Source organism: Sphingomonas sp. 35-24ZXX (genome assembly GCF_000786215.1).
Lineage (GTDB): Bacteria > Pseudomonadota > Alphaproteobacteria > Sphingomonadales > Sphingomonadaceae > Blastomonas.
This window is the reverse complement of the sequence record NZ_JROG01000004.1, coordinates 287,829-400,238: the sequence shown is the minus strand read 5'-3', so window position 1 is coordinate 400,238 and position 112,410 is coordinate 287,829. Positions and strand designations below refer to the sequence as shown.

At 65.0% G+C, this 112,410-nt stretch carries 105 protein-coding genes (2 of these 105 running past the window's edge); 61 read left to right on the top strand and 44 right to left on the bottom strand.

Going from position 1 to position 112,410, the window contains the following annotated elements; translation table 11 throughout:
- The 3 genes from LI72_RS10045 to LI72_RS10035 all read right to left on the bottom strand — a co-directional run.
- Nucleotides 1-148: the 5' portion of an MFS transporter gene (locus LI72_RS10045; RefSeq protein WP_033925738.1), read on the bottom strand. Its footprint begins 1,115 nt before the window's first position; 148 of the gene's 1,263 nt are visible here — the first part of the coding sequence; its start codon is at nt 146-148; the stop codon falls past the left edge of the window.
- A gap of 171 nt (nt 149-319) precedes the next feature.
- Nucleotides 320-1,021: a response regulator transcription factor CtrA gene (gene ctrA / locus LI72_RS10040; RefSeq protein ID WP_017672249.1), complete on the bottom strand. Its 702-nt coding sequence runs from the start codon at nt 1,019-1,021 to the stop codon at nt 320-322.
- Nucleotides 1,022-1,294: 273 nt separating this feature from the next.
- The gene (locus tag LI72_RS10035; RefSeq protein WP_033925737.1) at nt 1,295-2,191 is read right to left on the bottom strand and encodes a LysR family transcriptional regulator; all 897 of its coding nucleotides are present in this window, start codon (nt 2,189-2,191) and stop codon (nt 1,295-1,297) included.
- A 113-nt stretch (nt 2,192-2,304) separates the two neighbouring features.
- Between LI72_RS10035 and LI72_RS10030 the strand changes: the two genes are divergently transcribed.
- The 4 genes from LI72_RS10030 (at nt 2,305) to LI72_RS10015 (ending at nt 5,910) form a co-directional block, all read left to right on the top strand.
- Nucleotides 2,305-3,012 (top strand): pirin family protein, encoded by a 708-nt coding sequence (locus LI72_RS10030; RefSeq protein ID WP_033925736.1) that lies wholly within the window; start codon nt 2,305-2,307, stop codon nt 3,010-3,012.
- Nucleotides 3,013-3,089: 77 nt separating this feature from the next.
- Nucleotides 3,090-3,689, top strand: coding sequence for an NAD(P)H:quinone oxidoreductase (gene wrbA, locus LI72_RS10025; RefSeq protein WP_033925735.1), 600 nt, complete (start codon nt 3,090-3,092; stop codon nt 3,687-3,689).
- Between the two features lie 141 nt (nt 3,690-3,830).
- Nucleotides 3,831-5,312, top strand: coding sequence for a hypothetical protein (locus tag LI72_RS10020; RefSeq protein ID WP_156139572.1), 1,482 nt, complete (start codon nt 3,831-3,833; stop codon nt 5,310-5,312).
- Nucleotides 5,313-5,343: 31 nt separating this feature from the next.
- Entirely contained in the window at nt 5,344-5,910 is a 567-nt protein-coding gene (locus tag LI72_RS10015) for a DsrE family protein (protein ID WP_033925733.1), read from the top strand.
- 108 nt (nt 5,911-6,018) lie between these two features.
- Here LI72_RS10015 and rpoC read toward each other — a convergent pair whose 3' ends face one another.
- Both rpoC and rpoB read right to left on the bottom strand, forming a co-directional pair.
- Nucleotides 6,019-10,230 (bottom strand): DNA-directed RNA polymerase subunit beta', encoded by a 4,212-nt coding sequence (rpoC, locus tag LI72_RS10010; protein ID WP_033925732.1) that lies wholly within the window; start codon nt 10,228-10,230, stop codon nt 6,019-6,021.
- A gap of 116 nt (nt 10,231-10,346) precedes the next feature.
- Nucleotides 10,347-14,525, bottom strand: a complete 4,179-nt coding sequence (rpoB, locus tag LI72_RS10005) for a DNA-directed RNA polymerase subunit beta (RefSeq protein ID WP_033925731.1) — start codon at nt 14,523-14,525, stop codon at nt 10,347-10,349.
- A 297-nt stretch (nt 14,526-14,822) separates the two neighbouring features.
- Here rpoB and LI72_RS10000 point away from each other — a divergent pair, with 297 nt between their 5' ends.
- The gene (locus LI72_RS10000) at nt 14,823-15,470 is read left to right on the top strand and encodes a YoaK family protein (RefSeq protein WP_033925730.1); all 648 of its coding nucleotides are present in this window, start codon (nt 14,823-14,825) and stop codon (nt 15,468-15,470) included.
- Between the two features lie 200 nt (nt 15,471-15,670).
- Entirely contained in the window at nt 15,671-16,708 is a 1,038-nt protein-coding gene (locus tag LI72_RS09995) for a hypothetical protein (protein ID WP_033925729.1), read from the top strand.
- A 75-nt stretch (nt 16,709-16,783) separates the two neighbouring features.
- Here LI72_RS09995 and LI72_RS09990 read toward each other — a convergent pair whose 3' ends face one another.
- Nucleotides 16,784-17,899 (bottom strand): NADH:flavin oxidoreductase/NADH oxidase, encoded by a 1,116-nt coding sequence (locus LI72_RS09990; RefSeq protein WP_033925728.1) that lies wholly within the window; start codon nt 17,897-17,899, stop codon nt 16,784-16,786.
- Between the two features lie 80 nt (nt 17,900-17,979).
- Here LI72_RS09990 and LI72_RS09985 point away from each other — a divergent pair, with 80 nt between their 5' ends.
- Both LI72_RS09985 and LI72_RS20720 read left to right on the top strand, forming a co-directional pair.
- Nucleotides 17,980-18,282 (top strand): ArsR/SmtB family transcription factor, encoded by a 303-nt coding sequence (locus LI72_RS09985; RefSeq protein WP_017672237.1) that lies wholly within the window; start codon nt 17,980-17,982, stop codon nt 18,280-18,282.
- Nucleotides 18,283-18,426: 144 nt separating this feature from the next.
- Nucleotides 18,427-18,876 (top strand): DUF4304 domain-containing protein, encoded by a 450-nt coding sequence (locus LI72_RS20720; RefSeq protein WP_081984828.1) that lies wholly within the window; start codon nt 18,427-18,429, stop codon nt 18,874-18,876.
- A gap of 735 nt (nt 18,877-19,611) precedes the next feature.
- On the opposite strand, the gene ubiB is transcribed toward LI72_RS20720, so the two are convergent.
- Nucleotides 19,612-21,174, bottom strand: coding sequence for a 2-polyprenylphenol 6-hydroxylase (ubiB, locus tag LI72_RS09980; protein ID WP_033925727.1), 1,563 nt, complete (start codon nt 21,172-21,174; stop codon nt 19,612-19,614).
- A 31-nt stretch (nt 21,175-21,205) separates the two neighbouring features.
- Nucleotides 21,206-21,937, bottom strand: coding sequence for a class I SAM-dependent methyltransferase (locus LI72_RS09975; protein ID WP_033925726.1), 732 nt, complete (start codon nt 21,935-21,937; stop codon nt 21,206-21,208).
- A gap of 58 nt (nt 21,938-21,995) precedes the next feature.
- On the opposite strand from LI72_RS09975, the gene mutM reads away from it, so the two are divergent.
- From mutM to LI72_RS09950, 5 genes are all read left to right on the top strand, one after another.
- Complete coding sequence (gene mutM, locus LI72_RS09970; RefSeq protein ID WP_033925725.1) at nt 21,996-22,820, top strand: bifunctional DNA-formamidopyrimidine glycosylase/DNA-(apurinic or apyrimidinic site) lyase; 825 nt, start codon at nt 21,996-21,998, stop codon at nt 22,818-22,820.
- A 165-nt stretch (nt 22,821-22,985) separates the two neighbouring features.
- Entirely contained in the window at nt 22,986-23,249 is a 264-nt protein-coding gene (gene rpsT / locus LI72_RS09965) for a 30S ribosomal protein S20 (RefSeq protein WP_033925724.1), read from the top strand.
- Between the two features lie 850 nt (nt 23,250-24,099).
- The gene (dnaA, locus tag LI72_RS09960; RefSeq protein WP_033925723.1) at nt 24,100-25,488 is read left to right on the top strand and encodes a chromosomal replication initiator protein DnaA; all 1,389 of its coding nucleotides are present in this window, start codon (nt 24,100-24,102) and stop codon (nt 25,486-25,488) included.
- A gap of 27 nt (nt 25,489-25,515) precedes the next feature.
- Nucleotides 25,516-26,286 (top strand): HesA/MoeB/ThiF family protein, encoded by a 771-nt coding sequence (locus LI72_RS09955; protein ID WP_033925722.1) that lies wholly within the window; start codon nt 25,516-25,518, stop codon nt 26,284-26,286.
- Between the two features lie 25 nt (nt 26,287-26,311).
- Entirely contained in the window at nt 26,312-26,719 is a 408-nt protein-coding gene (locus LI72_RS09950) for an MAPEG family protein (protein WP_081984826.1), read from the top strand.
- 205 nt (nt 26,720-26,924) lie between these two features.
- Here the strand turns inward: LI72_RS09950 and LI72_RS09945 are convergent, their stop codons facing one another.
- Nucleotides 26,925-27,626: an NAD-dependent deacylase gene (locus LI72_RS09945; RefSeq protein ID WP_033925720.1), complete on the bottom strand. Its 702-nt coding sequence runs from the start codon at nt 27,624-27,626 to the stop codon at nt 26,925-26,927.
- Nucleotides 27,627-27,680: 54 nt separating this feature from the next.
- Between LI72_RS09945 and dapB the strand changes: the two genes are divergently transcribed.
- The 4 genes from dapB (at nt 27,681) to nth (ending at nt 31,138) form a co-directional block, all read left to right on the top strand.
- Complete coding sequence (gene dapB / locus LI72_RS09940; protein WP_033925719.1) at nt 27,681-28,412, top strand: 4-hydroxy-tetrahydrodipicolinate reductase; 732 nt, start codon at nt 27,681-27,683, stop codon at nt 28,410-28,412.
- A gap of 85 nt (nt 28,413-28,497) precedes the next feature.
- Nucleotides 28,498-29,694, top strand: coding sequence for a M48 family metallopeptidase (locus LI72_RS09935; RefSeq protein ID WP_052129708.1), 1,197 nt, complete (start codon nt 28,498-28,500; stop codon nt 29,692-29,694).
- Nucleotides 29,694-30,398, top strand: a complete 705-nt coding sequence (locus LI72_RS09930; protein ID WP_033926262.1) for an aspartate/glutamate racemase family protein — start codon at nt 29,694-29,696, stop codon at nt 30,396-30,398. The genes LI72_RS09935 and LI72_RS09930 overlap by 1 nt, the downstream gene beginning before the upstream one ends.
- Complete coding sequence (gene nth / locus LI72_RS09925) at nt 30,395-31,138, top strand: endonuclease III (RefSeq protein WP_033925718.1); 744 nt, start codon at nt 30,395-30,397, stop codon at nt 31,136-31,138. Before LI72_RS09930 ends, nth begins: the two co-directional genes overlap by 4 nt.
- A gap of 40 nt (nt 31,139-31,178) precedes the next feature.
- On the opposite strand, the gene LI72_RS09920 is transcribed toward nth, so the two are convergent.
- On the bottom strand, nt 31,179-31,613 hold the full coding sequence (locus LI72_RS09920; RefSeq protein ID WP_156139570.1) for a hypothetical protein: 435 nt from the start codon (nt 31,611-31,613) through the stop codon (nt 31,179-31,181).
- Between the two features lie 182 nt (nt 31,614-31,795).
- Here LI72_RS09920 and LI72_RS09915 point away from each other — a divergent pair, with 182 nt between their 5' ends.
- From LI72_RS09915 to LI72_RS09900, 5 genes are all read left to right on the top strand, one after another.
- Nucleotides 31,796-32,407 carry a hypothetical protein gene (locus tag LI72_RS09915; RefSeq protein ID WP_033925716.1) on the top strand — a complete coding sequence of 204 codons (612 nt, stop codon included), beginning with the start codon at nt 31,796-31,798 and terminating at the stop codon, nt 32,405-32,407.
- An 82-nt stretch (nt 32,408-32,489) separates the two neighbouring features.
- On the top strand, nt 32,490-32,618 hold the full coding sequence (locus LI72_RS20630) for a hypothetical protein (RefSeq protein WP_017672221.1): 129 nt from the start codon (nt 32,490-32,492) through the stop codon (nt 32,616-32,618).
- Between the two features lie 10 nt (nt 32,619-32,628).
- Entirely contained in the window at nt 32,629-32,940 is a 312-nt protein-coding gene (locus LI72_RS09910) for a zinc ribbon domain-containing protein YjdM (protein ID WP_033925715.1), read from the top strand.
- 10 nt (nt 32,941-32,950) lie between these two features.
- Nucleotides 32,951-33,364, top strand: a complete 414-nt coding sequence (locus tag LI72_RS09905) for a DoxX family protein (protein ID WP_156139569.1) — start codon at nt 32,951-32,953, stop codon at nt 33,362-33,364.
- Between the two features lie 127 nt (nt 33,365-33,491).
- Nucleotides 33,492-34,115 (top strand): lysophospholipid acyltransferase family protein, encoded by a 624-nt coding sequence (locus tag LI72_RS09900; RefSeq protein ID WP_033925714.1) that lies wholly within the window; start codon nt 33,492-33,494, stop codon nt 34,113-34,115.
- A 4-nt stretch (nt 34,116-34,119) separates the two neighbouring features.
- Here LI72_RS09900 and nadA read toward each other — a convergent pair whose 3' ends face one another.
- From nadA to LI72_RS09860, 8 genes are all read right to left on the bottom strand, one after another.
- Complete coding sequence (gene nadA / locus LI72_RS09895) at nt 34,120-35,127, bottom strand: quinolinate synthase NadA (RefSeq protein ID WP_033925713.1); 1,008 nt, start codon at nt 35,125-35,127, stop codon at nt 34,120-34,122.
- On the bottom strand, nt 35,124-35,717 hold the full coding sequence (locus LI72_RS09890; protein WP_033925712.1) for a DUF4230 domain-containing protein: 594 nt from the start codon (nt 35,715-35,717) through the stop codon (nt 35,124-35,126). Before LI72_RS09890 ends, nadA begins: the two co-directional genes overlap by 4 nt.
- 19 nt (nt 35,718-35,736) lie before the next feature.
- Complete coding sequence (locus LI72_RS09885; RefSeq protein ID WP_033925711.1) at nt 35,737-36,612, bottom strand: MBL fold metallo-hydrolase; 876 nt, start codon at nt 36,610-36,612, stop codon at nt 35,737-35,739.
- 72 nt (nt 36,613-36,684) lie between these two features.
- A complete protein-coding gene (locus LI72_RS19055) occupies nt 36,685-38,595 on the bottom strand; it encodes a M56 family metallopeptidase (protein WP_052129707.1) in 1,911 nt (636 codons plus the stop codon).
- Nucleotides 38,592-38,963 (bottom strand): BlaI/MecI/CopY family transcriptional regulator, encoded by a 372-nt coding sequence (locus tag LI72_RS09875; protein ID WP_033925710.1) that lies wholly within the window; start codon nt 38,961-38,963, stop codon nt 38,592-38,594. The genes LI72_RS19055 and LI72_RS09875 overlap by 4 nt, the downstream gene beginning before the upstream one ends.
- A 94-nt stretch (nt 38,964-39,057) precedes the next feature.
- The gene (locus tag LI72_RS09870; protein WP_033925709.1) at nt 39,058-40,266 is read right to left on the bottom strand and encodes a trans-sulfuration enzyme family protein; all 1,209 of its coding nucleotides are present in this window, start codon (nt 40,264-40,266) and stop codon (nt 39,058-39,060) included.
- An 82-nt stretch (nt 40,267-40,348) separates the two neighbouring features.
- Nucleotides 40,349-40,879 carry a hypothetical protein gene (locus tag LI72_RS09865; protein WP_033925708.1) on the bottom strand — a complete coding sequence of 177 codons (531 nt, stop codon included), beginning with the start codon at nt 40,877-40,879 and terminating at the stop codon, nt 40,349-40,351.
- A gap of 44 nt (nt 40,880-40,923) precedes the next feature.
- Nucleotides 40,924-45,861 (bottom strand): beta strand repeat-containing protein, encoded by a 4,938-nt coding sequence (locus LI72_RS09860; RefSeq protein ID WP_033925707.1) that lies wholly within the window; start codon nt 45,859-45,861, stop codon nt 40,924-40,926.
- Nucleotides 45,862-46,128: 267 nt separating this feature from the next.
- On the opposite strand from LI72_RS09860, the gene astD reads away from it, so the two are divergent.
- The 9 genes from astD to LI72_RS09815 all read left to right on the top strand — a co-directional run bounded on the left by astD (nt 46,129) and on the right by LI72_RS09815 (nt 55,007).
- Nucleotides 46,129-47,538: a succinylglutamate-semialdehyde dehydrogenase gene (gene astD / locus LI72_RS09855; RefSeq protein WP_033925706.1), complete on the top strand. Its 1,410-nt coding sequence runs from the start codon at nt 46,129-46,131 to the stop codon at nt 47,536-47,538.
- Between the two features lie 112 nt (nt 47,539-47,650).
- Complete coding sequence (gene cobA, locus LI72_RS09850) at nt 47,651-48,466, top strand: uroporphyrinogen-III C-methyltransferase (RefSeq protein WP_033926259.1); 816 nt, start codon at nt 47,651-47,653, stop codon at nt 48,464-48,466.
- Nucleotides 48,463-48,753 carry a DUF2849 domain-containing protein gene (locus LI72_RS09845; RefSeq protein WP_033925705.1) on the top strand — a complete coding sequence of 97 codons (291 nt, stop codon included), beginning with the start codon at nt 48,463-48,465 and terminating at the stop codon, nt 48,751-48,753. Before cobA ends, LI72_RS09845 begins: the two co-directional genes overlap by 4 nt.
- A gap of 4 nt (nt 48,754-48,757) precedes the next feature.
- Nucleotides 48,758-50,392, top strand: a complete 1,635-nt coding sequence (locus LI72_RS09840; protein ID WP_033925704.1) for a nitrite/sulfite reductase — start codon at nt 48,758-48,760, stop codon at nt 50,390-50,392.
- Nucleotides 50,385-50,822 carry a DUF934 domain-containing protein gene (locus LI72_RS09835; RefSeq protein ID WP_033925703.1) on the top strand — a complete coding sequence of 146 codons (438 nt, stop codon included), beginning with the start codon at nt 50,385-50,387 and terminating at the stop codon, nt 50,820-50,822. The genes LI72_RS09840 and LI72_RS09835 overlap by 8 nt, the downstream gene beginning before the upstream one ends.
- Entirely contained in the window at nt 50,819-51,637 is an 819-nt protein-coding gene (locus LI72_RS09830; RefSeq protein WP_052129706.1) for a phosphoadenylyl-sulfate reductase, read from the top strand. The genes LI72_RS09835 and LI72_RS09830 overlap by 4 nt, the downstream gene beginning before the upstream one ends.
- 81 nt (nt 51,638-51,718) lie before the next feature.
- A complete protein-coding gene (locus tag LI72_RS09825) occupies nt 51,719-52,126 on the top strand; it encodes a BLUF domain-containing protein (protein ID WP_052129705.1) in 408 nt (135 codons plus the stop codon).
- A gap of 240 nt (nt 52,127-52,366) precedes the next feature.
- Complete coding sequence (locus LI72_RS09820; protein WP_052129704.1) at nt 52,367-52,837, top strand: hypothetical protein; 471 nt, start codon at nt 52,367-52,369, stop codon at nt 52,835-52,837.
- Nucleotides 52,838-52,961: 124 nt separating this feature from the next.
- The gene (locus tag LI72_RS09815; RefSeq protein ID WP_033925702.1) at nt 52,962-55,007 is read left to right on the top strand and encodes an amidohydrolase family protein; all 2,046 of its coding nucleotides are present in this window, start codon (nt 52,962-52,964) and stop codon (nt 55,005-55,007) included.
- 114 nt (nt 55,008-55,121) lie between these two features.
- Here the strand turns inward: LI72_RS09815 and LI72_RS09810 are convergent, their stop codons facing one another.
- Nucleotides 55,122-55,709 carry a GNAT family N-acetyltransferase gene (locus LI72_RS09810; RefSeq protein WP_052129703.1) on the bottom strand — a complete coding sequence of 196 codons (588 nt, stop codon included), beginning with the start codon at nt 55,707-55,709 and terminating at the stop codon, nt 55,122-55,124.
- Nucleotides 55,710-55,713: 4 nt separating this feature from the next.
- The gene (locus tag LI72_RS09805; RefSeq protein WP_033925701.1) at nt 55,714-56,853 is read right to left on the bottom strand and encodes a beta-ketoacyl-ACP synthase III; all 1,140 of its coding nucleotides are present in this window, start codon (nt 56,851-56,853) and stop codon (nt 55,714-55,716) included.
- 156 nt (nt 56,854-57,009) lie between these two features.
- On the opposite strand from LI72_RS09805, the gene LI72_RS09800 reads away from it, so the two are divergent.
- Both LI72_RS09800 and LI72_RS09795 read left to right on the top strand, forming a co-directional pair.
- A complete protein-coding gene (locus LI72_RS09800) occupies nt 57,010-57,834 on the top strand; it encodes an SDR family NAD(P)-dependent oxidoreductase (RefSeq protein WP_033925700.1) in 825 nt (274 codons plus the stop codon).
- A complete protein-coding gene (locus tag LI72_RS09795; protein ID WP_033925699.1) occupies nt 57,831-58,259 on the top strand; it encodes a cupin domain-containing protein in 429 nt (142 codons plus the stop codon). The genes LI72_RS09800 and LI72_RS09795 overlap by 4 nt, the downstream gene beginning before the upstream one ends.
- Nucleotides 58,260-58,319: 60 nt before the next feature.
- Here LI72_RS09795 and LI72_RS20300 read toward each other — a convergent pair whose 3' ends face one another.
- Genes LI72_RS20300 through LI72_RS09785 form a run of 3 tightly spaced genes read right to left on the bottom strand, consistent with a single transcriptional unit; the run spans nt 58,320 to nt 59,434 of the window.
- The gene (locus tag LI72_RS20300) at nt 58,320-58,487 is read right to left on the bottom strand and encodes a hypothetical protein (protein WP_197051867.1); all 168 of its coding nucleotides are present in this window, start codon (nt 58,485-58,487) and stop codon (nt 58,320-58,322) included.
- A gap of 20 nt (nt 58,488-58,507) precedes the next feature.
- A complete protein-coding gene (locus LI72_RS09790) occupies nt 58,508-58,912 on the bottom strand; it encodes a GFA family protein (RefSeq protein WP_033925698.1) in 405 nt (134 codons plus the stop codon).
- A 27-nt stretch (nt 58,913-58,939) separates the two neighbouring features.
- Nucleotides 58,940-59,434: a DUF2505 domain-containing protein gene (locus LI72_RS09785; RefSeq protein WP_033925697.1), complete on the bottom strand. Its 495-nt coding sequence runs from the start codon at nt 59,432-59,434 to the stop codon at nt 58,940-58,942.
- Between the two features lie 63 nt (nt 59,435-59,497).
- Between LI72_RS09785 and LI72_RS09780 the strand changes: the two genes are divergently transcribed.
- Both LI72_RS09780 and LI72_RS09775 read left to right on the top strand, forming a co-directional pair.
- A complete protein-coding gene (locus LI72_RS09780) occupies nt 59,498-60,118 on the top strand; it encodes a LysE family translocator (protein WP_033925696.1) in 621 nt (206 codons plus the stop codon).
- A gap of 60 nt (nt 60,119-60,178) precedes the next feature.
- Nucleotides 60,179-60,424, top strand: coding sequence for a hypothetical protein (locus tag LI72_RS09775; RefSeq protein WP_052129702.1), 246 nt, complete (start codon nt 60,179-60,181; stop codon nt 60,422-60,424).
- A 16-nt stretch (nt 60,425-60,440) separates the two neighbouring features.
- Here LI72_RS09775 and LI72_RS09770 read toward each other — a convergent pair whose 3' ends face one another.
- Together LI72_RS09770 and LI72_RS09765 are read right to left on the bottom strand one after the other, a co-directional pair.
- Nucleotides 60,441-61,445, bottom strand: a complete 1,005-nt coding sequence (locus LI72_RS09770; protein ID WP_033925695.1) for an NAD(P)H-dependent flavin oxidoreductase — start codon at nt 61,443-61,445, stop codon at nt 60,441-60,443.
- Nucleotides 61,446-61,447: 2 nt separating this feature from the next.
- Complete coding sequence (locus tag LI72_RS09765) at nt 61,448-62,710, bottom strand: aspartate kinase (protein WP_033925694.1); 1,263 nt, start codon at nt 62,708-62,710, stop codon at nt 61,448-61,450.
- Nucleotides 62,711-62,780: 70 nt separating this feature from the next.
- On the opposite strand from LI72_RS09765, the gene ubiG reads away from it, so the two are divergent.
- Nucleotides 62,781-63,530 carry a bifunctional 2-polyprenyl-6-hydroxyphenol methylase/3-demethylubiquinol 3-O-methyltransferase UbiG gene (gene ubiG, locus LI72_RS09760; RefSeq protein WP_033926253.1) on the top strand — a complete coding sequence of 250 codons (750 nt, stop codon included), beginning with the start codon at nt 62,781-62,783 and terminating at the stop codon, nt 63,528-63,530.
- Nucleotide 63,531: 1 nt separating this feature from the next.
- Here ubiG and LI72_RS09755 read toward each other — a convergent pair whose 3' ends face one another.
- Genes LI72_RS09755 through LI72_RS09745 form a run of 3 tightly spaced genes read right to left on the bottom strand, consistent with a single transcriptional unit; the run spans nt 63,532 to nt 65,680 of the window.
- A complete protein-coding gene (locus tag LI72_RS09755) occupies nt 63,532-63,822 on the bottom strand; it encodes a type II toxin-antitoxin system RelE/ParE family toxin (RefSeq protein ID WP_033925693.1) in 291 nt (96 codons plus the stop codon).
- Complete coding sequence (locus LI72_RS09750) at nt 63,815-64,060, bottom strand: type II toxin-antitoxin system ParD family antitoxin (RefSeq protein ID WP_033925692.1); 246 nt, start codon at nt 64,058-64,060, stop codon at nt 63,815-63,817. Before LI72_RS09750 ends, LI72_RS09755 begins: the two co-directional genes overlap by 8 nt.
- Before the next feature lie 57 nt (nt 64,061-64,117).
- The gene (locus tag LI72_RS09745) at nt 64,118-65,680 is read right to left on the bottom strand and encodes a replicative DNA helicase (RefSeq protein WP_231562421.1); all 1,563 of its coding nucleotides are present in this window, start codon (nt 65,678-65,680) and stop codon (nt 64,118-64,120) included.
- 136 nt (nt 65,681-65,816) lie between these two features.
- Here LI72_RS09745 and LI72_RS09740 point away from each other — a divergent pair, with 136 nt between their 5' ends.
- The 8 genes from LI72_RS09740 to LI72_RS09705 all read left to right on the top strand — a co-directional run bounded on the left by LI72_RS09740 (nt 65,817) and on the right by LI72_RS09705 (nt 72,344).
- Nucleotides 65,817-66,299, top strand: a complete 483-nt coding sequence (locus LI72_RS09740) for a UPF0262 family protein (protein WP_033925691.1) — start codon at nt 65,817-65,819, stop codon at nt 66,297-66,299.
- 11 nt (nt 66,300-66,310) lie between these two features.
- Nucleotides 66,311-67,003: a glycoside hydrolase family 25 protein gene (locus tag LI72_RS09735; protein ID WP_052129701.1), complete on the top strand. Its 693-nt coding sequence runs from the start codon at nt 66,311-66,313 to the stop codon at nt 67,001-67,003.
- Nucleotides 66,982-67,446 carry a cytidine deaminase gene (locus LI72_RS09730; RefSeq protein ID WP_443018120.1) on the top strand — a complete coding sequence of 155 codons (465 nt, stop codon included), beginning with the start codon at nt 66,982-66,984 and terminating at the stop codon, nt 67,444-67,446. The genes LI72_RS09735 and LI72_RS09730 overlap by 22 nt, the downstream gene beginning before the upstream one ends.
- Nucleotides 67,447-67,479: 33 nt before the next feature.
- Nucleotides 67,480-68,034, top strand: a complete 555-nt coding sequence (gene dcd / locus LI72_RS09725) for a dCTP deaminase (protein ID WP_033925689.1) — start codon at nt 67,480-67,482, stop codon at nt 68,032-68,034.
- Nucleotides 68,035-68,103: 69 nt separating this feature from the next.
- The gene (locus LI72_RS09720; protein ID WP_033925688.1) at nt 68,104-69,288 is read left to right on the top strand and encodes a saccharopine dehydrogenase family protein; all 1,185 of its coding nucleotides are present in this window, start codon (nt 68,104-68,106) and stop codon (nt 69,286-69,288) included.
- Between the two features lie 180 nt (nt 69,289-69,468).
- Entirely contained in the window at nt 69,469-70,242 is a 774-nt protein-coding gene (locus tag LI72_RS09715) for a metallophosphoesterase family protein (protein ID WP_033925687.1), read from the top strand.
- 51 nt (nt 70,243-70,293) lie between these two features.
- Nucleotides 70,294-71,595 (top strand): M28 family peptidase, encoded by a 1,302-nt coding sequence (locus LI72_RS09710; protein ID WP_033925686.1) that lies wholly within the window; start codon nt 70,294-70,296, stop codon nt 71,593-71,595.
- Nucleotides 71,596-71,651: 56 nt separating this feature from the next.
- Nucleotides 71,652-72,344, top strand: coding sequence for a Crp/Fnr family transcriptional regulator (locus LI72_RS09705; protein WP_033925685.1), 693 nt, complete (start codon nt 71,652-71,654; stop codon nt 72,342-72,344).
- 15 nt (nt 72,345-72,359) lie between these two features.
- Here LI72_RS09705 and LI72_RS09700 read toward each other — a convergent pair whose 3' ends face one another.
- Nucleotides 72,360-73,031 (bottom strand): OmpW/AlkL family protein, encoded by a 672-nt coding sequence (locus LI72_RS09700; RefSeq protein WP_033925684.1) that lies wholly within the window; start codon nt 73,029-73,031, stop codon nt 72,360-72,362.
- A 174-nt stretch (nt 73,032-73,205) separates the two neighbouring features.
- Between LI72_RS09700 and ccoN the strand changes: the two genes are divergently transcribed.
- Genes ccoN through LI72_RS09655 form a run of 9 tightly spaced genes read left to right on the top strand, consistent with a single transcriptional unit; the run spans nt 73,206 to nt 81,214 of the window.
- Nucleotides 73,206-74,876 (top strand): cytochrome-c oxidase, cbb3-type subunit I, encoded by a 1,671-nt coding sequence (ccoN, locus tag LI72_RS09695; protein ID WP_033926250.1) that lies wholly within the window; start codon nt 73,206-73,208, stop codon nt 74,874-74,876.
- Between the two features lie 11 nt (nt 74,877-74,887).
- Complete coding sequence (ccoO, locus tag LI72_RS09690) at nt 74,888-75,688, top strand: cytochrome-c oxidase, cbb3-type subunit II (RefSeq protein WP_033925683.1); 801 nt, start codon at nt 74,888-74,890, stop codon at nt 75,686-75,688.
- Nucleotides 75,685-75,843 (top strand): cbb3-type cytochrome c oxidase subunit 3, encoded by a 159-nt coding sequence (locus LI72_RS09685; protein WP_033925682.1) that lies wholly within the window; start codon nt 75,685-75,687, stop codon nt 75,841-75,843. The genes ccoO and LI72_RS09685 overlap by 4 nt, the downstream gene beginning before the upstream one ends.
- Nucleotides 75,836-76,765 (top strand): cytochrome-c oxidase, cbb3-type subunit III, encoded by a 930-nt coding sequence (ccoP, locus tag LI72_RS09680; protein WP_033925681.1) that lies wholly within the window; start codon nt 75,836-75,838, stop codon nt 76,763-76,765. Before LI72_RS09685 ends, ccoP begins: the two co-directional genes overlap by 8 nt.
- Complete coding sequence (gene ccoG, locus LI72_RS09675; protein ID WP_033925680.1) at nt 76,758-78,212, top strand: cytochrome c oxidase accessory protein CcoG; 1,455 nt, start codon at nt 76,758-76,760, stop codon at nt 78,210-78,212. Before ccoP ends, ccoG begins: the two co-directional genes overlap by 8 nt.
- A complete protein-coding gene (locus tag LI72_RS09670) occupies nt 78,212-78,685 on the top strand; it encodes a FixH family protein (RefSeq protein ID WP_033925679.1) in 474 nt (157 codons plus the stop codon). The genes ccoG and LI72_RS09670 overlap by 1 nt, the downstream gene beginning before the upstream one ends.
- Before the next feature lie 5 nt (nt 78,686-78,690).
- On the top strand, nt 78,691-80,817 hold the full coding sequence (locus LI72_RS09665) for a heavy metal translocating P-type ATPase (protein WP_081984934.1): 2,127 nt from the start codon (nt 78,691-78,693) through the stop codon (nt 80,815-80,817).
- Nucleotides 80,814-80,978: a cbb3-type cytochrome oxidase assembly protein CcoS gene (gene ccoS, locus LI72_RS09660; RefSeq protein WP_033925678.1), complete on the top strand. Its 165-nt coding sequence runs from the start codon at nt 80,814-80,816 to the stop codon at nt 80,976-80,978. The genes LI72_RS09665 and ccoS overlap by 4 nt, the downstream gene beginning before the upstream one ends.
- Nucleotides 80,975-81,214, top strand: coding sequence for a hypothetical protein (locus tag LI72_RS09655; RefSeq protein ID WP_033925677.1), 240 nt, complete (start codon nt 80,975-80,977; stop codon nt 81,212-81,214). The genes ccoS and LI72_RS09655 overlap by 4 nt, the downstream gene beginning before the upstream one ends.
- Nucleotides 81,215-81,281: 67 nt before the next feature.
- Here the strand turns inward: LI72_RS09655 and LI72_RS09650 are convergent, their stop codons facing one another.
- A complete protein-coding gene (locus tag LI72_RS09650) occupies nt 81,282-81,812 on the bottom strand; it encodes a hypothetical protein (protein WP_052129700.1) in 531 nt (176 codons plus the stop codon).
- Between the two features lie 631 nt (nt 81,813-82,443).
- Between LI72_RS09650 and LI72_RS09645 the strand changes: the two genes are divergently transcribed.
- The 4 genes from LI72_RS09645 (at nt 82,444) to LI72_RS09630 (ending at nt 88,572) form a co-directional block, all read left to right on the top strand.
- Nucleotides 82,444-84,273: a methyl-accepting chemotaxis protein gene (locus tag LI72_RS09645; RefSeq protein WP_052129699.1), complete on the top strand. Its 1,830-nt coding sequence runs from the start codon at nt 82,444-82,446 to the stop codon at nt 84,271-84,273.
- A 311-nt stretch (nt 84,274-84,584) separates the two neighbouring features.
- Complete coding sequence (locus LI72_RS09640; protein WP_052129698.1) at nt 84,585-86,408, top strand: methyl-accepting chemotaxis protein; 1,824 nt, start codon at nt 84,585-84,587, stop codon at nt 86,406-86,408.
- A gap of 117 nt (nt 86,409-86,525) precedes the next feature.
- Nucleotides 86,526-87,869 carry an oxygen-independent coproporphyrinogen III oxidase gene (gene hemN / locus LI72_RS09635; RefSeq protein ID WP_033925676.1) on the top strand — a complete coding sequence of 448 codons (1,344 nt, stop codon included), beginning with the start codon at nt 86,526-86,528 and terminating at the stop codon, nt 87,867-87,869.
- A 70-nt stretch (nt 87,870-87,939) separates the two neighbouring features.
- Complete coding sequence (locus tag LI72_RS09630) at nt 87,940-88,572, top strand: isochorismatase family protein (RefSeq protein ID WP_033925675.1); 633 nt, start codon at nt 87,940-87,942, stop codon at nt 88,570-88,572.
- A 122-nt stretch (nt 88,573-88,694) separates the two neighbouring features.
- Here LI72_RS09630 and LI72_RS09625 read toward each other — a convergent pair whose 3' ends face one another.
- Genes LI72_RS09625 through LI72_RS09605 form a run of 5 tightly spaced genes read right to left on the bottom strand, consistent with a single transcriptional unit; the run spans nt 88,695 to nt 95,560 of the window.
- Nucleotides 88,695-89,906, bottom strand: a complete 1,212-nt coding sequence (locus LI72_RS09625) for a CaiB/BaiF CoA transferase family protein (protein ID WP_033925674.1) — start codon at nt 89,904-89,906, stop codon at nt 88,695-88,697.
- Nucleotides 89,907-89,918: 12 nt separating this feature from the next.
- Nucleotides 89,919-91,796 carry a hydantoinase B/oxoprolinase family protein gene (locus LI72_RS09620; protein WP_033925673.1) on the bottom strand — a complete coding sequence of 626 codons (1,878 nt, stop codon included), beginning with the start codon at nt 91,794-91,796 and terminating at the stop codon, nt 89,919-89,921.
- 4 nt (nt 91,797-91,800) lie between these two features.
- Nucleotides 91,801-93,858 (bottom strand): hydantoinase/oxoprolinase family protein, encoded by a 2,058-nt coding sequence (locus LI72_RS09615; RefSeq protein ID WP_033925672.1) that lies wholly within the window; start codon nt 93,856-93,858, stop codon nt 91,801-91,803.
- 58 nt (nt 93,859-93,916) lie between these two features.
- A complete protein-coding gene (locus LI72_RS09610) occupies nt 93,917-94,822 on the bottom strand; it encodes a hydroxymethylglutaryl-CoA lyase (RefSeq protein WP_081984931.1) in 906 nt (301 codons plus the stop codon).
- 54 nt (nt 94,823-94,876) lie between these two features.
- Nucleotides 94,877-95,560 (bottom strand): GntR family transcriptional regulator, encoded by a 684-nt coding sequence (locus tag LI72_RS09605; protein WP_033925670.1) that lies wholly within the window; start codon nt 95,558-95,560, stop codon nt 94,877-94,879.
- A gap of 212 nt (nt 95,561-95,772) precedes the next feature.
- Between LI72_RS09605 and LI72_RS09600 the strand changes: the two genes are divergently transcribed.
- The 4 genes from LI72_RS09600 to LI72_RS09585 all read left to right on the top strand — a co-directional run bounded on the left by LI72_RS09600 (nt 95,773) and on the right by LI72_RS09585 (nt 99,906).
- Nucleotides 95,773-96,483, top strand: a complete 711-nt coding sequence (locus tag LI72_RS09600) for an aspartate/glutamate racemase family protein (protein WP_231562420.1) — start codon at nt 95,773-95,775, stop codon at nt 96,481-96,483.
- Nucleotides 96,483-96,914: a nuclear transport factor 2 family protein gene (locus LI72_RS09595; RefSeq protein WP_033925668.1), complete on the top strand. Its 432-nt coding sequence runs from the start codon at nt 96,483-96,485 to the stop codon at nt 96,912-96,914. Before LI72_RS09600 ends, LI72_RS09595 begins: the two co-directional genes overlap by 1 nt.
- Nucleotides 96,914-97,312: a nuclear transport factor 2 family protein gene (locus LI72_RS09590; protein ID WP_033925667.1), complete on the top strand. Its 399-nt coding sequence runs from the start codon at nt 96,914-96,916 to the stop codon at nt 97,310-97,312. The genes LI72_RS09595 and LI72_RS09590 overlap by 1 nt, the downstream gene beginning before the upstream one ends.
- A gap of 80 nt (nt 97,313-97,392) precedes the next feature.
- Nucleotides 97,393-99,906: a TonB-dependent receptor gene (locus tag LI72_RS09585; RefSeq protein WP_033925666.1), complete on the top strand. Its 2,514-nt coding sequence runs from the start codon at nt 97,393-97,395 to the stop codon at nt 99,904-99,906.
- A 59-nt stretch (nt 99,907-99,965) separates the two neighbouring features.
- Here the strand turns inward: LI72_RS09585 and LI72_RS09580 are convergent, their stop codons facing one another.
- The 9 genes from LI72_RS09580 to LI72_RS09540 form a co-directional block, all read right to left on the bottom strand.
- Nucleotides 99,966-100,292 (bottom strand): DUF423 domain-containing protein, encoded by a 327-nt coding sequence (locus LI72_RS09580; protein WP_033926245.1) that lies wholly within the window; start codon nt 100,290-100,292, stop codon nt 99,966-99,968.
- Between the two features lie 29 nt (nt 100,293-100,321).
- Nucleotides 100,322-101,389, bottom strand: a complete 1,068-nt coding sequence (locus LI72_RS09575) for a PLP-dependent cysteine synthase family protein (RefSeq protein ID WP_033925665.1) — start codon at nt 101,387-101,389, stop codon at nt 100,322-100,324.
- On the bottom strand, nt 101,386-103,431 hold the full coding sequence (locus LI72_RS09570; protein WP_033925664.1) for a M3 family metallopeptidase: 2,046 nt from the start codon (nt 103,429-103,431) through the stop codon (nt 101,386-101,388). The genes LI72_RS09575 and LI72_RS09570 overlap by 4 nt, the downstream gene beginning before the upstream one ends.
- Before the next feature lie 53 nt (nt 103,432-103,484).
- Complete coding sequence (locus LI72_RS20025) at nt 103,485-105,563, bottom strand: tetratricopeptide repeat protein (protein ID WP_197051866.1); 2,079 nt, start codon at nt 105,561-105,563, stop codon at nt 103,485-103,487.
- Complete coding sequence (gene prsR, locus LI72_RS09560; RefSeq protein ID WP_052129697.1) at nt 105,547-106,956, bottom strand: PEP-CTERM-box response regulator transcription factor; 1,410 nt, start codon at nt 106,954-106,956, stop codon at nt 105,547-105,549. The genes LI72_RS20025 and prsR overlap by 17 nt, the downstream gene beginning before the upstream one ends.
- Nucleotides 106,957-106,959: 3 nt before the next feature.
- Nucleotides 106,960-109,080 (bottom strand): XrtA/PEP-CTERM system histidine kinase PrsK, encoded by a 2,121-nt coding sequence (gene prsK / locus LI72_RS09555; RefSeq protein WP_081984927.1) that lies wholly within the window; start codon nt 109,078-109,080, stop codon nt 106,960-106,962.
- Between the two features lie 4 nt (nt 109,081-109,084).
- A complete protein-coding gene (locus LI72_RS09550) occupies nt 109,085-110,470 on the bottom strand; it encodes a TIGR03013 family XrtA/PEP-CTERM system glycosyltransferase (protein ID WP_033925662.1) in 1,386 nt (461 codons plus the stop codon).
- A gap of 124 nt (nt 110,471-110,594) precedes the next feature.
- The gene (locus tag LI72_RS09545; RefSeq protein ID WP_033925661.1) at nt 110,595-111,992 is read right to left on the bottom strand and encodes a helix-turn-helix domain-containing protein; all 1,398 of its coding nucleotides are present in this window, start codon (nt 111,990-111,992) and stop codon (nt 110,595-110,597) included.
- A 356-nt stretch (nt 111,993-112,348) separates the two neighbouring features.
- A protein-coding gene (locus LI72_RS09540) for a hypothetical protein (protein ID WP_033925660.1) crosses the window boundary here: on the bottom strand, nt 112,349-112,410 show its final stretch. The gene runs 268 nt beyond the window's last position; the window shows 62 of its 330 coding nt (coding positions 269-330); the start codon falls outside the window, past its right edge; it ends in the stop codon at nt 112,349-112,351.

Here is a 112,410-nt window from a genome sequence, read left to right as displayed (position 1 = left end):
ACTGCGCCGACGCGCTTTCGGACGGGAAGAACAGCGGCCCGAACACCAGGGCTGCGGCCGTCGCGTAGATATAGAAATCGTAGAACTCCACCGCCGTGCCGACCAGCGAGGCGGTGAGCACGCGCGCATGGGTGCGATATGGATGCATAGTCTCTCCCCGGGACCGCCAGAGGGTTAGCGTGCGTGCCCCCTTTGGCAAGCGAAAGCCGCGCCTGCTGCGACGGACAGACCGCATGGCAAAAGGGGCCGCGGTTGCCCGCAGCCCCTTTTGCGTATTCGGGGAAGAAGAAGAAGAAGAGGAAGGAAGGTCAGGAAGAAATCAGGCGGCGATGACCTCGCCATCGGCTTCCGGATCCCGCAGCACATAGCCGCGGCCCCAGACGGTCTCGATATAGTTCTCGCCCCCGCAGGCCAGCGCCAGTTTCTTGCGCAGCTTGCAGATGAAGACGTCGATGATCTTGAGTTCGGGCTCGTCCATGCCGCCATAAAGGTGGTTCAGGAACATTTCCTTGGTCAGCGTGGTGCCCTTGCGGAGCGAGAGCAGCTCCAGCATCGCATATTCCTTGCCGGTCAGGTGAACGCGGGCGCTGTCGACTTCAACGGTCTTGGCATCGAGGTTCACCGCCAGCTTGCCGGTGCGGATCACGCTTTGCGAATGGCCCTTCGAGCGGCGGACCACGGCGTGGATGCGCGCCACCAGTTCCTCGCGGTGGAACGGCTTGGTGACATAGTCATCGGCACCGAAGCCGAACGAGCGCACCTTGCTGTCCATTTCGGAAATGCCCGAGAGGATCAGCACCGGCGTCTGCACCTTGGCAACCCGCAGCTTCTTCAGCACGTCATAGCCGTGCATGTCCGGCAGATTCAGGTCGAGCAGGATGATGTCGTAATCATACAGCTTGCCCAGATCCAGGCCCTCTTCGCCGAGGTCCGTGGTATAGACATTGAAACCTTCGGTGGTGAGCATAAGCTCAATCGCCTTGGCCGTGGTCGGTTCATCTTCGATCAAAAGCACCCGCATGTGCAGCCCCTTTTTGCCCGTGCCATCGGCACCGTTCAGTCATCTGGACCCAAGAACGGATCGACGAGGAAAACATTAACCATAAAAGTTTTGGGGGCAAAAGGTTAATTTTGGGTAAACCGGCCTGACTCCACGAGTCGCGCGGGCACGCGCAGCGGCCGGAGGACGGAAAAGACTCCGTTTTCCGTCGCTTGCAGGCGACATATCGGTTCGTCGCTTTTGTCCATCTATCGGCAATTGGTTTCCAATTTCGTAACGCCGCACCAACAAATGTTACTCTGCGTGCAATCCCTTGCGCAGCCAGGCAATCAGCGCCTCTACCCGCGCAGGGCGATGCGGCGAGGGCGGCGTGACGATGCTGAGCGTGGAAGGCTCGAACCGCCAATCCGGCAGCAACCGCACCAATCTGCCGGTCATCAGGCCATCTTCGCAAAAGAAATCGGGCAATGCGGCAATGCACTGGCCATCGAACACGGCCGGCAGCGCGGCATCGGCATTGTTGACGATCAGTGCCGGGGCGGGCCGCGCGAGCACGCGGGTGCCATCGGGCCCGATCAGCGGCCACACCCCGGGCTGCGATGAATTGGCGTAATGCACTGCCTTGTGCGCGTCGAGATCGGCAGGATGCTGCGGCGTGCCGTGCCGCGCGCAATATTCGGGCGAGGCGATGATGTACATGCGCACCGGGCGCAGCCGGATCGCCCGCAGGCTGCTGTCGGGCAGCACGGCGATCCGCAGCGCGAGGTCGAAGCCCTCCTCCACCAGATCGACCCGCGCATCGGACAGGTGCATGTCGATGAGGATGCCCGGATGCAGCGCCATGAACTGCGCCACCAGCGGCGCGACCGCGCGCAGGCCGAAGCTCATCGGCACCGCGATGCGGACCGTGCCGGACAGCAGCACCGCCTCGTCGCGCGCGGCTTCGACCGCCGCCTCGCCGTCCATCCGGATGCGCCGGGCATGATCGACCAGCGATCGTCCCGCGGCCGACAGCGACAGCCGCCGCGAGGTGCGGTGGAACAGCACGGTGCCAAGCTCCGCCTCCAGCCGCGATACCGCCTTCGACACCTTGGCCTTCGACAGGCTGAGCGCCTCGGCAGCCGCCGTGAAGCTGCCGGTATCGGCCACGGCGGCGAAAACCGCCCAGGCCTCGAAATCGGGTAAACGCATTTCCTGAAACAATCCTTTTCCAAACTGGCTATTTTGGAAACGATACACCAGGGCTAACTGTTGCTCAAGCCAAGGCACCCGGCATCGCCGGACGCCAGCAAGGAGCAAGTGACATGATCGAGAAGCGCGATTTTTCCACCCTGGGCCATGCCAATCACGGTTGGCTCAATGCCCGCCACCATTTTTCCTTCGGTGGCTATCATGATCCCGCCCGCATGGGCTGGGGCGCCCTGCGCGTCTGGAATGACGACGAGATCGCTCCGAAGAGCGGGTTCCCTACCCATCCGCACCGCGACATGGAAATCATCACCTATGTCCGCACCGGGGCGATCACCCATCGTGACAGCCTGGGCAACGAAGGCCGCACCGAAGCGGGCGACGTTCAGGTGATGAGCGCGGGAACCGGTGTGGCGCACAGCGAGTTCAACCTGGAGAGCGAGGAAACCCGGCTGTTCCAGATCTGGATCATCCCCGATGCTCCGGGCGGTGCACCGCGCTGGGACGCCAAGCAGTTCCCCAAGGGAGAGCGCAGCGGCAAGCTGGAGGTTCTGGCCAGCGGACGCGACGAGGATATCATGGCGGGTGCCCTGATGATCCGCGCCGATGCCCGCCTGTCCGGCGCGACGCTCGCCGCTGGTGACAGCATCACCCACCGCATCACCGATGGCATGTCGGCCTATCTGGTGGTGTCGGCGGGCAGTGTGACGGTGAACGGGGTCGAGATCGGCCCGCGCGATGCCGCCGCGATCACCCGCGAGACCGAGATCACCATCTCGGCCAACGAAGACTCCGAGTTCCTGATCGCGGAAACCCGGACCTGACAATCCCCCGCCCCGCCGCTTTCCCCCTTCCGGCGGCGGGGCACCCCCTTTGACCCGAACCGACAAGGAGACCCACCATGACCAAAGTTCTCGTGCTCTATTATTCGACCTATGGCCATATCGAAGCGATGGCCGACGCTGTGGCCGAAGGCGCGCGCCAGGAAGGCGCCGAGGTGACGATCAAGCGCGTCCCCGAAACCGTGCCCGACGACATCGCCCGCGCGAACCACTTCAAGCTCGACCAGGCTGCCGACATCGCCACGCCCGAAGAGCTTGCCGACTATGACGCGATCGTCGTCGGCACCGGCACCCGCTTTGGCCGCATGTCGAGCCAGATGGCGGCCTTCTGGGATCGCACCGGCGGCCTGTGGGCCAAGGGCGCGCTGGTCGGCAAGGTCGGCGCATCGTTCACCGCGACCGCCAGTCAGCACGGGGGCCAGGAGACGACGCATTTCTCGATCCTGACCAACCTGCTGCATCATGGCCTGACCATCGTCGGCCTCGACTATGGCTTCGGCGCACAGACCAGCAATGACGAGGTCATCGGCGGATCGCCTTATGGCGCCAGCACGATTGCCGGTGGCGACGGATCGCGCCAGCCGCATGCCATCGATCTGGACGGCGCGCGCTATCTGGGTGCCAAGGTTGCCCGCACCGCCGCCAAACTGACCGCCTGACCCCCTCCCCGCCCGCTCGGGAGCCACCGCCCGCACCCCCGACTTTGGGGGATTGCGGGCGGTTCGGTATCGACCTAGCGTCGAGCCATCGGGAGGGGAGCATCGATGGTCGCGCGTTTCGCAAGCCGCATAGGCTTGATCTTGGCTGTTTTTCTGGCCTGTTCCACCACCGCCAAGGCCGCCTGGCTTGAGGCATCCAGCCCCAATTTCGTGGTCTATGCCGAGCAGAGCGAAAAGCAGGTGCGCGCCTTCAGCGACATGCTGGAACGCTATCGCTCGGCCATGCGCGCGGTCTACAAGCTGCCCGATGAGCCGACATCCCCTTCCAACCGGCTGACCGTGTTCGTGGTGCGGGATGCCAATCAGGTGCGCAAGCTGCTGGGCGAAGGCAGCCGCTTCACCCAGGGCTTCTATCAGTCGCGCGCCGGCGGATCGGTGGCGTTCATTCCCCGCGTGGATGGCAGCAACCAGAGCGAGCGCGTCACCGAAGGCGAGCTCGTGCTGCTGCACGAATACGCACACCACTTCATGTACTCGCTCTTTTCCGGCTCGCCGCCCTTGTGGTTTTCGGAAGGCTTTGCCGAGTTCTACGCGACCGCCAAGTTCGAGAGTGACGGCGGGGTCGGCCTGGGCCTGCCTGCCAACCACCGCGCGGCCGAACTGGTCTATGCCAAGGACGTGCCGCTCGCGATGCTGCTGAACACACGCAAGTACCGTGAGAACGCGTCCCGCCGCTATGACGCCTTCTATGGCCGCAGCTGGCTGCTGTTCCATTACATGATGCTGTCGGGAAAGCGCCCCGGGCAGTTGAACGATTACATGACCCGGCTGAGCCAGGGCGAAGGCGAAGATGCCGCCGCAACCGGGGCCTTTGGTGACCTGGCGGCGCTGGACAAGGAGCTTGAGCGCTACATGATGTCGCGCAAGATGAGCTACATGAACCTGGGCGCGAACCGGATCACCGCCGCCGAGGTCCGCATCCGGCCCTTGCGCAAGGGCGAAGCTGCCATCCTGCCGATCATGATGCGCTCGAAGCGCGGCGTGAACGAGGAACAGGCGGCGCTGGTGGTCGAGGAAGCCCGCACGATCGCGGCTGCCTATCCCGACGATCCGTTCGTCATGGCGGCGCTGGCCGAAGCGGAATATGATGCGGGCCAGGATGATGCCGCGCTGGCTGCAGCGGACAAGGCAATCGCCGCCGACCCCCAGGCGATCAACGCCTATATCCAGAAAATCTATGCGATGTTCCGCAAGGCCGGGGACGACGAGGCGCTGTGGCCCAAGGTCCGCGCCGCGATTGCGGCGGCCAACCGGGTCGAGAACGACAATCCCATTCCCTTGAGCTATTTCTACCGCAGCTATGCCGCCGAGGGTAAAGCCCCGCCGCCGATCGCAGTCCAGGGGTTGCAAAAGGCGCTGATGCTGGCCCCCTATGACACCGGGCTGCGGCTGACGCTGGGTCAGCACCAGATCCGGACCGGCAGCCTGGAGCAGGCCCGCAAGACGCTGTCACCGCTGATCAATCATCCGCACGACACGGGTCTGGCCGAATTTGCCCGCAAGCTGATCGATGCCGAGCCTGCGCGATCCGCCAAGGATGATGCATCGAACGACGATACGTGACACAGTCCGCCTCCCGTTCAAGGAGGTTGCGATGCGATATACCCGTTCCCGGTTCCTGGCCCTGCTCGTGGCAGGCGCACTGGCCCCCGGCATGCCTGCGCTCGCGCAGGACGCCCTGCGCCCGGGCTTTCATGCCGGCACCGTCATCCCCGCTTTCGGGCCGGTCGCGACCGTCGAGGGTCACAGCCCGATCCCGGCGGCAGCGACCTTCAGCATCGCCTACGACGTCAGCGAACCGGGCAAGCCCGGCAGCATCAACCGCTCGATCGAAACGGCCGCGCGTTTCATCAACATGCATGTCGAGGCCGGCGTGCCGCGGGACGCGATCAGGCTGGCGGTGGTGGTCCATGGCCAGGCCGCGTTCGACCTCACCGATGCTGCAGCCTATGCCGCCAAGCATGACGGTGCGGCCAATGCCAATCTTGCGGCGATTGCCACGCTGCTGCAGCACGATGTCCAGTTCATCCTCTGCGGCCAGAGCGCAGCCGCGCTGGGCATCCAGCGCGAAAGCCTGGCTCCGGGGGTGCAGATGGCGCTGTCGGCGATGACCGCGCATGCCCTGCTCCAGCAACAGGGCTACACCCTCAACCCCTTCTGATCCGCCGCGACACGAGCGGATACAAAAACCCCGCCGGAATCGCTTCCGGCGGGGTTTTGCGTTTGTCGCGATGAGCGCCCCCCGGAACAGGTCCGGGGATGCCCAGGCTTATTCCGCGTCGGTATCGACGACTTCGGGCTCGGCGGCCACAGGAGCCGGGGCGGGAGCCGCCGCGACTTCGTTGGCCGCTGCCATCGCCTTCTGCAGCGCGCGCTGCTGCGCACGCAGCGCAGCATCGCGGCTGTTCGCGGCGATCCGGATGCGGCTCATGCCGGCACCGGTACCCGCCGGGATCAGACGTCCGACGATCACGTTTTCCTTCAGGCCGATCAGCGAGTCACGCTTGCCTTCGACCGCCGCCTGAGTGAGCACCCGGGTGGTTTCCTGGAACGACGCAGCCGAGATGAACGAACGGGTCTGCAGCGATGCCTTGGTGATGCCCAGCAGCACCGGCTTGCCTTCCGCCGGCTTCTTGCCCGGCGCAAGACGCGCGTTGTACTCGTTCATTTCCTCGCCATCGAGCTGTTCACCCGGCAGCAGCGTGGTATCGCCGCCATCGGTGATCTCGACCTTCTGCAGCATCTGGCGAACGATCACCTCGATGTGCTTGTCGTTGATCTTCACGCCCTGCAGACGATAGACCTCCTGGATTTCGCTGACCAGATATTCGGCCAGCGCTTCCACGCCAAGCACTTCCAGGATGTCATGCGGGTCGGGCGAACCTGAGATCAGGTTGTCGCCCTTCTTCACATAGTCGCCTTCCTGGACGTCGATGACCTTCGACTTGGGCACCAGATACTCGACCGGTTCACCCTCTTCCGGGTGGATCGCGATCTTGCGCTTGGCCTTGTAGTCACGGACGAACTCGATGCGGCCCGAGACCTTGGCGATGATCGCGTTGTCCTTGGGCTTGCGCGCCTCGAACAGCTCGGCCACGCGCGGCAGACCGCCGGTGATGTCGCGGGTCTTGGCGGCTTCGCGGCTGACGCGGGCAAGAACATCGCCGGCTTCGACCTTCTGGCCATCCTCGACCGAGAGCATCGCACCCACTGCCAGCATATAGCGCGCAGCTTCGCCCGAATCCTCGTCCAGCAGGGTGAGGCGGGGACGCAGATCTTCCTTGGACTTCGCCTTGAGCGAACCACGGAATTCCACGACCACGCGCTGTGCGATACCGGTGGCATCATCGGTCTGCTCGATCAGCGTCTTGCCGTCGATCAGGTCCTGATACTTCACGATACCACCCTTTTCGGTGATCACCGGCATGGTGAACGGATCCCATTCGGCAATCCGGTCGCCCAGGCTGACAGGTCCATTGTCGTCGACCAGCAGCACGGTGCCGTACGGGATGCGATGGACCGCACGTTCGCGGCCTTCCTTGTCGACAATCGCGATTTCGCCGTTGCGGGCGAGCGACAGGCGCTGTCCGCGCTTGTTCACGATGGTCGGGATATCCCGGTACTGCAGCGTGCCATCGGCCACCGCTTCGAGGTTCGACTGCTCGTTGAGCTGCGCCGCGCCGCCGATGTGGAAGGTCCGCATCGTCAGCTGGGTGCCCGGCTCACCGATCGACTGTGCAGCGATCACGCCGACAGCTTCACCGATGTTCACCGGCGTACCGCGAGCAAGGTCACGGCCGTAGCACTTGCCGCACACGCCCATGGTCGCTTCGCAGATCAGCGGCGAGCGGATGCGTGCCGCCTGGATGCCCAGAGCTTCGATCGCGGCCACGGCGGCTTCGTCGAGCAGGGTATCCTTGGGAACGACGATCTCGCCGGTCTTCACGTCGGAGATATCCTCGGCCAGGGTACGGCCCAGGATACGCTCTGCCAGCGAAGCGATGACGCTGCCGCCCTGCACGATCGCGCGCATTTCCAGCGCCCGCTCGGTACCGCAATCTTCCTGCACGATGACGCAATCCTGGCTGACATCGACCAGACGGCGGGTCAGGTAACCCGAGTTTGCCGTCTTGAGCGCGGTGTCGGCCAGACCCTTGCGGGCGCCGTGGGTCGAGTTGAAGTATTCAAGAACGGTCAGACCTTCCTTGAAGTTCGAGATGATCGGCGTTTCGATGATCTCGCCCGACGGCTTGGCCATCAGACCACGCATACCGGCAAGCTGCTTCATCTGCGCTGGCGAACCACGCGCGCCCGAGTGGCTCATCATGTAGATCGAGTTGACCGGAGCTTCGCGGCCATGCTCGTCCTTCGGCGTCGCCTTGATCTCTTCCATCATGGCGTTGGCCACCTGGTCGCCGCAACGGCTCCAGGCGTCGATCACCTTGTTGTACTTTTCCTGCTGGGTGATCAGACCATCCTGATACTGCTGCTCATAGTCGGCGACCAAAGCGCGGGTCTCGTCGACCAGACGCTCCTTGCTGTCCGGAATGATCATGTCGTCCTTGCCGAACGAGATGCCGGCACGGCAGGCATGACGGAAGCCCAGACCCATGATCGCATCGGCAAACAGGACGGTGTCCTTCTGGCCGGTGTGACGATAGACCTGATCGATCACGTCACCGATTTCCTTCTTGGTGAGAAGGCGGTTGACGACATCGAAGGGCACCTTGTGGCTCTTGGGCAGGCACTCGCCGATCAGCATGCGGCCCGGCGTGGTGTTGTACCGCTTCAGATACTGGTTGCCCTGTTCGTCGGTCTGCGGAACGCGGGCGACGATCTTGGTGTGGAGCGTCACCGCGCCCACCTCGAGCGCCTGATGCACTTCGGCGATGTCGGCCATCAGCATGCCTTCGCCCGGCTCGCCTTCGCGATCCATCGAAAGGTAATACAGACCCAGGACCATGTCCTGCGAAGGAACGATGATCGGCTTGCCGTTGGCGGGCGAGAGGATGTTGTTGGTCGACATCATCAGCACGCGCGCTTCCAGCTGCGCTTCGAGCGACAGCGGAACGTGGACGGCCATCTGGTCACCGTCGAAGTCGGCGTTGAAGGCCGAGCAGACCAGCGGGTGCAGCTGGATCGCCTTGCCTTCGATCAGCACGGGTTCGAACGCCTGGATGCCCAGACGGTGAAGCGTCGGCGCACGGTTGAGCATCACGGGGTGCTCGCGGATCACCTCGTCGAGGATGTCCCAGACTTCCTTGCGCTCCTTCTCGACCCACTTCTTCGCCTGCTTCAGGGTCATCGACAGACCCTTGGCATCGAGACGCGCGTAGATGAACGGCTTGAACAGCTCGAGCGCCATCTTCTTGGGCAGGCCGCACTGGTGCAGCTTGAGTTCGGGACCGGTCACGATGACCGAACGGCCCGAATAGTCGACGCGCTTGCCGAGCAGGTTCTGACGGAAGCGGCCCTGCTTGCCCTTGAGCATGTCGGACAGCGACTTCAGCGGACGCTTGTTGGCACCGGTGATGATGCGGCCGCGACGACCGTTGTCGAACAGCGCGTCGACAGCTTCCTGCAGCATGCGCTTTTCGTTGCGGACGATGATGTCCGGCGCGCGCAGCTCCATCAGCCGCTTCAGGCGGTTGTTGCGGTTGATCACGCGGCGATACAGGTCGTTCAAGTCCGAGGTCGCGAAGCGGCCACCGTCCAGCGGCACCAGCGGGCGCAGCTCGGGCGGGATCACGGGGATGACTTCCAGGATCATCCACTCAGGCCGGTTGCCGGAATCGATGAACGATTCCACGACCTTCAGGCGCTTGATGATCTTCTTGGGCTTCAGTTCCGACTTGGTCGTCTCAAGTTCCTGCAGCAGATCGGCACGCTCGGCTTCGAGGTCGAGATCCATCAGCATCTGGCGCACGGCTTCTGCACCGATGCCGGCGGAGAACGCGTCTTCGCCGAACTCGTCCTGCGCGTCGAGCAGCTCGTCTTCGGTCAGCAGCTGATACTTTTCCAGGCTGGTGAGGCCCGGCTCGATGACGACATAGCTTTCGAAATACAGCACGCGCTCAAGCTGCTTGAGCTGCATGTCGAGCAGCAGGCCGATGCGCGAGGGCAGCGACTTCAGGAACCAGATGTGCGCGACCGGAGCGGCGAGCTCGATATGACCCATGCGCTCGCGGCGCACCTTGGTCACGGTGACTTCAACGCCGCACTTTTCGCAGACGATGCCCTTGTACTTCATGCGCTTGTACTTGCCGCACAGGCATTCGTAATCCTTCACCGGACCGAAGATGCGCGCGCAGAACAGGCCGTCACGCTCGGGCTTGAACGTGCGATAGTTGATGGTTTCGGGCTTCTTGATCTCGCCGAAGGACCACGAGCGGATGCGCTCGGGCGAGGCCAGACCGATCTGGATCTCGTCGAAGGTTTCCGGCTTCACGGCGGGATTGTTGAATTTGGTCAGTTCGTTCATTTTTTTCGCCTTCCGAGCCCCTCACCTTTGAAAGGAGGGGTTGGGGTGGGGAATGTTGGGTGAGGCCCATCAAAGCCTCACCCCCGGCCCTTCCCCCGAGGGGGAGGGGAGTATTCTTACTCGGCAGCTTCCGAAAGCGCGTCCTGCTCTTCGTCCGGATCGGGCAGTGCATCGATGGAGTTCAACTCGACGTTGAGACCCAGCGAGCGCATTTCCTTGACCAGCACGTTGAAGCTTTCGGGAATGCCGGCCTCGAACGTGTCGTCACCCTTGACGATCGCCTCATAGACCTTGGTGCGTCCGACCACGTCATCGGACTTCACCGTCAGCATTTCCTGCAGCGTGTAGGCCGCGCCATAGGCCTGAAGTGCCCAGACCTCCATTTCCCCGAAGCGCTGTCCACCGAACTGCGCCTTACCGCCCAGCGGCTGCTGGGTGACGAGGCTGTAGGGTCCGATCGAACGGGCGTGGATCTTGTCGTCCACCAGATGGTGCAGCTTGAGCATGTAGATATAGCCCACGGTCACCTTGCGGTCGAACTTGTCGCCGGTACGGCCGTCGTACAGATCGACCTGGCCCGAGGGGTCGAGACCCGCCCGCTCCAGCATCCTCGAAACGTCCGCCTCGCGCGCACCGTCGAACACCGGGGTGCCCATCGGAACGCCGTTGCGCAGCAGGCCTGCCAGTTCGACCACGCCTTCGTCGCTCCGGTTGTCGATCTCGACGTGATAGTCGGTACCATAGACATACTTCAGCTTCTCGCGGACCGCGTCGGGCGGGCTGGCCGCCTCGGGGTTCGGATTGGCTTCGCGCCAATCGTCCAGCGCCTTCGAAATCTGCTGACCCAGACCGCGCGCGGCCCAGCCCAGATGGGTTTCGAAAATCTGACCGACGTTCATGCGGCTCGGCACACCCAGCGGGTTGAGCACGAAGTCGACATGCGTGCCATCTTCGAGGAACGGCATGTCCTCGATCGGCAGGATGCGGCTGATGATACCCTTGTTTCCGTGACGTCCGGCCATCTTGTCGCCCGGCTGCAGCTTGCGCTTCACCGCGACGAACACCTTGACCATCTTGAGCACGCCCGGGGCCAGCTCGTCGCCGCGCTCCAGCTTTTCACGGCGATCGTCGAACTTCTCGGTGATGCGCGTGACAGCTTCGTCATACTGGACCTTGACGGCTTCCAGATCGGACTGGACCGCATCGTCCTCGACCGCGAACTTCCACCACAGATGCTTCTCGACTTCCTCGAGCAGCTCTTCGGTGATCGCTTCGCCCTTCTTGACACCCTTGGGCGCAGCCGAAGCCACCTGGCCGACCAGCATTTCGCGCAGGCGGTTGTAGGTCGCACGGTTCAGAATGGCGCGTTCGTCTTCGCGGTCCTTGGTCAGGCGCTCGATTTCCTCGCGCTCGATCGCCAGGGCACGTTCGTCCTTGTCGATACCATGACGGTTGAACACGCGGACTTCCACGACCGTACCCGAAACGCCCGGCGACAGACGCAGCGAGGTGTCACGCACGTCGCTGGCCTTTTCGCCGAAGATCGCGCGCAGCAGCTTTTCTTCCGGCGTCATCGGGCTTTCGCCCTTGGGCGTGATCTTGCCGACCAGAATGTCGCCAGGATGCACTTCCGCACCGATATAGACGATACCCGCTTCGTCGAGGTTGCGCAGCGCTTCCTCGCCGACATTGGGAATGTCGCGCGTGATGTCTTCAGGTCCGAGCTTGGTGTCGCGGGCCATGACTTCGAATTCCTCGATGTGGATCGAGGTGAACACGTCGTCCTTGACGATGCGTTCGCTGATCAGGATCGAGTCTTCGTAGTTGTAGCCGTTCCAGGGCATGAACGCGACGAGCGCGTTGCGACCCAGCGCCAGCTCGCCCAGATCGGTCGACGGGCCGTCGGCGATGATGTCGCCTTCGTTGATGACCTCACCCACCTTCACCAGCGGACGCTGGTTGATGCAGGTGTTCTGGTTCGAACGCTGGAACTTCTGCAGCGTGTAGATGTCGACGCCCGAGCGGCCCGAGTCCACCGAACCGGTGGCGCGGATCACGATACGGGTGGCATCGACCTGGTCGACGATGCCGGCGCGCTTGGCAGCGATCGCGGCGCCCGAATCGCGCGCCACGGTCTCTTCCATGCCAGTGCCGACGAACGGCGCTTCGGCGCGCACCAGCGGCACGGCCTGACGCTGCATGTTCGATCCCATCAGCGCGCGGTTGGCGTCATCGTTTTCCAGGAACGGAATGAGCGATGCGGCGACCGAGACCAACTGCTTGGGGCTGACGTCCATCAGGGTGATGATGTCGCGCGGCGCCATCAGGAATTCGCCTGCCTGACGCGACGAGACGATGTCCTCGACAAAGCCCATGTCATCGTCGAGCTCGGCGTTGGCTTGCGCGATCGTGTGCTTGGCCTCTTCCATCGCCGAAAGGTACACGACGTCGTCGGTGACCTTGTGGTCGACAACCTTGCGGTACGGGGTTTCGATGAAGCCGTACTTGTTGACGCGGCTGAACGACGCCAGCGAGTTGATCAGACCGATGTTCGGGCCTTCCGGCGTTTCAATCGGGCAGATACGGCCATAATGGGTCGGGTGAACGTCGCGGACTTCGAAGCCTGCGCGCTCGCGGGTCAGACCGCCCGGGCCCAAGGCCGAAACGCGGCGCTTGTGGGTGACTTCGGCCAGCGGGTTGGTCTGGTCCATGAACTGCGACAGCTGCGACGAGCCGAAGAATTCACGCACCGCTGCGACCGCAGGCTTGGCGTTGATCAGGTCGTTGGGCATCACGGTCGAGACATCGACCGAGCTCATGCGCTCCTTGACCGCACGCTCCATGCGCAGCAGGCCGACGCGATACTGGTTTTCCAGCAGCTCGCCCACCGAACGCACACGACGGTTGCCGAGGTTGTCGATGTCATCGACATCGCCCTTGCCGTCCTTGAGGTCGACCAGCGTCTTGACGACGGCCAGGATGTCCTCGCGGCGCAGCGTGGTGACGGTGTCTTCGCAGTCCAGCTCCAGACGCATGTTGAGCTTGACGCGGCCCACAGCCGACAGGTCATAGCGCTCGCCGTCGAAGAACAGGCCTTCGAACAGGGCATCGGCGGTTTCGCGCGTCGGCGGTTCGCCGGGGCGCATGACGCGATAGATCGCATCGAGACCCATGTCGCGGTTGTCGGCCTTGTCGGCCTTCATCGTGTTGCGGATCCAGGGGCCGGTGGTGACATGGTCGATGTCGAGCAGCACCAGCTGATCGATGCCCGCCTTGTCCAGCTTTTCCAGGTTCTCGGCGGTGACTTCGTCGCCCGCTTCGATGTAGATTTCGCCGGTCTGCTCGTTGATCAGGTCATAGGCGCTGTAGCGGCCGAAGATTTCCTCGGTCGGGATCAGCAGGCTGTTGAGGCCATCCTTGCCCGCCTTGGTGGCGGCACGCGGGGTGATCTTGTCGCCCGCCTTGAACGCGACTTCGCCGGTTTCCGCATCGACGATGTCGAACGCCGGCTTCATGCCACGCCACTGTTCGGCCACGAACGGAATCTTCCATCCGCCGGTGCCGCGCTCGTAGACGACCTTTTCGTAGAAATGGTCGAGGATTTCTTCGTCGTTCAGGCCCAGCGCGTACAGCAGCGAGGTGACCGGCAGCTTGCGCTTGCGGTCGATACGCACGTTGACGATGTCCTTGGCGTCGAATTCGAAATCGAGCCACGAACCGCGGTACGGAATGACGCGCGCGGCAAAAAGATACTTGCCCGACGAGTGGGTCTTGCCGCGGTCATGATCGAACAGCACGCCCGGGCTGCGGTGCATCTGGCTGACGATCACGCGCTCGGTGCCGTTGACGACGAACGTGCCGTTCGCGGTCATCAGCGGCATGTCGCCCATATAGACGTCCTGCTCCTTGATATCGAGCACGGAGCGGCTTTCGGTTTCGGCATCGACCTCGAACACGATCAGGCGCAGCGTCACCTTCATGGGAGCTGCATAGGTGATCCCGCGCTGGCGGCATTCCTGCACGTCGTACTTGGGGGGCTCCAGTTCGTAATGCACGAAATCGAGCTCGGCGGTGCCGGCGAAGTCGCGGATCGGGAACACGCTGCGCAGCGTCTTTTCCAGTCCCGATACATAGCCGACCGAGGGGTCCGACCGCAGGAACTGCTCATAGCTTTCGCGCTGAACCTCGATCAGGTTCGGCATTTCGCTGACTTCGTGGATGTCACCGAAAATTTTGCGGATACGCTTCATCGGAGTCGGCTTGTTGGTGGCCGATGCTCGTGTGGAGGTTGCCATAAACTTGTCTTCGCCTTTTCGTGTCTGTCGATTCGCACGTGTAATTCAACGGCGCACAGTGACGACAAAAGGCCGCTGGTCCATGGGAAACCCCAGGAACCGCAGCCTATCGCGTCTCAATGGTTCCGGATGCTTCCTTCGTTCGGCAGGTCCGCGCAAACCTGTCATGTCTCGAAGCGCCCGGTATCGAAGGCGGATATAGGCCGCGCTGTTGGACTTGTCAAACGCGTGCGGGCTGGCTTGCGACGGATGACAGGCGGATGACAGGGGGCAGCCCCGCGCGCTATAGCCCGCGCCATGACCCGCTATCAACGCAACCACTGGTTCCTCGCGGTCGCGCTTGCAGGGCTCGCCGGGTTCGTCGATGCGATCGGCTTTCTCTATACCGGCGGCTTCTTTACCGCCTTCATGACCGGCAACTCGACCCGCATGGCAGTGGGTCTGTTCACCGACGCCAGCATCGCCGCGATTGCCGGATCGATGATCGCGACCTTCGTACTCGGTGTCATCCTGGGCAATCTGATCGGCCACGCCTGCCCGCCCCGGGCGCGGCTGCCGCTGACCATCCTGGGCGTGGTCCTGCTGCTGGCGGGCGCGGCGGCGCTGGCGATGGTGGGGCTCGGTACGGCTGCGGTCGGCTGCACCCTGCTGGCCATGGGAATGGAAAACACAGTATTCCAGCGCGAGGGCGAGGTCAGCATTGGCCTCACCTACATGACCGGAACGCTGGTCAAGCTGGGCCAGGCCCTGTCGCGCATCCACCGCCCGGGCCAGTCCTGGGCCTGGGTGCCGCATCTGTTGCTATGGGCGGGGCTGGTCAGTGGGGCAGGGCTGGGCGTGCTCGCCTATCTCGATTGGGGCCTTGGCGCCCTTTGGATGGCTGTCGGCATCAGGCTGGTTCTCACGCTGATCGCCAGCCTCCCGCGTTTTGCGCTGCACGAATAGCCTGCAATAGACATTCGCGCTTTACCAGACCGCGGCCCCGCTCTTCGCACGGCACCCGGTAAAACGTGAAGTGATCATGATCATTTAGGACTGCAGAACTGACCCAATTCTGCAACTGGTCGCTCGCCGACTTCCGTCTGCCGGGCTTTGATCGGCCAGGGCTGAACGCTTTTGCGACACTCAGGCGTAGCCCTGTTACTATGACACACACATCGCACCCCATTCGCCCGGCAAGGGCCGCGATTGCCGCCGTTCTTGCCCTGACCGCAACCCCGCTGCTGGCGCAGGAAGCATCCCCCGCTCCCACGCTCAGCCCGACCGTGGCACCGACGATTCCGCAGCCGCAGCCGACCGCGCCTGCTGCCACGCAGCCCGGCGTGACCCCGCAGGCGGCAACCCCCACCCCGCCGGCGACGACGGCTCCGACCATGGCACAGCCGCCCGCAGCCTCGCTGCCGGGTACGCCTCTGGCTAACCCGGTTGCCCCGCCAACCGTCACCGACGTGCCGGTCGCGGCGATTGCTCCGGCAGCCGAGGTTGCAACCCCGCCAGCCCGCCGCGCCGCCGCAACTCCGCGTCCGGCCGCTCGCCCGGCTCTGCAGACAGCGCAGGCTAAGCCCGTGGCGGCTCGTGAACCGACCGCCGTGGCCGCTGCGCCGCTTGACGCGCCGACCATCGAGCAGGCACCTGTCGCCGCTCCGGTCGCAACCGGTGCACCCTCGATCGATGCACCCATCGCCGAAGAGACAGCCACGCCGATCGGTTCGGACGGCAATGGTGAGGTCTGGGGCTGGATGGCGGCCCTGCTCGCGGCGCTCGGCCTGGGTGGCGGTGCGATCGCACTGCGCCGCACCCGGACCCGCAAGAGCGCGGTAATGATGGCCGAGGCGCGGCAGTCGGACGCCGAATATGACCGCCGCCTGGCTGGACCGCATGATCGCGTCACCGCGACCCCGGCAGCCACCACGGTCACCACGCCGGTGCCCGCGCCTGCCACTGCGCGTTTCGATCGGCCGTTGATGCAGTCTTCGACGATGTCGGCCACGGCGGCCGCCCGCCCTGCCCCCCGGCCCAGCCCGGCTTCAGCCCGTGGCGAGATGACGGTGGATGAGCGTCGCCTGGAGGCTCTGATTGCGCAGGCCCCCAGCCGCGACAACCCCTTCAAGACGCGGGCCAACCGCAAGCGTCGCGCGCTGTTCCTGCTGCGCAACAGCTATCCGATGCAGAGCGCCGCCTGAGCGATCAGGACAATTTGGAACGACCGAAGGCGGGGAGCGATCCCCGCCTTCCTTGTGTTACCAACAATCGTGGATTTAGCGATAGCGCTCCAGCCAGTGCGCGTAGGGTGCAGGCAGTGTCCAGCTCGGCTTGTCCTTGCCCAGTTCCTTCGCCGCCATGTACGGCCAGTGCGGGTTTTCGAGCAGCGGGCGGCCCATCATCACCAGATCGACCTGGCCGGTCTCGACCATGCGATTGGCGTTTTCCGAGGTGCCGATATACCAGCTGGTGGCTGCGGGCAGACCGGTCTCGTTGCGCACGCGCTCGGCGATCGGCGCCATGAACGCCGGACCCCAGGGGATCTGCGCGGTCGGCGTCGAGAACACGATGCTGACATCGATGAAATCGAGCCCGCGCCCCTTCATCAGCTTGATCAGCTCGATCGATTCGCTGAGCGTTTCCTCGTCATGGCCGTCGAATTCGATCACGCCGAAGCGCGCCGACAGCGGCAGATCGTCAGGCCATACTTCGCGGACGGCTTCGAGCGTTTCGAGCAGGAAGCGCGAGCGGTTCTCGAAGCTGCCGCCATAGGCGTCGGTGCGCTGGTTGGAGTGCTTGGAGAAGAAGCTCTGCGCCAGATAGCCATGGGCGAAGTGCAGCATCAGCCATTCGAACCCGGCCTTGCGCGCGCGGATCGCGGCGGCGACATAGTCGGCCTTGACCTTCTCGATATCCGCCAGGGTCATTTCGCGCGGCACCTTGCTAAGGCCACCACCGAACGCGATGGGAGACGGCGAGACGGTTTCCCAGCCGCGCGGGTCGCCCTCTGCGATATGATCATCGCCTTCCCAGGGCTTGTTGGCGCTGGCCTTGCGCCCGGCATGCGCGATCTGGATGCCGGGGACGGCCCCTGCCGCCTTGATCTCGGCAACGATCGGCGCGAACGCATCGCGCTGTTCGTCATTCCAAAGGCCGGCGCAGCCCGGGGTGATCCGGCCTTCGGGCGAGACACCCGAGGCCTCGGCCACCACCAGCCCTGCGCCGCCGCGCGCCAGCGAGACCAGGTGCGAGCGGTGCCAATCGTTGGGAACGCCGTCGGTGGCGGAATACTGGCACATCGGCGAGACGGCGATGCGGTTGCGCAGGGTGACGGACTTGAGCGTGTACGGCTCGAAAAGCGCGGGGGTTTTGGCGGGGGTCTGGTCGGTCATACGAGTTCCTTGGATAACTATGATAGTACGAATATAATCGAACTATAGGATTTACAAGGGCCCCATGCTATATGAGTTGCATGCGCACCTATCAGCATCCCGACCTTGCCACCGTCACCATCGAGCACGCGCTGCATGCGCTGAGCGATCCCGTTCGGCTCGACATCGTTCGCCAGCTCGACCGCGAAATCGAAGCCAGCTGCGCCGCCCTCGACGGCGGCCGCCCCAAATCGAGCATGTCCCACCACTTTCGCGTGCTGCGCGCGGCAGGACTGGTGCACACGCGGATCGCGGGCGTGCAGCATATGAACACGCTGCGTCGCGAGGAGGTGGACAAAAGGTTTCCGGGGTTACTGGACGCGGTGCTGGGGGTGAAGGGGTAGCGCTAGGGCTTGGCTGGCCGGTTTCACGCGACGGGCCAGAACGTGCAGATGGCGGGTATTGGGTGGGAAGCTGCCGTTGCAGACAACAACGGTATATAATAAGCCGGTTTTCAAATAGAACCCCACCGCTACGGAGCTAAAACAATGTCGCTACGCGCTCTCGGCGATGCGTTCGCGTCGCAGTTGCAACAATCCGAACTTAAGGCTCAGGGTTTCACCAAGCGAAATCGTGTATTTCGGCGCGAGCGTGTGGGTTATGTCGAGGCAATCGATATCCAGGGGTCCAGCTGGAATTCAGGTGTTGAGCCGTGGCATTTCTACATTTACGTGCACGTTCATCTGCCAGATGTTGCTTTGAGCAATCTTTCAGCAATAACACGCTATCATGCATCTGGCCGCATAGATGGTCTGGTTACTAACGCGCCAGGGGGCTTTGAGTTGACGGCAGCAAACTTCGACCAGCTGGTTTCAGACGTTGGCGCGCTGGTAAATGAGGCTAGTCAAAAAATTCCTCAGCTAATCCCTGCTGTTAGGATTCGGGCATGTGAGGGTTTAAGTTCCCCTCTGCCGGTTCCAGACAATTGGACACGATAACCAATAGACCAAGTCGTTCGAGGTCGCCGCTGCGATGCGTTGGGACTGGAAGAGCAGCCGGTCTGCTTTCAGGGCCGGCACATGAGCTCTGGAGCAGCAATATCTGGGCGTTTTCTGCCAAAGGGCCAAGTGTCCGCAATGGGGTCGGTTGCAGAACGGGACGTTTTTTCTGCACCCCCTCAAAAGCCGCCCCCCCTCCGCTCAGCCTGAGCTTGTCGAAGGCCCCGCGATACGGCCAGCGTGGGCGCGGGTCCTTCGACTTCGCGGGCTGCGCCCGCGGCTCAGAGCCTGCCCTGAACTTGTTTCAGGGATGAGCGTGGGTGGTTAAGGGCGTTCACCCCTTCTCGCTTGCCTGCGCAGGCAGGCATCCATCTCGTGCCCTCGCACCCGGCACATCGGTCGGGAGATGGGCCCCTGCCTTCGCAGGGGACCGGAAAGGGCATCATTGTCGGCATTGCACGGTTGGTCGCTGCCTGGTGCAATTCCTTCGCGCCTTCGCGTCTTCGCGTGAACCAGAAATTTTCACGCGAAGACGCGAAGGCGCGAAGAGGCGGTGCGACGGGATGAAGATGCAGACGGCAATAGCCCTCACCCCTTCAGGGGGGAGGGGGGAAGGCGCCTGAGGTGGCGGCTGCTAGGCCCCTCTCAACTTCGGCTAGCGAGCAAGCTCGCAAGCCTGCGTATCTCTCCCCTGAGCCGCAGGCGAGCGTAGCTCAACGGGAGAGAGCAGCGACCTCAGTGCACCCACGCAAACAGTGCCGCCGCCCCGGCGCCCGCACCGATGACCAACGCCGCCAGGTGGCTCCAGAAGCCCCCGCCGCTCCCGGCCACGCGCACCTTCTTGTCCCAGATCAGCGGGATATGCGGGACAGGCGGCGGTTCGGGCGCGCCGCCCTTTTTGGGGACCTGTTCTTCCAGACGCCGCACCAGATCGGGCAGGCGCAGCAGCGTGGCGACATCGGTGTTGATCCGGTCGGCGAGCAATGTCTCGGGGCCCAGTTCGCCGCGGATCCAGTCGCGAACGTAAGGAGCGGCGACATCCCACATGTTGATATTGGGATCGAGCTGGGTCGCGACTCCCTCGACCATCACCATCGTCTTCTGCAGCAGCAGCAGGTGCGGCTGGGTCTTCATGTCGAAGTCGCGCGTGATCGCGAACAGCCCGTCGAGCATCTGGCCGACCGACAGTTCGCTCACCGGCTTGCCGCGCATCGGCTCGCCCACGGCGCGCAGCGCGGTCGCGAACTCGTCGACATTGTGATAGCTCGGCACGTACTGCGCCTCGAAATGGATCTCGGCGACGCGGCGGTAGTTGCCCGTGGTCAGGCCGTAGAGAATTTCCGCCAGCCAGAACCGCGCCTGCCGGTCGATCCGCCCCATGATGCCGAAGTCGATCGCAACGATGGTGCCGTCTGCTGCCACGAACAGATTGCCCTGGTGCATGTCGGCATGGAAGAAGCCGCCCGCGATCGCCTGGCGCAGGAACGCCAGCACCAGCCGCCGCGCCAGATCGGGAAGATCATGCCCGGCAGCGATCAGCGCTTCGCGGTTCGAGATCTTGATGCCGTCGATCCACTCGAGCGTCATCACCGTGCCGCAGGTGCGGTCCCAGTCGATCTCGGGGACGCGGTAGCCTGGGTGCCCATCCATCGCGCTCGCCAGTTCCGACGCGCTCGCTGCCTCACGCCGCAGGTCGAGCTCGCGCAAGGTCCAGCGCTTGAAATTGGCGATGGTCAGCTGCGGCCGCAGCCGCGTCGCCTCGCCGCCCAGCGATTCCAGATGCGCGGCGGCCCATTCATAGGTGTCGATATCGCGCGCGAAATTCTTGCGGACGCCGGGGCGCAACACCTTGATCGCGACATCGCGGCCTTCGATCGTGCGCCCGCGATGCACCTGCGCCACAGAGGCTGCTCCCACCGGCATCGGGTCGACATGCGCAAAGAACTTTTCCAGCGGCCCGCCCAGCCCGTTCTCGATCTCGGCGCGGATGAGATCGAACGGCACCGGCGGCAGGCTGTCCTGCAATTCCAGCAGATTGTTCGCGGCCTCTTCGCCCACCAGATCGGGGCGGGTGGCGAGCGTCTGGCCGAGCTTGATCGCCGCAGGCCCGATCGCACGAAAGGCTCCGGCATAATCGGGGGTCCTGGGCACGCTGGCCCCCAGCCGCGCGATACGAAACAGCCGGCGGACCTCGGGCGGGGTCTGCGGCGCGGCCTCCAGGCCTTTGAGCGCTCCATGCCGCGCGAGGATGCGGCCCCATTTCAGGAGCCGCAGGATATGCGTACGCGGGGCAGTCATGCGCCGATGCCGAACCCCCGGGCCTGCTGCATCACGCCTTCCAGCCGCTATGAATGTTGACCGCGCCGCCCAGAATCGGCTCGACCCTGGTCGACACGAAACCGGCGTCCTTGATCATCTGCTCGAACACCGGCGGCTTGGGGAAACGGCGGATCGATTCGGCCAGATAGCGATAGCTGTCGGCATCGCCCGCGATCATCTGGCCCAGCCGCGGCATCAGATGGTGCGAATAGGCGTCATAGACCTCACCGAACACCGACCATTCGGTGGTCGAAAACTCGAGACAATAGAAACGCCCGCCATAGCGCAGCACGCGGTGCGCCTCGGCCAGCGCCTTGTCGATGTGCGTGACGTTGCGGATGCCGAATGCGATCGTATAGGCATTGAAGCTGCGATCGGGGAACTTGAGGGCCTCTGCATCCTGGCACGACCAGACCAGCCGGTCCTCGCCGCGCTCGACCGCGCGATCGATGCCGACATCGAGCATGTCCTGGTTGATGTCCGCGACGGTGACGTTGGCGCCTGACTTGACCATGCGGAAGGCGATGTCGCCGGTGCCGCCTGCCATGTCCAGAATGTCCTCGCCGGCGCGCGGCTTGACCCGGCGCACGAAGCGGTCCTTCCACAACCGGTGCATGCCGCCGGACATCGCATCGTTCATGATGTCGTATTTGGCGGCCACGCTCGAAAAGATGCCGCCAACCCGGCCCTGCTTTTCTGCCGGGTCGATATCCTGATAGCCAAAGGGCACTGTCTCGCTCATGGATGCGCATGTAAGCATCTTTGTGCGACACGCAAAGACTGATAACGGCTGAAATTCCATGCCAGAGCTTCCCGAAGTCGAAACCACCGTGCGCGGGCTTGCCGCCGTGCTGCAGGACGTGCGCCTGATCAGCGTCATCGCGCGCCGCGCGGACCTGCGCCGCGCCTTTCCCGCAGACCTCGGTCAGCGCATGACCGGCGCGCGCATCATCTCGCTCGGCCGCCGCGCCAAATATGGCGTGCTGGGCACCGACCGGGGCGATTCGATGGTGTTCCACCTGGGCATGTCCGGGCGCTGGCGAATCGACCCCGAGGATATCGGCACGCATGATCACCTCGTGATGGAAACCGAATCGGGCCATGTGCTCTCGCTGTTCGATCCGCGCCGGTTCGGCTCGGTCGATCTGGTCGAGACCGCGCAGATCGCAGGCTTCCCCAGCTTCGCCGCGATGGGGCCCGAACCGCTGGGCGACGCATTCACGCCCGCCTATCTGCGCGAGCGGCTGGCGGGCCGCGCCTCGCCGATCAAGGCCCCGATCAAGGCTGTGCTGCTCGACCAGCGAATCGTCGCTGGCCTGGGCAACATCTATGTCTGCGAAGCGCTCAACATGGCGCGAATCTCTCCGTTGCGCGCCGCCGGACAGATCGGCCCTGCCAAGCTCAAGCCGCTGGTGGCGGCGATCAAGGCGGTGCTGATCGATGCCATTGCGGCGGGGGGCTCCACCTTGCGCGACTATGCCCGGCCCGACGGCCAATTGGGCTATTTCGCCAAGCAATGGCGGGTCTACGGCCGCGAAGGCGAGCCCTGCCCGTGCGGCGGCACCGTGGAGCGGACCGTGCAGTCGGGCCGGTCCACCTTCTGGTGCCGACGCTGCCAGAAATGACTCGCCCGGCCGGCGCCTTGTGCCATTGAGGCGTTGACGCGCCTGCCGATAATCGCTAACGGCAGCGGCTTCAAAGCGCGGGCACCGCCTTATTGCCGCCCGATGCTGTTGCCCGAAATCCGCCGATCATGCCGTGATCGCCTATTGAAAGACGTGTGAGAAACTATGGCCAATACGCCGCAAGCCAAGAAGCGCATCCGCCGGAACGAACGTCGTGCGGTCGTCAACGGAAACCGCATCGGACGCATCCGTACCTTCGTCAAGAAGGTCGAATCGGCTCTGGAAGCCGGCGACAAGGAAGCAGCCGCTGCTGCCCTCGCCAGCGCTCAGCCGGAAATGGCACGCGGCGTCGCCAAGGGCGTTCTCCACAAGAACACCGCGTCGCGCAAGTTCTCGCGCCTGACCAAGCGTCTCGCCGCGCTGGGCTGATTCGGGTCGCGGGCCTGCCGCCTGCACCCTTTCACGCCACGAAAAACGATGATCCGCCGCCCGGGCTCGGGTTCGGCGGATTTTTCGTGCCTGCTGCTCGCAGACCAGCTTTGTAACATCGCGCAAAGCGTGTGACATTACCGTAATAAAAGCGTCACGCCCCTTTCGGGCAAAGCCCCACGTTTTCCGCGATTCGCAATCCGGGCCGTTACACGCCTTGGGCTAAGCAATTGAATTCATTCATAACTTATGGTGAATCGAGCAATATCCTAGCCTTAGCCGAGTCAAGCGGCATTATTTCATTTTTTTTACCCGGCGGGCCTTGCTCGACTCGTTTGCTGGCCGCTACATCATGAGCCGAGGGGGGGCTGATATGCCTCGTCCTCCACTGCACAAACTGCAACAAACACCACCTGGAAGGGCTTGTGTCTTTCCGAGTGAGCAGCGTGTGCTCCGTCTTCACGACGGGTTCCTGCGTTGGCCAAGGGGTTGGGCAGCGTGACGGGACGATTATCGCGATGGGGATGGGCCCCCTCGCGACGCGAGCATGGGGGAGGTAGCACGTTTTGCGTATCTGGGTCGGATTGCCACATAACCTGACAGGCCGGGATGTTCCCGGCGACGCGAACGCCTGCCCGCGGGGCCACGCCCTGGCGCATCCGGGAGGATCGGATTCGCGATGGCCCGATCCGGGCCGAGGGAGCCCCTTCCAGCACTAAGCGTGCGGCTGGAGTGCAACCGAAGTGAAGGGTTGCCCGCCGCAGTTCCACCCCGTCCCGGCAGGCCGTTGATCGACCCGCCGGACCCGTTGTCAGCGATGACCAAGATACAAGAAGTGGCAATAACAGGCATGATCGAACTCAACGATTCGAGCGGCGCAGCGGATTGGGCAGCCGACTGGAACGAGATCAGCGAAGGTCTGCGCAAGGATCTGGGCGCGCAGATCCACACCCAGTGGATCCGTCCCATCCGCCCCGGCAGCTTCGAGCCCGCGTCAGGCGCGCTCAACCTGCACCTGCCGTCCGAATTTTCCGCCAACTGGGTGCGTGAACGCTTTGCCGACCGGCTTGCGCTGGCGTGGAAGATCGTCCGTCCCGAAGTGCGCAGCGTGACCATCGCCGCTGCGCCGCGCGAGACCGACGCTCCGCGTCCGCGCGCCGTATCGCCCGCCGCCATAGCCCCTGCCCCGCGCGCGCCGCTGGCCGATAGCGGCAACCGCATCTCGCTCGATCCCTCGCAGCTGTTTACCGGCTTCATCACCGGCCAATCGAACGTGCTGGCGTTCAACGCCGCGCAACGCATGGCCGCGCTGGAAAAGCCACTGTTCAGCCCGCTCTACCTCAAGGCCGCCACCGGCCAGGGCAAGACGCACCTGCTGCACGCGATCGGCAACGCCTTTGCCGAGGTCAATCCGGGCGCACGCATCTGCTACTGCCCGGCCGAAAAGTTCATGAACGACTTTGTCAGCGCCATCCAGCGCGGCGATTCGATGGCGTTCAAGGCGCGGCTGCGCGGCTTCGACATGCTGCTGGTCGACGACATCCAGTTCATCATCGGCAAGAATTCGACGCAGGAAGAGTTCCTCCACACGATCGATGCCATCCTGGGTTCGGGCAAGCGCCTCGTCGTAACCTCCGATCGCGCGCCGCAGGCATTGGACGGCGTCGACCAGCGGCTGCTGTCGCGGCTCGCCATGGGTCTGGTCGCGGATATCCAGCCTGCCGATATCGAGCTGCGCCGCGCGATCCTCACCGCGCGGATCGAGACGATGCGGATGGGCGAGGTGCCCGAAGAGGTCATCGAGTTCCTCGCGCGCACCATCAGCCGCAATGTCCGCGAGCTGGTCGGCGGTCTCAACAAGCTGATGGCCTATGCCCAGATCACGGGCCAGAAGGTCACGCTGCCGCTCGCCGAAGAGCAGCTGTCCGATCTGTTGAGCGCCAACCGCCGGCGGATCACGATCGACGAGATCCAGCGCGCGGTCTGCCAGTTCTACAAGGTCGACCGCTCCGAGATGTCCTCGAAGCGGCGTGCCCGCGCGGTTGTGCGTCCGCGCCAGGTCGCGATGTATCTCGCCAAGGTGCTGACCCCGCGCTCGTACCCGGAAATCGGCCGCAAGTTCGGTGGCCGCGACCATTCCACCGTGATCCACGCGGTGCGACTGATCGAAGACCTGCGCACCCGCGATGCCGATATGGACGGCGACGTCCGCGCGCTGCTGCAGCAGCTGGAAAGCTGAGCGCGGCGCGCTATCTAGGGGAGCATCATGCCGCTTTCCCCCACCCAGCTTGAACGCCACGCCCGGCACATCGTGCTGCCCGAAATCGGCGGTGTCGGCGTCGCGCAGCTGTCGGCGGCGCACGTCGTGCTGGTCGGCATGGGGGGCATCGGCTGCCCGGCGCTGCAATATCTCGCAGGCGCAGGCATCGGACGGCTGACGCTGATCGACGATGACACGGTCGATCTGTCCAACCTCCAGCGCCAGACGCTGTTCACCCCCGCCGATGTCGGCGAGCCCAAGGCTGCGGTTGCGGCGCGCTGGGTGCGCGCGTTCGATCCCGAGCTTGCGGTCACTGCGGTACCCGAGCGGATCACGCCCGCCAACGCGGCGGACCTGCTCACAGGATCCGATGTCATCCTCGACGGCACCGACAATTTCGCCACCCGGCTGCTGGTGTCCGACACCGCCACGACGTTGCAGATCCCGCTGGTCAGCGCGGCGATCGGGCGCTTCCAGGGGCAGATCGGCACCTTTCGCGGCTGGCTCCCCGATGGCCCGTGCTATCGCTGCTTTGTCGGCGATGCGTTCGATGCCGAAGATTGCGATACCTGCGCCGAACAGGGGGTGCTGGGCGCAATGGTCGGGCTGATCGGCAGCTTTGCCGCGATGGAGGTGGTGCGCGCGCTCACCGGCTTTGGCGAGGACGCGTGCGGCAAGCTGCACCTGTTCGACGGCTTGAAGCCCCTGTGGCGCACGCTGAAGATCGCCAAGGACCCCGAGTGCAAGGCTTGCGGCACTGGCGACCCGGCGGCATAGTCTCAGCCCTCACCGGGGGGTTACCATGACATTGCCGATCACCGCTCTGACCGCCGCCATCTGCGCGATCATGCTTCTGGCCACTGCAATCGCCACCGTGCGGGCGCGCTTTCGCACCCAGACCTCGTTCGGCGATTCGGGCGACCAGGGGCTGATCAGCTCCAGCCGTGCGCACGGCAACCTGGCCGAGCACGCCCCGCTGTTCGTGATCCTGATCGGGCTGCTGGAAATGTCGGCTGCCAGCCACTGGCCCCTGACCGCGCTCGCCGTCCTGTTCCTCGCCGCCCGCGCCGCGCACATCATCGGCCTGCATCAGGCGCACGCCCCCGGCAAGCCGCCCCAGCTGCGCGCGCTGGGCGTTGTCGGCACCTGGCTCGCCTATGCCATCGCGATCGGCTGGACGCTGTTTCTGGTGGTGACAGTGAACGGGTGAGACAGCGCCCGTTCTCTCCTCCTCTTGCGCTGACTTATCGCCTCTCCCTTGATGGGAGAGGCAGCGAGACTTGGCAGCTTGCTGCCTAGTCGCAGCGGTGAGGGTGATGGTGCGGCTGGGCTAGATTGGCGCAATCCGGAGAGCTCACCCCCACCCAACCCTCCCCCATCAAGGGGGAGGGCTTTTGAGCGAGAGGGGAAAAGCTCTACCCCAGAACCTCATCCACCCATTGTGGCACCAGCATCGATGCCGGGCCATGGCGGGATTCGTGGAAGAAATGGCTGCCCTGGCTGGGTTCGAGATTGAGCTCGAGCGTCTGCGCGCCACGCGCGCGTGCCTCGCGCACCAATCCGGCGGCGGGATAGACCGCGCCCGAGGTGCCGATCGAGACGAACAGGTCGCAGCCGCCCACCGCCTCGTAGATTCGCTCCATCTCGTAAGGCATCTCGCCGAACCACACGATATCGGGGCGCAGCTGGCCCGGCGTGCCGCATTCCGGGCAGGCGGGGCGATGGATCAGGGGCTCGCGCCACTCGGGCCGCGCGTCACAGGCCAGGCACCAGGCGGTCAGATGCGTGCCGTGCATGTGCAGCAGCCTGCTCGCGCCTGCGCGTTCGTGCAGGTCGTCGACATTCTGCGTCACGATCAGCAGCTCGCCCGGCCATTGCGCGTCGAGCCGCGCCAGCGCGTCGTGCGCGGGATTGGGCTGCTTGGTCTGGATCGCCTCGCGCCGCATGTCATAGAAGCGCAGCACCAGATCGGGGTCGCGGGCGAAGGCTTCGGGGGTGGCAACATCCTCCACCCGGTGCTGTTCCCACAGGCCCCCTTCGGCGCGGAAGGTGTCGATGCCGCTTTCGGCGCTCACGCCGGCGCCGGTGAGGATGACGATGCTGGGAATCTTTGCCATAGCCGCTGCATTAAGGCATGGACCGGCCCGGTTACAAGCAAGAGCAGGACAGCGATGACGCGCATCGGGATAATCGGCAATGCAGGCCGGATGGGCCAGGCGCTGGCAGCGGCGATCGCCGAATCGGGCGCAAGCGTGGCGGGGGGCATCGACAAGGGCGGCGACGCACTGGCGCTGGCCAAGGACAGCGACATTCTGGTCGATTTTTCCTCGCCACACGCGCTTGAAGCCAATCTCGATGCGGCGATCACGGCGAACATCCCGATCGTCGTCGGCACGACGGGTCTCGAGGAACGCCATCACTGGCTGATCGATACCGCGGCCGACCAGATTGCGGTGCTGCAGACCGGCAATACGTCGCTCGGGGTCACCCTGCTCGCGCATCTGGTGCACGAGGCTGCGCTGCGGCTGGGTGAGGACTGGGACATCGAGATCGCCGAGATGCACCACCGCCACAAGGTCGATGCCCCCTCGGGTACCGCACTGCTGCTGGGCGAGGCTGCGGCCAAGGCGCGCGGGCTGGACCTGGCGCGCGACAGCGAGCGTGGGCGCGATGGTGTGACCGGTGCGCGGGCGCGCGGCGCGATCGGCTTTGCCAGCTTGCGCGGCGGATCGGTGGCGGGCGATCACACGGTGTTCCTGGCGGGCGACGACGAGCGGATCGAGCTTACGCACCGCGCCGAGAGCCGCATGGTGTTCGCGCGCGGGGCGGTGAAGGCCTGCCTGTGGCTGCACGACAAACCGGCTGGTCGCTACACGATGCCGCAGGTGCTGGGGCTGGCCTGAGATTCCTGGCCGGAGGGCCGTGGCTTGACGGTTCCTGCCGCCCGCCCTAAGCCTGTGTTATAAACACAATACAGCGGGGCACAGCATGGCATTCGATCCGGAAGCGGCAACCAGGGCCTATATCGACGGCCTGGGGGCAGATGCGCTCGCCAAGTCAGCGGCCTACACGATGGATGGCCATTGGATGATCCTGTGGGGCCTGCTGGTCTCGGCGGTGGCGACCTTGCTGATCGTGCGCCTGAAAGTCACCGACCGGGTCTGGGCTGCTCTGGAAAAGCGCGGCTGGGCGCTGCGCACCTTCCTGACCGGTGCCGCCTTCTTCATCGTCTCGGCGATCATCACCCTGCCCTGGAGCATCTGGGAGGAATGGGGCCACGAGCGCGCCTATGACCGCACCCAGCAGCCGCTCGCCGATTTCCTGATGCAGGACGCGATCGGCATCACCATTGGCACCATCGGCGGCGGCCTGTTCTTCCTGGGAATTTACGCGCTGATCCGCCGCACCGGCCAGCGCTGGTGGCTGTGGTCGGCCGGGTTTTCGGCCGTCGTGGTGTCGGTCATGTTGCTGCTCTCGCCGACGCTGATCGAGCCGCTGTTCAACGACTACCAGCCCATCCCCGACGGCCCGGTGCGCGAGGCTGTGCTGGACATGGCCCGCCAGGTCGACATCCCCGAGGACCGCATCTTCATCTATGATGGCTCGCGCCAGTCGAACAACTTCACCGCCAATGTCTCAGGCATCGGCAGCGCGGCGCGGATCGCGATTTCTGATGTCGCGCTGAAACAGGCGTCGCTCGACGAGGTCCGCGCGGTGACCGGGCACGAGATCGGCCATTATGTGCTGGGGCATGTCTGGCGATCGGTGCTGGTGCTGAGCCTGCTGGCGATCGTGTTCCTGTTTCTGGCAGATCGTCTCTTTGCGCGCTTCGCGCGGGCCTTCGGCAGCCAGGCCAGCACGATCGGCGATCCGCGCGGGCTTCCGGTGCTGATCTTCGTGCTGTCGTTCCTCGGCACGTTGGCGGTACCGGTGACCAACTCGCTGATCCGGATCGGCGAAAGCGAGGCGGATGCCTATTCGCTGCAGATGGTCAACCTGCCCGATGCGCTGGCGGGCGCGCTGGTGAAGACCGCGGAATACCGTTATCCGCGCCCGGCGCCATTGCAGGAGATGCTGTTCTATACCCACCCCTCGGTCGAGCGCCGCGTGCGCACCGCAATGGAATGGAAGGCCAAGCATCCGCCGGTGCCCGTGCCCGCGACCGCCCCTGCCGCCAACCCGTGATGCGCACCATCGGTCTCATCGGCGGGATGAGCTGGGAAAGCTCAGCCCACTACTACCGCCTGATCAACGAGGAAGCGCGCCGCCGTCTCGGCGGAACGCACAGCGCAGCGAGCGTGATGGTCTCGGTCGACTTTGCCGATATCGAGGCGCTCCAGCATGCAGGCGACTGGGATGCGCTCACCGAACGGATGATCACCGCTGCCAGGCAGGTCGAAAGCGGCGGCGCGCAGCTGCTGGTGATCTGCACCAACACCATGCACCGGATGGCCGATGCGGTGCAGGCCGCCATCACCATCCCGCTGCTGCATATTGCCGATCCGGTCGGGCGCGCGATCGCCGGTCAAGGGATCGGCAGCGTGGGGCTGCTGGGCACCGCCTTCACCATGGAGCAGCCCTTTCTGCGCGACCGGCTGCACGACCATTTCGGCCTGGATGTAATCACCCCCGATGCCGATGACAGGCGCGAGATCCATCGCATCATCTATGACGAGCTGGTGCGCGGCATCATCGCCGCGCCCTCGCGCGACATCTATCGTGCCATCATCCAGCGGCTGGCCGATCGCGGCGCGCAGGCGATCATCCTGGGCTGTACCGAGATCATGCTGCTGGTCAGCCAGCAAGACAGCCCGGTGCCGTTGTTCGACACCACCACGCTGCACGCTCTTGCCGCGGTGGAGGCCGCTCTGGCAGAAGGCGGCGCATGAACAAGGCAGACACCTTCGAATTCTACCGCCGCCTCGCCGAGACCAACCCCGCGCCGGTGACCGAACTGGAATATGGAAACCATTTTCAGCTGCTGGTTGCGGTCGTGCTTTCGGCGCAAGCGACCGATGTCGGCGTCAACAAGGCAACGCGCGCGCTGTTCGAGGCGGTCAAGACGCCGCAGCAGATGGTCGACCTGGGCGAAGACGGGCTGAAACAGCACATCCGCACCATCGGCCTGTTCAACAGCAAGGCCAAGAACGTCATCGCGCTGTCTCAGGCGCTGATCGAGCGCCACGCGGGCGAGGTTCCCGATGATCGCGACGCGCTGACGGCGCTGCCCGGCGTCGGGCGCAAGACCGCGAATGTCGTGCTCAACGCCGCTTTCGGCGCAGAGACCTTCGCCGTCGACACCCATATCTTCCGCGTCGGCAACCGTACGGGCTTGGCACCCGGGCGCACCGTGAACGATGTCGAGAAGGCCCTCGACAAGGGCACGCCGGGGCCGTTCCGCGTGCATGGCCATCACTGGCTGATCCTGCATGGCCGCTATATCTGCAAGGCGCGCTGCCCCGAATGCTGGCGCTGCCCGGTGGCAGATCTGTGCCGGTTCAAGCCCAAGCCCGAAGGACCCGATGCCCCCGTGCCCAAGGCCGCGAAAAAGCACCGCGCCAACAAGCCCGCGCCTGCGCGCAAGAAGCGGGTCAAGGTCGCAAAGCCGATACCGGCGGTTCCAGAATAGCCGGTCCGCTGCGCAGGCTGGGGCCCAAGGGGGTGCGCGCCTACTTCCCCGCGTTGGCTTCGATCTCGGCGAGCAGCGGGGTCAGGATGTTGGTGTCGATCTGCTTGCAGCTGGCATCGAGCGTCGCGAAATCGGCGTCGGTTTCGGCCTTCTTGCTCTTGTCCATCTGCCGGATGATCATTGCGCCGACCGCGCCGGACACCGCAGAATCGACATTCTCGGCGCTCTGCTGGGGCTCCATGATGATGCTCGCGCGGGTGAAGCGCGCGCTGAGATCACGATTGGGGCCGGTCGCCTCTTCGCCCGCCATTTGCGCGGCGAGCGTCGAATAGGCGGTGCAGGCGATCATGATCTGATAGATTTCCTCGGCGCTCATCTGGCCTTCGGCGGCGGCCTCTTGTGCCTGGGCCGGAGCAAGGATCAGGGCGGCAGGGACGATGCTGGCGGCCAATCGCGCGGCAAGAGTGCGAACCATGTCAGGCTATTCCTTCTCGAACTGTCCGGGAAAAGCGCCATAGGCCGCCGATGCCGGGGATGTGTGCGACCCCTTCTGCAGTGATATCGCCCAATGACCGGGCCGCAACGATTATTTTCGCGGGCGCCGAAGCGTGCGCACGGGCGCTCGACAGGCTGGCAGCTTTGCGCCACGCTGGGCCGATGACCCACGCCTTCCGATACACGATCGCCCTCGCCCTGCCCGTGCTGCTGACCGCATGCGCCGCGCCGGCGCCCGATGACCCTCAAGCCTCCTTTCTGGCCAACCTCGCGCAGCATTGCGGCAAGGCCTATGCGGGGCGGCTGGTGAGCAGCGATGCTGCCGATGCCGATCTGGCGGGCAAGCCGATGATCGTCCATTTCCGCAGCTGCAGCGCCGATCGCGTCGAGATCCCGTTCCATGTCGGGACGGCGGATGGCGGCTGGGACCGGTCGCGCACCTGGGTGATCACGCGCACCGGCGCAGGTCTCAGGCTCAAGCACGATCATCGCCACGCCGATGGCAGCATCGACAAGGTCACCCAATATGGCGGCGATACTGCGACGCGGGGCACCGCGCAGCAGCAGGAGTTTCCGGTGGATGGAGAAAGCATCGCGATGTTCCGCGCTGCCGGTCTTGGCAAGTCGGTGACCAATCGCTGGAAGGTGGAGATCGGCGACAGCCTCTATGCCTATGGCCTGTACCGTCCTGATGGGCCCGATGCGCGCAATTTCCGCGTCGAGTTCGACCTCACGCAGCCGGTGACGACGCCGCCTGCGCCCTGGGGCTGGTGACGGCAACCGAATTCAGGCGCTTTCCGGGCCCGGTGCGGCTATAGCTGGTTCCCGGGCGCTGGGCCTGGACAAGGAACAGACCATGGCAAAAGGCCAGAAGAAATCGAACCGCGAGACCCGCAAGCCCAAGGCGGAAAAGCCCAAGCCGCAGAACGCATCCAACCCGACGACCAAGCCCGGCGGGCTTTCCATCGTCACGCTGAAGAGCTGAGACAGTCCGCATGCAGACCGGCGATAGCGACGAATATGTCTATGACGAAGCCACGGGTGAATGGGTCGCCCCTGGCGATGCCACCCCCGCTGCTGCATCGGACGATGCGGTCGAGGTGCGCGATTCGGTGGGCAATCTGCTCGCCGATGGCGACCAGGTCACCCTGATCAAGGACCTCAAGGTCAAGGGTGCGGGCCAGACGCTCAAGCGCGGCACGCTGATCAAGTCGATCCGGCTGACCGGCGATGCGCAGGAGATCGATTGCCGTTTCGACGGCATCAAGGGCCTGGTGCTGCGCGCCGAGTTCGTCCGCAAGCGCTAGCGCACCGGACATGCGGCAATCGGCAACACGCACGGGCTTTCGCTGGCTGCTGGCGCTGATCTATTTCGCTGCGGGCGTCATCCACATCCGCTCACCCGGCGGATTTCTGGCGATCACGCCCGCCTGGGTGCCTTTTCCCGAAGCCGTCGTCTTCTGGACCGGGGTGGCCGAGATCGCAGGCGCGATCGGGCTGATGGTGCCGCGGCTGCGTCATGCGGCCGGCATCGGCCTGGCGCTGTATGCGCTGTGCGTCTGGCCCGCCAACATCAACCATGCGCTGAACGACATCGCGGTGGGCGGGCGCACCCTGCCGTGGAGCTATCACGGCCCGCGCCTGCTGCTTCAACCGGTCATCATCTGGTGGGCGCTGTGGGTGGGCGGCGTGACAGACTGGCCGTGGCGCCGCCGACAGACCCCGCGCTGATCGGGCGAAAGATCACAAGGCCTGCCGTAACGGCAATTGATCTTGCCAGGGCTTTACGCCATCAGGCAACGCGATGACAGCGGCGCCCGGCTATCAGGCCCTGGGATAGCCCCTGCGTGGGGGACGGATGATGAATGCAAGCCAGCCTGCGCCGAAGCGGTCGCTTGAACCTGCGACGGCGCATCTCGGCTGGGCAGCGCGCGCGCTCTATGCGCTGATGATGTTCATCTATCGCCGCCACCGCTTTACCGCCGTCGGCACGCCGCCGCCCGATCGCCGCTACATCATCATTGCCGTGCCGCACACCAGCAACTGGGATTTTCCGAACTACATGGGCGTCACCCGCGAACTGGGGCTGCAGACGCATTTCATGGCCAAGACCTCGCTGTTCCGCTGGCCGTTCGGCACCTTCATGCGGCAGATGGGCGGCGTCCCGGTCGATCGCAGCGCGGCGGGCGACATGGTGCAGCAGATGGTCGCCGAATTTCGCGCGCGCGAAGACTTCATCCTGACCATTGCCCCCGAAGGCACGCGCAAGGCCGTCACCGCCTGGCGCACCGGCTTCTATCGCATCGCGCATGGCGCGGGCGTGCCGATCGTCTGCGGGTTCATGGACTACGGCAATCGTCGCGCAGGGCTTGGCCCTGTGATCCACCCGACCGGAGACTATGAAAAGGACATGGCCCCCGCCTTCGCCTTTTATGCGGCGATGGCGGGGCGCAATGCGGTGCACTCAGCCCCGAAGGGCTGATCATTCAGTCCTGATGCGCCAGATCAGGGCGGCCCAGATCGCCTTGCCCCACGGTGCTGCTCGCCATTTCGAGCATCCGGTCGAGCGACTTCTTGGCGTTGAGCCGCAGTTCCTCATCCATCTCGATCCGCGGCGTCAGATCGCGCAGCGCCACGTAGAGCTTTTCCATCGTATTGAGCGCCATGTACGGGCAGATGTTGCAGTTGCAGTTGCCGTCCGCTCCCGGCGCACCGATGAAGGTCTTTTCCGGAACCGCCTTTTCCATCTGGTGGATGATGTGCGGCTCTGTGGCGACGATCACGGTGTCGCTGGTGGTTTCCTTGGCAAACTTCAGGATCGCGCTGGTCGATCCCACCATGTCGGCATGGTCGAGGATATGCGCCGGGCATTCCGGGTGCGCGGCCACCGGTGCATCGGGGTGCAGCGCCTTGAGCTTGAGCAGTTCGGTCTCGCTGAACGCTTCGTGGACGATGCACACGCCCGGCCACAGCAGCATGTCGCGACCCAGCTTGCGCTTGAGATAGCCGCCCAGATGCTTGTCAGGGCCGAAGATGATCTTCTGATCCAAGGGGATCTGCGACAGGATCTTCTCTGCCGACGACGACGTGACGATGATGTCGGACAGCGCCTTCACCTCGGTCGAGCAGTTGATATAGGTCAGCGCGATATGATCCGGGTGCGCGGCGCGGAACGCGGCAAACTGGTCGGGCGGGCAACTGTCCTCCAGCGAACAGCCGGCGTCCATGTCGGGCAGCACCACGATCTTGTCGGGGCTGAGGATCTTGGCGGTTTCGGCCATGAACTTCACACCGCAAAAGGCGATGACGTCCGCGTCGGTTTCTGCCGCGATGCGCGACAGCTCGAGCGAATCCCCGACGAAATCGGCAATGTCCTGGATTTCGGGCTTCTGGTAATAATGCGCCAGGATCACCGCGTTCCGTTCCTTGCGCAGCCGGTCGATCTCGGCGCGCAGGTCCAGGCCGGACAGGTTTTCACGGGGTTGGGCAGTCATTGCAGATTCGCTCCCTGGTTGGCAATTCGCACGGTCACTACAGCATCTTCCATCCCCGCGCCGCTCAAATACGCACGCGCATTGCGCGCGATCGCGTCGCGGGCGCTGGCCCGGGCGATGGCAACCAGCGATTCATTGCGCGCCAGCGCGCGCGCCTGCTTCAGCGCGCTGGCCGAATTGGCCTTGAACAGCCGCTCTACGCTCGATCCGGTGACCCACAGCCCGTCGCGATAATAGCGCGCCTGCTGCTCCTGAAGATTGGGCTGCTGGATCATCACCGGCGGCGCAGTGATCGTCATCCGCCGCTCGGTCTCGTTCCAGACGATCGCATCGGCTCCCAGCTGCGCCATGTTGAGCGAATAGCTGACCGTCGCCGGAATGATCGCGGTCTGCTCGCTGTCGAACATGCCGATAAAGCCCGGATCCTTGTTGGTGACGACGGGCACGACCTGCGCCACCAGCACGACCAGCTTGTTCTGCCGCTCGAACCCGGCGAGCATCGCCTCGGCCGAAACCTCGCTGTCGTTTTCGATCAGGCCCGATGCCAGCCAGGTGCCACCCGCCCCCAGGGCCAGCGCACCTGCCACCATCAAGCCGACGGTGGATCCCCTAAGCGGCATCGGCGAGCACCCACAGATCGCCGTCGCGGGTCACTGCGCCGCGGTTTTCCAGATCGATCAGATGCGCCAGCACCGATCGGCCAGCCGCGCCGTACAGGCGGGTATCGATCCCCTTGTACATCTGCGGCACCATGTCGGGAATCGCCTGCGGCCCGCCTTCGAGCTGGCGCAGCACCTGCCGCTCGCGCTGCTTGCGATGCCCCATCATGCCGCGCACCAACTGCGCGGGGTTTTCCACAGCAGGACCATGCGCGGGATAATAGATGCGGTCGGTGCGCTCCTGAAGCTTGGCGAGGCTCGCCATATAGGCGGCCATGTCGCCATCGGGCGGCGAGATGACGCTGGTCGACCAGCCCATCACGTGATCGCCGGTGAACAACGCGCCGCTTTCCACCAAAGCCAGGCACAGATGGTTGCTGGTGTGCCCGGGGGTCGCGACCGCTTCGAGTGTCCAGCCATCGCCCGCCACGCTCTCGCCATCGGCGAGCACCCGGTCGGGCGCGTAGGTCGTATCGAACGCCTCGTCAGAGCGCGGGCCATCGTCGGACAGGATCAGCGGCGCGCAACCGATGATCGGCGCGCCGGTCCGTGCCTTGAGCGGAGCGGCGGCGGGGCTGTGATCGCGGTGCGTGTGCGTGCACAGGATCGCGGCGATGCACGCGTCGCCGACCGTGGCCAGGATCGCGTCGATATGCGCAGGGTCTGCCGGGCCCGGATCGATCACCGCGACATCGGCGCCATTGCCCACGACATAGGTCTGGGTGCCGGTAAAGGTGAAGGCGGACGGGTTGCCCGCGAGCACGCGGCGCACCAGAGGTTCGATGGTTTCGGCAAGGCCGGTCGGAAGATCAGCAGGCAGTTCCATCGCACCTAAGTGGCATTGATCGATGCAAAGCGAAAGGGGCGAGCGCGAAATTGCGCGGGATCGCCCCCAAGCTTACCAGCGGCGAGACGACGGTTCGGCGGGAGCGGCGGGGGGTGCGGGCGGCGCGGGAACGGCGCGCATCTCGCGGCGGGCCTCTTCCATGTCCCGGCGCAGATCACGCTTGGCCTCGGCGAGATCGGCGCGCAGCTCGCGCATGCCTTCATCCAGACCGCGCAGCGCTTCGGCCCGATCCTCGTCGCTCAGCCATTTGTTGCTGCGGATTTCGGCGCGCGCGATTTCCATGCTGCGGCGCGCCTCGGCCATGCCCTTTTCGATGTTCGCCGCGATTTCGGCCTCGTTGGGCATCACCTGGCCGCACGTAACGACCTTGGTCCGCGTGACATTGCCGTTCTTGGTTTCGGTGTGCGTCATGAACGCGGCGGACTTGGGCTTGCCGTTGCAATCGCTGGTCCGGACGCGCAGCTTGTGGCCCTTCCCCATCTCGATGACATAATTGTCGGGCGAACCGGTGCGGACGACGACGCGATGGGCACGGTCACTGGCCGAAGCGCGCGCCCGGGCTGCCCGGTCCATGGCAAAGGCATGCCGTTCGGTGGCGGCAGCGGCACGGTCGGCCTCGGCCATCGCGCGGTCTGCATCGGCGACGGCACGGTCGGCCTGAGCCGCGGCACGATCGGCATCGGCAATGGAACGGTCCGCATCGGCGCGCGAGCGTTCGGCATCGGCCACCATCCGGTCGATCTCGACCTGGCGAGCGGGACGGTCGAGCCGCAGCACGACGTTCCTGGGGCCGCTCTTGACGGTGTAGATGTACACGCCATCCTTGACGACCGGGGTGACCGGCGCGCTGGAAACATCAGGCTCCCAGGCATCTTCGACCGGCTCGGGCCATGCCGGCGCATCGGGCTTGTCCGGCGCATCAGCGCGGAGCGGCGCTTCCGGAACATCCGGCTGCGATACCGGCTGCACCGCATAGCTGACCGTGGCGGTCATCGCCATTGCGGTGACCAGCCCGGTGCCAATCAGGCCCCCGCCCAGCCATTTGCGCGCGCGCGAGGTTTCGCTCTGCTTCATGATCTTCAGCCGCTCGACAATCTTTTCCTTGGGGTTCAACGGGCTGGCAAAGGCCAGCGTGTGGCCGGTCGCCGCCTTGGCGATGGCGCGGGCATAGGCGACCCGCTCGGCCGCGCTGCGCCGGTGCAGAACGCGCGCATCGCATGCGGCTTCTTGGTCGAAGCGGAACGCGCGCCACGCCATCCAGGCGATCGGGTTGAACCAGTGCAGCGACAGCATCGCCAGCGCCGCGAAATTCGCCCAGAGATCGCCCGCGCGGTGGTGCGAGCGTTCATGCGCCAGCGCCAGTTCGCGCTCGATCGGGTTGTAGGCGCGGGTAAAGCCGATCGGCAGCGCGATGTACCGCCGCCACAGCCCGAAGGCGAACGGCCCTGCAATCCCGGCGATCTCGATCACGCGGATATCGTCGATCCGTGCGACCTCGACCGCATCATCGAGCAGTTCGCGCCGGTTCTGCAGATAAGTGGAAAGCTGGGCGATCAGGAAGATCGCTGCCCCGCACAGCCAGACCGTCACGCCGATCGCAAACCAGTCCGCATCCGCCAGCAGGCCATGCACCAGGCCCGGATCGGGCATCGCGTCGGCTGGAACAGCCGCATCGGCGACCGGGATCAGCAGGCTTTCGGCGGCGACGCTGTCAGGCGCTGCGGGCTTGCTGACCGGCATCTCGATCGTGCGGGTGAGCGGCGGCATGAACAGCCGCGCCAGCGGGATCGCCCACAAGGCATACGCCATCTGCGCACCGAAATGGCGGGCCACGGGGCGGCGCAGCACAAGCACCAGCGCCATCAGCGCGGCGGTGACGATCAGCGTATCGACCAGCCACTCGCCGGCATTGCCGTGGGCCAGGTCCGCCATCGTATCAAAGCTCAGCCATTCCCCGATCATGACTTCAACTCCCCGATCAGTCGTTCAATCTCGGCCAGATCCTCCGCCGTGAATGTCTGCTGTTCCGCCAGATGCGCGATAAGCGGTGCGGCGCGGCCCCCGAACAGCCGATCGACCAATCGACGCGATTCATCGCCGACATAATCCTCTCGCGCCAATATGGGGCTATAGAGATAGCGGCGGCCGTCCTGGTCATAGGACACGGCGCCCTTGTTGGTGAGCCGCGAGAGCAATGTCTTGACCGTCTGCAGCGACCAGTCGCGCGCATCGGCGAGCGCGTCGGCCACGTCCGCGGCGGTGAGCGGCGAGCGCTGCCACAGCACCTCCATCACCGCATGTTCTGCATCGCTGATACGTTCGGGAGCCATCGAGTCGCCTTGCCAGAAAAGGGTTTGCGACCACGGATGTAATCGAAACGACTACGGTTGTAAACGGTGAATGTTGCGCCGCTCGATCCTGCCCTTACAGCCCGATCTTCCCCAGCGCGCGGTCGAGATCCTCGATCACGTCGTCGACATCCTCAAGGCCCACGTTCAGCCGCAGCATGTCTTCGGTGATGCCGACCGCCAGCCGCGCCTCTTCGCCCAGGCCATGGTGGGTGGTCGAGCTGGGGTGGGTCATCAGCGAGCGCGAATCACCGATGTTGTTCGAGATATCGACCAGCTCCAGCCCGTTGAGCAGGCCGTGGGCGCGCTCGCGACCGCCGCCGACATAGACCGAGAAGATCGGTCCTACGGCTTCCATCTGCGACATGGCCAGGTTGTGCTGCGGGTGGCTGGGCAGGCCCGGATAGTTGACGCGCTCGACCCGGCCTTCGAGGAAACTCGCGACCTTGAGCGCATTCTCGCTCTGGCGGCGGATGCGCAGGTCGAGCGTTTCCAGGCCCTTGAGCACCACCCAGGCATTGAACGCGCTCAATGTCGGGCCGGTGTTGCGGGTGAACGGCAGCAAGGTGTTGGTGACGAAATCCTCGGTACCGCACACCGCACCTGCGAGCACGCGGCCCTGACCGTCCATCATCTTGGTGGCGCTGTAGGCGACGACATCCGCGCCGAAATCCATCGGCCGCTGCAGCACGTTGGTGGCAAAGGCATTGTCGACGACGCTAGTGATGCCGCGCGCCCGTGCGATGTCGCACACCGCCTTCATGTCGATGATGTCCATCGTCGGGTTGGCGGGCGTTTCGAAGAAGAACACACGGGTGTTGGGGCGGATCGCCGCCTCCCACCGGTCGAGCTCGCGCCCGTCGATGATCGTGGTCTCGATGCCGAACTTGGGCAGCAACGTATCGGTCAGCCAGCGGCACGATCCGAACAATGCCCGGCTGGCGACAACATGATCACCCATCTGCAGCTGGCAGAGCAGGGCTGCGGTCATCGCCGCCATGCCGCTCGCCATGCAGCGGGTCGCCTCTGCGCCTTCCATCAACGCGATGCGCTTTTCCAGCATCTCGACGGTGGGGTTCTGCAACCGGCTGTAGGTCATGCCCGCCTGCTCGCCGTTGAAGCGCGCGGCAGCATCTTCGGCGCAGTCATAGGCATAGCCCGAGGTCAGGAACAGGGCCTCGGACGTTTCACCGAACTCGCTGCGCGCAGTGCCGCCCCGGATGGCGAGCGTGGCAGGGCGCCAGCGGCTGGTGATGGCGGGGTCTTGTCCGGCGTTACGCTTCATCTTGGGCTGTCCTGAAGTTAAATGCAAAAGCGCGCGCTATATGCGCCGCCCGTGCGTCAGGGGAAAGCCGAAAAAGCGTTTCTCACCGCGTCGAATTGCGCCCGCGCTCGGGCGTTTCTTCCGATGCGATCGCCTGCGGGCTGATCGACACGCCGTGCAGCCGCCAGCGGCCCTCCACCCATTGGAAGAAGAAATCGAAGAACAGGGCGGTGGGCCGCAGCCCGAAATAGCCGCGCACCCGGATCACGCCCGGCTCGGCCACCGAAGGCGGCTCGGTATAGGTCGGCGCGAGCAGCAGCGCGCTCGACAGATCGACCCGGCTTTCGCGGATGCTGGCGAAGATCTCCCCCAACCGCGCGGCGTTGTTGTTGACCTGGAAGCCGGGCGAGGAAATGTCGCGCAGCACCGAATAATTGCCCGACAGATTGGCGTGGTGAACAGCGGTCATCGTCGACCACAGCAATTTGGCGAGTTCCAGTTCGCTGGGCACCGGCTCGACCGAGATCGGCGGCTGCGCAGCCTGGGTCTGCGCGTGCACCGGAGCCGCAAGGGCCAGAGCGGCAAGCAAAAAGGCCGGAGCAAAAAGCCCCGGCCGAGTGTTCAGAAATCTCATACCAATCCTTAGCAAGGACCTGGTTCGACCCGGTGCTCCGGGCCTTACCAGGCGATCTGGAAGCCGCCGCGCGCGCCCACCGAACCGCTGTTGAAGCCGACGCCAACGCCGGCCGAAACCGTCGCGTTTTCGGAAACCCGTGCGGTGATGGCCGTGGTGAGCGATGCCTGGTCCTCATAATAACCGACGCCGCCCGACAGTGCAAAGGTGGTGCCCGCCGGAAGCGCAGGCGATTCCATCGCCAGCGCCATAGCGACGCCCTCGTTCGCCCGGCTGATCGCGCGGCGGTTGATCTCGGTCAGGTCGAACAAGGTGTTGACCTGCCCGGTCAGCGCATTGATCTGCCCGTTGGTGGCAAAGGTGCTGACCGCGGGGCCCGCACCCAGCGTGCCGCTGGCATCGGTGGTGACAATCGAGGTGGTGCCGCTTTGCGCCGCCGTGCTCGCCGCCAGATCACCGATGGTGACCGAACTGCCCGTGCCGCCCAGCTTGATCTGGTTGGCCCGGTTGGCGACCGCGCCATTGCCCAGCGCAACCGAGTTGGCGAACGCGGCAGAGGTCTGGTTGCCGATGGCAATCGCGCCTGCGCCCGAGGCGACAGCCGCCTCGCCCACCGACACCGACCGCACGCCCGAGGCCACCGCCAGGTGACCCAGCGCGGTGGCCCGCTCGCCCGTCGCTTCCGCGCGCCAGCCATAAGCGGTGGCGGCGGTGGCGGTGGCCAGTGCCTGACCGCCAACTGCAGTGGTCGAGGCTCCCGTGGCCTGGGTGGCACGACCGGCAGTGCCGTCACGATTGCCGCCGATGGCGATCGCATCGCCGCCGCTGGCGACGGCCGTATTGCCGATGGCGATCGCGTTGGTGCCGCTGGCGACCGAGAGGTTGCCGACCGCGACGCTCAGCGCGCCCGACGAATTGGCGGCCTCACCCACTGCGGTCGAACGCACGCCCGAGGCATTGGCAAGATGGCCCAGTGCCGTCGCGCGTTCCGCGACCGCTTCTGCCCGCCAGCCGAAGGCGGTGGCAGCGGTGGCGGTGGCAAGAGCGCGGCCGCCGACAGCCGTCGCCGACTGTGCCGTTGCCACGGCGCTGAGGCCCATCGCCACCGATTCGACGCCGGTCGAACGCGCATCGTTGCCGATGGCGATCGATCCGACACCCGAAGCGACCGCGCCCAGGCCATCGGCATCATCGCCATCCTCGCCGATGGCGATCGAGCGTGCACCGGTTGCGCGCGAGTTCGAACCATAAGCCGCCGATCCCGCACCGAGCGCCTGCGCGTCGGTCCCCACGGCCGTCGAGCCGGTTGCGATGGCGCCCGCGCCGATCGCCGTGGCGCCGGGGCTGAGGGCCTGCGCATCGGTGCCGATGGCCGTCGCATCGGTGCTGCTGGCCACCGCGCCGTTGCCGACCGCGACCGCATCTTCTGCCGATGCGCTGGCACCCACGCCGACCTGGGTGCTGTCCACGCCGATGCCGATCCCCGAACCCGGAGGCGCAGAGGCAACGGCAATCAGGTTGCCAGACGAATCGATGGTCAGGAAGAATTGCTGTCCCGCCGGAACGATGCCTGCGAGCCCTGCAAAGCGATAGCTGTGGTTGGCGGCGCCGAGCACGAACTGGTTGTTCGCCGTCGCCACCGATCCGCTACCGATGACGATCGAGTTGCTGAACATGCCGGTCGACGCCATGTTGCCGATGGCGATCGAGAAATCGCCGCTGGCGGTCGCGCTCTTGCCCAGCGCCAGCGAGCGGATGCCGCCGGCTACCGCCTGATGGCCCACCGCCAGCGAAAGCTCGCCGGTGGCGCGGGCCTGCCAGCCGAAGGTCTGCGATCCGCGGCCCGAGGCCACCGATTCACCGCCGACTGCCGTGGCATGGAAGCCCGAGGCCAGGGCCTGGTCACCGATTGCGACGGCGTCTTCATCCGACGCGACGGCCAGATTGCCGACCGCGACCGAGGTGCCGAGCGAGGCGGTGTTCGCGCTGTTGGTCGAGGCCTGGTTGCCGATGGCGACCGAGTTGATCGCCGAGGCGACCGCGCTCTTGCCCACGGCCGTCGAACGCACGCCAGTGGCCTGCGCTTGATGGCCCGCGGCCAGCGAGAGCTCGCCCGAGGCGACCGCCTGCCAGCCGAAGCTCTGCGCGCCGCGGCCCGAGGCGACCGATTCGCCTCCCACTGCGGTCGAATGGAAGCCAGAGGCGACCGCCAGATCGCCGACAGCGACGGCATCCTCATCGGTTGCGCTGGCCTGGTTGCCGACCGCAACAGCGGTCAGCGCGGTGGCATTGGCGGCCTCGCCCACCGCGAGCGAACGCACGCCGGTGGCATTGGCGAGATGGCCCAAGGCATGCGCGCGTTCTGCATTGGCGTTGGACCGCCAGCCGATCGAGGTCGCGCCCGGACCGATCGCATCGGCTTCACCGCCGATGGCAACGGTCGAATTGCCGATCGCGCGTGCGCCGGTGCCAGCATCGTCACCGCCGATCGCCAGCGCATCGACGCCATCTGCCGTGGCATTGTCGCCCAGCGAGATCGCCGATGCACCGGTGGCGGTGGCCCCGGCGCGGGTGCTGTTGACGGCAAGATAGTTGAGCTTCGTGGTGTTGGCGGTGGTGACTGCCGCCACCGCATTGAGCTGGCCGAGATTGACCGCATCGGTCAGCGCCGTACCTGCCGCGACATTGGTGATCGCCCGCTCTGCGCCGACTGCGCCCACCGAAACTGTGTTCGCCCTGTCGGCGACCGATCCCGAGCCCAGAGCGACCGAATTGGCCGCGGTCGCGCTCGCCGCATTGCCCAGCGCGGTGCTAGTATCGGCGGCCGCATTGGCGCGGCTGCCCAGCGCCGTGGAATTTGCGCCGCCTGCCTGCGCGCTCTTGCCGACCGAAGTCGCCTCCAGCCCGGCGGCATTCGCCTGATGACCGACGGCGACAGCCGTGCGGCCCGAGGCATTGGCCTGCCAGCCGAAGGCCTGGCTGCCGACGCCCGAGGCGACCGATTCACCGCCGATCGCGGTGGCATGGAATCCGCTCGCATTGGCGAGGTCACCCAGCGCCACCGCATCTTCTGCCGTGGCGCGAGCGCCGTTGCCGACCGCGACCGCCGTGCCGGTGGACGCTGCGCCCGAGGGCGTGGTGCCATCGGCAGTCACCGCATTGTTGCCGATCGCGACCGAATTGAGGCCAGCAGCGTTGGCGCGGCTGCCGACCGCGGTTGCGTTCGCGCCGCCCGCCTGCGTGCTCTTGCCGACCGAGGTCGCTTCGAAGCCGGCGGCATTGGCCTGGTGGCCCGCAGCCAGCGCAGTGCGGCCCGAGGCATTGGCCTGCCAGCCAAAGGCCTGGCTGCCCACGCCCGAGGCGACCGATTCGCCGCCGATCGCGGTAGCGTGGAAGCCCGACGCATTGGCAAGATCGCCCAGCGCCACCGCATCTTCATTGGTGGCCTGCGCTCCGTTGCCGACTGCGACCGCAGTGCCGGTCGACGCGGCGCCCGAGGGCGTGGTGCCATCCGCTGTCGCTGCACCATTGCCGATCGCGATCGAATTGATCCCCGCCGACACGGCAGCATTGCCCGCCGCGAGAGAGTTCACGCCCGAGGCATTGGCGCGGCTGCCCAGCGCCGACGCATTGGCGCCGCCCGCCTGAGCGCTCTTGCCGACCGAGGTCGCTTCGAGCCCTGCCGCATTGGCCTGATGCCCCACGGCGACCGCCGTGCGTCCGGACGAATTGGCCTGCCAGCCGAAAGCCTGCGAACCAATGCCCGAGGCAACCGATTCGCCGCCGATGGCGGTGGCATGGAAGCCCGACGCATTGGCCAGGTCACCCAGCGCAACGGCATCTTCGGCGGTTGCCTTGGAAAGATTGCCGATGGCGACCGCCGTTCCGGTTGAAGCGGCGCCCGAAGGTGTCGTCCCGTCCGCCGTCACGGCGCCATTGCCGATCGCGACCGAATTGATCCCGGCCGCATTGGCACGGCTGCCCAGCGCGGCGGAATTGGTGCCGCCTGCCTGTGCGCTCTTGCCGACCGAGGTTGCTTCAAAACCGGCAGCATTGGCCTGATGTCCGACCGCCACGGCGGTCCGGCCCGAGGCGTTGGCCTGCCATCCGAAAGCCTGAGAACCAACGCCCGAGGCCACCGATTCGCCGCCGATGGCGGTGGCGTGAAAGCCCGAGGCGTTGGCCAGATCACCCAGCGCCACCGCATCTTCATTGGTGGCCTGCGCACCATTGCCCACCGCAACGGCGGTTCCGGTCGAGGCTGCACCGGTGGGGGTGGTACCGTCTGCGGTCACCGCATTGTTGCCGATCGCGACCGAGTTGATGCCCGCCGCATTGGCACGGCTACCGACAGCTGTTGCGTTCGCGCCGCCTGCCTGGGTGCTCTTGCCGACCGAAGTTGCCTCGAAGCCGGCGGCATTTGCCTGGTGTCCAACCGCCACAGCCGTCCGACCCGACGAGACAGCCTGCCAGCCAAAGGCCTGGCTGCCGACGCCCGAGGCGACCGATTCGCCGCCGATCGCGGTCGCGTGGAAGCCCGAGGCATTGGCGAGATCACCCAGGGCGACCGCATCTTCCTGCGTCGCCTTCGCTGCATTGCCGATTGCGACGGCGGTGCCCAGCGATGCTGCACCTGACGGCGTCGCGCCGATGGTTGCGGTCGTGGAGTTCAGTCCGATGGCAATGCTGCCTGCCGTTGGGGAAACCGCGCCTCGGCCAATGGCAACGGCCGATGGACCGGCCGCTGTGGCGCCGCTGCCGACCGCCGTTGCCCCGGTGCCGGGCGCGGAGGCATTGACGCCGCATTCGGTCGAATCGGCGACATCATCCGCATTGCCGGCAATGCCGTCAGGTCCCGCGTTGACGTTGCAGGGTGCCGTCGCGTCGGCATAGGCCGGGCTTGCGATGGCGATGGCTGCGGCGCTGGACGCCAGAAACAGCGTGGCACGCAACGCTTTTGCGTTGTTGGGGAAAGTCTTCATGGGTCCGCTCCTTGCTCACTGACAAGGCGGGTGTACCCCCGGCTCTAACTTACTCATGCGACCCTATTCGCCGAGTGGTCGTTAACCAGCCGAGCGGGAAACTAGCAGAGGACACCCGATGTGCAAGCCCCAGATGCCAGCGAAAATGTGTCACACCGTGGTTCAATAGTTTTCGCGCCCGGCATTCCTTGCTATCGCTCGCGCCAGCCGGCATATCGGGGGCCGACCTGCCGGTCAGAAAAAACGTGTCGCCAGAAAGCGTGTTATTTGCCTGAGCTAGTTTCCTTTGAACCTGCTACCGGAGCCCGTCTGTGGGCCGGCGAGCATGGCGATGTCGATGGAGAGGTGGCCCGCGCCCGCGCGGCATTCCCGGAATGGGTCGCCATGGCGGTCACCAAGCGGATCGAGCTGTGCCGCCGCTTTGCCAATCAGGTGCGCGCCCGGTCCGAGGATTTTGCCGCACTCATCGCGCGCGAGACCGGCAAGCCGCTCTGGGAAGCCCGCACCGAGGTCGAATCCGTCGTCGCCAAGGTCGATATTTCAGTCGCCGCTTATGCCGAGCGCACCTCGCAGCGCAAGCTGGACAGCGCGCTGGGCGGCACGATGGCGCTGCGCCACAAGCCGCATGGCGTGATGGCCGTGCTGGGGCCCTATAACTTCCCCGCGCACCTGCCCAATGGCCATATCATCCCGGCGCTGATTGCCGGCAACACCGTGGTGTTCAAGCCCTCGGAAAAGACGCCTGCCGTGGGCGCCATGCTGGTCGAATGCATGCACCAGGCAGGCATTCCCGAAGGCGCAGTGCGGTTGCTGGTCGGCGCGGCCGACGAAGGCAAGGCGCTCGTCGTCCACGACGATATCGATGGCGTGCTGTTCACCGGATCTGCCACCACGGGCATCGCGATCAACCGCACGCTGGCCAGCCGCCCGGACAAGATCGTTGCGCTGGAAATGGGCGGCAACAACCCGATGGTGATCTGGGATACGCCCTGCATCGCCGATGCCGCGACGCTGATCATCCAGTCGGCCTTCACGTCTGCCGGGCAGCGCTGTTCGGCCGCCAGCCGGCTGATCGTGCGCGATACCATCTATGACGCGATTATGGCCGAGACCAAGAAGCTGGCGGACCGGCTGATCGTCGGCAAGCCGTTTGACGATCCGCAGCCGTTCATGGGCCCGGTGATCGACAACCAGGCCGCCGACGGATTGACCGAAAGCTTCCTCTATTATCTCAGCAACGGTGGCCGCGCGATCAAGCATCTGGTGCGGCTGGACGACAATCTGCCGTTCCTCTCGCCCGCCATCATCGACGTTACCAACGTCAAGGAACGGCCCGATGTCGAGCTGTTCGGACCTCTGCTCCAGGTGGTGAAGGTCGGATCGTTCGAGGAAGCGGTCAACGAGGCCAACAACACGCGCTTTGGCCTCTCCGCAGCGCTGGTCGGTGGCAGTCCGCAGCATTACAAGCAGTTCTGGGCGAACATCAAGGCGGGCATCGTCAACTGGAACCGGCCGACCAATGGCGCCTCGTCCAAGGCTCCGTTTGGCGGCGTCGGCCTGTCCGGCAATCACCGCGCCAGCGCCTATTATGCGGCTGATTATTGCGCCTATCCGGTCGTATCGAACGAGATGGAGCAGCCCCGCGCCACCATCGGCATCGGTCTGCGATCGGACTGAACGCCGGGCAGGCGACCCGCCCCAAAAAGCAAAACTAACCCCCGGCCAAGCGCTTCTGCTTTGCATGTCGGGGGCGCACGGACCAGATGCACCGTTGGAAAGGACCAACGGCATGACGCATTCGCACGAACATCACGACCGCTCGATCGGCACCGTCTGGCTGGTGGGCGCAGGCCCCGGCGACCCCGATCTGCTGACCGTCAAGGCCGCGCGGATCATCGCGCGCGCATCGCTGATCGTGCATGACGGCCTGGTCGACGATGCCATTCTGGCGCTGGCCCGCCCCGATGCGCGGCTGATTTCGGTCGCCAAGAAGCGCGCACGCCACACGCTCCCGCAGGACGATATCAACGCGCTGCTGATCGCCGAGGCCCGCAAGGGCCATGATGTCGTGCGGCTGAAGGGCGGCGATCCGTTCATCTTCGGGCGTGGCGGCGAAGAGGTCGACGACTGCCGCGCCGCCGGTGTTCCCGTCGAAGTCATCCCCGGGATCAGCGCCGCCAATGGCAGCGCCGCAGCCGCGCAGCTGCCGCTGACCCACCGCGATCTGTCAAGCGCGGTCACTTTCGTTGCCGGCCAGTGCAAGGGCCTGACCGAGCAGGACTGGTCCGGCCTCGCCGGAAAGGGCCGCACGCTCGTCATCTACATGGGTGTCGCCACCGGCGATGCGATCGCCGAAAAGCTGATCGCCGACGGTCTGTCGCCCGACACGCCGGTGGCGGTGCTCGAAAAGGGCACCCGCGCCGACATGCGCACCTTGCGCACATGGCTTACCGATCTGGGCCCCATGATCGCCCGCGAAGCGGTGATCAGCCCGGCCTTGATCGTGATCGGCGATGTGGTGACCCGTGCCCGCGCCACCGATTGCCTTCCCACCCTGTTTGCCCAGCATCTGGAGCCAGCACCTTTGACGGAGTCTTTGGCATGAAAATCCTCACCGGCAACGACCTGAAGACCGGAGATGTCATCTGGTGGGCGGGCGACACCCGCTGGTCGCGCCATCTGGCCGACAGCGCAGACGCCGGCGACGAGGCCGAAGCGATTCTCAAGCGCGAAGAGGCCGCGCTGCGCGTCAACGTTCCCTATATCGTCGATGGCAAGCAGACCGATCAGGGACCGATGCCGTTGCACATCAAGGAGCGCGTGCGTGCCTTCGGCCCCACTGTTCGCCCCGACCTTGCCATCAACACCAGCATCCCGATCCTGAAGGTTTGACCCCATGTACCAGTACGACACCTATGATCAGGCGATGGTCGATGCCCGTGTCGCGGAGTTTCGCGATCAGGTCCGTCGCCGCCTCGATGGCAGCCTGCCCGAAGAGGAATTCCGGCACCTCCGCCTGAAGAACGGCCTCTACCTGCAACTGCATGCCTATATGCTGCGCGTCGCGATCCCCTATGGCACGCTGTCGGGCAAGCAGATGCACATGCTGGCGCACATCGCGCGCAAGTACGACAAGGGCTATGGCCATTTCACCACCCGCCAGAACATCCAGTACAACTGGATCAACCTGGAAGAGACGCCAGACATTCTCGCCGATCTTGCGACGGTCGAGATGCATGCGGTCCAGACCAGCGGCAACTGCATCCGCAACATCAGTTCGGACCAGTTCGCAGGCGCGGCCGCGGACGAGATCGCCGATCCGCGTCCCTGGGCCGAATTGCTGCGCCAGTGGTCGACCTTCCACCCCGAATTCCAGCTGCTGCCGCGCAAGTTCAAGATCGCGGTGATCGCCTCGGTCAGCGACCGCGCCGCGATGCGGCTGCACGATATCGGCATCGAGCTGGTGAAGAACGCCGACGGCGTGCTGGGCGCGAAGTTCTTTGTCGGCGGCGGCATGGGCCGCACCCCGATGATCGCGCCGTGCATCCGCGAATTCGTGCCCGCCGAAGAGCTGATCAGCTATACCGAGGCGTGCCTGCGCGTCTACAACCGCTATGGCCGCCGCGACAACAAGTACAAGGCGCGCATCAAGATCCTGATCCACGAGCTGGGTGCGGACGAATACCGCGCCCAAGTCGAGGAAGAGTTCGCGCACATGAAGACGCTCGGGCTCAATCCCCCGGTGGCGGAGCTCGAGCGGATCAGCGCGTATTTCACCGACCCCGCCTTCGAACAGGGCCTGAGCGACGATATCGACAGGGCGGATCCCGACTTCGCCGTTTGGGTCGACCAGAACACGCACCCGCACAAGACACCAGGCTATGTCTCGCTCACCATCAGCCTGAAGCCCACTGGCGGAATCCCCGGCGATGCCACCGCCGACCAGATCGACCTGATGGCCGACCTTGCCAGCGAGTACGCTTTTGACGAACTGCGCGTCACCCATGCGCAGAACATCGTGCTGGCGCATGTCCGCAAAGCTGATCTGTACGCCATCTGGCAGAAGCTCGATGCCGCAGGCCTGGCCAGCGCCAATCTCGACCTGATCGGTGACATGATCGCCTGCCCCGGGCTAGATTATTGCAGCCTCGCCAATGCCCGCTCGATCCCGGTCGCGCAGAAGATCTCCGAGCGGTTTGCCGACACCGGTCGCCAGCGTGACCTGGGCGAACTGAAGCTCAAGATTTCGGGCTGCATCAACGCCTGTGGCCACCACCACGCCGGGCACATCGGCATCCTGGGCGTCGACAAGAAGGGCGTCGAAAACTACCAGCTGCTGCTCGGCGGATCGGCGGCGGAAGACGTCTCGATCGCCAAGATCGTCGGCCCCGGCTTCGACGAAGACGGCATCGTCAACGCGGTCGAGACCGTGACCAATGTGTACCTCGGCGCGCGCGAAGAGGGCGAGCGCTTCGTCGACACCTATCGCCGCATCGGCATGGAACCGTTCAAGGAGGCGCTTTATGGCTGAAGTCCAGATCATCTACCGCGATGAACCCGCCGTTGCCGACGCCGCCGTGACGTTTGCCGAATTCACCGGCGGCACCAACGCTGCTGCCGTGCGCATCGAGCCGGGCGAGGATGTGCGCGCTCTGCTGCCGCATCTGGACCAGCTGCGGCTGGTCGAGGTGAACTTTCCCGCATTCGGCGATGGCCGTGGCTTTTCGTCCGCGCAGATCCTGCGCGAGGCGGGCTATGCCGGTGAACTGCGCGCGACCGGGGATGTGCTGGTCGACCAGTTCGTCTTTCTGCGGCGCTGCGGCTTTGACAGCTTCGCACCGAACAAGCCGCTCAACGTCGACGATGTGAAGGCGGCAGAAGGCTTCTTCCCCGACTTCTACCAGAAGACCAGCGACGGCGTTGCCGCGATCTGGGCCAAGCGTCATCCGGTGGCATCATGAGGCAGATCGACACCCCCGCGTCGACGGGCTCGCGCGTGCGCGACCAGATCGATCTGAAGCCGCGCTTTACCGAGAGTGACGCGATCCGGCTGAACAACATGTTTCGCGGCACCGATACCGCCGAGATGATGCGCATCGTCATCCGCGACGGACTGGTGGGCGATCTGGCAGTGGTCTCGTCCTTCGGAGCGGAGAGCGCGGTGCTGCTGCACATGGTGGCCAGCATCGACGCGTCGCTGCCGGTACTGTTCCTCGACACGCAGAAGCACTTTCCCGAAACCCTGGCCTATCGCGATACGTTGGTCGAACGGCTGGGCCTTACGAATCTGATCCTGCTGACTCCCGAGGCCGATGAGGTGGCGGGCCAGGATGCCAACGGCCTGCGCTGGTCGTACGACCCCGATGGCTGCTGCGAGATCCGCAAGGTGCGCCCGCTGGCCAAGGCCTTGCTCAGCTATGACGGCTCGATCACCGGGCGCAAGGGCTTCCAGTCCGCCACCCGCCAGGGGCTTCCGCGCTTCGAGATCGACACCAGCGACGCGCAGGGCCGGTTCAAGCTCAATCCGCTGGCCAGCTGGACCAAGGACATGCTCGATGCATATTTCGCCGAGCACGACCTGCCGCGTCATCCGCTCGAATCGCAGGGCTATCCCTCGATCGGCTGCGCTCCCTGCACCAGCAAGGTGGCGCCCGGCGAAGACCCCCGTTCGGGCCGCTGGAAGGGCTGGGACAAGACCGAGTGCGGCATCCACAGCGATGTTTCCACGCTGCCCGGCAGCGAAGATGACAATGGCGCGAACGACCCTGTATTCTGACGGTTTGTAACAGCTTGTTTCGGACGGCAAATAAAGAAGGTTTTTACTTGGCATTAAACCCATTTTTTGTACGGATAGATCATGTCTGACAAAAATCCACTCGTGCAGCTTTTGTATATCAGCACGATCACGCCCTCGGCGGATACGAGCCTGTCGTCGATCCTGGCATCGGCGCGGCGGAACAATCAGGCGAACGACATCACCGGCATGTTGATGTTCAACGGCAAACGGTTCCTCCAGGTCCTCGAAGGCCCGGTGGAGGCTGTCGAGGCGACCTATGACCGGATCAATCTTGACCCGCGTCATCGTGCCCAGGTCGTGCTCGCGCGCCGCACGATCGCCCATCGCGAATTCGGCGACTGGTCGATGGCTTATCGCGACGGCACCGGCCCCACCGACAGCGCGCTTTATGAAACCATCTGCGCCAAGGTCGCCGACGCTCATCCCAATCTGCGCGCAGAACTGACGGCGTTCGCCCGCAACATCTGATCGTCTGCCGCGGCAAAATGCTGCGCAGCATTTCTTTTGTTGCGTCGACGGTTGACAGCGGCGGACGCTATCCTCATGTTCGCTATCAGCGGGCCGGGCCCCTCTGACGCAACATTGTTAAATGCTGCGTGATGTCGGACCGCTACGGGATGCGTACCATCCCGGGCTTTCGGCCCGGTCTTTCGATCAGAAAACCCGCGCATCCCGACCAATGCAAACATCCATTGGAAAGGACACACAATGAAAATCATAAAGGCCGCAACCATCGCGGCATTGTCAGTTGCAGGATTGAGCTTCCCCGCAGTCGCATCGGACTTCCAGGACATCCGCCACGAGGTCGAGGTGCCCCATGGCGAGCGGCAGGTGACCGCAGTCTACCAGCCCAAGACGTTCGTCAGCTACCGTCAGATCGGCAACATGCCGCCCAATCGCCCCAGCACCGCGCGTTGCCTGTGGAAAGCCGAAATCGCCGTCGAGCGCCATCTGCAGGCGCCGGCCGGCGAAGGCAGCCATGTCGTGCGGACACTGGTGCCCACCAAGCTGATCGAGGGATCGACCAACGGGCGCTGCGCGCAGGGCAAGGACCAGGCCAACAGGGCCATCGCACGCCGCGCCGATGAGGTGCGCGAGCATGTGCTCGCCGTGGCCGCAGAAGACCGCAACGCCCTGATGGCGGAGCTCAGCATCGCCCGGGGCAATCCGGCGGGCTGACGTCCTTCTGGCATCCTCCCCGGGCATGGCCTGGGGAGGATTTGCCTGCGCTGCCCGCTTGCCATGGCGCGCCTGCTAGCCCATTGTCCGCGCAGATAAAAATCTTCGCAGGGAAGGACTGGCCATGGCCGCTCGCAGTTTGAAATTCGGTTCCATCGCGCTGGCCCTGGCCATCGCGCCACTTTGCACGCCAGCGCTTGCTCAGGATGGAGCCGAGAACTTCACCGTGATCATCGGCGGCACCCGCGTGGGGCATCTCGATGTCGTGCGCAGCGGCGACACGGTGAAGATCGATTACGACTACAAGAACAATGGGCGCGGCCCGACGATGAAGGAAGAGCTGAAGCTGGATGCCAAGGGCATGCCGGTCGCCTGGAAGATCACCGGCAATTCCACCTTCGGCAATGCGATCAACGAAAGCTTCTCCATGCAGCGCGGTACCGCGCGCTGGACCGATTCCACCGGCAGCGGCACCGCCAAGCCCAAGGGCGCGGCGATCTATGTCGCGCAGGAAGGCAGCCCCTGGTCGGCCGGGCTTTACGCCCGCGCCCTGCTCGCCGATGACGACCGGTCGATCCCCGCGCTGCCCGGCGGCGCGCTGAGCCTCGCCGAGCTGGAAAAGGTTGAGGTCAGCGGCACCGCCGGCGCGATGACCGTCACTGCCTATGCGCTGTCGGGCAATGACCTCGACCCCGGCTATTTCCTGCTCGACGACAAGGGCGCGCTGTTCGCCGCGATTTCCCCGCGCGCGGTCTTCGTGCGCAAGGGCTTCGAAGGCGAAGACATCAAGCTGCGCGATCTGGCGGTCAAATATTCGACCGAGCGTTTCGTCAAGATGCAGGCCAAGGCCGCGAATGTCTACAAGGCCCCGGTGCGCATCACCAATGTGCGGCTGTTCGACCCGGTGTCGATGGCGCTGACCGAGCCCAGGAGTGTCGTCGTGCGCGGTCGCCACATCGCCGCTGTGCTGCCGGTCAATAGCCCGGCAACCGAAGGCGAGATCACCATCGATGGCGATGGCGGAACGCTGGTCCCCGGCCTGTACGAGATGCACGGCCATATCGGCCAGGAAGACGCGATGCTCAACATCCTGGCGGGCATCACCTCGGTGCGCGACATGGGCAACGAGATCGACGTGCTCGATGGCCTGGTCGAGCGGATCGAGAGCGGCGTGCTGGCCGGACCGCGGATCACCAAGTCGGGCTTTATCGAGGGCAAGAGCCCGTTCAGCTCGAACAACGGCAAGCTGGTAAGCAGCCAGCAGGAAGCGCTGGATGCCGCGCGCTTCTATGCTGCGCGCGACTATCAGGCGATCAAGATCTACAACAGCATGAACCCCGAGTGGATTCCGGCCCTGGTCAAGGAAGCCACGGCGCTGGGCCTGCACGTCATGGGCCATGTTCCTGCCTTCACCAATGCCGATGCGATGATCGCGGCCGGCTATGACGAGATGACGCACATCAACCAGGTGATGCTGGGCTGGGTGCTCGAGCCGGGCGAGGACACGCGCACATTGCTGCGCCTGACCGCGCTCAAGCGGCTGCCGGGGCTGGATCTCAACAGCGGGCGAGTGAACACGACGATCCGCGCGATGGTCGACAACAAGGTCACGATCGACCCGACCTTCGCCATCCATGAATCGCTGCTGCTGTCGCGCAACGGCAAGATCAACCCCGGCATGACCGACTATGTCGATCACATGCCCACCGGGGTCCAGCGCAGCGCCAAGCAGGCCTGGGCCAACATCGCCAGCCCGGCAGACGACACCGCCTATCGCGGGGCGTTCGATCAGGTCGCCGCCACGATCAAGAAGATGCACGAGGCCGGCATCTTCCTGATCCCCGGCACCGATATGGGCGGCAGCTTCACCTATCACCGGGAACTCGAACTCTACCAGAAGGCGGGGATGACCCCGGCGCAGATCCTGCGCCGCGCGAGCTATGACATGGCGCAATATCTCAAGCAGGATCAGTCGCTGGGCAGCATCGAAAAGGGCAAATATGCCGATTTCTTCCTGATCCAGGGCGACCCGACCAAGGACCTCAAAGCGATCAAGGCGATCCGCATGGTCGCCAAGGATGGCGTCTTCTATTACCCGAGCGAGGTCTATCCCGAATTCGGTATCAAGCCGTTCGCCACCAAGCCCAAGGTGAAGATGCCCAAGGAATAATGGGGCAAGCAAACAGGCTGTTCCCGATCCCGGTCTCCGGCGAAAGCCGGAGTCACGGGGCGGGATGGCACAGCAGACGCTCCGGCCTCCGGCTTTCACCGGAGAACGAGGATATCAGAGCGTCCTCGCCCAGAACTGCATGACGTGCGCTGTCTCCCGCGCCTCGCCGATGTCGAGCCAGTCGAAACGGGTGGTCAGCCCCTCGACCCTCACATAGCCGCGCTTGGCCCAGAAGGTGTCCAGCGGGCGATAGCCTTGCGGGCGCAGCGGATGATCGGCTGGGCGCTGCACCGCGCAGAAGCTGGCAACCGAAGCGCCTGCGGCCCTGGCGCCGGCCTCGCGATGGTCGAAGAACGCATGGCCGATGCCCTGCCCGCGATAGCCCGGCAGCAGCACCGACTCCCCGAAATAGAACATTGCCGACGTGTCCTTGCCTGCACGAGCGAATGGCGCCTGGATCTCGGCGCTCTGCGCGGTCATCGGCGATGCGGTCGCCGCGCCGACGATCGTATCGCCATCGCGCGCCAGCACCAGCACCGCATCCGGCGCAGCGGCAAAATCGGCGAGATAGCTGCGCTCGTAACCGGCATCGCCCTCATAGAGATAGGGCCATTCGCGAAAGACGGCGATCCGCATCCGGGCGAGCGCGTCGATGGCCTCGCCGATCCGGGCGGTGGGCAGCGTTTCGACCGTCACCGCCATCGTATCAGGCCGCCTTGCGGATCACCACCGAGCCTGCCGAATAGCCCGCACCGAACGAGCAGATCAGGCCGGTATCGCCGGGCTTGAGGTCCTCATGGTTGAGATGGAAGGCGATGATCGATCCGGCCGAGGAGGTATTGGCAAAGGTATCAAGCACCGTCGGGCTCTCGTCTTCGCTCGCCTCATGCCCCAGCACGCGCTGCGCGATCAGCCGGTTCATCCCGGCATTGGCCTGGTGCAGCCACAGGCGGCGCAGCTGCTCGGGCGCGATCCCCAGCCGGGCGATGTGATCGGTGATGAGCTCGCCGACCATCGGCACCACTTCCTTGAACACCTTGCGGCCTTCCTGGACGAACAGCTTGTCGGCATCGTCGCGGCTATCCGGCGCGGTGCGATTGAGGAAGCCGAAATTGTTGCGGATATTGTTCGAAAAGCGCGTCTTGAGCTGCGTGCCCAGGATGTCCCAATGGGCTGCGGGCGCGAAGTCCGCGTCCTCCACGAGAACGGCAGTCGCGACATCGCCGAAGATGAAGTGGCTGTCGCGATCGCGCCAGTTGAGATGCCCCGAACAGATTTCCGGGCTCACCACCAGCACCGAGCGCGCGTTGCCGGCGCGGATGAAATCGGCAGCGGTCTGGATGCCGAAGGTCGCTGACGAGCAGGCGACGTTCATGTCGAATCCGAAGCCCTCGATACCCAGCGCATCCTGCACCTCGATCGCAATGGCGGGATAGGCGCGCTGCAGGTTCGAGCACGCGACCAGCACCGCATCCACATCCTTCGCATCGCGCCCGGCACGCGCCAGCGCATCGCGCGCCGCCGCCACGCCGATCTCGGCGAGCACCGAGATCTGCTCGTTGGGGCGTTCGTCAAAGCGCGGGCACATCACCTCGGTATCGAGGATCGAGGCCTTGGAGAGCACCTTGCGCGCCTTGATGCCGCTCGCCTTTTCGATGAACTCGACCGAGGAAGGCTGAAGCGCCGTCATCTCGCCCGCCTCGATGGCAGCCGCATGCTGCGCATTATGCTGCGCAACATAAGCGTTGAAGCTGGCGACCAGCTCTTCATTGCTGATGCTGTCGGCAGGGGTGAAAAGGCCGGTCGAAGAGATCACCGGGCGGGCATGGGCGTAAGCGGAAGTCATGAAACCGTAGGGTCCTGCACTATAGCTGGAGCGGGTGGGCGTCTTACTGCGGCAACACGCCAATGGCAAGGGGGCTCCGGACACCCGCCTTTTTGCTTGCCGTTCGCGGCCTGGCGCTCTTTGATGCACCCCGGACCGAACAGGAGCAGGATGCACATGGAATATACAGGCAAGGTCATCTGGATCACCGGAGCGTCATCGGGCATCGGCGAGGCGCTGGCCGAGGCCTTTGCCGCGCGCGGCGCGCAGATCATCCTTTCGGGACGGCGCACCGATGCGTTACAGGCGGTCGCCGATCGGCTGCCGACGCCAAGTTTCGTTCTGCCATTCGAGACCACCGACAAGCAGGCGCTACCCGCCATCGTCGAGCAGGCGATCGGCTGGCAGGGCCGGGTCGATGGACTGATCAACAATGCCGGAATCAGCCAGCGCGCGCTCGCCGTGGACAGCGCGCTCGATGTGTATGACCGGATCATCGCGGTCGATCTGCTGGCCCCGATCTGGCTGGCCCAGCTGCTGCTGCCGCACATGACCGGGCGCAAGAGCGGGCTGATCGTCGGCATATCGTCGGTCGCGGGCCGCGCCGGCGTGCCCTTGCGCACCGCCTATTGCGCCGCCAAGCATGGGCTGATCGGCTATCTCGACGCGCTGCGATCCGAAACCGAGGTGCATTACGGGCTGAAGGTGCACACCGTGCTGCCCGGATCGATCCGCACTGAAGTCTCTGCCAACGCCTTGTCCGGCGATGGCAGCGCACATGGCCAGACCGACAGCGCGATCGCCAACGGCATGGATCCGGCCAAATGCGCCGCGCGCATCCTGCAGGGCATTGATGCGGGGGATGCCGAAATTCTGGTGGCCGAAGGCATTGAAGAGATGATCGCCAAGCTGCGCATGAGCGATCCGGTCAAGCTGTTCGAGATGGTGGGCGCCATGGGCGGACAGATGGCGGCCAAGCGCGACGAGGCGCTGGCCGAATGAGCGACGAGGCGCGCGCGCTGATCGCCACGCTGGGCCTCGCCCCGCATCCCGAAGGTGGCTGGTATCGCGAGACCTGGCGCGGCCCTGCGGGCGCCGATGGCCGGGCGAGCGAGACGATGATCTACTTCCTGCTCGAGGCGGGCCAGCAATCGCACTGGCACACGGTCGATGCGACCGAGATCTGGTGCTGGCATGCTGGCCATGCCATCGATCTGGGCACCGCACCGGGTGACGCCGGGCCAGTCGAATGGCACCGGCTGGGCGCGGATTTCGCCGCGGGCGAGGCACCGCAGTTCGTCATCCCGCCCCGCCACTGGCAGGCCGCGCGCGCGTCGCACGGCTGGGCGCTGGTCAGCTGCATGGTCTCACCCGGCTTCGAATTCAGCGGCTTCGTGCTCGCCGAGCCGGGCTGGGAGCCGGGGTAAACCGGATTGATGAAGGCGCTTCTTCTCAAGTGGTGAGCTCTTCCACACCCTTGCCTCTCCCTAGATGGGAGAGGCAGCGAGACTTGGCAGCTTGCTGCCATAGTCGCAGCGGTAAGGGTGATGGTGCGTCTGGGTGCTGTCGTACGCCAGCGCGGTTTCGCGCAACCCGGTGAGATCACCCCCACCCGACCCTCCGCCATCAAGGGGGAAGGCTTTGCAGCTGGCCATTCAACGTGACCGTCACGACGTCAGCCCGGTGTCTTGTCGAACTTCACGGCATCGTCGGCATAGCGCACCCAGGGCTGCGCGCTTGCGGTCCAGAAGTGCATCTTGGGATCGAGCGCCGTCACATCATCCAGCGTGCCGGCCTTCACGAAATGCAGACCCTGCTGGCTGGGCAGGTCGGAGAGGATCGGCGAGCCGCACGTGCCGCAGAAGCGGCGATAGACCGGGTCGCCGCTCTCGCCGGTGTCCTGATAGGTGGTGAGGTCGCCGGTGATTGCGATCTGCGCGTCGCGCACCCCGATCAGCACCGACATCGCGCTGCCCGCCTGCTTCTGGCAGTTGCGGCAATGGCAGACCGCGGTCAGCAGGGGCTCTCCCTCGATTTCATAGCGCACCGCCCCGCACAGGCATCCCCCGGTCGTTGTCATCTTTCGCTCTCCCCTCTTCCTGATCTGTTATGCGCTGGCCGAAGCATCGATGGCGCCGAATTCCTGCTTCAGCAGCCGCGTGCTGTCTTCGAGCATCAGCGTCTCGACCATCGCGGCGACCATCGGCGCGCGCGATTGCACCCTCACCACCGCTGCACACTGCGTGCCACCTTCCGCATCCGGCGTCAGCTTGAGCTGGGCCTGGCCCTCAGCGGACAATCCCTTGGGCTTGGCGTCCCTGATGGCGATCCAGCTGCCATCGGCCTGCTGCTGCCAGACATCGCGCTGCGTGAGGCTGAGCCACGATCCGATCACCGACCGGATCATCATCGGCGCATCGACGGGGACCTGGCGCGTGATGGTGATGTGGATGAGGCCCAGCTCGGGCCGCTCGACCGCCACCACCACATCGCGCGAACCCTGATCCTGCATCATCGCGGTCAAAAATGCCTCGTCGGTCCAGCAGGCCACGACATGCTCGATGGGATGGACAAAGACATGCGACTCTTCGCGGTTCAACATCCCGGCGGCTCTCCTTGACGGCGATCATTGCGCTTGTTGGTCAGCAGACTAGGCTGTTGGCCGATGTTGACAAGCTATCTTGCCACGGTGCTGCTGATCGAACTGACGCCGGGGCCGAACATGGCCTATCTGGCGGCATTGACGCTGGGTAGCGGCAGGCGTGCCGGGCTGGCTGCGGTGGCAGGCGTCGCGTTGGGCCTGACGATGATCGGCGCAGCGGCGGCGCTCGGACTGGCTGCCCTGGTGGCGACTGACCCCAGGCTCTGGAATGCGCTGCGCTGGGCGGGCACCGCCTATCTGTTCTATCTCGCCTGGGAGACATGGCGCGGAGAGGCCGAAACCTCGCCTGCCGGAACACCTCTGCCGGGGTCGTCCGGGGTCCGGCATTTCCGCCGCGGGCTGATCACCAACATCCTCAACCCCAAGGCTGCGCTGTTCTATGTCGCCATCGTTCCGCGGTTCGTGCCGGAAACGGGGGCGCATCTCGCCTATGGGCTGGGCCTGACCGCCATCAGCGTGGCGGTGGCGACGGCCGTTCATCTGACCATCGTGCTGCTGGCAGCGCACCTCCACCCCTTGCTCAATCAACCGGGGCGAATGACGCATACGCGGCATTTTCTGGCGATCGGGCTGGGCACCGTCGCGCTGTGGTTCCTGTTCACCTCGGCCTTGCCGACCGGGTAGCGGCGGAACGTTTCGGCCCGCTTCCCGTACCTGTGATCTATATTCCAGAGGAGGTTGGCCATGATCAGACACGGCGAAGAAGTTGAGATGAACAGCGAAGAAGCCAGCGGCGGCCAGAAGCGCGGGATCGTCCGTTATGTGCTGCTGATCTCGACGGGGTTGGCCATCCTTGCGCTCAGCATCATCTGGATGACGGGCGCGGCGACAGGTCCTGAAAACGCCACGCCAGAGCCCTCGGAATCGATTTCCGAACCGGCCGAACCGCCCGCAGGGACCGAGCCCCTCCCCTCTGCCAACCCAAACTGAGCCGAGGCAAACCGTCTCAGCGGGCCAGCGCTGCCTCGGTCTCGTCCATCAGGGTGGCGATGATCTCGGCAGCGCTTTCCTCACGGGTGACCATGCCCACCGACTGACCGGCCATCACCGATCCGTTCTCGACATCGCCATCGATCACCGCACGGCGCAGTGCGCCCGCCCAGAAATGCTCGATCTGCAGCTGAGCTTCGGTCATGTCGATGCCGCCTGCATCGAGCAGGGCGGCGACTTCGCGCTGCTTGGCGGTGAACTCTTCGGTGCCCTTGTTCTTCAGCGCTCGCACCGGGATCACTGGCAGGCGCGGATCGACCTGAACGCTGGCAATGGCATCACGCGCATTGCCGCGCAGGAAGGCCTTCTTGAACGCAGGATGCGCGATCGATTCATGCGCGCAGACAAAGCGCGTGCCGAGTTGCACGCCCGATGCGCCCATTTCGAGATAGGCGGCAATCGCGCTGCCACGGCCGATGCCGCCGGCGACGAACACGGGCACTTCATGCGCGACCTCGGGCAGGATTTCCTGCGCCAGCACGCTGGTCGACACCGGGCCGATATGGCCGCCGGCTTCCATGCCCTCGATCACCAGCGCATCGACGCCAGAGCGGATGAACTTCCTGGCCAGTGCCAGAGCGGGGGCGAAGCACACGACCTTGGCGCCCGCTTCCTTGATCGCCTCGATGCTGCCCTTGGGCGGCAGGCCGCCTGCGAGCACGATATGGCTGACGTGGTGCGCCGCACACACCGCGATCAGGTCCATCAGCTGCGGGTGCATGGTGATCAGGTTCACACCGAACGGCTTGGTGGCAAGCTGCTTGGTCGCGGCGATTTCCGCGTCGAGCAGCGCGGGCGTCATGGCGCCGCACGCGATCACGCCGAAGCCGCCTGCGTTCGAGATGGCCGAGACCAGGTTCCGTTCGGACACCCAGCTCATCGCCCCGCACAGGATCGCGGTCTCGCTGCCCAGAAAGGCGGTGCCGCGCGCCATGGCGGTGGAGGTGAGCGGGTGGTTCATCGTCACGCCTCGACCGCGTCCAGCCCGTAGGCCGTGTGCAGCACGCGCACTGCCAGTTCGGTATAATCCTCTTCGATCAGAACGCTGACCTTGATCTCGCTGGTCGAGATCGCCTGGATGTTGACGCCGCGATCGGCAAGCGAGCGGAACATGGTGGCAGCGACACCGGCATGGCTCTTCATGCCGACGCCGACCACCGAAACCTTGGCGACATTGGTATCGGGGATGATGCGGTTGAAGCCGATCTGGTCCTTAGCCGCTTCCAGCAGGTCCATCGAACGCGCGAGGTCTGCGGCGGGCACGGTGAAGGTCACATCGGTCTCGCCCTTGTCGCGGCCGACGTTCTGGATGATCATGTCGACGTTGATCGCAGCTTCCGCCAGCGGACCGAAGATGTTGGCAACCGCGCCGGGCTTGTCGGGCACGCGGGTCAGCGTGATCTTGGCTTCGTTCTTGTCGTGCGCAATGCCGGTGATCAGCTGGCGTTCCATGTCCATTCCTTCCAGTTCTTCATCGCTGACGATCATCGTTCCGGGGATCGTGTCGGCCGCAGGCGCATCATCATCGATGAACGAAGACAGCACCTGAACGCGCACGCCCTCCTTCATCGCCAGGCCCACCGAGCGGGTCTGCAGCACCTTGGCCCCGACGCTGGCGAGCTCCAGCATTTCTTCGTAGGTCACGTGCTGCAGCTTGCGTGCCTTGGCGACGATGCGCGGGTCGGTGGTGTAGACTCCGTCGACATCGGTATAGATATCGCAGCGATCGGCCTTGACTGCTGCGGCCACCGCGACCGCCGACGTGTCCGATCCGCCGCGTCCCAGCGTGGTAATCCGGCCCTCGTCACTGACACCCTGGAATCCGGGGATGACGGCAATGACGCCCTTCTGCATTTCGGCAATCAAGGCGTCGGCATCGATGCTGTCGACGCGCGCCTTGGCATGCGCCTCGACGGTCTTGATCGGCAGCTGCCAGCCCAGCCAGCTGCGCGCCTGCGCACCTAGCGCCTGCAGCGCGATCGCTAGCAAGCCGCTGGTTACCTGCTCGCCGCTGGCGACGACGACATCATATTCCGCCGGGTCATAAAGCGGGTTGGCCTCACGGCAGAAATTGACCAACCGATCGGTCTCGCCTGCCATCGCGGAGACGACCACGGCCACCTCGTGCCCGGCATCCTGCTGGCGCTTGACGATGCGCGCCACCCTGCGGATGCGCTCTGTCCCGGCCATTGAAGTGCCGCCGAATTTCATGACGATCCGTGCCATTGCCCGTTCGTGCTTTCCCTTATGCGATGTTCGCCCCTATAGTCGGGCGCTGCCATAGAGAGGCCCCATGATGAACGCAAGCACCGGAACTGTCGAAACACGTAGCGGTACCATCGACCCGAAAGAGGCGGCGCATTTTGGTCGGCTGGCGGCCGAGTGGTGGGACCCGAAGGGCGAATCGGCGATGCTGCACAAGCTCAACCCGGTGCGCCTTGCCTATATCCGCAGCGCGATCGACCGCCATTGGGCCGATGCGGGGGCGGCACGCAAACCGCTGGCGGGCCGGAGCGCGATCGATGTCGGTTGCGGCGCAGGATTGCTGACAGAGCCGCTCGCCCGGCTGGGGGCCAAGGTCATTGGGCTGGATGCGGCGGCAGAGAATGTCGCGGCTGCCAGCGCTCATGCAGAGGCGGTGGGGCTGGAGATCGACTACCGCAACGCCGATATCGAGACGCTGGAGCGTGAGACCTTCGACCTGGTGACCTCGATGGAGGTGATCGAGCACGTCACCGATCCCGCAGCGTTCGTCGCTGCGCTCGAGCGGGCGCTTGCACCCGGGGGGCTGATGCTGCTCTCCACCCCGAACCGCACCGCCATGTCGCGGATCATGCTGGTCGAGGCGGCAGAACGGCTGGGCCAGGTGCCGCGCGGCACGCACGACTGGCACAAGTTCCTGACGCCCGAGGAATTGACCGAGATGCTGGTCGCGGCCGGCCTCACCGTCACCGACACGCGCGGCATCGCCTGGGATCCGCTCAAGGGCCTGCATCTCAGCGACAACCTGGCGCTGAACTATCTGATGACGGTGGTGCGGGCGTAATTCAAAACTGATCTGCCGCGCTCATCCTTTGATGCAGGATCCGCACGATGGAGATACCGGTCGCCGTCACGCGGAAATAGATGATGTGGCGCCCCACGCTTCGGCGGCGATAGCCCTTGCGGATCGAGTCACAGGCCGCTGCCCTCAGCGGCGCCACGGCCAATGCCGCACAGGTCTGCTCAATCAGGTCGGTATAGTCTGTTGCTTGCGCCAGACCCCATTCGGCGACCGTATAGTCGAAAATGCTGTCAAGATCGCGCTGGGCCGCTGGGCTCAGCCGATAGTCAGCCATGCTGCTTCAATTTGCGCTGCTTGAATGCGCCAAAATCGAATGGCTCCGGCTCGCCGCTTTGTTCACCTTCGATCAGCGCGGCCTGGATGGCTTCGGTTTCGCGGTGCCGCGCTTGCGCCTGCCGAATGAGATCGCGGATCGCCTCACTGTCGTTGGTGTAACTGCCAGCGGCGACCTGTGCAGCGATCCAATCGTCTTGCTGCGTTGTCAGAGTTATCGTCTTGCGGACTGTCGCCATCTGCTCAACCCCACCGGAAAGTCGTCATACTATTGGTGCAATATGGCGAACCCGGTCCTATTCGTCAAACCCGCCGGGCAGATAATCCTCGCGTGCCAGATCGCTGAACTTGGTGATCTCGCTCTCGAAGCGCAGCTGGACGTTGCCGGTAGAGCCATGGCGTTGCTTGGCGACGATGACGGTCGCCTTATTGGCAGTGGGGCTGAACTTGTCTTCCCACTCCTGGTATTTCTGGTTGATCTCTTCGTCCGCCGCGGTCTTGGGGTCCATGATCGGACCGTCGGGCTTGACCATCAGGCGGTAATATTCCTCGCGATAGATGAACAGCACGATATCGGCGTCCTGCTCGATCGAACCGGATTCGCGAAGGTCGGACAGCTGCGGGCGCTTGTCCTCACGGCTTTCGACCGCGCGGCTGAGCTGCGAGAGCGCCATCACCGGCACCTGCAGTTCCTTCGCCAGCGTCTTCAGGCCGCGGCTGATCTCCGAAATCTCGTTGACGCGGCCCTCGTTGCGGCCGGTACCCTGCAGCAATTGAAGATAGTCGACGACGATGAAACCGATGTCATGCTTGCGCTTCAGCCGACGGGCGCGGGCGCGCAGCGCTGCGATGGTCAATCCCGGCGTGTCGTCGATGAACAGCGGCAGGTCTTCCAACTCCTGCGAGGCGGTGACGAGCCGCTGGAATTCGTTGCGCGCAATCTGCCCCATGCGCAGCTTTTCCGAGCTGATCCGCGATTGTTCCGCGAGGATACGCGTGGCGAGCTGGTCGGACGACATTTCCAGACTGAAGAACGCGGTCTTCGCGCCAACATTCTTGTCGTCGGCAATCCCTGCCGCCTTGTCCAGCCGCCAGCGCGAGGCGGCGTTGAACGCAATGTTGGTGGCGAGCGAGGTCTTGCCCATGCCGGGACGGGCCGCGAGGATCAGAAGGTCCGACGGGTGCAGGCCGCCGATCTTGGCGTTGAGATCGGTCAGGCCCGTGGTCACGCCCGAGACATGGCCGCCGCTGTTCAGCGCCTTTTCGACCATGCCCAGCGCCGCGCCGACCGCGACGTTGAAATGCACCGCGCCGCTGGTATCGCCTTCGCCCTGCGCGACATTGTAGAGCGCCGCTTCCGCCTGTTCGATCTGGCTGAGCGGGTCGACCTCCTCGCTGGTGTCCATCGCCTTGTCGACCAGCGTCCGCCCGACCTGGACCAGCTCGCGCAGCAGCGCCAGATTGTAGATCTGCTCGGCAAAGTCGCGCGCACCGATCAGGCCGCCGGCATCGCCGGTCAGCCGCGCCAGATAGCGCATGCCGCCCAGCTCCGCGAGCCCGGCATCGGTCTCGAAGAACGGTTTGAGCGTCACCGGAGTCACGGTCACGTTCTTGTCGATCAGCCGCATGATCTGCGCGTACAGCCGCTGATGGACGCTCTCGAAGAAATGCTCGGCCTTGAGCCGCGCGCCCACCTCTTCGGCGATGCGGTTGTCGATCAGCAATGCCCCCAGAAAGGCCGCTTCCGCCTCGATATTGCGCGGCAGCTTGGCCTCGGGCGTGTCACGCGCCACAGGCGCTGCGATCTGCGGGGGAAGCGCGGGCGGGGGTGCGGACTGGAGGAGCGTATCTTGGGCCATCCCTCCATATTCGCCGTTGCCGCTGTGGCGCGCAAGGCATTGGTGCCAATAATCGTGTGGACAAGGCCGGGGACAGCGAACCGCCCGGGTTTTTCCGCTTGCCCCGTGGCAATGCATGGGTGAAAGACTGGGCCCCATGTCCGATCCACGCATCATCCATGTCGAGCTCGACGAGCAGACCATATTGTGGCGCAATGCGGATATCGAGCAGGAACGGCGCATCGCCATTTTCGACCTGATCGAGGACAATTTCTTCAAGCCGCTCAAGGCCTATCCCGATGGCTATGCGGGCCCCTTCCGGCTGAGCCTGGCGGTGTTCGAAGGCCGGCTGGCGATTACCATCGCCCGCGAAGACAGCACCCATCTGGAAACCCTGGTGCTGGCCTTGGGCCGTTTCCGGCGCCCGATCCGCGAGTATTTCGCGATCTGCGACAGCTATTACCAGGCGATCCGCAAGGCGACCGCGCAGGAGATCGAGACCATCGACATGGCGCGGCGCGGCGTTCACAACGAGGCGGCGGAACTGCTGGTCGAACGGCTGCAGGACAAGATCGAGATCGATTTCCCCACGGCCCGGCGGCTGTTCACGCTGATCTGCGTGCTGCACATCAAGGGCTGACCAGAGCCATCATGCGCACCTCCACCCTGAAACGCTGGACCATCGGCCTTGGGCTGCTGGCGCTGCTGATCGCAGTGCTGGGCGGGCTGATCTGGGGCGGCATCACCGGCTGGGCGCCATCGCGCAAGGATTATCCGGTGCAGGGCCTGTATGTCAGCGCGGCCGATGGCGAACTGGCCTGGCCGACGCTGGCGACGATGGGGGCGGACTTTGCCTATGTCCGCGCCAGCGCAGGCGGGTCCCAGCGCGACGCACGCTTTGCCGCCAATCTGCGCGGCGCCCGCACGTCGGGCATGCGCGCGGGCGCCGTGCACGAATTCAGCCTGTGCGCGGACGAGGCCGCGCAGGCCGAACTGTTCATCACGACGGTGCCGCGCGATCCCGACATGCTGCCGCCAGTGGTGAGCCTGGAGCTTGACGAGGCGTGCAAGACCCGGCCCGACCGGGCAATGCTGCTGGGCGAGCTCAATACCTTCCTCAACCAGATCGAGAACCATGCCGGCAAGCCCGCCTTGCTGCGCATCGGCAGCGAGTTCGAGGACGCCTATCAAATCAGCGAAGGGCTGGCGCGGACGGTGTGGCTGATCGGTGATTTCGTGCCGCCCGACTATGCCGCCAAGCGCTGGGTGATGTGGCAATCGAGCAGCTTCTATCGAATCAATGGCGCGCCGCAGGGCGTGCGCTGGAATGTGGTGAGACCATGAGCGAAGTATCAGACCGGCAGGCCTTGCTGGATGCGGCGCGCGCAGCAGCGCTGACGGCCTATGCCCCCTATTCGGGCTTCCATGTCGGGGCGGCGTTCCGCTTCGACGATGGCACCATCGTCACCGGCAGCAATTTCGAAAACGCGAGCTATGGCCTTGCCATCTGTGCGGAAACCGCAGCGGCGATCGTCGCCAACCTGCAGGGCCGCCGCACCGGACTGGTCGAGGTCGCGATCATAGGCGGGCCGCTCGGTGCCGATGGCCAGCTTGCCCTCACTGCGGCCCCCGTCACCCCCTGCGGCCGCTGCCGCCAGGTGATGAACGAGCTGGCGCAGCTGGGCGGCACCGACCCCATCGTCTATTCCGGTCATGCCGACGGCTATCTGGAGCACCGTCTGTCGGTGCTCTTGCCAGCCGCCTTCGGCCCGGCCAACCTCAGCTGATCAGACGACCGCGGGAGTAGGAGAAGAGCCGCAATGTCCATCCTGTCCGACAAATGGATCCGCACCCAGGCGCAAGACAACGGCATGATCGAGCCGTTCGTCGAGGCCCAGCGGCGCGACGGCTGCATATCCTACGGCCTGTCATCCTATGGCTATGACGCACGCGTTGCGGACGAGTTCAAGATCTTCACCAACGTCAATTCCTCGGTGGTGGATCCCAAGGAGTTCGACCCCAACAGCTTTGTCGACCGCAAGACCGATGTCTGCATCATCCCGCCCAACTCGTTCGCCCTGGCTCGTACGGTCGAATATTTCCGTGTGCCGCGCGACGTGCTGGTCATCTGCCTGGGCAAATCGACCTATGCGCGCTGCGGCATCATCGTCAACGTGACGCCGCTGGAGCCCGGCTGGGAGGGGCATGTGACGCTGGAGTTCAGCAACACGACGCCGCTGCCGGCGAAGATCTATGCCAATGAAGGCGCGTGCCAGTTCCTGTTCCTCAAGGGCAACGAGCCGTGCGAGACCAGCTATGCCGACCGCGCGGGCAAATATATGGGCCAGCGCGGGGTGACGCTTCCGAAGCTGTAGCTGGCCAGCTTGTGATTGCCGCGTCTTTGACGCACATTGAAACCATAACAGAACACCAGGAGAGAGCCGATGTCCGCCAGAGAGAACCGCGAATTCGATGTGATCGTCTATGGGGCCAGCGGCTTTACCGGGCGGCTGGTCGCCGAATATCTGCAGAACACCTATGGCCAGGGCGGCGACGCCCCCAAATGGGCGGTCGCGGCGCGCTCGGCTGAAAAGATGGCCTCGGTGCTCGCCGAAATGGGCCTGCCCGCCGATACCCCGGTGGTCGTCGCCAATGCCGATGACGCCGCCAGCATCGAGGCGATGGCCAGGCGCACCAAGGTGGTGCTGACCACCGTCGGCCCGTACCAGCTGTATGGCGAACCTCTGGTAGCTGCCTGCGCCGCCACTGGCACCGATTATGTCGACCTTTGCGGCGAGCCCGCGTGGATGCGCCAGATGATCGACAAGTACGACGCTGCTGCCAAGGACAGCGGTGCGCGCATCGTGTTTTCGACCGGGTTCGATTCGATCCCGTTCGATCTGGGCGTGCTGATGCTGCAGAAGGAATGCGTCAGCCGCTTCGGCAAGCCCGCGCCGCGCGTCAAGGGCCGCGTGCGTGCGATGCAGGGCACCTTCTCGGGCGGCACTGCCGCATCGCTCAAGGCGACGATGGCCTCGGTCGCGCGCGATCCGGCGCTGCTCGGCTATCTCACCAATCCGTTCAGCCTGGCGGGCGGCTTCGAAGGCCCCGCCCAGCCCAAGGGCAACAAGCCCGAGCATGACGAAGCCCTAAGCAGCTGGGCGGCGCCTTTCATCATGGCGCCGATCAACACCAAGAACGTCCACCGCACCAACGCGCTGCTGGGTCACCCCTATGGCCAGGATTTCGTTTATGACGAGATGATGCTGACCGGCCCCGGCGACAAGGGCGAGGCGATCGCCAAGCACCTTGCCAGCACCGACATGATGGGCGGCGAAGGTGGCCCCAAGCCCGGCGAGGGCCCCAGCAAGGACGAGCGCGAGAACGGCTTCTACGATGTACTGTTCGTCGCCGAGATGCCCGATGGCCAGGTCCAGAAATACGGGGTCAAGGGCGACAAGGACCCGGGCTATGGCTCGACATCGAAGATGATCGCGGAGAGCGCTCTGGGTCTGGTGCAGGACGCGCCCGACGGGCCGGGCGGCATCACCACCCCGGGCGCGGTGATGGGCGAGCATCTGGTCAAGCGGCTGGTCGCCAAGGCGGGCCTTAGTTTCGCAGCGGAATAAGGATCTTCCGACCATGCCCGGCGACCCCTTCCATCAGGGGTGTCGCCGGGGTGATTGCAGACGGCTCTGCGACAGCATGCTGCACGTGCGAACAACTGACGGTTGAACTTTTCGCCAGATGGCGCATATAGCAGCCCCGGGGCGACGCACGACACAGTCAACTGAAGAATCGAAAGCAACATGCTGAAGGCCTTGCTGCGCAGAAAGCCCAAACCTGCCGCTCCCATCGATACCGCAACGCTGCCCGACGGAATGCGCGTCTATGCGATCGGCGATGTCCATGGACGGCGCGACCTGCTGGACGTGCTGCTCGACCAGATTTTTGCCGATGATCGCGCGCGCGGTGCCGCCGACACGCACATCGTGTTTCTGGGCGATCTGATGGATCGCGGCCCCGACAGCGCGGGCGTGATCGACCGGGCCATCGAACTGTCGCAGACCATGGGACGCAATGTCCATTTCCTGATGGGCAATCACGAGGAAGTGTATCTGGCGGCCTCGACCGGCGATGAGAAGCTGGTGCGCTTCTTCTGCAAGATCGGCGGCCGCGAGACCATCCTCAGCTACGATATCTCCGCTGCCGAATACAATGCGCTGACGATGGGCGAGCTTGCAGCCCGCCTGCCCGCATTGCTGCCGCAGGCGCATGTCGATTTTGTCAGCCGCTTCCAGGACCGCGTCGTGATGGGCGACTATGCCTTCGTGCACGCCGGCGTCCGTCCCGGGGTCGGGATCGAGAAGCAGCGCGCGAAGGATCTGCGCTGGATCCGCGAGGAATTCCTGATCGACGAGACCCCGCACGACAAGCTGATCGTGCACGGCCACACGATCACCGACGATGTCGAGGAATGCTCGAACCGCATCGGTATCGATACCGGCGCCTATATGAGCGGCATGCTGACCGCGCTCGCGCTGGAAGGCCGCAGCCGCTGGTATCTCAAGACCGGGCAATAGCGCCGCGCACAAGGCCTTGCACCGGCTGGGAAATTGAGCCAGCGTAAGGTCATGCACAAAATCGCCACGCTGGTCGCCGCCCTGTCCCTGACCTTCTCGCCTGCCTTCGCGCAGGCTGAGGCGGACCCCGCGCGTTTGCGCGCCGATGTCGAGAAGCTGGTCAGCTTCGGCACCCGGCATACGCTGTCGTCTCCCGACCACCCCACACGCGGAATCGGCGCGGCGCGGCGCTGGGCGGCGGCGGAGTTCGCCAAGATCGGCAAGGCCTGCGGGGGCTGCATCCGCGTCGAGCAGATCGATCGCCGCTTCACCGGGCCGCGCGCGCCCAACGGCGTCAACGTCGTCAATGTGCTGGGCGTGCAGTCCGGCACCGGCAATCCCGACGACATCATCATCATTTCCGCCCATATCGACAGCCGGGTTTCCGATGTCGCCGATTTCACCAGCGATGCGCCCGGCGCCAATGATGACGGATCGGGGAGCGCCCTGGTGCTGGAAGCCGCGCGCATCCTGAGCAAGGAAAAGTTCGCGCCGACGATCATCTATGCGCTGCTGTCCGGCGAGGAACAGGGGTTGTGGGGCGGGCGGCTGATCGCCGAGACGGCGCGCGCCCGCGGATGGCAGGTGCGCGCATTGATCAACAACGATATCGTCGGCAACACCGAAGGCCAGGACGGCCGCAAGGTCAGCGACCGCGTGCGCGTGTTCTCCGAAGGCATCCGTGCATCCGAATCGCAGACCGAGGCGCTGGCGCGGCGGGGCAGCGGCGGCGAAGATGACGGCCCCTCGCGTTCGCTGATGCGCGCGGCACAGCGCGTCGGCAAGGCGCGCGCGGACCTCGGCCTCGAAGTGTTCGGGGTCCGCCGGCCTGACCGGTTTGCGCGCGGCGGCGACCATCTGCCCGCGCTGGAACTGGGCTATCCCGCGATCCGCTTCACGGTGGGTGTCGAGAATTACGATCACCAGCATCAGGACATCCGCGAGGAAAACGGCCGCAAGTTCGGCGACACCATCGACGAGATGGATTTCCCGTATCTCGCCCGCGTCACCGCGCTCAACATTGCGGTGATCCGCGAACTCGCCAGCGCGCCTTCGGCACCGGCCAGCGCGGTTCTGGGCGGGGCGCTGAGCAGCGACACCGTGGTCAGCTGGGCCGAAGTGCCGGGCGCCGCGCGCTACAAGGTCTATTGGCGCAGGGCCGATGCGCGCGATTGGGAACAATCGCAGGAGACCACCGCCACCAAGGTGACCCTGCCCGGTATCATCGTCGACGACCATTTTGCAGGCGTCGCGGCGATCGCCGAAAACGGAGCTGAAAGCGCGATCACCTTTGCCGGGCTTCCGCCCCGGTAATTTCGCCTGAGCGCACCACGCTGTTCATGGAGTAAGCGAAGCTGTAAGGGGACGGTATGAACGATTGCTCTTCCTGCATAGTCCGCAACCGCGCGATCTGCGCCAGCCTGACCCCCGATGAGCTGCTGCTGCTCGGCAAGATGGGGCGACGGCAGAAGGTCAAGGCAGGCCACACGCTGTTGTGGGAGGGCGATGACGCCCCGGTGGTCGCCAATGTTCTGGAAGGCGTGCTCAAGCTGGTTGTCTCCGCCTCCGATGGCCGCGAGCAGATTGTCGGGGTGGTGTTTCCGTCCGATTTCATCGGTCGCCCGTTCGGCAAGGAAAGCCCCTATAGCGTCACCGCGATGACCGACGCCGAAGTGTGCATCTTCAACCGCAACAGTTTCGATGATTTCGCCAGCGAGCATCCCGATCTGCAGCAGAAGCTGCTGCGCCGCACGCTCGACGAGCTCGATCGCGCGCGCCACTGGATGATGCTGCTGGGTCGCAAGTCGGCGGCCGAGAAGGTCGCCTCGTTCCTGCTCGAAATGTCGGACCGGCTGTCGGGCCAGGGCTGCAATGCCGATGGCTCGCTCAACGGGTTCGAGCTGCCCTTTGGCCGGCAGCAGATTGCCGACATCCTGGGCCTGACGATCGAGACCACCAGCCGTCAGCTCACCCGGCTCAAGAGCGATGGCCTGCTTGCCCTGCCATCACGGCGCGAGATCGTGATCCGCAATCGCGCCGCGATGGAAGAGATGGCGGGCTGAACCGTCGGGCTCCGCTCAGAACCGGAAGCCGATACCCGCGCTGATCACCCAGGGGTCGAGCTCGTGCCGCGTGCGCAGCACCTCGACGCCATTGGCGCGCCAGCTGGCAAGCGGGCGCAGGAAATAGCGCTTGGCATCGAATGACACGAACATCCCCTTGTCGTTGACGGGAATATCGACCCCTGCCTGCAGGGCAGCCCCCACGGTATCGTTGATCTTCTGCGACGTGGCGCCCAGCGTCCGCGTCGTCGCACCGGGCTTTTCGTTGATGAAGATGAAATAGCTGGGCCCCGCACCGATATAGGGGCGGATGCCGCCTGCCTTGCCGAAATGGTATTTCAGCGTGAGCGTGGCCGGCACGATCTTGGCGTTGGACACCAGGCCCGCGCCTGCCAGCGCGCCGCGTCCATCGACATCATGCTCTGTCACCCCGGCGATCGTTTCGACCGACACCGAATCGGCGACGAAATATTCGATCGCCACCGTCGGGACGAAATTGTCGTTGGCCTTGGTCTGGGTGCCGGCAGGCAGGCCGATGCGATCGACCTTTACGTCCCTGATCTTGCCATCGGGCGCGACCAGCGTGCCCAGCACCTTGAAATGCACCTCGCCCGCCTGCGCCATGGCCTGGCCAGGAATGGCGAGGGCAACGGCCAGTGCGGCCAGCGGGATAATCTTGGTCTTCATGTGATCACTCCTCCTTGAGTGAGCGGATCACTGCGCCCGCAGGCGTCGCAGCGCATTGATGCGGCGCAAAAATCTTATTGATCGTGATCAATGTTCTGTCGGCCGATCGGGTCCATCACCCACCCCAAGGAAGCGCAGATCCCGACGAGTCTGCGCGCACGGGGACACAGGCATATGGATGGTTTGGTTTTAAAGGCCGGGGGCTGGCTGGGGCTGGCGCTGTTGGCGCTGGCAATGGCGGTACTGGCGGTCGATGGGCCGTTTGCGGTGCACATGACGATCGTGATGATCGCCTGTCTGGCCGCCTTGTGGTTCACCATGAGCCGCGCCGATTATGGCGCGATGGCCCGCGGCTTCCTGAAGGCACCCGCGGATCTGGGCACCTATGATGACGATCCGGTCCGCTGGGGCGTCATCGCGACGCTGTTCTGGGGCGCAGCGGGCATGGCCGCAGGGCTTTACATCGCGCTGCAGCTCGCCTTCCCGGTGCTGAACCTCAATCTGGAATACACCACCTTCGGGCGGCTCCGGCCGCTGCACACCTCGGCGGTGATCTTCGCGTTCGGCGGCAATGCGCTGATCGCGACCAGCTTCTATGTCGTGCAGCGCACCTGCCGCGCCCGCCTGGCCTTCCCGTCGATGGCCCGTTTCGTGTTCTGGGGCTATCAGCTGTTCATCGTGCTGGCCGCCACCGGCTATCTGATGGGCGTGACCGAGGCCAAGGAATATGCCGAGCCCGAATGGTATGTCGATCTGTGGCTGACCATCGTGTGGCTGGCCTATCTGGCAGTGTTCCTGGGCACCATCGTGCGCCGCAAGGAACCGCACATCTATGTCGCCAACTGGTTCTATCTCGCCTTCATCATCACCGTGGCGATGCTGCACGTGGTCAACAACCTGTCGCTGCCCGCCAGCATCTTCGGATCGAAGAGCTACTCGGCCTTTGCAGGCGTGCAGGATGCGCTGACGCAATGGTGGTACGGCCATAACGCGGTCGGCTTCTTCCTGACCGCCGGCTTCCTCGCCATGATGTACTATTTCGTGCCCAAACAGGCCGAACGTCCGGTCTACAGCTATCGGCTGTCGATCATCCACTTCTGGTCGCTGATCTTCCTGTACATCTGGGCAGGTCCGCACCACCTCCACTACACCGCGCTGCCCGACTGGGCGCAGACCCTGGGCATGGTGTTCTCGATCATGCTGTGGATGCCCAGCTGGGGCGGCATGATCAACGGCCTGATGACGCTCAACGGCGCCTGGGACAAGATCCGCACCGATCCGATCATCCGCATGATGGTGATGGCACTCGCCTTCTACGGCATGAGCACCTTCGAAGGCCCGATGATGTCGATCAAATGGGTGAACTCCATGTCGCATTATACCGACTGGACCATCGGCCATGTCCACTCCGGCGCGCTGGGCTGGAACGGCATGATCACCTTCGCCTGCGTCTATTATCTGGTGCCGCGCCTGTGGAACCGTCCGCGCCTGTACAGCCTGCGCATGGTCAACTGGCACTTCTGGCTCTCGACCGTGGGCATCGTGTTCTACGCCGCATCGATGTGGGTTGCCGGCATCATGCAGGGCCTGATGTGGCGCGAATACGGAGCCGACGGATACCTCGTCTACAGCTTCGTCGAAAGCGTCGCGGCGATGCACCCGATGTACCTGATTCGCGCTGCAGGGGGCCTGCTCTACCTCACCGGCTTCATCGTGATGATCGTCAACGTCTGGGCCACGCTCGCCGGCAAGATCCGCGATGAGAAGCCGATGACCGAAACGCCGCACAATGTCGCGGCCGATCGCCCGGCCCCGGTCGCCGCTGCCGCGATCCCCGCAGAATAAGGAGCCGACACATGGCCGATATCAAAGCCGAACCGCGGTTCAGCCACAAGAAACTGGAACGCAACGTCACCCTGCTGGGCCTGGGCGCGCTGGTCGCGGTCGCCATCGGCGGCATCGTCGAGATCGCGCCCTTGTTCTGGATCGACAACACCATCGAGAAGGTGGACGGGATGCGTCCCTATACCCCGCTCGAGCTGTCGGGCCGCAACATCTACATGCGCGAAGGCTGCTATACCTGCCACAGCCAGATGATCCGCCCGTTCCGCGACGAGGTCGAGCGCTACGGCCATTACAGCCTGGCAGCCGAGAGCATGTACGACCACCCGTTCCAATGGGGGTCCAAGCGCACCGGACCTGACCTGGCGCGCGTCGGCAACCGCTATTCGGACGAATGGCACCGCGCGCACCTGATGGATCCCCGCAGCGTGGTGGGTGAATCGATCATGCCGCCATATGCTTTCCTCGCCGAGCGCGAGCTGAACGTCGGCGACATGAGCGATGACCTTACCGCACTGTCGCGGGTGGGCGTGCCTTATACCAAGGCGGCCATCGCTGCGGCCAATGCCGACCTGAAGGCGCAGGCCGATCCCAATGCGGACGGCGCGGCCGAATTGCAGGCGCGCTACCCCAAGGCGCAGGTCCGCGACTTTGACGGTGATCCTGCGCGGATCACCGAAATGGATGCGCTGATCGCCTATCTGCAGATGCTGGGCACCTTGGTCGATGTCGAAAAGGCAGCCCCGCAGGATCAGGGTGATGCCCCGGCACCCGCCAAGGTTGCGGCTGCTGCCGTCAAGGGAGCCAAGCCATGAGCTACGACGATCTGCGCCATTTCGCCGACAGCTGGGGCCTGCTGGCCATGACCGTGCTGTTCATCGGCCTCATCGCCTGGCCCTTCCGCAAGGGCGCGCGTCAGCACAACCACGACGCTGCCAACATGATCTTCAGGGAAGACGACAATGTCTGACAAAAGCCGCATCGACGAGCCCACCGGCACCTCCACCGTCGGCCATGAATGGGACGGGATCGAAGAGCTGAACACCCCGCTGCCGCGCTGGTGGCTGTGGACCTTCTACGCCTGCATCGCCTGGGCGGCGGTCTATGTCGTGCTCTACCCGGCCTGGCCGATGGTCAACAGCGCCACCCGCGGCGCGCTCGAATGGTCGAGCCGCGATGACCTCAAGCGCGAGATGGCGAGCCATCTGGCCAAGCGCGCGCCGATCACCAACGCCATCGCCGCCACGCCGATCACCGCCCTTCCCGCCAAGCACGAGCTGATGGAGGCGGCTATCCAGGGGGGTGGCGCGGCATTCAAGGTGCATTGCGTGCAGTGCCATGGTGCAGGCGGTGCAGGCGTGGTCGGCCTCTACCCCAGCCTGACCGATGACGACTGGCTGTGGGGCGGCGATCTGGCCGCGATCGAGACCACGCTGACCCACGGCATCCGCAACCCCGACCATGATGCGACGCGGATGAACATGATGCCCGCATTCGGCCGCGACGGCATCTTGGACAGCGCCGCGATCAACGACCTGGTCTCCCATGTCCGCGTGATCAGCCGCCAGGAAAAGCCCAGCGCCGCCTCGGCGCGCGGCGCGACCCTGTTCGAGGCCAATTGCGTCGCCTGCCATGGCACCAATGGTGAAGGCATCCGCGAACTTGGCGGTCCCAAGCTGACCGATGCCGTGTGGCTCTATGGCGGCAGCCGCGAGGCCATCGCCAAGACCATCTACAACCCCCGCAACGGCGTGATGCCGCGGTGGAACGACAAGCTGGATGCCGTAACCATCAAGATGCTGAGTGCTTACGTCCATTCTCTGGGCGGCGGCGAGGACCAACCCGCACCTGTCCGCGCCGCTGCACCCGAGGGGGAAGCCGACAATGGCTAACCCCGACGCCCTTGCTGGCACGGAAGGCCCGCTGTACGCGCCACGCAAGGGCGTCTACCCCAAAAAGGTAGACGGCAATTTCCGGCGGCTGAAATGGCTGATCATGGGGATCACGCTGGCGATCTATTACGGCACGCCGTGGATCCGCTGGGACCGGGGGCCCTATGCACCCGACCAGGCGGTGCTGATCGATCTGGCCAACCGCCGCTTCTACATGTTCCAGATCGAAATCTGGCCGCACGAATTCTATTATGTCGCAGGTCTGCTGATCATGGCGGGCATCGGCCTATTCCTGGTGACCAGCGCCGTGGGCCGCGCGTGGTGCGGCTATGCCTGCCCGCAGACGGTGTGGACCGATCTGTTCCAGCATGTCGATCGGCTGATCGATGGCGACCGCAACGCGCAGATTCGCCTCGCGAACGGCCCCTGGACCGCGGAAAAGATCGCCCGGCGCGCACTCAAGTACGCCATCTACCTCGCCATCGCCTTCTGGACTGGCGGCGCGTGGATCATGTATTTTGCCGATGCGCCCACGCTGACCCGCGAATTCTGGACCGGCGATGCGGCCTTCGTGGCCTATGGCACCGTCGGCGTGCTCACCGCGACCACCTTCGTGTTGGGCGGTTTCATGCGCGAGCAGGTGTGCATCTATATGTGCCCCTGGCCGCGCATCCAGACCGCGATGATGGACGAAAAGTCGCTGCTGGTGACCTACAAGGACTGGCGCGGCGAACCGCGCGGCAGCCTGAAGAAGGCGCTGGCCCATCCCGGATCGATCGGCGACTGTGTCGATTGCAACCAGTGCGTCGCGGTCTGCCCCACCGGCATCGACATTCGCGAAGGACCGCAGATCGGCTGCATCACCTGCGCCTTGTGCATCGATGCCTGCGACAGCGTGATGGCGCAGGTCGGCCGCCCGCGCGGGCTGATCGACTATTGCGCGCTCGACGATGTCGCGGTGGAGAAGGCTGGCGGCATCGCGCCGCCGGTCCTCAAGACGCTGCTGCGCCCGCGGCTGATGATCTATCTCGCCATCTGGAGCGCGATCGGCGCTCTGATGCTGTTTTCGCTCGGCGAGCGCACCCGGCTCGACCTTGCCGTCCAGCACGAGCGCAGCCCGCTTTATGTGCAGCTGTCGGACGGCATGATCCGCAACAACTACACGCTCAAGCTGCGCAACATGGAAGCCCGGCCGCGCAAGGTCGCAATCACCGTCAGCGGTCTGCCCGGCGCGCAGCTGTGGACCGAAAACGGCTCGCGCGCCAGGGCCAGCCAACGGGTCGAGATGACCATCTCGCCCGACAGCGTCACCCGCGTTCGCCTGTTCGTGGCGGCACCCGCGCAGGGCCCTGTGCGGCAGGACTTCACCATCGCCACGATCGGCCGCGACGGCGACCCGCGCGGTGACGACGACACCATCCAGTTCGATCGCCCGGAGGCACCATGATGAGCACGCATGCAGCAACGTCCAAGCCGTTTACCGGCTGGCACATGGCCGCGATCCTGATCGGCTTCTTTGCGATCGTCATGGCGGTCAACTTCACCATGGCGCGGCTCGCCTATTCGAGCTTCGGCGGCAAGGTCGTGGAAAACAGCTATGTCGCCAGCCAGCAGTTCAACGACCAGCTGGCCCGGGCCGAGGCGCAGGACCAGCTGGGCTGGGAGCCATCGATCTGGCTCGACCGCACCCGGCACGTGCGCGTCACGCTGACCCGGCAGGGCCAGAAGCTGACGATCACCAGTGCCACCGCCTCGGTCAGCCATCCGCTGGGCCGCCTGCCCTCGCAGGCCATGGCCATGGTCGGAGACGGCCAGGGCGGCATGATCTCCACCCGTGCGCTGCCGCAGGGCCGCTGGCGGGTAGACCTTGCCGTCGATCAATCGGGCAACCACGCCCGGTATCGGAGTGACCTCAAGTGAACGTGATGACCCGCCTGGCGCCTGACGCCGCGCTGATCGAGCGCGACTTTGCCGTACCCGACATCCGCTGCGCCGGATGCATCTCCAAGCTGGAGCAGGGCCTGGTGCGCGACGCGCGCATCAAGACGGCGCGCGTCAACTTCACCGAAAAGCGGGTGCACCTGTCCTGCACCGCCGATGCCGACATGCCGGACCTGCTGGGCGCGTTCACCTCCTTGGGGTTCGAGGCGCATCCGATCGGCGAGGGCCCGCGCGAGGTCGATGCCGAGGCCGCAAGCAGCCGCGAGCTGCTGCGCGCGGTCGCGGTCGCAGGCTTTGCGATGATGAACATCATGCTGCTGTCGGTCTCGGTCTGGTCGGGCGCAGCAGGCGTGACACGCGACCTGTTCCACTGGCTGTCGGCGATGATCGCGCTGCCGACGATCGCTTATGCCGGGCGGCCGTTCTTCCGTTCGGCCTGGCGCGCGCTCCGCCATGGCCACACCAACATGGACGTGCCGATCAGCATCGGCGTCTCGCTCGCCACTGCGCTAAGCCTCTACGAGACCGCAACGCATGGTCCCCACGCCTATTTCGACAGCGCGGTGATGCTGCTGTTCTTCCTGCTGTGCGGCCGCTGGCTGGACAGCGTGATGCGCGACCGCGCGCGCGGCGGAGTCACCGCGCTGCTGCGCAACATGGGCACCGGAGCGATGGTGCTGCAGGGCGATGGCAAGACCCAGTGGGTCGATGCCACGCAGCTGCAGCCCGGCATGGTGATGCTGGTCGCGGCAGGTGAAAGGCTCGCCGCCGATGGCGTGATCGTTCTGGGTGCCACCCGCATCGACCTGTCGCTGCTGACCGGCGAGAGCGCACCGCAGCAGGCGAGCATCGACGATGTCGTGCATGCCGGCACGCTCAACATGGAATCGCCGGTGCGCGTGCGCGTGACCGCTGCGGGCACCGACACCGCGATTGCCGATATCGCCCGGCTGATGGGCGAAGCCTCGCAGGGCAAGTCGCGCTATGTCCGCATCGCCGACCGTGCCGCGCGGCTCTATGCCCCTGCCGTTCATAGCCTCGCGCTGGCCGCCTTTGCCGGCTGGATGATCGCAGGCGCCGGCTGGCACGAGGCGCTGCTGATCGCGGTGGCGGTGCTGATCATCACCTGCCCTTGTGCCCTGGGCCTCGCCGTCCCCGCAGCGCAGATCGTGGCGGCCGGCGCGCTGATGAAGCGCGGCGTGCTGATCAAGGATGGGTCCGCGCTCGAACGGATGGCCGAGGTCGACCGTGCGCTGATCGACAAGACCGGAACGCTGACACTGGGCCGCCCGGTGGCGAGCAACCTGCACGAGATCGCGCCCGACCACCAGGCGCTGCTGCTGGCGCTTGCACAGGCCAGCCGGCATCCGCTGAGCGCCGCCTTGACCCGCGATCTGGGCGCGCTGGGCGTCAGCCCGGCAGCGATCGAGGCGGCACAGGAGACGCCCGGCTTTGGCATGGCCGCCGTCTGGAAGGGCCGGCCGGTCACATTGGGCCGCCCACAGGGGGCTGATGCAGGGAGCGAGCTGGCGACTGAACTCTGCATCGAGGATGCGCCGGTTGCCACTGTACGCTTTGCCGATGCGCTGCGCCCCGATGCCTTGCCGGCGATTGCGGCGCTGCAAGCATTGGGCGTGGATGCAATGATCCTTTCGGGCGATCGCACCGCAGCGGTCGCGCCGGTCGCGCGGACATTGGGTCTGACCGCACTCACCGGGCTGAGCCCGCAGGACAAGCTGTCCGCCATCGGGCGGCAGGCGGCAGCGGGTCACAAGGTGTTGATGATCGGCGATGGCCTCAACGATGGCCCCGCGCTCGCCGCCGGACACGCCTCGATGGCACCAGGGTCAGCCAGCGATGTCGGAAAGAACGCATCGGACTGCATCTTCCTGGGGGACCGGTTGATGCCGGTAGCCGACACGATCCGCATGGCGCGGCAGACCCAGGCGGTGGTCCGGCAGAACTTCATGCTCGCCATCGGTTATAACGTCATCGCGGTACCGCTCGCCTTTGCCGGGATCGTGACCCCGCTGATCGCCGCCATCGCGATGTCGGGTTCGTCGCTGATCGTCGTCGGCAACGCGCTCCGGCTCAAGAGGACACTGACATGAACGGCCTGCTGGTTCTGATCCCCATCGCCCTGTTGCTCGGCCTGCTGGGCCTGGGGGCCTTTTTCTGGTCGCTGGGTCGCGGCCAGTTCGATGATCTGGATGGCGCGGCGCTGCGCATCCTGGTCGAGGACGAAGCCGATCCTGCACAGGTGCTGCCATGACCGCTGCCGCGCCCGGTGCCTTGCTGGTGATCGCCGCGATCGTGCTTGCGCCGTTGACCCCGGCCGATGCGCGCATGATTGCTGTGAGCAACTGCAACGGTGGCATGAGCCTGCTGATCATTCCCGGAGATGGCGACGTGCCCGGCAAGTCCGGCAGCGATTGCGCGAAGGCCTGTCATGCGATGACCGAGCGTCGCAGCAAGGGACCGGGAAAGACGCCCGGCCCTCACTGCTGACACCCAGCCATCCCGACGCGACACCCCTCCCGCGAGGGAGCAGGCGCCGCGTCATCAGATGTTTCGATCAGACCAGCGTGCCGCTGGTCCGGCTGGTGGAGGAATATCCGCCTGCGCCGAACAGGATGTCGCGCAGATGGTCTGGCGACATGCCCGCGGAATCCGCGTCCACCGAAACGAAGATACCGCCCTCGGTCATCCGCTCTTCGTAATAGCGCGCTTCATCCTCTTCGACGCCATGGCTGGTCAGGACACCCATCAGGCCCCCTGCTGCCGCGCCGATCGCGGTACCGGTAATGGCAGCACCGCCCACCGCAGCCTCGGCGATCGCGCCTGCGGCAATGAACGGTCCCACGCCGGGAATGGCCAGCGCGGCGATGCCGAACAACGCACCCAGCCCCGCGCCTGCGGCCGCCTTGCCCAAGACGTCGCGGGTCTGCTCTTCACCGGCACCGTCGGTCGTTGTCGCCTTGCCGCTGTCCGACCGGGCGATAATCGAGATGGCGGTATCCGGAACCCCGGTGGAACGCAGTTGATCGACAGCGCGTCCGGCTGCGCGCTGGTCATCGAATATGGCGGATACAAAGCTGTTGTGCATGAACTCTCTCCTTGGTCACCCAGCCCGACACTTCAGGCTACGTTGCAGGGGGCAAGTCCGTTCCGCATCGCATGTAACTGGCACGAAACCTTCGACTCCAAAGCAGGTGATTCGGCGCGAAATCGGGGTTTAACGGTAAAGTACGTGACGCATCGGCGCCCAAAAATGCCAGTTTTTTGATGTGTCCAAAAAATTTTACACGTGGCCTGCGCTGGGCTTGCCGCTGATGAACGGCCGATAAAGAGCGTTTGTTAACCATTGGCGTTAACCATCGACAGCGTTGCCATCGCCGGATCGGATTGCCCAGATGCCGGCGATCGAAATCAGCCAAATTGCTGTTATATTGGCATTAATTTCTTGTCAGGCGGACAGATCGCGGACCTCTTGTCACGTCCGGCGCCACAAAGCTGGTTAAAATCCTCGCCAATCTCGTCGCCACGCGCCCCCTCGATTTAGGGGGGCCATGGTCCGGATGGTGAACGTTCGAGGCTGTGGGAATTAACCTTTGTTTCAGCCCCGTCGGAATAGGAAGCGTCACCCCCAAAATGGGGGGACCGCCGGGTCCATCGCCCCAGTGGTGCAATCGATTGTGTCCCCTGGCCGCCATCGATCAGGACTTGAGGGTACGGATATGGACTTGAAGAAGGCAACGCTGGCTGGGTCGGTCGCGATATTCGCGACCGTGGCTGCCGCAGCCCTGTATGTCGGCGGCACGATCGGCACCATCAGTGTCGGCGGACCGATTGCAGACAGCAACCAGCAATCGTCCGATCTGGTCGCCGATATCCTCCCTCCGCCAGTTTACATCCTCGAGACCTATCTCGAAGCTCGCCTTGCCATCAGCGAGCCCGGCCAGGCCGCCCGCCGTGCCGATCGCATGGCCACGCTGAAATCCGAGTATGAGGCTCGGCAAAACCATTGGGCCGCGTCTTCCTTGCCCGATGATCTCAAGGCGCAGCTGGTCCGGGTCGATGCCCCTGCCCGCAGATTCTTCGCCGAGATCGAGAACCGACTGGTTCCCAGCCTGAAGCGCGGGGATCAGGCCGCCGCTGCTGCAAGCGGCGCACGTCTGGCAAAGGCCTATACCGAACACCGGCGCGAGATCGACACTCTGGTCGAACAGACACTCGCCTACCAGGCCGAAACCAAGCAGGCCGGGGCCGCCCACGTCACCTTCGCCTTCTGGACGATGGCGCTGGCAGGCCTGGTGCTGGCCATGGTGATTGCAGCCGCAAATGTCCTGCTCAACCGTCACGCCATCCGCCCCCTCAAGGCCGTTGCCGACGCGATGCGGCGCATGGCAGGCGGCGATCTCGAGGCGCGGGCCGATATTGCAAAACCGCTGGTGGAAATCGGCGACATGATGGCGGCGATCGAAGTCTTTCGCGCTTCATCGCAGGCGCGCGTCACGGCAGAGGCCAAGCAGACGCAGATCGTCCGCGAGCTCACCAGCGGGCTCGACGCACTGGCCGGCAAGAACCTTACCTATCGGATCGCGCAGAGCTTTCCGCCCGAATACGAGCCGCTGCGGGTGAGCTTCAACAAGACCACGGCTGAACTGTGCGAAGTGCTGGCGCATACGGCATCGTCGACCAGCAACGTGCTCACCGGCGCCGGCGAAATCCGCTCCGCGTCCAACGATCTAGCCCAGCGCACCGAACAGCAGGCCGCCAATCTGGAAGAGAGCGCGGCAGCGATGCGCGAGGTCACCGACATGGTGCACCAGACCGCCCAGAATGCAGCCGAGGTGGGCAAGCAGGTGTCGGAAGCGCATGGCAGCGCCACCGATGGCGGGGCCGTGGTCCACCGCGCCGTCGATGCCATGGGCAACATCCAGAAATCGGCCAGCCAGATTACCAGCATCATCGACGTGATCGACGGCATCGCCTTCCAGACCAATCTGCTGGCGCTGAACGCCGGGGTCGAAGCTGCCAGGGCGGGAGAAGCCGGCAAGGGCTTTGCCGTCGTCGCCAACGAGGTCCGCGCGCTGGCGCAGCGGTCCGCCGATGCGGCCCGCGACATCAAGGCGCTGATCACGGCCTCGAACGACTCCGTCGCCGAAGGCGTGGCGCTGGTCGATCAGACCGGCACGGTGCTGCTGACGATCGGCGACCGGGTCGCTGCGATCAACACCCAGATCAGCGAGATCGCGCAATCCGCTCATAACCAGGCGCTGCGTCTGCGGCAGGTCAATCTGGCCGTCAGCGACATGGACAAGATGACCCAGCAGAATGCGGCCATGGTCGAACAGACCAATGCCGCCGCGCGCAGCCTGGCCGAGGAGGCGACCGACCTTGCTGGGCTGGTCCAGGCCTTTGTGACCGGCAGCGACAGGGTCGACGTCGCTCGCTCGCAACCCACCCCATCTCGGCCGCGCGTGGCCCCCCGCGCAGCCAGGATATCGGGAAATCTGGCACTCAAGCCAGAGACAGAAGAAGACGACGATTGGTCTAACTTCTGACCGAGACACCCGGGGCTGTTGTCCCCGGCCCCGGGTGTACCCGATCCTCCCACCGTCCGATCAACCGTTCCATCCTGTTCGAGGAGATCCCAGACAGTACAAGTTGCTCCAGCCTTGCCGATCAACCGCAGAAATTGGCGTAAAACCCCCCAATTCTATAAATAATTTCACATTAACCACTGCTTCACTGTTTGGTCAGTAAAGTAGCTGATGCTTTGCACCTTTCAGGATCGCAAACAGGGCTACGAGATGAATTCATTGCGCCGCGAAAAGGGATGATCGCGGTCGGTCGCTGACGGGGACGGGGCACCATGAATATCGGCAAGGCAATTTTGAGTGGTTCCGCGATCGTTTTTGCTGCTGTGGCTGCGGCCGCGATCTATGCAGGCGTGACGATCAGCACGATCAGCGTGGGAGGCCCGATTTCCGAGGTCAACCAGCAGTCCTCCGATCTCATCGCGGATATCCTGCCGCCTCCGGTATACCTCATCGAATCCTATCTTGAAGCGCGGCTCGCGCTGGAAGAGCCCGGTTCAAGGCCGCGGCACATCGCAAGGCTGAAGAGCCTGCAAGGCGATTACGATACGCGGCAGGCCTATTGGGCCCAATCGACTCTGCCTGATCCGCTCAAGGCCCAGCTGAAGCGGGTCGACGCGCCGGCGAACCGGTTCTTCACGGAAGTCGAACGGACGCTGGTTCCCAGTCTGAAGCGCGGTGACGAGGTGACGGCTGCCGCGAGCATCGACCGACTGGCAAAGGCCTATGCGGACCATCGCCGGGAAATCGATACGCTGGTGACCCAGAGCGGCGAATTCCAGCAGACCACGCGCGCCGCCGGCGCCGAATATGTATCCTTCGCCATCTGGACGATGGTCGCCGCCGGCCTGGTGCTCGCGCTGGTCCTGGGCGGCGCCAACGTCCTTCTCGGTCGCCATATCACCCGGCCGCTGAAGTCCGTGGCCGATGTCATGCGCGGGATGGCCGCAGGCAATCTGGGCATCAAGGCGGATATCGACCGCCCGATGCAAGAAATTGCCGAGATGATCGCCGCCATCGAGGTCTTCCGGCAATCGTCGCTGGCCTGTGTCGCCGCCGAACAGCAGGCGCTGATCGTCCGCGAACTCACCGCCGGGCTCGAAGCGCTGGCAAACAAGAACCTGAGCTATCGGATCGATACGCCTTTTCCCGCCGAGTTCGAGCCGCTGCGCATCAGCTTCAATACCGCCACCACGGAATTGTGCGAAGTGCTCGGCCATACCGCATCGGCCACCAGCAACGTGCTCACCGGAGCAGCCGAAATCCGGTCCGCGTCGGGCGATCTTGCCCAGCGGACCGAGCAGCAGGCCGCCAATCTCGAGCAGAGCGCGGCAGCCATGCACGCGGTCACCGCGCTAGTCCAGAAGACCGCGCGCAATGCGCTGGATGTCGGACGCGAGGTCTCGGAGGCGCATGACAGCACCACCGAAGGGGCTGCGGTGGTTCACCGCGCGGTCGACGCCATGGGCAACATCCAGAAATCGGCCAGCCAGATCAACAGCATCATCAATGTGATCGATGGCATCGCGTTTCAGACCAACTTGCTGGCGCTGAACGCCGGGGTGGAAGCGGCGCGTGCCGGCGATGCCGGAAAGGGCTTTGCTGTCGTCGCCAACGAGGTCCGCGCGCTGGCGCAGCGCTCTGCCGATGCTGCCAGCGACATCAAGGCCCTGATCACCGCGTCCAACGAGTCGGTCGCCGAAGGGGTGGCCATGGTCGACGCCACCGGATCGGTGCTGCTGCAGATCGGCGAGCGCGTCGCGGCCATCAACACGCGGATCACCGACATTGCCGACTCCGCGCAGGATCAGGCCGAACGCCTGCAACAGGTCAACATTTCGGTCGGCGAGATGGACAAGATGACTCAGCAGAACGCAGCCATGGTCGAACAGTCCAACGCGGCTGCGCGCAGCCTGGCCGAAGAAGCGACTGACCTGTCCGCGCTAGTCCAGGCGTTCGATACCAGGGCCCGCAAAGGCGGAGTCGCCAGGATGCCTGCGTCGCCCAAAAAGCGCAGCGCCATCCGGCCGATGCCCCAGGTTTCCGGCAATCTTGCGCTCAAGCCCGACCCGGCCGAGGACGACTGGTCGAGCTTCTGACCCGCATCCCATCAACCGACGGGCAGGCGTGAGGCGGCGTTTCGCTGCGATCGGCACAATCTGGCAATTTTGACCTCCGTCAAAGACCCCCCTGTGCCGGCCCCCTAAGGTGCAGGCATGTGGACATATCACCCTGATCTGCTCAGCCGGCCAGTGCCGCGTTATACGAGCTACCCCACCGCCGCCGATTTCGGCGAGGATGTGGGGGTCGCCGATTACCTGCGCGCGCTGGATGGCGTGGAATCGGGGGCGCCCTTGTCGCTCTATGTCCACATTCCCTATTGCGAGCAGATCTGCTGGTATTGCGGGTGCAACACCGGCGCTGCGACCCGCAGGCACAGGCTGACCGATTACCTGACCGCGCTGCGCGCCGAGATCGCACTCGTCGCCCGGCGGCTGGGTGGACGCGGACGGGTGCAGCACATAGCCTTTGGCGGCGGCAGTCCCAACGCGATCGCGCCGGTCGAGTTCGTCCGTCTGCTCGACCGGATCATGACGGTGTTCGATTGCAGCCGCCCGGAGGTGTCGATCGAGATCGACCCGCGCACCTTCACCTCGGAATGGGCGCTGGTGCTGGCTTCCTCGCGGGTGAGCCGGGTGAGCATGGGGGTGCAGACCTTCGCGCCGCATATCCAGGCGGCGATCGGCCGCATCCAGCCGCTCGACCAGATCGAGACCGCGATGACCAGCTTGCGGATGCGCGGCATCGATGCGATCAATTTCGACCTGATGTATGGCCTGCCCGGCCAGCATCTCGATGATCTCGATGCCACCTTGCAGCAGACCATCCGCCTCGCCCCCAGCCGCATCGCACTGTTCGGCTATGCGCACCTACCCGACATGATCCCCCGGCAGAAGCGCATCGATGCCAGCGATCTGCCGGGCGATCGCGAACGCTTCGAGCAGGCGGCCTATGGCTATCTGACGCTGACCGCCGCCGGCTATGTGCCCGTGGGCTTCGATCATTTCGCCCTGCCCGGCGATCCGCTGGCTCTGGCCGCGCGCGAACATCGGGTGAACCGCAATTTCCAGGGCTTTACCCATGATGGCGCGACATCGCTGCTGGGCTTTGGCGCCAGCGCGATCAGCATCCTGCCCGGGCTGATCGTTCAGAACGAGAAGAACGCCGGCCCCTATCGCACGCTGATCGGCGAAGGTCGGCTGACCGCCACCCGCGGGGTGGCGCTGAACGCCGACGATACCCGGCGCGGCGCGATCATCAACGCACTGCTGTGCCGCGGCCGGGCCACCCTGCCGCACGAGTTCCTCCCTACTGCCCGCGCCGTGCTGACCGAGTTCGAGCGGCGCGGGCTGCTTTTTTGGGAGGACAGCGACCTGGTCCTGGCACCGGGATCTGAACCCTATGCCCGGGTGATCGCGGCGCAGTTCGATGGATTTCGCGGGGGCATTCATCCGTACAGCGGAGCCAGCCGCTTGCATTCCGCCGCCCCAGCCTGTTGAGCTGTTACCTTCGGGATCGCGGGCACGAATCAGCGTGCGCGGTCTCATTCGACGGGGGAACAGCAAGGCCATGACGGCTTCAGACGCGCAATCGAACTATGCCGGGGTGTTCGGCAATCGCATCGGCTTCGGCCAGCGCCCGGCCTTGCTGCTGATCGATTTCGTCCAGGCCTATTTCGATCCGGAATGCGCGCTCTATGCCGGGGTCGAAGACGCGCTGGCCAGCGCCATCCGCGTGCGCGATGCGGCCCGGGCTGCGGGCATCCCGGTCATCTATACCAATGTCGTCTATCACCCCAGCCTGGTCGATGGCGGCCGCTTCATGCAGAAGACGCGGCTGCTCAACGTGTTCGTCGCGGGATCGCCGATGGGCGCATGGCCGGCAGGGCTGGAGCCGAACGCGAACGAACTGGTGATTTCAAAGCAGTATCCCAGCGCCTTTTTCGGCACCTCGCTGGCCGCGACGCTGACCGCAATGGGCGTCGACAGCGTGATCCTGACCGGGCTTTCGACCAGCGGCTGCGTGCGCGCGACCTGTGTCGACACGTCCAGCCACGGCTTCATCCCGATCGTCGTTGCCGATGCCTGCGGCGACCGGCACCACGCCCCGCACGCGGCGAACCTGTTCGACATGAACGCGAAATATGCCGATGTCGTCAGCGAGGCCGAAGTGCTGGAGCATCTGGCGGGGCTGAAAGGCTAACCCTTCACCCTTCCGATCGTCACCTCCGCGAAGGCGGGGGTCCCGCTTGCTCGTCACCGTTTGAGCATTATAGCAGGCCTCCGCCTTTGCGCGAAGGACGGAGCGGGGTGTGCCCAGCGCGTTCAGATCGCGCCTGCGGCCTTCAGATTGTCGATCGTCTCCGCATCGAGACCCAGCAACTGGCCGTAGATTTCGGCATTGTGCTCGCCGATGCTCTGAGGCGCGAGCGAGCGGATGGCGCTGGGCGTGTCCGACAGCTTGGGAAAGCTGTTCTGCATCGCAAACTTGCCCCAGCGCGGACTGTCGACCTCGACCAGGGCCTCGCGCGCCTTGAAATGCTCGTCCTCCAGCATGTCGGCGGCGCCATAGATCTTGCCCGCCGGCACGCTGTACTCGATCATCAGCGCCTCGACCTCGGCCACGGTCAACGTGCGCGTCCAGGCCTCGATCAGGTCGTCGAGCTCCTTCTGGCGCTGCCCGCGTGCCAGATGCGTCGCATAGCGCGGATCGCACGCCAGCTCGGGCTGTCCCATCGCCGCGCACAGCCGCGCAAATACCGCGTCCTGGTTGGCACCGATCAGATATTCGCCATCGCTGCACTGATAGACGTTGCTCGGCGCGACCCCTTCCAGGATCGATCCGGTGCGCTGGCGGACATGGCCGCCGACCATATATTCGGGCACCAGGCTTTCCATCACCTGCAGCACCGCCTCGTACAGCGCGCTGTCGACGACCTGGCCCTTGCCGGTGCGCTCCCTTGCATGCAGCGCGGCCAGTGCCCCCATGCAGCCATAGGTCGCCGCCAGCGAATCGCCGATCGAAACCCCCATGCGGCTGGGCGGACGGTCAGGGTCGCCGACGATCGCGCGCCAGCCGCCCATCGCCTCGCCAATGCCGCCAAAGCCCGCGCGTGACGAATAGGGGCCGGTCTGGCCATAGCCCGACACGCGCACGATGATCAGCCGCGGGTTGATGACGTGCAGCGCATCGGGCCCCAGCCCCCATTTCTCGATCGTGCCGGGCTTGAAATTCTCGATCAGGATATCGGCGTGCGCGATCAGCTTGCGCACGATCTCCTGGCCTTCCACGATGCGCAGATTGGCGCTGACCGACTTCTTGTTGCGGGCCACGACCTCCCACCACAATTTGTGTTCGCCGTGACCCCAGGCGCGCATCGGGTCACCGCCCCCCTTGCCGTCCACCGCGGGGGGTTCGACCTTGATCACTTCCGCGCCCATGTCGCCGAGCAGCTGGCCGCAGAACGGTCCTGCAATCAGCTGCCCCAGTTCGACGACACGGATGCCGGCCAGCGCCCCCCGGTTTTCTTGGCTCATCTGTCGCTTCCCTTATTCTGCAGCAACGGCATAATTGGCCCAGCGCGGCTGGATCGGCGCAGGCAGGCCCGTTTCCGCAAGGCAGTTCGCACGCAGTTCCTCGATGCTGGGGCCATAATCGAACAGCGCCAGTTCGCCGCGCGCGGCGCGGATTTCGGCGCGCAGGGCTTCGGTGGCGGCGGTATCGACCAGCCCCTCGGCGTCGGCGACAACGCCATAGGCCCTGGCTCCCTCGGGCGTCACCAGCCCCTGGCGGATTTCCTTGCCCACCAGCTCGGGCGCGCGTTGGAGCGGGTCGCCCCAGCCACCGCCGCCCCAGGTGATGAAGTGGAGGACGTCGCCAGCCTCGACATGGACGTCCTCCACCTTGTTGCCGACGATGGTTTGCGACCCGTCGGGCTTTTCCAGAATCTTGCGTGCGCGTGCGCCAGGCTTGCCGCCATTGACGCCCCACGGCGGCACGAACCAGCGGTCATCATGGATGGCAATGACGCCGGGCTCCAGGAACCGGTAGGTCATGATGATGCCGTTGCCACCGCGGTGCAGGCCTGCGCCGCCGCTGTCGGGCACGGTCTCGTAGCGTTCGATGACCAGCGGGAAATACCGCTCGAGAAACTCGTTGGGCACGTTGGTGAAACCGGGCCACAGCGAATGGCCATCAGGGCCATCGCCCATCGGACGCCCCGGGATGCCGCCGAACCCGATCTGGAACAGCTGGAACCATTCGCCCTTCTTGTCGGTGCCTGCGTAGAACAGATGCGGCGACGACGAGAAACCGGCGGCGTTGAGGAACTCGGGCGTCTTCTGACCGAGCAGACCTCCCAGGATGTCGAAGATGCGTCCCAGAGCATGGGTCCGGCCCGACAGTGCAGCGGGATAGCGCGGCTTCAGCAGCGACCCATCGGGAATGCGCACCTCGATCAGGTCGTAGAAGCCGTCGTTGAACAGGATCTGCGGGTCGAAGACCATGATCATGTAGATGCCGAAGAACATCTTGAACATGTTCTCGTTGAGCAGGAAGTTGATCGAGGCCTGGCTCTGCGGATCGGTGCCGTCGAAATCGAGGATCACCGTGTCGCCATCGCGCCACATCGTGCACTTCAGCTTGTAGGGGCCATAGCCCATGCCGTCGTCGCAGATGTAATCCTCGAAGCTCACCGGCTCCTCGCTGATCGCCTGCGCGAGCAGCGTCTTCATCGCGCGGTGATTGCGCGCCAGCAGCTCCTGCGTCGCCGAGACATAAGTATCGACGCCGAAACGCTCGCTCATCTCGATGACGCGGCGCGCGGCGACACGGCACGATGCGATCAGCGCATTCAGGTCGGCTGCGCACCAGGCAGGCGTGCGGCTCTGGTGCAGCACCAGCTTGACCAGATCCTCGTTGTACACACCCTGCTTGTAGATCTTCACCGGGGGAATGCGCACGCCTTCCTGGAAGATGTTGGTCGCATCGATCGGCATCGATCCGGGCACCTTGCCGCCGATGTCGCTCTGGTGACCGAACATCGCGGTATAGGCGAGCAGGCGGCCATCCTTGAACACCGGCAGCAGCACCAGCCAGTCGTTGCAATGGCTGATCGCGCCGCCGACCGAGTACGGATCGGACAGGAAGATCATGTCGCCATCCTCGAGCGTGCCGTCGTAGCCTTCGAGGAAGCCGCCGATGAAACTGCCGAACTGGCCGACGATCATCCGGCCGAGATGGTCGGCGATCAACGGAAAGGCATCGCCCTGTTCGCGGATGCCCGGCGACATGGCGGTGCGCACCAGGGTCGCGTCCATCTCGATCCGCGCGTTGCGCAGCGCGTTTTCGATGATGTCGAGGCTGACCGGATCAATGGCCTTCTTCTCGAACGGGGTCGTGTTGGTCTGAATGATGGTGGCGGGCATGGTTTCAGTTCCCCGTCTTCAGCGTGATCAGGATGTTGCCGACGGCATCGACGGTGCCGGTACAATCCGCCTCGATCAGCGTGGTGGAATCCATTTCGATGACGATCGCAGGCCCGGGGATGACATCCCCAGCGAGCAGCTTGGACCGGTCGTAGATGACCGCGGGCATCATCGCCCCGTCCATCCACAGTTCGTGGTCGCGCAGCTTGGCGGCAGACGGGTCGCCATTGCCCTGGGCAAGCTTCGCGGCGGGCAGATCGAGCGCCTGCCCCATCGCGACCGCGCGCAGGTTCACGATCTCGTGCTCGCTGTCCATGTTGAAGGTGAACAGCCGGTGGTGCTCCTCGTCGAACCGTCCGGTCAGCCACTCGATGCCATGGCTGTGCAGGTCATCGCGGGTGACCGCCATCGGCACCTCGAAAGCTTGCCCCGCATAGCGGACATCGACCTCGAAGGTGATCGTGACATCGTCCTTCGCGACGCCTTCGGCGACCAGTTCGTCGCCGATCTGGGTCGCCATCTCGTCGAGAATGCCTCCCAATTCCTCCAGCGTCGTCGCGCTGGCGAGCCGCGAGAAGCTGCGCGCGGTTTCGGTGCGCATCCGCGTCGTCGCATCGCCCAGCGCGCACAAAACGCCCGGGGACACCGGCGAGACGGCGGGCCAGCTGCCCATCAGCCGCGCGACCGCATTCACGTGCAGCGGGCCTGCGCCGCCAAAGCCCATCAGCGCAAAGTCGCGCGGATCATAGCCCTGCTGCACCGAGATCATGCGCAGTGCGCCGAACATGTTTTCGTTGACGATATCGATGATGCCGCGCGCCGCAGCGTACAGGTCGATGCCCAGAGCATCGGCGATGGTCTGCACCGCCTTTTTCGCGCCCTCGCGGTCGAGCTTGAAGGTACCGCCGAGCAACGCCTCGGGCAGATAGCCCAGCACGACATTGGCGTCGGTCACGGTCGGGAGTTCGCCACCCTTGCCATAGGCCACCGGCCCCGGCACCGCGCCCGCCGATTGCGGGCCGACGCGCAGCGCGCCGGTGAGCTCGGGCACATAGGCGATCGAGCCGCCACCCGCGCCCACGGTCTTGACGTCGAGCGCCGAGGCGCGGACCGACAGATGCCCGACCTCGGTGGTGCGCACGCGGCGCGCCTCCAGATTCTCGATCAGCGCAACGTCGGTCGAGGTGCCGCCCACGTCGAGCGTCAGGATGTTCCTGATCCCGGCGTTCTTGCCGACCCAGATCGCGCCGGTGACGCCGCCGGCAGGACCCGACATCAGCAGCGAGACGGGGTGTTCCTCCGACTTTTCCGACGACATCAGCCCGCCGTCCGAGCGCAGCAGGGCCAGCTTGCCTGCCATGCCGGCATCGCGCAGACGGCTGCGCAGGTTGCGGACATAGCGGCCGACCACCGGGCGCACTGCGGCATTGGCGACCGTGGTCAGCGTGCGTTCGTATTCCTGCATCTCGGGCAGCACGATGTGGCTCAGCGAGATCGGCACATCGGGCATCACCTCGGCGGCGATCTCGGCAACGCGCTTTTCATGCGCACCGTTGAGATACGCGTTCATCAGGCTGACGGTCAGCGCCTCGACGCCCTGCGCCTTCAGCGTTTCCAGCGCGGCGCGGATATCGGCATCATCGGTGGCGTGCATTTCTTCGCCCTGCGCCGACATGCGCCCCTTGACCTCGACGGTATCTTCCAGCGCGGCAAGCGGGGTCGGCTTGGGCCAGACGATCCAGCCGGCAAGGCCGCCGGGCACAAAGCTGCGCGCGATCTGCATCACCTGGCGATAGCCTTCGGTCACGATCAGGCCGACACGCGCGCCCTTGCCTTCGAGCACCGCATTGGTGGCGACTGTCGTGCCGTGAAGAAAGATCTCGACATGGGCAGGGGTGATCCCGGCGCTGCTGCAGATTGCCTGCACGCCGACCAGGATGCCTTCCGAGCTGTCGTGCGGCGTCGAAGGCGTCTTGTGCCGCCAAAAGACGCCCGATTGCTCGTCGAACAGCAGCAGATCGGTAAACGTGCCGCCCACATCGACACCCAGTCTGTAACTCATTCCTTCACCCCTTGGCTTGCCGACGCGAAGGCCGGCACGATTGACTTGATGTGCCGCATCAGGCCGCGGCGCGCGCGACCAGAGACGGCAGTTCGCGGCCAAGAATTACGGCCATCCAGCGATTGGCGGCGATGGCGGCGTCCAGATCCATGCCGTGGTCGATGCCTGATTGCTCTGCGAGATAGATCAGCTCTTCGGTGGCGATGTTGCCGGTCGCCCTCGGGGCGAACGGGCAACCGCCAAGACCGCCGAGGCTGGCATCCAGCATGCCGACCCCCGCCTGGATCGCCGCCCAGGCATTGGCGATGCCGGTGCCGCGCGTGTTGTGAAAATGCGCGCGCAACCGAACATCGGAGGGCACGAACTCGGTCAGGCGGTTGTACAGATCGGTCACCTGCGCCGGAACGCCGACGCCGATCGTATCGGCCAGCGCGATCTCGGCAGGCCCCGCCTCGAGCACCGCCTTGGCAATATCGACGATCCGCTGCGGCGGAACATCGCCTTCGAACGGGCAGCCGAATGCGGCCGAGATGGTGACCTGCGCAATCAGCCCGTTCTCCTTGGCAAAGCGGATCATCTCGCTCGCCTCGGTGATCCCTTCGGCGACGGTCTGGCCCTGGTTCTTCTGGCCGAACGTGTCGGTGGCGACGATGACGCAGCCGATCTCGTCGACCCCGCGCTTGCCGCCGTCCTTCGTCGCCAGCGCACGCAGCACGCCGCGCTTGTTCAGCGTCAGGCCGATGTACGACACATCCTTGCGGTCGGGCAGCCCGGCGATCACGGCTTCGGCATCGGCCATTTGCGGCACGCGCTGGGGGTGAACGAAGCTGGCCACCTCCAGCCGACGGGCACCGGCGTCGATCATCCGATCGATCATCGCCAGCTTGTCGGCGGTGGACACGATGTCGGGTTCGTTCTGCAACCCGTCCCGCGGGCCAACTTCGACGATCTGGATGCTGTTCATGCCGAGGTTTGTATACATTTCAATTCTGCTCGTCCAGACCTGCAAAAAAATGCGTCAGTCGTTCGCCCGAAGCTGGTCGGTGCGCCGCTTGGCAGTGCTGCTGAACACATGGAAGGCGCGGCGGATGTGGCTGGTCATCACCGCACGAGCCCAGTGCGAATCGCGCGCGGCAAACGCGCTGATCAGCTCGCGGTGCTCGCGCGCCGACTGCACCAGTTCATCGGTGCGATACTGCGCCGCCGTGCGGCGGACGACGGGCTGCTCGACCAGCATCGGCAGCATCGCACTCAATCGGGGCGATCTGGCGGCATCGAGCACGATATCGTGAAACCGTCGGTTTTGGGCCAGAAATTCCACCACATCGGGGGGATTGGAATGGACCGCCGCGTCGAGACTGTCCGATATCCGGCCCAGTTCCTCGATCTGCCGGCTGGAGATGTTGCGCGCTGCGCGGCTGGCCGCATGGCCTTCCAGCATGCCGCGCAGAACGAACATCTCGTCGATGTCGTCGGCGGACCAGTCCGCGACAAACAGCCGCTTGGAATCGCTGCGCACGATCAGCAGTTCGTTCTCCAGGCGGCGCACCGCCTCGCGGACAGGTGTGCGCGAAACGCCCGAAATCCGCGCCAGCTGCTCCTCGGTCAGTTGCTCGCCCGGCTCCGCCCGGCCCGACAGCACAAACTGGCGGATCTTGTCATAGGCAATGTCCGATGCACGCGGTGATGCGGCTTTTTCCATTGTTTTCAATCCCATCCCAAAGCCCCGCCGTGTGTGGCGCCCCTTGCCCGGCAGGTCATCAACCCGGTTGATCGCGTCCCAACCAAATTTCGCTATTGACGATAGACATTTGTATACAATACCGTCAAGCCATGGATCGAACGCAGAGGCGATCCGGGTTGGGGGTTCGCATGACAGATGATCGCCGTATCAAGGTTATAGTCCCCATCCCCATGGACGACGCCGGTGTCGCCGCCCGCGCCGCGCAGCTTCCCGACGACTTCGTCCGTCCCGGTTTCAAGCCCGAATTCGTCGCCGTCCCCTGGGGCGCAGCGCTGGGCGACAGCTATCACGACATGCTGCTGATGGACTGGACGGTGTTCCAGACCGGTGTCACCGCCGAGGCGGAGGGCTATGCCGGCGTCCTCATCGACACCGTCAGCGATTCGGGGCTGCGCGCGCTGCGATCGCGCCTGTCGATCCCGGTGATCGGTCCGGGCGAGGCAGCCTTTGCTGCCGCGATGATGCTGGGCAAGAAATTCACCGTGCTCACGATGTGGCCCGAATGGTTCCCGCTCTACCAGAAGACGCTGACCGAATACGGCTTCTGGGACCGTGTCGCCTCGCTGCGGTCGATCAACACCCGGCCCGATGTCACCGAACTGCTCGCGGGCAAGGAAGAGGTGATCTTCGACAAGCTGAAAGCCGAAGCCACCCGCGCGATGGAAGAGGATGGCGCGGACGTGATCGTGCTGGGCTCGACCACGATGCACCAGTCGGCAGCGTTCCTCGCGGCGAACCTGCCGATCCCGGTGATCAACCCGGGCCAGATCGCGTGGAAATTCCTTGAAGGCCTGATCGAATGCGGGCTGACGCATAGCAAAAAGGCGTTTCCGATGCCGGAAGTGCCCAAGGATGAAGACATAAGAAAGGGTTGGTTCTGATGACAGACTGGTCACCGGGCGGCGCGGGCCAGGCGCCACTGCCGTATCCGTTCTATATCGACATCGTCACCAAGCGCTATTTCGACGGGGTCGACAACAAGAACATGGATCAGGTGCTCAATTGCTTTGCACCTGACGCGACGCTGACCGAGGTGACATCGAACACCGTGCACCAGGGCCGCGAGGCCATCCGCGCCATGTTCGTCAAGCTGTTCGCCGATTTCGAGCAGATCTGGCACGGCAATTTCGTCCATGTCGCCGATCCCGCATCGAACGCGGTCTGCTCGCAGTTCACGGTGCTGATCACGCCCAACGGCGGCGAGCAGCTGCGCTATGAAAACTGCAATCGCTTCTATCTCAAGGACCGCCTGTTCCAGCAGGTGTATGTCTACATGAGCGGCGACAATCTGCTGAAAGAAGGGGACGCCTGATGCAATATGCACCCACGCTCAGCCGCGATGCGCTGATCACCTTCGCCACGCAGAGCTATTTCGCCAGCGTGGACGCCAAGGACATGGCAGCCACGCTCGCCTGCTTCCACGACGAAGCGCTGTTCACGGTCCAGACCAGCTTCACCACCCATGCCGGGAAGGCCGAAATCGAGCGGATGTTCACCGATTTCTTCGGTGCCTATGACACCATCGTCCACCGCGATTTCACCTGCACGGTCGACGAGACCAATGGGCGGATCGCCGCCAGCTTCATCGCCGAACTGACCGCTGCGGATGGCAGCGTGACGACACTGACCAACACCAATTTCTGGCGGCTGCGCGACGGCAAGTTCCAGGAAGTTCATGTCTATATGAGCGGAGCCAACGTGCTGGTCTGAAGACCGGCATCAGAACGACCGCCAAAAAAAAGCACAACACATGGTTCGGGGGAACCAGCGTATTTCAGGGAGTTCACACCATGCGCCTACCCAGTTTGTTTGCCGCAGCGTCTGCCACCGTTCTTGCCGGTGCGCTGGCGACGCCCGCATTTGCCCAGCAGGCCGATCAGGCCGAGGCTGACGATAACGTCATCATCGTCACCGCCCGCCGCCAGAACGAGGCACTGGCCGATGTTCCGGCCTCGATCACCGTGTTCACCGCCGATTCGATCCAGAAGACCGGGGTCGAAACCGCCGACCAGTTCGTCCAGCTGACCCCTGGCGTGACCATCGTCACGGGCACCGCCGAAGCCGGTGACACGCAGATCAACATCCGCGGCATCAACGGTGCGCGCGACGCGGAAAGCTCGGTCGCTCTGGTTGTCGACGGCATTCTCAAGACCAACACCGCGCAGCTCAACCAGAACCAGGGCACGCTACGCCAGATCGAAATCCTGAAAGGTCCGCAGGGCGCGCTCTACGGCCGCAACGCCGCCGCCGGTGCGATCGTCATCCAGACACTGAAGCCCGGCGACACGCTGGAGGCCGGTATCGAGCTGAGCGCTGCGCAGCAGCAGACCTATCGCGGCAACGCCTTCATCTCGGTGCCGCTGGGCGAGAACGCCGGGTTCGTGCTGTCGGGATCCTATTTCAAGACCGACGGCTTTTATCGCAACCGGTTCCTGAACAATTCCAAGACCATCGATGACCAGGAAATCTGGTCGGTCGACGGGCGCTTCGTCGCGCAGCTGGGCGACCGCACCGAGATCGATGCCAAGGCGCGCTATTCGGACCTGACCGGCGCATCGATCAACTTCAACGCCGCCTTCCACCTGCCCAATTTCGCTGGGGCCAACCCGGCGTTTTTCGAGGATGTGAACCGGCATCCGTTCAGCTTCTACAACAACATCCGCCCGACCAACGACCAGACGACCTTCGATGCCTCGATCAAGCTGGAGCACGAGTTCGACTTTGCCAAGCTGACGCTGTGGGGCCTCTACAGCGATGTCGACCAGTCGCTGACCGCAGACGGCACCTCGGCCGACTTTGCCCGCTTCACCTTCCCGGGCACCACGCCGGCATCGGTCGCGGCGTCCAACGCCTGCTTCCGCAGCACCGCGCAGCTCACCGGCTTCCCGGTCAACCAGCCGGGCTTCATCGGTGCCACACCGGTCCCCTTCATCTTCGCGCCGGCGACCGGATCGACCTTCGGCCCGTACAGCCCGACGACCTGCGACGGCACGCAGTATCAGATCCGCCAACAGGAAGACTTCAGCGGCGAAGTGCGGCTGTCCTCGACCGGTGATGGTCCGTTCAACTGGCAGCTGGGCGCCTATTATCTCAACATCAGCCGCGATGTCGGCGTCAGCCTCGGCGCGGATCTGGGCCAGGGCATCATCCGGTCGCTCTACAATGCGCCGAACACCAGCAACCCGACCACCCAGCTGTATTTCGACCGGTTCAGCACCGATGTGTACGCCGCCTTCGGTTCGGCCGACTATAACTTCAACGATGTGGTCAACATCGGCCTCGCGCTGCGCTATGACATCGAGGACCGCAGCGTTTCGAATCGCGTGCCCCTGGTCACCGATCCGTTCACCGGCGGCCCGATCAACCCCGGCCAGGTGCGCGGCGCGATTGCCGACAAGTCGGAAAGCTACAAGCAGATCCAGCCCAAGCTGACCTTCCGCTGGGCGCTGTCCGATGCGATCAACCTGTACGCGAACTGGGGCATCGGCTTCAAGGCGGGCGGCTTCAACAACTCGGGTTCGGCAGCCGTCATCAATCAGAATTTCAACCAGTTCATCGGATCGCAGGTCACGATCAACGACAACTATCGCAAGGAAACATCGAGCGCGTTCGAAGGCGGCATCAAGGGATCGATCCTCGATGGCAAGGTCACCTTCGATCTGGCGGGCTATTATACCGATGTCGATGACATGCAGTTCTTCGAATTCTTCGTCGGCGGCTTCGGTCTGCTGCGCGTGGTGTCGAACATCGACGAGGTCCAGCTCTATGGCGCGGAGCTCAACCTCAATGCGGAAGTGACCCCCGGCTGGACGATCTTCGGCGCGTTCAACGTCACCGAAAGCGAGATCAAGGCCAATGCGTCGCGTCCGCAGACGGTGGGCAACAAGTCGCCTTCGACTGCGGACTACACGATCAACCTGGGCACGCAGATCGTCGCCCCGATTGCCAAAAGCTTCGATCTGGTGGCGCGCGCCGATTACCGCATCACCGGCCCGACCTGGTTCCACACGTTGCAGAACAACTCGGTTCCGACCATCTTCAGCGGCCTGCTGCCCGGATCGGCGCTGGCCCTGCCCGCCTTTGTCGGCGATGCCGATTATGGCGTGACACGGCGTGACGCATTCGGCGTGCTGGATGTCCGCGCAGGTCTGGAGGGCGAACAGTGGCGCGTGACCGTGTTCGCCGACAACGTGCTCAAGCGGCGCTATCTCAACGAAGTGATCACCGCGGCGGAGTTCGGCGGATCGTTCATCTCGCCCGGCGGCCTGCGCCGCATCGGCGTGGAGGTCGGCTACAAGTTCTGACCAGCCCAGCTGTCACCGCCCGCGCTTCGGTGCGGGCGGTGACGGTGCTGTCGCTCGCTTCAGGCCTTGGTATAGATCCACGCCGCCCACAGCCATCCGCCGATCAGCAGCGTGCCGCCGATCGGCGTGACCGCACCCAGCCAGCGCGGGGCACCCAGCGCCATCGCATAAAGCGTCAGCGCAAAGATCGCCGACCCCGTCAGCAGCAGCAGCGCCGGCCCGCGTGCCACGCCCATGATCGCGATCGCCGCTACCGCATGCACCAGCTGATACAGGCCGCCGGTGCGCAGCCATTCGGCCTGCTGTTCGCCGGCCGCCGCGTGCGCGCCAAAGGCGCCCGCTGCCACCGCCAGCGCGGCCGAAAGGGCTGCCAGAATTCCGATCATCATCGCGCGCTTCCCTTGTGGTTCATGGTTCAGGCCGGTCCCAGCAATGCGGTGAACCGCGCGGCTTCGGCCTGCCAGGCCAGCCCGCTGCCATCCAGCCAGGCATCGTCATAATAAGTCGTGCCATAGCGATCGCCGCCATCGCAGAGCAGGGTGACGATGCTGCCGCTCGCCCCCGCCGTCGCCATCTCCTCGATCAAGCCAGCGCATGCGACCAGATTGGTCCCGGTCGACCCGCCGACCCGCCGCCCGAGCCGGTCGGACAGCGCGCGCATCGCACCGATGCTGGCTGCGTCCTCCACCGCGATCATCCGGTCGATGACGCCGGGAACGAAGCTGGGCTCGACGCGCGGGCGGCCGATGCCCTCGATCCGGCTGGCGCAGCCTTCGGGCAACACCGTGGCCGATCGGTCTTGGTAATGGCGGTGAAACACCGAATGCACCGGGTCCGCGACGCACAGCCGGGTGGCGTAGCGCTGATAGCGCAGATAGCGGCCGATCGTGGCAGAGGTGCCGCCGGTGCCCGCGCCGCAGACGATCCAGTCGGGCACGGGATGCTCTTCCTCGGCCATCTGCGCGAAGATGCTTTCGGCAATGTTGTTGTTGCCGCGCCAGTCGGTCGCGCGCTCGGCATAGGTGAACTGGTCGAGATAATGCCCGCCGGTTTCCGCTGCCAATCGGTGTGCGACATCGTAGACGGTGCGCGGATCGTCGACCATGTGGATCTCGCCACCCTGAAAGCGGATCGCATCGAGCTTGGGCGCCGCCGTGGTCGCAGGCACGACCGCGATGAAACGCAGCCCCAGCATCCGCGCGAAATAGGCTTCGCTGACTGCGGTCGACCCCGACGATGCCTCGATCACGCAGCTGTCCGGGCCGATCCATTCGTTGCACAAGGCATAGAGGAACAGCGAGCGCGCCAGCCGGTGCTTCAGGCTGCCGGTGGGGTGCGAGCTTTCGTCCTTCAGATACAGGGTGATTCCGGCATACCGCGGCAGATCGAGCCGGATCAGATGCGTATCGGCCGAGCGGTTGTAATCCGCCTCGATCCGTCGCACCGCCTCATTAAGCCAGCCGCGCGGGCACAGATCGCTCATTCAGCCACATCCTGCAGCCCGTGGCGCACCAGCATCGCCTGGGGGTCGGGATCGCGGCCGCGGAACGCCCGGAAGCTCTCGGCTGCGGGCCGGGTCGCGCCGCGCGACAGCACTTCCGCGCGGAACCGGTCTCCGGTCGCCCGGTCGAGCAGCCCGGCTTCGACAAAGGCCATGAAGCCGTCCGCCGCAAGCAGTTCGGCCCACAGATAGCTGTAATAGCCCGATGCATAGCCGCCGGCGAAGATGTGGCTGAAGGCATGCGGGAAGCGATGCCATTCGGGCGGGCGGATCACCGCCACCTCGTCGCGCACCGCCTCGATCACCTCTACAGGATCGCTGCCCATCGTGCCGAGGTGCAGCAGCATGTCGAACAGGGCAAATTCGATCTGGCGGATCAGGAACAATCCGGCCTGGAAATGCCGCGCCTTGACCAGGCGGTCGAACAGCGCATCGGGCAACGGCTCGCCGGTCTTGTAATGGCCCGACATCGCGGTCAGCACCTGCCGGTCCCAGGCGAAATCCTCCATCAGCTGGCTGGGCAGCTCGACCGCATCCCATTCGAACCCGCTGACCCCGGCGATGCTGGGCCGGTTCACCTCGGTGAGCAGCAGATGCAGGCAATGGCCGGTCTCGTGCAGCAAGGTGCCGACATCGTTGTGGCTCAGCAGCGAAGGCGTATCGGCCCCGGCGGGCGAGAAATTGCACACCATATAGGCGACGGGCAGCTGCACATGATCGGCATCGTTGCGACGCGGGCGCGCCTCTCCCATCCATGCGCCACCGCGCTTGCCGGGCCGCGCAAACAGATCGAGATACAGGCCGGCAATCGCCTCCCCTGCCTCATCGACGACATCGTAGAAGCGCGCATCGGCATGGTAGAGCGAGGCATCGGAGCGCTGGACCAGGCGGATGCCGAACAGCCGCTCGAGCAGCATCTGCCAGCCCTGCATCACCTTCTCGACCGGGAAATAGCCGCGCACCTCGGCCTCATCGACCGCATAGAGCGCCTGGCGCAGCCGGTTGGAGGCAAAACCAACATCCCAGGGCTGCAGATCATCGATCCCCAGCTGGTCGGCAGCAAAGGCGCGCAGTTCGTCGAGGTCGCGTTGCGCGGCAGGGCGCGCCCTGCCTGCCAGATCGCGCAGGAAGCTCAGTACCGCACCGCCATCCGATGCCATCTTGGTAGCCAGCGACCATGCGACCGGATCGGCAAAGCCGAGCAGCTGGGCTGCCTCGCGCCGCAGTTCCAGGATGCGCGCGATGCGCTGTGAATTGTCGAATGCGCCCGCATTCGGTCCCTGATCGGAGGCACGGGTGCCGAAGGCACGGTAGACGCGCGCGCGCAGATCCCGGTTCTCGGCAAAAGTCAGGATGGCGTTGACGCTGGGCTGCTGGAGCGTCACCCGCCAGCCAGTCAGGCCCTTGGCAGTGGCAGCAGCAGCAAACATGGCCTTGTCGGTATCGGAGACACCAGCCAGGTCCGCCTCGTCGGTGATCAGCTCGTCCCAGGCATCAGTGGCATCGAGCACTGCGCTACCGAAGGCATTGGAGAGACCGGCCATCTCGACCGATACCGCCTTGAACCGCTCGCGCGCTGCTTCTTCCAGCGCGACGCCCGACAGGCGAAAATCGCGCAGCGCATGCTCGACCGCGACCCGGTCCGCCTGCGGCAGCGCGGCAAACTCGTCGGTTTTCGACAGCGCTTCGAACAGCTCGAACAGGTCGCGGTTCTGCGCGACCATGATGCCGTTGGTGACCAGCCGCTCCTCGCCCTGCTGATATGCCGTCCGCAACTCGGGCGAATCGGCAACCGCATGCAGGTGCGAGACCGCCGCCCAGATCGCGCCCAGTTCGGCTTCGGCACGCTCGAACGGCAGCCAGGCTTCGGCGAAACCTGTCGGCTTGTCGCGCACCAGCGCAGCCACGGTGGCCGCATGGCGCGCGAGTGCCTCGTCGAGCGCGGGCGCGACATGCGCGGCGGTGATTTCGGCAAAGCGCGGCAGTCCGCGCGTATCGGCGAGGGGATTGGCTGTTTCGGTCATCCCTGCCCTTTAGCCCAAAATGGCGCAGGGTCAGGCAAAAAACTGCGGATCGTTCAGCTGCGGCCCTGCAGATCGCGCAGCATCGCGGCGGCCTGGGTCCGCTCCGGGAACGCCCCGAGCGACAACGAGGCGCGCAGCGCGCCGACGGCGCGCGATGTCTTGCCCGCCGCTGCATAGGCCTGAGCCAGATGATAGCGCAGCCACGGATTGCGCGGCTGCAGCGTCTGCGCCTTTTCCAGCATCTCGACCGCCAGCATCGGCGTATCGGGCTGCGCGGTCAGCGCCATGCCGCGCACATGGCTGGCCAGCGGGCTGGCGGGCTGGACGCGATAGGCCAGCCGCGAATCATGCACCGCCGTGGCGACATCCCCGGCGCGCAGCCGTGCCAGTGCCAGATCGGTCAGCAGCGTCGGCTGGTTGCTGCCCAGCTGCGCGTGCAGCGCGGTCAGCGCCGCAACCGCGCCCGGCCAGTTGCCCCGGTCGATCTGGGCATTGGCGAGCAGCCTGAGGCCGCCGGTATGCGCGGGGCTGAAATCGACGAAACTCTGCAGCAGCGCATCGGCCTGATCGGCGCGGCCGGCTTCCCGCAGCGCGAGCGACAGGCGGCGCACGACGGGCTCTGCCAGCCGAATGCGCGCCGCGCGTTCGTAGAGCGGCAGTGCGCCTGCAGCATTGCCCGACGCGAAATAGACATCGCCCAGCAGCATCTGCGCATCGGGCACGCCGGGGTTGGCCTCGGCCAGCGGCTTGGCGTATTCGGCGGCGAGCGCGAAATCGCCGCGCGCCACCAGCATGCGGACATAGGGGATCACCGCCCGGGCGTCGCGCGGCGCGGCACGTGCGGCATCGGCGAGCAACCAGGGTTCATCGACCTCGTCCAGCCGCTGCAGCGGTGCGGTATCGGGAACAGCGGCCCGCGCGAGATATTCGAGCGCCGCATTGCCATCCCCCACCGCTTCGAGCGAACGCGCAACGAGCGTCAGGATATAGGCGCTTGCCCCTGCCCGGTTGGCAACGGGACGGAAGCGTTCGAGCAGCGCCGCGTGCTCGCCCTCGGCATAGAGCGCACGGGCCAGCAGCTCGGCGGCGCGGCGGTTGTGCGGTTGGGCATCGGCGAGCCGCTCGAACCGGTCGATCGCCTGGCGATAGTTGCCCAGCTGGAATTCGACCACGCCTTCGACCTGCATCGCGGCGGGCACCCGTTCGAGCGCGCCGCCGGTCTTCTGGATCAGGGTCCGCGCCAGATTGTACCGCCCGGCGCGCGCTGCCAGTACCGCCTGGAGGAAATAGCCGCGCGGATTGTCCGGCTGCAGCGCCACGATCTGGCGGGCGGCGGCGAGCATTGCGCGCATCCGGCCCATGTCGCCCAGGGTCGCGGCATATTCGCCCAGCACGCTGACATCATTGGGGTCGATGGTGAGCGCGCGCTCGAACCAAGGCAGGGCGGCGGCAAGCCCGGTCTGGCTGCGGGTCAGCTCGCCGCGCAATTGCAGCGCCCGCACATTCGACGGGTTGAGTTCCACCGCATGATCGGCGGCCTCCATGCCGCCTGCCTGGTCGCCCGAGGCGATGCGGAAGCGCGCGATATCGGTCCACAGCAGGCTGTCATCGGGGGTGAATTGCAGAGCGCGGTCGAAGGCGGCGCGGGCTGCATCCATCGCGCCCAACGCCAGCTGCGCCCGCCCCAATGTCCGCGCGGCATAGCCGGCATCGCCCGCAGGAACCGCGCCTTCGCCCAGCCAGGTCAGCGCGGCATCGGCCCTGCCCTGCAGCAACAGCGCCTCGGCCATCGGCGCCCGCACCAAAGTCCGGTCCGCGCCGAGTTCCAGCGCGCGGCTGAGCTCGGCCTCTGCGCCGGCCGCATCGAACAGCGACAGGAACACCCGCGCCTGCGCAATCCGCGCGGCGGGCAGGCCGGGCGCCGCCTTGATCGCGTTCATCAGTTCAATCCGCGCTGCCCGGTTGTCGCCGCGCGCGCGGTGTTCCTCGGCGCGGGCTATCGCCGCGCGTGCCGCACCGGTGTCTTCTGCGTGCAGACGGCTTGCCGGGCCGCCCAGCAGCAAGGCACCGGCGACCAGCGCCAGCATCAACCGCCGAGCAAGACCCGGGTTATCGTCAGCTCTGGATGTCATATTGCCTGAGCAGATCGTACAATGTCGGGCGGCTGATGCCCAGCAGCTTGGCGGCGCCCGAGATATTGCCCTCGGTCCGCGCCAGCGCATGGCGGATCGCCTTGCGATCGGCCAGCTCGCGCACCGCCTTCAGGTTCAGGAACTCGGGCGTCTCGGGCTCGGCCCGTTCCAGGTCGAGGTCCTCGGCCCGCACCAGCCGACTTTCGGACATGATGACCGCGCGCTTCACCCGGTTTTCGAGCTCGCGCACATTGCCCGGCCAGTGCCAGGCGTCGAGCATCTTGAGCGCATCGGGGGCAAAGCCCTTGACCACCGGGTTCATCTCGGCGGCGTGACGGGCGAGGAAATGCTTGGCCAGCAGCACCGCATCGCCTGGCCGTTCGGCGAGCGACGGGATGGTCACGACGATCTCTGCCAGCCGATAGAACAGATCCTCGCGGAACCGTTCCTCGGCGATCATCTTCTCCAGATTCTGGTGGGTGGCGCACACCACCCGCGTATCGACCGCGATCGGGTTGCGGCCGCCGACGCGTTCGATCACGCGTTCCTGCAGGAAGCGCAGCAGCTTGACCTGCAGCGGCAGCGGAATATCGCCGACCTCATCGAGGAACAGCGTTCCCCCCTCGGCCTGCTCGATCTTGCCGATGGTGGTCTTGATCGCGCCGGTGAACGCGCCCTTCTCGTGCCCGAACAGTTCGGATTCGAGCAGGTTTTCGGGGATCGCTGCACAGTTGATCGCGACGAACGCGCCGCTGCGGCGGTTGCTCTTTTCGTGCAGTCCGCGCGCGAACAGCTCCTTGCCGGTGCCGCTGGCGCCCAGCAGCATCACCGAGACATTGGTGTTGGCCACCCGCTCGATCATCCGCGCGGCCTTCACCATCTGCGCATCGGCGGTGATCATGCCGCCCAGCACAGTGTGATCCTCGCCCGATTTCTGGCTGAGCCGGGCGTTTTCGCGCTCGATCTGCTGGACGTTGAGCGCGCGGCGGACGATCAGCGCCAGGTCATCGATCTCGACCGGCTTGCGATAGAAATCATAGGCCCCCAGCGCGATCGCATCGCGTGCGCTTTGCCGCTCGCCATGGCCCGAGGCGATGATCACTTTCGTATCGGGCTTCAGCCGCAGGATTTCGGACAATGTGGCAAAGCCTTCGCTCACCCCGTCGGGGTCGGGCGGCAGGCCGAGATCGAGCGTGACGACATCGGGTTCCTCATAGCGCAGCAGATCGATCGCGCTGGCGCGGTCTCCGGCGCACAGCACCTCGAAATCGTCGAACGCCCATTTGAGCTGCCGCTGCAGACCGGCGTCGTCCTCCACCACCAGCAGCCGGGGCAGCCTGGTCGGACCCTTGCCGCTGCCGTTCAGCGCGGGATGCGGGGTGAGGTCATTCATCGATCAGGATACCTTTGCGGTCAGTTGCAGCGATGGCGCACCCGGGTCGTCGGCATCGATCCGGGTGGCGAGCGGGAGATGGATGGTAAAGCGGCTGCCTTCGCCTTCGCGGCTTTCGACCTCGATGCGGCCGTGCATCGCCTCGACCAGCAGCCGCGCCTCATAGGCGCCGATGCCGAAGCCGTCGGCCTTGCTCGAAATGAAGGGCTTGAACAATTTGGCGCGGACGAACTCGGCCGACATGCCCGAACCATGATCGACGATCTCGATGACGCCGTTGAGGCCATCGCGCGCCATGCTGACATAAACGGGGGTATCGGCGCGGCTGGCGTCGATCGCGTTCTGGATCAGATGGCTGAGAACCTGCTCGAGCTGCACCGGATCGGCCATCAGCATCAGCCTTTGGGTGGAACTGACGATGACCGAGTGGCGCCGTGCCTTGTCGGTCACGACGCTGCGGACCACGCGTTCGGCATCGAAGGCGCGCAAGCCTTCGCCGGTGGCCCGCGCATAGCCGGTCAACCGCCGGATCAGCGTGTTCATCTTGCCCACCGAATTCTGCAGCGTCGCAATCATGTCCGCGCGAAATTCAGGATTGTCGGCGTGGCGTTCGGCATTGCGCGCGACCAGGCTGAGCTGGCTGACGAGGTTCTTGATGTCGTGCATGACGAAGGCCATGCGGCGATTGAACTCGTCGAACTGGTCTGCTTCGCGCAGCGCCTCCTGGCTCCGAGCCTCGGCGAGATAGCTCGCCAGCTGCCGCCCGACGAGGCGCAAAAGGTCCAGATCCTCCCAGTCGAGCCGGCGTTCGACCAATGGCCGCGAGAGCACCACAAGACCTGCCAGGCGATCGAAATGAACCAGCGGAACGATGGCCCAGGCATTGCTTTCGGCCAGCACCCAGTCCGGGATGGCGCGAACATCTGTCAGCTTGTCATGGCCGGCGCGGAGCGCATCGAGCTCGACAATGCGGCCCGTTGCCTGGAAATAGCCGATCGTGCCTGCAGTGCAGGCCTGGGCGGGAACATCGGCGGTGGGCCAGTTGAACCGCGCCTGCAATTGCAGCCGTCCGTTGTCGCCGGGCGCGAGCAGCAGCCCGGCGGGGCTGTCGCTGATATCCGCCGCTGCCTTGATCACGCGCTCGTGGAACGGCGCGGTGCCATCCCCGGGGCGGCCGATGGTTTCGGTAAAGCGGATCCATTCGGCGCGATAGTCATAGCGGTGCTGGAAGAAATGCTTGGTCGCCTTGACCTTGAACCAGGCGCGGAAGCGATCCGATGGCAGCAGGATCAGCGCCGCCAGCGACATGCCCAGCACCAGCAAAACCTGCGCGCCCGACGCCACCGTGCCACCGACCGCGCGCAACAGCTGCGCCACCGCAATCATCGTCACCAGATAGCCCAGGATCGCAAACAGCGAGAGCGAGCGATAGGCGATCTTGCGCGACAGGGTCAGCTTCCAACCGCCGGGCCGGTTGGCGGCGAGCGCGAAGAACGGCACCGCAAAGATCATCAGCACGCCGCGCAGCGCCAGCATGTCGTTGCTCAGGCCGCCATTGAGGTAGCCGGTGGCATAGAGGTTGAGGTCGTACAGCCACATCGCGGCCAGCGCGGTCAGCGGCACGCGCAGGCTGGCGCGGGTTTCGGCATCGGCCACGCTGTAGAGATTGTTCGCCAGCACCAGAGCGCCGACCACGAATATCATCCGCAGCAGCATGGCGGTGTCGAACGCCAGGGCCGCCAGATTGGCGGGCAGCGTCGCCCCCGCCATCCAGTGCTCGACGACCGGCTGGCCCGCCAGCACCAGCATCAGCGCCAGATACACCGCCGTGACGGTGCGCGGCTGGGCCCGGGCGGAGCGGACCATCTGGAACAGGAACGCCAGCCAGGCGAGGTTGCGCAGCGATTCGCCGAGCCCGGAAACCGGATGCGAAGGCCCCATGCTGGCGGCAGCAAACGCCCACAGGCTGGTGGCCAGCAAGGCCAGCAGCAGCGCCGCATCGCCCAACGAAGGGCGGGTGCCACGCAGGCTTGCCCAGCGCCGCACCAGCCAGGCAGCCACCAGCAGTGTGAGCGCCGCCGCGCCGGAATGTGCCCAGAGGCTTATATCGGCCCAGTTGGCCATCGCGTCACCGGGCACCATCCGGCCACAGCACGACGCGCAACGTCTGCAGGATGATCAGCAGGTCGAGGAACGGCGTGTAGTTCTTGGCATAATACAGGTCGTATTCCAGCTTGTGCCGCGAATCCTCGACCGAAGCGCCGTAGGGATAGTTGATCTGGGCCCAGCCAGTGATGCCCGGCTTCACCATGTGCCGCTCGTTGTAATAGCGCATCTTGGTTTCCAGATCGGCGACGAATTCGGGGCGTTCGGGGCGCGGGCCGACAAAGCTCATGTCGCCCTTGAGCACGCTCCACGCCTGGGGCAGTTCGTCGATGCGGACCTTGCGGATGAACCGTCCCAGCCGGGTCACGCGCGGATCGTCCTTCTGCGCCCATTGCGCGCCGTCGATCTCCGCATCGGTGCGCATCGAGCGCAACTTGACGATCTCGAACGGCTGGCCGTACAGCCCGACTCGTTCCTGCTTGAAGAAGGCAGGGCCCCGGCTGTCCAGCTTCACCAGCACGGCAAACAGCGCGATGATCGGCGCGGTCAGCGCCAGCAGGATCGAGCTGACGACCAGATCGAACACCCGCTTGGCGATCGTCGAAATGCGCCGGCCTGCGGAAAATCCGTCGGAAAAGATCAGCCAGCTGGGGTTGACCGAATCCAGATCGACCCGGCCCGTCTCGCGTTCCAGAAAGGTCGACAGATCGTTGACATGAACCCCGGTGGTCTTGATCCTCAGCAGGTCGTTGACCGGCAGCGCATTGCGCCGTTCTTCCAGCGCCAGCACGACTTCGGTCACGTTGAGATTCTCGACATGCTTGGCGAGATTCTTGATCGCGTCGCGGTTGATGGCCTCTTCGACGACCAGCGGCCCGTCGTTCATCGCGACAAACCCGACCAGCACGAAGCCCGCATCGGACCGTTCGGACAGCGCCAGCACGCGTTGCGCGCGTTTGCCGGCGCCCAGCACCATCAGCCGGCGCTTGAACGCGGTGGTGCCCAGCAGCCCGCCCAGAAGGATGCGGTTGCCGATCAGGAAGACGATCGACAGGCCCATCGCATAGAGGCTGTTCGATCGCCACAGGGTGGTGCCCGGCAGGATGAAATAGGTCACCGACAGCAGGATCACGCCCAGCGAGATCGCGACCAGCAGACGGGCCGCGGCAAAGCGCACCGACTGCAGCGAATCGGGGCCGTAAACCCCCACCGCGATCATCGCCATGTGCACCAGAATGGCAAAGGTGATGATCGGCAACGGACGCTGGCTGAGCGGCTCGATCTGCATGCCGATCTCGTGCGCACGCCAGACCCAGCCGATCTCGGCCGCCAGACCCAGCAGCGCCAGATCGAAAAAGCCGAGCAGCAGCACCGCATGCGGCACATAATGTTTGAACAGCCTGAACATGGGCAGCGCTATAGCCCAGCAAACGTCAAGTGTCGGTTAATTTTACAGCCATGACCCCGCGGGAGTCCGCAATTTCCTGCGCAGTGTCAAAGGTCTTTACGCTTGCGGCGCGTCTCGTGACGGATCAGTCGGTCACGAAATCGAACGGCGTGACACCGCGTTCGCGATCATCGAACTTGAGGCGGATGCCGATCGGCGGCTTGGAGCGTTGCGGGCAGTCTCCGCGCTTGCACATCGCGCATCCGGGGCCGATCCGGGTGGCACCAGCGGCGCTCAGATCCATGCCGCGCGCATAGCAGAGCGTGGCCGCCTGATCGACCGAGACGCCCAGGCCGATCGCGAATTCGGCCGTCGTGCCGCCTGCACCATATCCTGCCCCCTGCACGCTGCGCGCCAGCGTCAGCCAGCGGCTGCCATCCTCCAGCTCGACCAGCTGCACCTGTACCTGGCTGGGGCGCGAAAAGGCCTGGTGCAGGTGCCACAGCGGGCAGGTCACCTCGGTATCGGCGAGCGGCGCGCGATTGGCGCCGCCAAAACGCTTGGACACCTGCCCGGCCCGGTCGACACGGATCATGAAAAAGCCCAGGCCCCGCTGGCCGACCCGCTGCAGCGTCGTCAACCGGTGCGCGACATGCTCGAACCCCGCGCCGAAGCGGCGCTGCAGCAGCAGCATGTCATAGCCCGATTGCTCGCAGGCGCGCAGGAAACGGCCATAAGGCATCATCACCGCGGCGGCGAAATAGCTGAAGATGTGCCGCTGGTAGAGCCGCTCGGCGGTGCGGTCACCAAATTGGGCGCCCGCCACCAGCGCGTTGATGTCCGCGCGGAATTCCAGCTGCCCCAGCAGATAGGCGGCCTGGAAGGTTCGCGAGGCCATGTCGAGCATTTCAGACAGCTGCAGCTGGCGCGCGTGCAGATCGAGCCGGCGCAGGCGCCCGGGCATCACGTTTTCCGGCAGGATGCGGATCGAGAGCTGGTGCTTGGTGCGCAACCGTTCGGAAATCGCGGAATACAGATCGCCGCTCTGCAACCGCAGCGCATCGGCGAGCGCCTCGGCAGCGTGGTCGAGATCGGCAAAATGGTTGCGCCACCGCTCGATCTCGCTGCGCACCCGGGCCACCGGATCATCGACCGCGCCGGGCTGGGTCGCCGCCCCCGCGCTGCCCTGCACCCGGTCGTACAGCCGGGCAAAGGCTGCTGCCGTTCCCGGCGAAGAGACCAGCCAGTCCTCGATCTCGCCGGGCTCGATGCCCAGATCAGCAAAGGCCGGATCGCTCAGCCGCCGCCGCATCGGCCCCAGGCCGCCCCCGGGTTCGTCGCCGGTCAGATCACGCGGATCGACATCGAACCGTTCGGCCAGTGTCAGCATCAGCCGCGCACTCACCGGGCGCAAGTTGCGCTCCAGCAGATTGAGATAGCTGGGCGAAATATCCAGCCGCTCGGCCATCGCAGCCTGGGTGAGGCCGGCATTGCGGCGCAACCGGCGAAGCGCGGGACCGGCGTGAAGAGAAGGTTCGACCATGGCGCGTTTTGTAATAATCATGACAGGCTGACAAGATATTTGGCCAGCCAAGTCGCGATATTCGCGATTTTCCTGTCAATTTGTGCTGCGATCGCTGGAGCGCGCGGCTAGGCCATGCCCAACCGACGCCGGGACGCGCTAGCAGGAGAGGATGGGGTGAGCGGGGAAATCCCGCCACCCTGCCTTAACCGATCTGGTTGGACACCGGCCTCATCTCGATTGCACGAGCTTTCCTGGGGAGGAAAGACATGCCGCCGGAAGCCCATCGCTTCCGGCGGCATTTTGCTGTTCAAAACCTGCCGGCAGCGGTGGCGCCCAACAGTCTGTTAACCGGGTCATGCTAATTTTCGTCCAGGTTAGCCGCAGAACGGGGTATTGAACGAGGTGATGCTGAAACAGGTCTTGTGGGGGGCAGGCG

Excerpts from the sequence above, each read along its gene's own strand:
- LI72_RS09840 (WP_033925704.1), top strand. The coding sequence starts at position 48,758 with ATGTACCAGTACGACACCTATGATCAGGCGATGGTCGATGCCCGTGTC.
- mutM (WP_033925725.1), top strand. The coding sequence starts at position 21,996 with ATGCCAGAGCTTCCCGAAGTCGAAACCACCGTGCGCGGGCTTGCCGCC.
- LI72_RS19055 (WP_052129707.1), bottom strand. The coding sequence starts at position 38,595 with ATGATCGGGGAATGGCTGAGCTTTGATACGATGGCGGACCTGGCCCAC.
- LI72_RS09710 (WP_033925686.1), top strand. The coding sequence starts at position 70,294 with ATGCACAAAATCGCCACGCTGGTCGCCGCCCTGTCCCTGACCTTCTCG.
- LI72_RS09800 (WP_033925700.1), top strand. The coding sequence starts at position 57,010 with ATGGAATATACAGGCAAGGTCATCTGGATCACCGGAGCGTCATCGGGC.
- LI72_RS09865 (WP_033925708.1), bottom strand. The coding sequence starts at position 40,879 with ATGAGATTTCTGAACACTCGGCCGGGGCTTTTTGCTCCGGCCTTTTTG.
- LI72_RS09640 (WP_052129698.1), top strand. The coding sequence starts at position 84,585 with ATGAATATCGGCAAGGCAATTTTGAGTGGTTCCGCGATCGTTTTTGCT.
- nadA (WP_033925713.1), bottom strand. The coding sequence starts at position 35,127 with ATGACTGCCCAACCCCGTGAAAACCTGTCCGGCCTGGACCTGCGCGCC.
- LI72_RS09685 (WP_033925682.1), top strand. The coding sequence starts at position 75,685 with ATGAGCTACGACGATCTGCGCCATTTCGCCGACAGCTGGGGCCTGCTG.
- LI72_RS09890 (WP_033925712.1), bottom strand. The coding sequence starts at position 35,717 with ATGGTGGCAGGTGCGCTGGCCCTGGGGGCGGGTGGCACCTGGCTGGCA.
- LI72_RS09870 (WP_033925709.1), bottom strand. The coding sequence starts at position 40,266 with ATGAAGCGTAACGCCGGACAAGACCCCGCCATCACCAGCCGCTGGCGC.
- LI72_RS09845 (WP_033925705.1), top strand. The coding sequence starts at position 48,463 with ATGAAAATCCTCACCGGCAACGACCTGAAGACCGGAGATGTCATCTGG.
- LI72_RS09545 (WP_033925661.1), bottom strand. The coding sequence starts at position 111,992 with ATGGTCGAACCTTCTCTTCACGCCGGTCCCGCGCTTCGCCGGTTGCGC.
- dnaA (WP_033925723.1), top strand. The coding sequence starts at position 24,100 with ATGATCGAACTCAACGATTCGAGCGGCGCAGCGGATTGGGCAGCCGAC.
- LI72_RS09815 (WP_033925702.1), top strand. The coding sequence starts at position 52,962 with ATGGCCGCTCGCAGTTTGAAATTCGGTTCCATCGCGCTGGCCCTGGCC.
- LI72_RS09780 (WP_033925696.1), top strand. The coding sequence starts at position 59,498 with ATGTTGACAAGCTATCTTGCCACGGTGCTGCTGATCGAACTGACGCCG.
- LI72_RS09595 (WP_033925668.1), top strand. The coding sequence starts at position 96,483 with ATGACAGACTGGTCACCGGGCGGCGCGGGCCAGGCGCCACTGCCGTAT.
- prsR (WP_052129697.1), bottom strand. The coding sequence starts at position 106,956 with ATGAATGACCTCACCCCGCATCCCGCGCTGAACGGCAGCGGCAAGGGT.
- rpoC (WP_033925732.1), bottom strand. The coding sequence starts at position 10,230 with ATGAACGAACTGACCAAATTCAACAATCCCGCCGTGAAGCCGGAAACC.
- prsK (WP_081984927.1), bottom strand. The coding sequence starts at position 109,080 with ATGGCCAACTGGGCCGATATAAGCCTCTGGGCACATTCCGGCGCGGCG.
- LI72_RS09810 (WP_052129703.1), bottom strand. The coding sequence starts at position 55,709 with ATGGCGGTGACGGTCGAAACGCTGCCCACCGCCCGGATCGGCGAGGCC.
- LI72_RS09920 (WP_156139570.1), bottom strand. The coding sequence starts at position 31,613 with ATGGTTCGCACTCTTGCCGCGCGATTGGCCGCCAGCATCGTCCCTGCC.
- LI72_RS09745 (WP_231562421.1), bottom strand. The coding sequence starts at position 65,680 with ATGGCCCAAGATACGCTCCTCCAGTCCGCACCCCCGCCCGCGCTTCCC.
- LI72_RS10035 (WP_033925737.1), bottom strand. The coding sequence starts at position 2,191 with ATGCGTTTACCCGATTTCGAGGCCTGGGCGGTTTTCGCCGCCGTGGCC.
- ccoS (WP_033925678.1), top strand. The coding sequence starts at position 80,814 with ATGAACGGCCTGCTGGTTCTGATCCCCATCGCCCTGTTGCTCGGCCTG.
- LI72_RS09645 (WP_052129699.1), top strand. The coding sequence starts at position 82,444 with ATGGACTTGAAGAAGGCAACGCTGGCTGGGTCGGTCGCGATATTCGCG.
- LI72_RS09885 (WP_033925711.1), bottom strand. The coding sequence starts at position 36,612 with ATGGAACTGCCTGCTGATCTTCCGACCGGCCTTGCCGAAACCATCGAA.
- LI72_RS09790 (WP_033925698.1), bottom strand. The coding sequence starts at position 58,912 with ATGACAACGACCGGGGGATGCCTGTGCGGGGCGGTGCGCTATGAAATC.
- ubiB (WP_033925727.1), bottom strand. The coding sequence starts at position 21,174 with ATGACTGCCCCGCGTACGCATATCCTGCGGCTCCTGAAATGGGGCCGC.
- LI72_RS09905 (WP_156139569.1), top strand. The coding sequence starts at position 32,951 with ATGCGGCAATCGGCAACACGCACGGGCTTTCGCTGGCTGCTGGCGCTG.
- LI72_RS09950 (WP_081984826.1), top strand. The coding sequence starts at position 26,312 with ATGACATTGCCGATCACCGCTCTGACCGCCGCCATCTGCGCGATCATG.
- cobA (WP_033926259.1), top strand. The coding sequence starts at position 47,651 with ATGACGCATTCGCACGAACATCACGACCGCTCGATCGGCACCGTCTGG.
- LI72_RS09550 (WP_033925662.1), bottom strand. The coding sequence starts at position 110,470 with ATGTTCAGGCTGTTCAAACATTATGTGCCGCATGCGGTGCTGCTGCTC.
- LI72_RS09955 (WP_033925722.1), top strand. The coding sequence starts at position 25,516 with ATGCCGCTTTCCCCCACCCAGCTTGAACGCCACGCCCGGCACATCGTG.
- LI72_RS09575 (WP_033925665.1), bottom strand. The coding sequence starts at position 101,389 with ATGAGCGATCTGTGCCCGCGCGGCTGGCTTAATGAGGCGGTGCGACGG.
- LI72_RS09835 (WP_033925703.1), top strand. The coding sequence starts at position 50,385 with ATGGCTGAAGTCCAGATCATCTACCGCGATGAACCCGCCGTTGCCGAC.
- LI72_RS10000 (WP_033925730.1), top strand. The coding sequence starts at position 14,823 with ATGACCCGCTATCAACGCAACCACTGGTTCCTCGCGGTCGCGCTTGCA.
- ctrA (WP_017672249.1), bottom strand. The coding sequence starts at position 1,021 with ATGCGGGTGCTTTTGATCGAAGATGAACCGACCACGGCCAAGGCGATT.
- dcd (WP_033925689.1), top strand. The coding sequence starts at position 67,480 with ATGTCCATCCTGTCCGACAAATGGATCCGCACCCAGGCGCAAGACAAC.
- LI72_RS09630 (WP_033925675.1), top strand. The coding sequence starts at position 87,940 with ATGACGGCTTCAGACGCGCAATCGAACTATGCCGGGGTGTTCGGCAAT.
- LI72_RS09620 (WP_033925673.1), bottom strand. The coding sequence starts at position 91,796 with ATGCCCGCCACCATCATTCAGACCAACACGACCCCGTTCGAGAAGAAG.
- LI72_RS20720 (WP_081984828.1), top strand. The coding sequence starts at position 18,427 with ATGTCGCTACGCGCTCTCGGCGATGCGTTCGCGTCGCAGTTGCAACAA.
- LI72_RS09580 (WP_033926245.1), bottom strand. The coding sequence starts at position 100,292 with ATGATCGGAATTCTGGCAGCCCTTTCGGCCGCGCTGGCGGTGGCAGCG.
- LI72_RS09570 (WP_033925664.1), bottom strand. The coding sequence starts at position 103,431 with ATGACCGAAACAGCCAATCCCCTCGCCGATACGCGCGGACTGCCGCGC.
- LI72_RS09915 (WP_033925716.1), top strand. The coding sequence starts at position 31,796 with ATGACCCACGCCTTCCGATACACGATCGCCCTCGCCCTGCCCGTGCTG.
- LI72_RS09715 (WP_033925687.1), top strand. The coding sequence starts at position 69,469 with ATGCTGAAGGCCTTGCTGCGCAGAAAGCCCAAACCTGCCGCTCCCATC.
- LI72_RS09875 (WP_033925710.1), bottom strand. The coding sequence starts at position 38,963 with ATGGCTCCCGAACGTATCAGCGATGCAGAACATGCGGTGATGGAGGTG.
- LI72_RS09975 (WP_033925726.1), bottom strand. The coding sequence starts at position 21,937 with ATGAGCGAGACAGTGCCCTTTGGCTATCAGGATATCGACCCGGCAGAA.
- LI72_RS09750 (WP_033925692.1), bottom strand. The coding sequence starts at position 64,060 with ATGGCGACAGTCCGCAAGACGATAACTCTGACAACGCAGCAAGACGAT.
- LI72_RS09830 (WP_052129706.1), top strand. The coding sequence starts at position 50,819 with ATGAGGCAGATCGACACCCCCGCGTCGACGGGCTCGCGCGTGCGCGAC.
- LI72_RS09805 (WP_033925701.1), bottom strand. The coding sequence starts at position 56,853 with ATGACTTCCGCTTACGCCCATGCCCGCCCGGTGATCTCTTCGACCGGC.
- LI72_RS09785 (WP_033925697.1), bottom strand. The coding sequence starts at position 59,434 with ATGTTGAACCGCGAAGAGTCGCATGTCTTTGTCCATCCCATCGAGCAT.
- LI72_RS20630 (WP_017672221.1), top strand. The coding sequence starts at position 32,490 with ATGGCAAAAGGCCAGAAGAAATCGAACCGCGAGACCCGCAAGCCCAAG.
- LI72_RS09795 (WP_033925699.1), top strand. The coding sequence starts at position 57,831 with ATGAGCGACGAGGCGCGCGCGCTGATCGCCACGCTGGGCCTCGCCCCG.
- LI72_RS09585 (WP_033925666.1), top strand. The coding sequence starts at position 97,393 with ATGCGCCTACCCAGTTTGTTTGCCGCAGCGTCTGCCACCGTTCTTGCC.
- LI72_RS09765 (WP_033925694.1), bottom strand. The coding sequence starts at position 62,710 with ATGGCACGGATCGTCATGAAATTCGGCGGCACTTCAATGGCCGGGACA.
- LI72_RS09740 (WP_033925691.1), top strand. The coding sequence starts at position 65,817 with ATGTCCGATCCACGCATCATCCATGTCGAGCTCGACGAGCAGACCATA.
- ccoO (WP_033925683.1), top strand. The coding sequence starts at position 74,888 with ATGGCCGATATCAAAGCCGAACCGCGGTTCAGCCACAAGAAACTGGAA.
- LI72_RS10015 (WP_033925733.1), top strand. The coding sequence starts at position 5,344 with ATGCGATATACCCGTTCCCGGTTCCTGGCCCTGCTCGTGGCAGGCGCA.
- rpsT (WP_033925724.1), top strand. The coding sequence starts at position 22,986 with ATGGCCAATACGCCGCAAGCCAAGAAGCGCATCCGCCGGAACGAACGT.
- LI72_RS09655 (WP_033925677.1), top strand. The coding sequence starts at position 80,975 with ATGACCGCTGCCGCGCCCGGTGCCTTGCTGGTGATCGCCGCGATCGTG.
- LI72_RS09650 (WP_052129700.1), bottom strand. The coding sequence starts at position 81,812 with ATGCACAACAGCTTTGTATCCGCCATATTCGATGACCAGCGCGCAGCC.
- LI72_RS09935 (WP_052129708.1), top strand. The coding sequence starts at position 28,498 with ATGGCATTCGATCCGGAAGCGGCAACCAGGGCCTATATCGACGGCCTG.
- nth (WP_033925718.1), top strand. The coding sequence starts at position 30,395 with ATGAACAAGGCAGACACCTTCGAATTCTACCGCCGCCTCGCCGAGACC.
- LI72_RS20300 (WP_197051867.1), bottom strand. The coding sequence starts at position 58,487 with ATGGCCAGCTGCAAAGCCTTCCCCCTTGATGGCGGAGGGTCGGGTGGG.
- LI72_RS09930 (WP_033926262.1), top strand. The coding sequence starts at position 29,694 with ATGCGCACCATCGGTCTCATCGGCGGGATGAGCTGGGAAAGCTCAGCC.
- LI72_RS09720 (WP_033925688.1), top strand. The coding sequence starts at position 68,104 with ATGTCCGCCAGAGAGAACCGCGAATTCGATGTGATCGTCTATGGGGCC.
- LI72_RS10030 (WP_033925736.1), top strand. The coding sequence starts at position 2,305 with ATGATCGAGAAGCGCGATTTTTCCACCCTGGGCCATGCCAATCACGGT.
- rpoB (WP_033925731.1), bottom strand. The coding sequence starts at position 14,525 with ATGGCAACCTCCACACGAGCATCGGCCACCAACAAGCCGACTCCGATG.
- LI72_RS09900 (WP_033925714.1), top strand. The coding sequence starts at position 33,492 with ATGATGAATGCAAGCCAGCCTGCGCCGAAGCGGTCGCTTGAACCTGCG.
- LI72_RS09625 (WP_033925674.1), bottom strand. The coding sequence starts at position 89,906 with ATGAGCCAAGAAAACCGGGGGGCGCTGGCCGGCATCCGTGTCGTCGAA.
- LI72_RS20025 (WP_197051866.1), bottom strand. The coding sequence starts at position 105,563 with ATGACATCCAGAGCTGACGATAACCCGGGTCTTGCTCGGCGGTTGATG.
- LI72_RS09600 (WP_231562420.1), top strand. The coding sequence starts at position 95,773 with ATGGACGACGCCGGTGTCGCCGCCCGCGCCGCGCAGCTTCCCGACGAC.
- wrbA (WP_033925735.1), top strand. The coding sequence starts at position 3,090 with ATGACCAAAGTTCTCGTGCTCTATTATTCGACCTATGGCCATATCGAA.
- ccoP (WP_033925681.1), top strand. The coding sequence starts at position 75,836 with ATGTCTGACAAAAGCCGCATCGACGAGCCCACCGGCACCTCCACCGTC.
- LI72_RS09670 (WP_033925679.1), top strand. The coding sequence starts at position 78,212 with ATGAGCACGCATGCAGCAACGTCCAAGCCGTTTACCGGCTGGCACATG.
- LI72_RS09735 (WP_052129701.1), top strand. The coding sequence starts at position 66,311 with ATGCGCACCTCCACCCTGAAACGCTGGACCATCGGCCTTGGGCTGCTG.
- LI72_RS09945 (WP_033925720.1), bottom strand. The coding sequence starts at position 27,626 with ATGGCAAAGATTCCCAGCATCGTCATCCTCACCGGCGCCGGCGTGAGC.
- hemN (WP_033925676.1), top strand. The coding sequence starts at position 86,526 with ATGTGGACATATCACCCTGATCTGCTCAGCCGGCCAGTGCCGCGTTAT.
- dapB (WP_033925719.1), top strand. The coding sequence starts at position 27,681 with ATGACGCGCATCGGGATAATCGGCAATGCAGGCCGGATGGGCCAGGCG.
- LI72_RS09705 (WP_033925685.1), top strand. The coding sequence starts at position 71,652 with ATGAACGATTGCTCTTCCTGCATAGTCCGCAACCGCGCGATCTGCGCC.
- LI72_RS09590 (WP_033925667.1), top strand. The coding sequence starts at position 96,914 with ATGCAATATGCACCCACGCTCAGCCGCGATGCGCTGATCACCTTCGCC.
- LI72_RS09610 (WP_081984931.1), bottom strand. The coding sequence starts at position 94,822 with ATGAACAGCATCCAGATCGTCGAAGTTGGCCCGCGGGACGGGTTGCAG.
- LI72_RS09910 (WP_033925715.1), top strand. The coding sequence starts at position 32,629 with ATGCAGACCGGCGATAGCGACGAATATGTCTATGACGAAGCCACGGGT.
- ccoN (WP_033926250.1), top strand. The coding sequence starts at position 73,206 with ATGGATGGTTTGGTTTTAAAGGCCGGGGGCTGGCTGGGGCTGGCGCTG.
- LI72_RS09615 (WP_033925672.1), bottom strand. The coding sequence starts at position 93,858 with ATGAGTTACAGACTGGGTGTCGATGTGGGCGGCACGTTTACCGATCTG.
- LI72_RS09820 (WP_052129704.1), top strand. The coding sequence starts at position 52,367 with ATGAAAATCATAAAGGCCGCAACCATCGCGGCATTGTCAGTTGCAGGA.
- LI72_RS09995 (WP_033925729.1), top strand. The coding sequence starts at position 15,671 with ATGACACACACATCGCACCCCATTCGCCCGGCAAGGGCCGCGATTGCC.
- ubiG (WP_033926253.1), top strand. The coding sequence starts at position 62,781 with ATGAACGCAAGCACCGGAACTGTCGAAACACGTAGCGGTACCATCGAC.
- LI72_RS09700 (WP_033925684.1), bottom strand. The coding sequence starts at position 73,031 with ATGAAGACCAAGATTATCCCGCTGGCCGCACTGGCCGTTGCCCTCGCC.
- LI72_RS09755 (WP_033925693.1), bottom strand. The coding sequence starts at position 63,822 with ATGGCTGACTATCGGCTGAGCCCAGCGGCCCAGCGCGATCTTGACAGC.
- LI72_RS09665 (WP_081984934.1), top strand. The coding sequence starts at position 78,691 with ATGACCCGCCTGGCGCCTGACGCCGCGCTGATCGAGCGCGACTTTGCC.
- LI72_RS09860 (WP_033925707.1), bottom strand. The coding sequence starts at position 45,861 with ATGAAGACTTTCCCCAACAACGCAAAAGCGTTGCGTGCCACGCTGTTT.
- LI72_RS09605 (WP_033925670.1), bottom strand. The coding sequence starts at position 95,560 with ATGGAAAAAGCCGCATCACCGCGTGCATCGGACATTGCCTATGACAAG.
- LI72_RS09990 (WP_033925728.1), bottom strand. The coding sequence starts at position 17,899 with ATGACCGACCAGACCCCCGCCAAAACCCCCGCGCTTTTCGAGCCGTAC.
- LI72_RS09775 (WP_052129702.1), top strand. The coding sequence starts at position 60,179 with ATGATCAGACACGGCGAAGAAGTTGAGATGAACAGCGAAGAAGCCAGC.
- LI72_RS09770 (WP_033925695.1), bottom strand. The coding sequence starts at position 61,445 with ATGAACCACCCGCTCACCTCCACCGCCATGGCGCGCGGCACCGCCTTT.
- LI72_RS09985 (WP_017672237.1), top strand. The coding sequence starts at position 17,980 with ATGCGCACCTATCAGCATCCCGACCTTGCCACCGTCACCATCGAGCAC.
- ccoG (WP_033925680.1), top strand. The coding sequence starts at position 76,758 with ATGGCTAACCCCGACGCCCTTGCTGGCACGGAAGGCCCGCTGTACGCG.
- LI72_RS09825 (WP_052129705.1), top strand. The coding sequence starts at position 51,719 with ATGTCTGACAAAAATCCACTCGTGCAGCTTTTGTATATCAGCACGATC.